This is a genomic window from Streptomyces sp. CA-179760 (assembly GCF_050937045.1).
In the GTDB taxonomy this organism is placed as follows: domain Bacteria; phylum Actinomycetota; class Actinomycetes; order Streptomycetales; family Streptomycetaceae; genus Streptomyces.
In genome coordinates this window covers 1,702,501-1,817,843 of the sequence record NZ_JBNJLZ010000001.1, presented here as the reverse complement: position 1 = coordinate 1,817,843, position 115,343 = coordinate 1,702,501, and the positions used below count along the sequence as shown (strand labels likewise).

The following is a 115,343-nucleotide window of genomic DNA, read 5'->3' as shown; positions in this document are numbered from 1 at the left end:
GCTCGGCGGCAACGAACCCGCCGTCAGCCAGTCCCGTACCGAGGAGAAGTAAGACCCATGAGCAAGATCCTGATCCGTGGTGCGAAGGTGCTGGGCGGCGAGCCGCAGGACGTCCTGATCGACGGCGGAACCATCGCGCAGATGGGGAGCGGGCTGTCCGCCGAGGGCGCCGAGGTCGTCGAGGCCGACGGCAAGGTGCTGCTGCCGGGCCTGGTCGATCTGCACACCCATCTGCGCGAGCCCGGCCGTGAGGACTCCGAGACCGTCCTGACCGGCACCCGGGCCGCGGCGAGCGGCGGTTACACCACCGTGTTCGCCATGGCCAACACCTTCCCGGTCGCCGACACCGCCGGAGTCGTCGAGCAGGTCTGGCGGCTCGGCAAGGAGCACGGCTACTGCGACGTCCAGCCCATCGGTGCCGTCACCGTCGGCCTGGAGGGCAGGAAGCTCGCCGAGCTGGGCGCCATGCACGAGTCGGCCGCCGGTGTCACCGTCTTCTCCGACGACGGCAAGTGCGTCCACGACGCCGTGATCATGCGCCGCGCCCTGGAGTACGTGAAGGCCTTCGGCGGTGTCGTCGCGCAGCACGCGCAGGAGCCGCGGCTGACCGAGGGTGCCGAGATGAACGAGGGCATCGTCTCCGCCGAGCTGGGGCTCGGCGGCTGGCCCGCGGTGGCCGAAGAATCGATCATCGCCCGGGATGTCCTGCTCGCCGACCACGTCGGCTCCCGCGTCCACATCTGCCACCTGTCGACCGCCGGGTCCGTCGAGATCGTCCGCTGGGCCAAGTCCCGCGGCATCGCCGTCACCGCAGAGGTCACCCCGCACCACCTCCTCCTCACGGATGAGCTGGTGCGCACGTACAACCCGGTCTACAAGGTCAACCCGCCGCTGCGCACCGAGCGCGACGTGCTGGCCCTTCGAGAGGCGCTCGCCGACGGCACGATCGACATCGTCGCCACCGACCACGCCCCGCACCCGCACGAGGACAAGGACTGCGAGTGGGCCGCGGCCGCCATGGGCATGGTCGGCCTGGAGACCGCGTTGTCAGTGGTGCAGGAGACCATGGTCGACACGGGTCTGCTGGACTGGGCCGGCGTCGCCGACCGGATGTCCGTCAAGCCCGCGCAGATCGGACAGGCCTCGGGCCATGGACGTCCCGTCTCGGCAGGTGAGCCCGCCAACCTCACCCTGGTCGACACGGCATACCGTGGGCTCGTGGAACCCGCGGGCTTCGCCTCGCGCAGCCGCAACACCCCCTACGAGGGGCGTGAGCTGCCGGGCCGTGTGACGCACACGTGGCTGCGGGGCAAGGCCACGCTCGTCGACGGGAAGCTCACGTGACACCTGTATTCCTGCTGGCCGCCGAGAAGGAATCGGCGCAAGTGACCGACTGGGCCGCCCGCATCGGCTGGGTGGTGGGCCTCGCCCTCTTCGTCGCGCTCGTCTACTGGCTGATGCGCGAGGGCTGGAAGTGGCGCGGCACCCTCCAGGGCGACCTGCCCGAGCTGCCCGTCGCCCCGGACGACCCGGGACCCGAGAAGCTGGGCATGAGCGGCCGCTACCACGGCTCCACCACGGCCGGTCAGTGGCTCGACCGCATCGTGGCCCAGGGCCTGGGCACCCGCAGCCGTGCCGAGCTCACCCTCACGGATGCCGGCCTCAACGTCGTACGCCCCGGGGCGAGCGACTTCTTCGTCCCGGCCGCGCGGCTCCGTGAGGCCCGGCTCGACAAGGGCATCGCCGGCAAGGTCCTCACCGAGGGCGGCCTGCTGATCGTCACCTGGGAGCACGGCGACCGGCTGATCGACTCCGGGTTCCGCTCCGACCACGCGGCCGAGCACAACGAGTGGGTCGAAGCCCTCAACTCCATGATCGAAACGAACACCAGGGAAGGCGTCGAACGATGACCACCTCCACAAGGGGAGCAGCCAGGACTCCCGCCGTACTCGTCCTGGAGGACGGCCGGATCTTCCGCGGCCGTGCCTACGGGGCCGTGGGGGAGACCTTCGGCGAAGCGGTGTTCTCCACCGGCATGACCGGCTACCAGGAGACCCTGACAGACCCCTCGTACCACCGCCAGGTCGTCGTGATGACCGCGCCGCACGTGGGCAACACCGGCGTGAACGACGAAGACCCCGAGTCGAAGAAGATCTGGGTCTCCGGGTACGTCGTGCGCGACCCCGCTCGCGTGCCGTCCAACTGGCGCTCCCGGCGCTCGCTGGACGAGGAGTTGACGGCGCAGGGCGTCGTCGGCATCTCCGGCATCGACACCCGCGCCCTCACCCGTCATCTGCGCGAGCGCGGCGCCATGCGCGTCGGCATCTTCAGCGGGGACGCGGTGCGGGAGGACGGCGCGCTGCTGGCCCGCGTCCAGGACGCCCCTCAGATGAAGGGCGCGAACCTCTCCGCCGAGGTCGCCACCACCGAGCCCTACGTCGTCCCGGCGATCGGCGAGAAGAAGTTCACCGTCGCCGCCGTCGACCTCGGCATCAAGGGCATGACCCCGCACCGCATGGCCGAGCGCGGCATAGAGGTGCACGTGCTCCCGGCCACCGCGACCGTCGAGGACGTCTACGCGGTCGACCCGGACGGCGTGTTCTTCTCCAACGGCCCGGGCGACCCGGCCACCGCCGACCACCCCGTCTCCGTCATGCGGGGCGTCCTGGAGCGCGGCACCCCGCTCTTCGGTATCTGCTTCGGCAACCAGATCCTGGGCCGCGCGCTCGGCTTCGGCACCTTCAAGCTGAAGTACGGCCACCGTGGCATCAACCAGCCGGTGCAGGACCGTACGACCGGCAAGGTCGAGGTCACCGCGCACAACCACGGCTTCGCCGTCGACGCACCGCTCGACCAGGTCTCCGAGACCCCGTTCGGCCGCGCCGAGGTGTCGCACGTCTGCCTGAACGACAACGTGGTGGAGGGGCTGCGGCTGCTCGACCGCCCCGCCTTCAGCGTCCAGTACCACCCCGAAGCGGCAGCCGGCCCGCACGACGCCGCCTACCTGTTCGACCGCTTCGTATCCCTGATGGAGGGCCAGCGTGCCTAAGCGCACCGATATCCAGTCCGTCCTGGTCATCGGCTCCGGCCCGATCGTCATCGGCCAGGCCGCCGAATTCGACTACTCCGGCACCCAGGCGTGCCGCATCCTGCGCGCCGAGGGCCTGAGGGTCGTCCTGGTGAACTCCAATCCGGCGACGATCATGACCGACCCGGAGATCGCCGACGCCACCTACGTCGAGCCGATCACCCCCGAGTTCGTCGAGAAGATCATCGCCAAGGAGCGCCCGGACGCCCTGCTGCCCACCCTGGGCGGCCAGACGGCCCTCAACACGGCCATCTCGCTGCACGAGGCGGGAACCCTCGACAAGTACGGCGTCGAGCTCATCGGCGCCAACGTCGAGGCGATCAACAAGGGCGAGGACCGCGACCTCTTCAAGGAGGTCGTCGAGGCCGTACGCCAGAAGATCGGGCACGGCGAGTCCGCCCGCTCCGTCATCTGCCACTCCATGGAGGACGTCCTCGCCGGCGTCGAGACGCTCGGTGGCTATCCGGTCGTCGTCCGCCCCTCCTTCACCATGGGCGGCGCCGGCTCCGGCTTCGCCCACGACGAGGAGGAGCTGCGCCGCATCGCCGGCCAGGGCCTCACCCTCTCGCCGACCACCGAGGTGCTCCTGGAGGAGTCCATCCTCGGCTGGAAGGAGTACGAGCTGGAGCTGATGCGCGACAAGCACGACAACGTCGTGGTCGTCTGCTCCATCGAGAACTTCGACCCCATGGGCGTCCACACCGGCGACTCGATCACGGTCGCCCCGGCGATGACCCTCACCGACCGCGAGTATCAGACCCTCCGGGACGTCGGCATCGCCGTCATCCGTGAGGTCGGCGTCGACACCGGCGGCTGCAACATCCAGTTCGCGGTGAACCCCGATGACGGTCGCGTGATCGTCATCGAGATGAACCCGCGCGTGTCCCGGTCCTCGGCGCTCGCCTCCAAGGCCACCGGATTCCCGATCGCCAAGATCGCCGCCAAGCTCGCCGTCGGCTACACGCTCGACGAGATCCCGAACGACATCACGCAGGAGACCCCGGCCTCCTTCGAGCCGACGCTCGACTACGTGGTCGTGAAGGCCCCGCGCTTCGCCTTCGAGAAGTTCCCGAGCGCGGACGCCACCCTCACCACCACCATGAAGTCGGTCGGCGAGGCCATGGCCATCGGCCGCAACTTCACCGAGGCCTTCCAGAAGGCCCTGCGCTCGCTGGAGAAGACGGGCAGCCAGTTCACGTTCGTCGGTGAGCCCGGCGACAAGTCCCAGCTCCTGGAGCAGGCGGTCCGCCCCACCGACGGCCGCATCAACACCGTCATGCAGGCCATCCGCGCGGGCGCCACGCCGGAGGAGATCTTCGAGTACACGAAGATCGACCCGTGGTTCGTCGACCAGCTCTTCCTGATCAAGGAGATCGCGGACGAGCTGGCCGAGGCGCCCGAGCTGACCGCCGACCTGCTCGCCGAGGCCAAGCGGCACGGCTTCTCCGACACGCAGATCGGCGAGATCCGCGGCCTGCGCGAGGACGTCGTCCGCGAGGTCCGGCACGCGCTGGGCATCCGCCCGGTCTACAAGACGGTCGACACCTGCGCCGCCGAGTTCGCCGCGAAGACGCCGTACTTCTACTCCTCCTACGACGAGGAGAGCGAGGTCGCGCCCCGCGAGAAGCCGGCCGTCATCATCCTGGGCTCCGGCCCGAACCGCATCGGCCAGGGCATCGAGTTCGACTACTCCTGCGTCCACGCCTCCTTCGCCCTGAGCGACGCGGGCTACGAGACCGTGATGGTCAACTGCAACCCGGAGACCGTCTCCACGGACTACGACACCTCCGACCGCCTGTACTTCGAGCCGCTGACGCTCGAGGACGTGCTGGAGATCGTCCACGCCGAGCAGCAGGCCGGACCCGTCGCGGGCGTCGTCGTGCAGCTCGGCGGCCAGACCCCGCTCGGCCTGTCGCAGGCGCTCAAGGACAACGGCGTGCCGATCGTGGGCACCTCCCCGGAGGCCATCCACGCCGCCGAGGACCGGGGTGCCTTCGGCCGGGTCCTCCAGGAGGCCGGTCTCCCGGCCCCCAAGCACGGCACCGCCACGACCTTCGGAGAGGCCAAGGCCATCGCCGACGAGATCGGCTACCCGGTCCTGGTGCGCCCGTCGTACGTCCTCGGCGGGCGCGGCATGGAGATCGTCTACGACGAGACGCGCCTGGAGGCGTACATCTCCGAGTCGACGGAGATCAGCCCGTCCCGTCCGGTCCTGGTCGACCGGTTCCTCGACGACGCGATCGAGATCGACGTCGACGCGCTCTACGACGGCCAGGAGCTCTACCTCGGCGGTGTCATGGAGCACATCGAGGAGGCCGGTATCCACTCCGGTGACTCGGCGTGCGCCCTGCCCCCGATCACGCTCGGCGGCTTCGACATCAAGCGCCTGCGGGCCTCCACGGAGGGCATCGCGAAGGGCGTCGGCGTCCGCGGCCTGATCAACATCCAGTTCGCGCTGGCGGGTGACATCCTCTACGTCCTGGAGGCCAACCCGCGCGCCTCCCGTACCGTCCCCTTCACCTCGAAGGCGACCGCGGTGCCGCTGGCCAAGGCCGCCGCCCGGATCTCCCTGGGCGCGACCATCGCCGAGCTGCGCGCCGAGGGCCTGCTCCCGGCCACCGGCGACGGCGGCGAGCTGCCCCTCGACGCGCCGATCTCCGTCAAGGAGGCCGTCATGCCGTGGTCGCGCTTCCGCGACATCCACGGTCGCGGCGTCGACACGGTCCTCGGCCCGGAGATGCGCTCCACGGGCGAGGTCATGGGCATCGACTCCGTCTTCGGCACGGCGTACGCCAAGTCGCAGGCGGGCGCCTACGGCCCGCTGCCCACCAAGGGCCGCGCCTTCATCTCGGTCGCCAACCGCGACAAGCGCTCGATGATCTTCCCGGCCCGCGAGCTGGTCGCCCACGGCTTCGAGCTGATGGCCACGTCCGGCACGGCCGAGGTGCTCAAGCGCAACGGCATCAACGCCACCGTCGTGCGCAAGCAGTCCGAGGGCACCGGCCCGAACGGCGAGAAGACCATCGTCCAGCTCATCCACGACGGCGAGGTCGACCTCATCGTCAACACCCCGTACGGCACCGGCGGCCGCCTCGACGGCTACGACATCCGTACGGCGGCCGTGGCACGGTCCGTGCCCTGCCTGACGACGGTCCAGGCGCTCGCGGCCGCGGTCCAGGGCATCGACGCCCTCAACCGTGGCGACGTGAGCGTCCGATCGCTCCAGGAACACGCGGAACATCTGACCGCGGCCCGCGACTAGCAGCCCCGAGGGGGACACCGGAAACGGTGTCCCCCTCTTCGTGAGGACGCCACGTCTTCGTGAGGACAACATGTACAAGATCTTCTTCAGTCTCGTCTTCAAGCGGCTGGACCCGGAGCAGGCGCACCACCTCGCCTTCCGCTGGATCCGCCTGGCCGCCCGCGTCCCGGTCCTGCGCACCTTCCTCGCGGCCGCCCTCGCGCCCCGCCACAAGGAGCTGCGCACGGAGGCCTTCGGGCTGCGCATGCACGGCCCCTTCGGGCTCGCGGCCGGCTTCGACAAGAACGCCGTGGGCATCGACGGTATGGCGATGCTCGGCTTCGACCACGTCGAGATCGGCACGGTGACCGGCGAGCCGCAGCCCGGCAACCCCAAGCAGCGGCTGTTCCGGCTGGTCAAAGACCGGGCGCTGATCAACCGCATGGGCTTCAACAACGACGGCTCGCTCCGCGTCGCCGCCCGCCTGGCCTCCCGTACGCCGGTCTTCAAGCCGGTCGTCGGCGTCAACATCGGCAAGACCAAGGTCGTACCCGAGGAGGAGGCCGTCGCGGACTACGTGAAGTCCGCCGAGCGGCTGGCGCCGTACGCCGACTACCTCGTGGTCAACGTCTCCTCCCCGAACACGCCCGGCCTGCGCAATCTGCAGGCCACGGAGGCGCTGCGCCCCCTGCTCAGCGCCGTCCGCGAGGCCGCCGACGGCGCGGTGTCGGAGCGGCGTGTCCCGCTCCTGGTCAAGATCGCACCGGACCTCGCCGACGAGGACATCGACGCGGTCGCCGACCTCGCCGTGGAACTCGGCCTGGACGGCATCATCGCCACCAACACCACCATCGCGCGCGACGGACTCGGCCTGAAGTCCGACCCCTCTCTGGTCAAGGAGACCGGCGGCCTGTCCGGGGCACCCCTGAAGGAACGCTCCCTGGAGGTCCTGCGGCGTCTCTACGCGCGCGTGGGTGACCGGATCACCCTGGTGGGCGTGGGAGGCGTCGAGAACGCCGAGGACGCCTGGCAGCGCATCCTGGCCGGTGCCACGCTGGTCCAGGGCTACAGCGCCTTCATCTACGAGGGGCCCTTCTGGGGCCGCGCGATCCACAAGGGGCTCGCCGCGCGCCTGCGCACCAGCCCGTACGCCACGCTCGCCGACGCGGTGGGCGCCGACGTGAGGAAGACGGCATGAGTCCTCTCGAACCCTTCGGCGCGCGCCTGCGCCGGGCCATGGACGAGCGTGGCCCGCTGTGCGTCGGCATCGACCCGCACGCCTCCCTGCTCGCCGAGTGGGGCCTGAACGACGACGTGGCGGGCCTGGAGCGGTTCAGCCGCACGGTCGTCGAGGCCCTGGCCGACCGGGTCGCCGTGCTCAAGCCGCAGAGCGCGTTCTTCGAGCGGTTCGGCTCGCGCGGACTGGCCGTCCTGGAGGCGTCGGTGGCCGAGGCGCGGGCGGCGGGCGCCCTGGTCGTCATGGACGCCAAGCGCGGCGACATCGGCTCGACCATGGCCGCGTACGCCGAGTCGTTCCTGCACAAGGACGCGCCGCTGTTCTCCGACGCGCTGACCGTCTCGCCCTACCTCGGCTACGGCTCGCTCAGCCCGGCCGTCGCGCTGGCCCGGGAGAGCGGCGCAGGGCTGTTCGTGCTGGCGCTGACCTCCAATCCGGAGGGCGGCGAGGTCCAGCACGCCGTCCGGTCCGACGGCCGGAACATCGGAGCGACGATGCTCGCGCACCTGTCCGCCGAGAACGCGGGGGAGGCGCCCCTGGGGTCCTTCGGCGCGGTCGTCGGCGCCACCCTCGGTGACCTGTCGTCGTACGACCTGGACATCAACGGCCCGCTCCTCGCGCCTGGCATCGGCGCGCAGGGGGCCACGCCGGCCGATCTTCCGGCGGTCTTCGGGTCGGCGGTGCGCAATGTCGTGCCGAACGTCAGCCGGGGGGTGCTACGCCACGGTCGCGACGCGGTCGCGCTGCGTGACGCCGCGGAACGCTTCGCTCAGGAGATCCGTCACGCTGTGACCTCCTCCTGACCACTTCCTGACCTTCTTGTGAGTCCTCCGATGAGTGGCCGGGGGCGGGCTTGAGGCTGAATACATCCTCAAATCCGGGGCAGTATGTCCTAAATGTCTGTTCAGATGAAGGCTGACCAGGACTTTTCCGCTGTTCTCGCTGACTCTGGCGGACTTGCCCGCTAGTCTCCGACGAGAGTCAACGGGCAAGCGTGTTGCTCGTGGCTCCCCAGGTGTGGGGCGACTAGGTTCCTCACCGGTCCGTATCCGACAGTTCGACATCCGAGGTGACGTAGGCGTGGCTCTTCCGCCCCTTACCCCTGAACAGCGCGCAGCCGCGCTCGAAAAGGCCGCCGCGGCTCGCCGGGAGCGGGCCGAGGTCAAGAATCGACTCAAGCACTCCGGCGCCTCGCTTCACGAGGTCATCAAGCAGGGCCAGGAGAACGACGTCATCGGCAAGATGAAGGTCTCCGCTCTCCTTGAGTCCCTGCCGGGCGTGGGCAAGGTCCGCGCCAAGCAGATCATGGAGCGACTCGGCATCTCCGAGAGCCGTCGTGTGCGCGGCCTCGGGTCCAACCAGATCGCCTCCCTGGAGCGCGAGTTCGGCAGCACCGGCAGCTGAGTCCGGACCACTCCGGTTCAACTGGAATAATCGCTGCATGACTGAACGTCCGCGGCTGACCGTGCTCTCCGGCCCCTCCGGGGTCGGCAAGAGCACGGTCGTCGCCCATATGCGCAAGGAACACCCCGAGGTCTGGCTCTCGGTGTCGGCGACGACCCGCAAGCCCCGCCCCGGCGAGCAGCACGGAGTCCACTACTTCTTCGTCACAGACGACGAGATGGACAAGCTGATCGCCAACGGCGAGCTGCTGGAGTGGGCCGAGTTCGCCGGTAACCGCTACGGCACGCCGCGTGCGGCCGTGCAGGCGCGTCTGGAGAAGGGCGAGCCCGTCCTCCTCGAGATCGATCTCCAGGGTGCCCGTCTGGTCCGGGAATCGATGCCCGAGGCCCAGCTGGTGTTCCTGGCTCCTCCCTCCTGGGAGGAGCTGGTGCGCAGACTCACGGGGCGGGGTACCGAACCGCCCGAGGTGGTCGAGCGCCGGCTCGAGGCTGCGAAGATCGAACTCGCCGCCGAGCCGGAGTTCGACACCACCCTGGTCAACACCTCCGTCGAGGACGTGGCTCGCGAGCTGCTAGCCTTGATGGACGTGGTGTGACCATCGCTGATCGTCCTGATCCTCGCTGATCACCCCGACCATTCTTTCCCACCCATCGGAAGGTAGAGCGTGTCCTCTTCCATCTCCGCGCCCGAGGGCATCATCAACCCGCCGATCGACGAGCTCCTCGAGGCCACGGACTCGAAGTACAGCCTCGTGATCTACGCGGCCAAGCGGGCCCGCCAGATCAACGCGTACTACTCGCAGCTCGGCGAGGGCCTCCTCGAGTACGTCGGTCCCCTCGTCGACACCCACGTCCACGAGAAGCCGCTCTCGATCGCCCTCCGCGAGATCAACGCGGGGCTGCTCACGTCCGAGGCCATCGAGGGCCCGGCGCAGTAAGTAGTATTTCCAGCTTGACGCTGACTTTTCCACAGGCCCGGCAGGTCGACTGCCGGGCCTGTGGTGTGTCATGGAGTCGTACGTTGTGCCGGTTGCCGAGGTCCGGGGAGAAGCGTGGACAAGCCGAAGGTCGTTCTGGGGGTCAGTGGCGGCATCGCCGCGTACAAGGCCTGTGAGCTGCTGCGGCGGCTGACGGAGTCGGGCCATGACGTGCGCGTGGCGCCCACCGCCTCCGCGCTGCACTTCGTCGGCGCCGCCACCTGGTCCGCGCTCTCCGGGCACCCGGTCTCCACCGAGGTGTGGGACGACGTGCACGAGGTCCCGCACGTCCGCATCGGGCAGCATGCCGACCTGGTCGTCGTCGCCCCGGCCACCGCCGACATGCTCGCCAAGGCGGCCCACGGCCTCGCCGACGACCTGCTCACCAACACCCTGCTCACCGCTCGCTGCCCGGTCGTCTTCGCCCCCGCCATGCACACGGAGATGTGGGAGCACCCGGCCACCCAGGAGAACGTGGCGACGCTGCGCCGCCGCGGTGCCGTCGTCATCGAGCCGGCCGTGGGCCGTCTCACGGGCGTCGACACCGGCAAGGGCCGGCTGCCTGACCCGGGTGAGATCTTCGAGGTGTGCCGCCGGGTGCTGACCCGGGGCGTGCGCGAGCCGGACCTCACGGGCCGCCATGTCGTGGTCAGCGCGGGCGGCACCCGCGAGCCAATGGACCCGGTGCGGTTCCTGGGCAACCGCTCCTCGGGCAAGCAGGGCTACGCCCTCGCCCGCACCGCGGCCGCCCGCGGCGCCCGCGTCACGCTGATCGCGGCCAACAGCATGCTGCCGGACCCGGCCGGGGTGGACGTCGTTCCCGTGGGCACCGCCGTGCACCTGCGCGAGGAGGTGCTGAGAGCCGCCGCCGACGCCGATGCCGTGGTCATGGCGGCGGCGGTGGCGGACTTCCGTCCGGTGACCTACGCGGCCGGGAAGATCAAGAAGAAGGACGACCAGGAGCCGGAGCCGATCGCCCTGGTACGGAATCCGGACATCCTCGCGGAGATCTCCACCGACCGGATCCGCCCCGGACAGGTGATCGTCGGCTTCGCCGCGGAGACGGACGACGTGCTCGCCAACGGCCGCGCCAAACTGAAGCGCAAGGGCTGCGATCTGCTGGTGGTGAACGAGGTCGGGGAGCGCAAGACCTTCGGCTCCGAGGAGAACGAAGCCGTCGTGCTCGGCACCGACGGCAGCGAGACCGCGGTGCCGTACGGACCCAAGGAAGCGCTGGCCGATACCGTGTGGGACCTGGTGGCCGGGCGCCTCGGCTGATGTTTCAGTCGCCCTGCGCCTCGGTGAAACCCGGCCGATCGGGGTGTGGCGCCTCTGGCCAAGGTCGCTCGCGATTGGGCAGAATGCCTGTGCCGCAGGTCACAGCACTCCCGAGTGGCGAGACAGGGGGGCCGTGGCCGAAGCGTGACCCGTAAACTGTCCCACGGACGGCGCGAGGTGCAGCCCCTGCCGTCCGCCAATGATCAGACAGCAGCCGCTGCAACCCCAGGGAGCGTTGTGTCCCGTCGCCTGTTCACCTCGGAGTCCGTGACCGAGGGTCACCCTGACAAGATCGCTGACCAGATCAGCGACACCATCCTCGACGCGTTGCTCCGCGAGGACCCGACCTCTCGGGTCGCCGTCGAGACCCTGATCACGACCGGCCTGGTGCACGTGGCCGGCGAGGTCACGACCAAGACGTACGCGGACATCGCGACGCTGGTCCGGAACAAGATCCTCGAAATCGGTTACGACTCCTCGAAGAAGGGCTTCGACGGCGCCTCCTGCGGCGTCTCGGTGTCGATCGGCGCACAGTCCCCGGACATCGCCCAGGGCGTCGACACGGCGTACGAGTCCCGCGTCGAGGGGGACGAGGACGAGCTCGACAAGCAGGGTGCCGGCGACCAGGGCCTGATGTTCGGCTACGCGACGGACGAGACCCCGACGCTGATGCCGCTGCCGATCTTCCTGGCCCACCGCCTGTCCAAGCGCCTGTCCGACGTGCGCAAGAACGGCACCATCCCTTACCTGCGCCCGGACGGAAAGACCCAGGTCACCATCGAGTACGACGGCGACAAGGCGGTCCGCCTGGACACCGTCGTGGTCTCCTCCCAGCACGCCTCCGACATCGACCTGGACTCGCTGCTGGCTCCGGACATCAAGGAGTTCGTGGTCGAGCCGGAGCTGAAGGCGCTGCTCGACGAGGGCATCAAGATCGACACGGAGAACTACCGTCTCCTGGTGAACCCCACCGGCCGCTTCGAGATCGGTGGCCCGATGGGCGACGCCGGTCTGACCGGCCGCAAGATCATCATCGACACCTACGGCGGTATGGCCCGCCACGGCGGCGGTGCCTTCTCCGGCAAGGACCCGTCCAAGGTCGACCGCTCCGCGGCGTACGCGATGCGCTGGGTCGCCAAGAACGTCGTCGCCGCGGGCCTCGCCACCCGCTGCGAGGTCCAGGTCGCGTACGCGATCGGCAAGGCCGAGCCGGTGGGCTTGTTCGTCGAGACCTTCGGCACGGCCAAGATCGACACGGAAAGGATCGAGAAGGCGATCGACGAGGTCTTCGACCTCCGTCCGGCCGCCATCATCCGCGACCTCGACCTGCTCCGCCCGATCTACGCCCAGACCGCGGCGTACGGCCACTTCGGCCGCGAGCTTCCCGAGTTCACCTGGGAGCAGGCGGACCGTGTGGACGCGCTGCGCAAGGCGGCGGGCCTGTAGGTCCGACGCGCTCACGGCACCGAGTGAGGCCCGGCACCCTTCGGGGGCCGGGCCTCGTCGTTCCCCCGGAGGGCTTCGCCGGCACCGCCGGCTGTCAGTGGTGTTTGGTAAAAATGCAAGCGTGAGCAGCGAGAACGGACAGGCGGACGGTGGCGTCGAGGGTGCGCCGCCCGAGCAGCTCGCGCTCATCCGGGAGAGCGTGCGGAAGGCCAGGACGCCCCGGGCCAAGCCGCGGACCTGGCGGGGGGCCGCGCTCGCCGAGGAGCTGCCCGTGGCGCGTGTCCTCGTCGACAAGGGCGTGCTCCACCTCGACCGGTACTTCGACTACGCGGTGCCCGAGGAGCTGGACGCCGAGGCCCAGCCGGGCGTCCGGGTGCGGGTCCGGTTCGGGGCCGGGCGGCACCGGGTGCGGGACGGGCGACGTGAGGGCGGCGGGCTGATCGACGGGTTCCTCGTCGAGCGACTGGCCGAGTCCGAGTACACCGGGCCGCTGGCGGCCCTGGCCCAGGTCGTGTCGCCCGAGCGGGTGCTGAGCGAGGAACTGCTGGGGCTGGCCCGGTCGGTCGCCGACCGGTACGCGGGCAGCCTCGCGGACGTCCTGCAACTCGCAGTGCCGCCGCGTAACGCGCGGGCTGAGAAACGCGCCTCGCCCGCTCCCCTGCCACCGCCCCGGCCCCCGAGGCGGGATCCTGGCAGCGGTACGAGCGGGGAGCTGCCTTCGTGGAGTCGCTGGCGTCCGGCGGCGCGCCACGGGCCGTGTGGAACGCCCTGCCGGGGCCGCAGTGGAGCGAGGAGCTGGCCCGGGCCGTCGCGGCGACACTGGCCTCCGGGCGCGGGGCACTCGTCGTCCTGCCCGACGGACGGGCCGTCGCGCGGGCCGACGCCGCACTGACCTCCCTGCTCGGGGAAGGACGGCACGCGGTGCTCACGGCCGATGCCGGGCCCGAGAAGCGGTACGCGCAGTGGCTCGCGGTGCGGCGCGGTTCCGTACGGGCCGTGATCGGGACGCGGGCCGCGATGTTCGCACCGGTCCAGGACCTTGGGCTCGTGGCCCTCTGGGACGACGGGGACGACAGCCACAGCGAGCAGCACGCCCCGCAGCCCCATGCGCGGGAGGTGCTCCTGCTGCGGGCGGCCCAGGACAAGTGCGGTTTCCTGCTGGGCAGCTGGGGCTGCACTGTGGAGGCCGCACAGCTCGTCGAGAGCGGCTGGGCCCGGCCGCTCGTCGCCGGACGGGACCAGGTGCGGGGGCCGCTCCGCTCGTGAGAACCGTCGGGGACGGAGACCTCGCCCGGGACGAGGCCGCCCGGGCCGCCCGGCTGCCGACTCTCGCCTGGCAGGCCGTCAGGGACGGCCTGCGGCACGGCCCGGTGCTGGTGCAGGTGCCCCGGCGGGGATATGTGCCGCGCATGGCGTGCGCCAACTGCCGGGCGCCCGCGCGCTGCCGGCACTGCTCCGGGCCGTTGGAGACACGGGACGGCGGTGCCCTGTGCTGCGGATGGTGCGGCCGCGAGGAGAGCGGCTGGCACTGCCCGGAGTGCGGCGCCTTCCGGCTGCGTGCCTCGGTGGTGGGCGCGCGGCGGACCGCAGAGGAACTCGGGCGCGCCTTCCCGGCGGTTCCGGTGCGGACCTCGGGGCGTGAACACGTGCTCGACACGGTCCCGGGGGCGCCCGCCCTGGTGGTGAGCACACCGGGGGCCGAGCCGGTCGCCGAGGGCGGGTACGCGGCGGCGCTGCTGCTGGACGGCTGGGCCATGCTCGGGCGGCCCGATCTGCGGGCCGGGGAGGACGCGTTGCGGCGGTGGATCGCGGCCGGGGCACTCGTCCGGCCGCAGTCGGCCGGCGGCACGGTGGTAGTCGTCGCCGAGCCGACGCTGCGGCCCGTCCAGGCGCTCGTACGGTGGGATCCCGTCGGTCACGCGGTGCGGGAACTCGCCGAGCGGGCCGAGCTGGGGTTTCCGCCGGTGTCGCGGATGGCGGCCGTGTCGGGGCCGGCGGAGGCGGTGGCCGAGTTTCTCCGTACGGCCGAACTGCCGCCGGAGGCCGAGGTGCTGGGGCCGGTGCCGTTGCCCGTCACCGCCGCGGGGCGACCGAGGCGGGCGGGGGCGCCGCCGCCCGGGGAGCAGTGGGAGCGCGCGTTGCTGCGGGTGCCGCCCGGGAAGGGGGCCGCGCTGGCCGCCGCGCTCAAGGCCGCGCAGGCGGCGCGGATGGCCCGGGGGAGTGGGAGCGGGACCGGTGTCTGGGTGCGGATCGATCCGGCTGACATCGGGTGAGCAGTCGGAGAAGAGCCGACGGGGCGTCGCCCGGACGTGCGACTGCCCTCCCGAAGGCGTCCCGGGAGGGCAGGGCAAGGGGCGGTTCAGCCGTTGCGCGGGCCGGGGAACGCCGTCGGCCGTGCTTCGTCGCGGAGTGCGGGACTGCCCGCCGTCGGCTGCGTGGGCATGGAGCGGGCCGCGGGGACCGTCGGGACCGTGGGCAGGCCGGTGGGCATACCGACCGTGCGACTGCCCGTCGGCTCCGGTGTGCGCTCCGGCTCGGTCGCGGCCGACTGGGCCGCGGTGGCGGCACGGCGTGCGCCGTAACGGCGGTGCACCGCCTGTTTGGTGACTCCGAGCGCGGAGCCCACCGCGTCCCACGAGAAACCGAGCGAGCGGTCGAAGTCCACGGCCGCGGTGACCAAGGTCTCGACACTGTCCCGCAGCTCCTGGGCGAGACGTACCGTCGGGGCGGGGGCGCGTCCGTAGACGACGAAGCCCGTGGAAGGGCCGGAGCGGCGCGGGCGGTAGACGTTGCCCAGCTGGGCGGTGAGGGTGCGCAGTGCGTCCACCTGCCGGCGGACCCGCTCGATGTCCCGCACCAGCAAGTGCAGGCTGGCCCGAGCCTGGGCGTCGTAGGTTGCGTGGTCGGCCATGAACAAGCCTCTCGAACCGGCGTTGAAAGGAATGGGCCGTGATCACGGCCCGGTGTGGTCAACTCTGTCTTGACCAACGCGGATTAGCTCCGCGGGTCACGGTGTGGGGGCGTGGGGGCATATGCGTGCGCCTGTTTTGCGCGGGGTGTGCGCCTCGGCCTTCGGCCTTCGGCTGGTGTCTGCCACCCGCGCACCGCCCGTAACTGTCAGCCGAGTGGCCTGGGTCTCCCGTGGGGGCCGAGCGCCGTCGGCGGCATTCCGGGGTCAGCTCATAGACTTGTGCGTCGCCCGTCGTTCATCCCCGCCCGAGAGGCCCCCACCACCCCATGAAGCTCGTCTTCGCCGGTACACCCGAGGTCGCCGTTCCCGCTCTGGACGCTCTTCTCGCCTCCGGGCGGCACGAGGTGGCCGCCGTCGTCACGCGGCCCGACGCGCCGGCCGGGCGCGGGCGCAGGCTGGTCGCGTCGCCCGTCGCCGAGCGGGCGGAGGAGGCCGGGATCGAGGTGCTGAAGCCCGCGAAGCCGAAGGACCCCGAGTTCCTGGAGCGGCTGCGGGAGATCGCGCCGGACTGCTGCCCGGTCGTCGCGTACGGGGCGCTGCTGCCCCGTGTCGCCCTCGACGTGCCCACCCATGGCTGGGTCAACCTGCACTTCTCCCTGCTGCCGGCCTGGCGCGGGGCCGCGCCCGTGCAGCACTCCATCATGGCCGGGGACGAGATCACCGGGGCTTCGACCTTCCTGATCGAGGAAGGGCTCGACTCGGGGCCGGTGTACGGGACGGTGACCGAGGAGATCCGGGCCACCGACACCAGCGGGGACCTGCTGACGCGGCTCGCCTTCGCCGGTGCCGGGCTGCTCGCGGCGACCATGGACGGCATCGAGGACGGCACGCTGAAGGCCGTACCGCAGCCGGCCGACGGCATCAGCCAGGCCCCGAAGGTCAACGTCGAGGACGCACACCTCGACTGGGCCGCCCCCGCGCTGCGCGTCGACCGGATGGTGCGGGGCTGCACCCCGGCCCCCGGCGCCTGGACCACCTTCCGCGGCGAGCGGCTCAAGCTCATCCAGGTCGCTCCCGTGCCCGACCGGGCGGACCTCGTCCCGGGGCAGATCTCCGCGGGGAAGAACAACGTCTACGTCGGCACCGGTTCGTACGGTGTCGAGCTGCTGTGGGTGCAGGCCCAGGGCAAGAAGCCGATGAGGGCCGCGGACTGGGCGCGCGGTGTGCGGATCGCCGACGGGGAGCGGCTCGGGGGCTGATGCCCCCGCTCCCGGCGGCGTAGGCTGGTCGGCGCACTTCTTCTCATACCCGGAGCACCTTTTTCGTGAGCGAACAGTCCCGTCGGCCCCGCACGTCCGGCAAGCCCTACCGTCGGCCCAAGAAGGACCCCGTCCGCCTCCTCGCCTTCGAGGCGCTGAGGGCCGTGGACGAGCGCGACGCCTACGCCAACCTCGTCCTGCCGCCGTTGCTGCGCAAAGCGCGGGAGAACGAGGGACCCGAGAAGTTCGACGCGCGGGACGCGGCGCTCGCCACCGAGCTGGTGTACGGGACGCTGCGGTGGCAGGGGACGTACGACGCGGTCATCGCGTCCTGCGTGGACCGGCCGCTCGGGGACGTCGACCCGCCGGTGCTGGACGTGCTGAGCCTCGGCGCGCACCAGTTGCTCGGGACGCGGATCCCGACCCACGCGGCCGTGTCCGCCACCGTCGAGCTCGCGCGGGTCGTGCTCGGCGACGGACGGGCCAAGTTCGTCAACGCCGTGCTGCGGAAGATCGCGCAGGACGACCTGGACGGCTGGCTCGAGCGGGTCGCGCCGCCCTACGACGAGGATCCCGAGGACCACCTCGCCGTCGTCCACTCGCATCCGCGGTGGGTCGTGTCCGCACTGTGGGACTCCCTCGGCGGCGGGCGGGCCGGCGTCGAGGAGCTGCTGCGCGCCGACAACGAGCGGCCCGAGGTGACCCTGGTGGCGCGGCCCGGGCGGGCGACCGCGGGGGAACTGCTCGACGAGGACGCCGCCGTGCCGGGACGCTGGTCGCCGTATGCCGTACGGCTGACCGAGGGCGGCGAGCCGGGCGCCATCGAGGCCGTCCGGGACGGGCGCGCGGGCGTGCAGGACGAGGGCAGCCAGCTCGTCGCGATCGCCCTCGCGGGCGCGCCGCTGGACGGGCCCGACCGGCGGTGGCTCGACGGGTGCGCGGGGCCCGGCGGCAAGGCCGCCCTGCTCGGCGCCCTCGCCGCCGAACGGGGCGCGCTGCTGCTCGCCTCCGAGAAGCAGCCGCACCGCGCCCGGCTCGTGGCGGGCGCGCTGGCAGGCAACCCGGGGCCGTATCAGGTGATCACCGCGGACGGGACCCGACCGGCGTGGCGGCCCGGCAGCTTCGACCGGGTCCTGGTCGATGTGCCGTGCACCGGTCTGGGCGCCCTGCGGCGCCGCCCTGAGGCACGCTGGCGGCGCCGGCCCGACGACCTGGAGGGTTTCGCGCCGCTGCAGCGCGGGCTGCTGCGCACCGCCCTGGAGTCGGTACGGGTCGGCGGTGTCGTGGGCTACGCGACGTGCTCGCCGCATCTCGCCGAGACCCGGGCCGTGGTCGCCGATGTGCTCAAGCAGATCCCGGACACCGACCTCGTCGACGCGCGGCCGCTGCTGCCCGGCGTACCGGACCTGGGCGACGGACCCGACGTCCAGCTGTGGCCGCATCTGCACGGGACCGACGCCATGTACCTGGCCCTCATTCGCCGGACCGGCTGACCCCCGCTCCGACGCCGTCCTGGTGCGCCGCACCCCCGTCCTCCCGGGACAGCCGGTGCGGCCACCACACCTTCGGTCCCACGTCCAGGAACAGCGACGTCACGAGGACCGATCGCACGATGAACGTGTCGATGAGGACGCCGAGGGCGACCGCGAAGCCGATCTCTGCGAAGGCGACCATCGGGAGGGTGCCGAGGGCGGCGAACGTGCCGGCCAGCACCAGGCCCGCGGAGGTGATGACCGCGCCGGTGGCGGCGAGGCCCGTGACCACGCCCCGTCTGGTGCCCTGCCGGGCCGCCTCTTCACGGATGCGGGTGGTGAGGAAGATGTTGTAGTCGATGCCCAGGGCGACCAGGAAGACGAAGACGAACAAGGGGAAGTCGGTCGCCTCGCCCGCGTAGTCGAAGACGTACCGGAACGCGAGCGCGCTGATGCCCAGGGCCGCCGTGAAGGACAGGATCACCGTCCCGACCAGCAGCAGCGGGGCGAGCAGGGACCGTAGCAACGCGCACAGGATCAGCAGGACGACGACCAGGACCAGCGGGATGATCACGATGTTGTCGTGGATTGTCGCTCTGTCCATGTCGATGAGTCCGGCCGTGCCGCCGCCCACCTGGGCGTCCGCGTCCGGCACCGCGTGCACCGCGTCCCGCACCCTTTCGACGGTCTGCTTCGCCGCCTCGCCGTCCGCCGGATCGGCCAGGGTCGCCTCGAACAGCACTTTGCCCTCGTACACGGGTTTCGTGGCCGGGGGCAGGCCGAGCGAGGTCGGCACGACGCCCTCGGTCCCGGCGACCGCGCGGCCCACCTGCCGGGCCTGCGCCTGGTTGGACACGATGACGAGCGGGTTGCCGCTGCCGGCGGGGAAGTACTGTTCGGAGACCTCCTGGCCGACGATCGAGTCCGGCTTGTCCGTGAACGCGTCCGCATTGCTGATGCCCTCCGCGCGCAGCTGGATGAGACCGAGCGAGCAGACTGCCAGGACGAGAGCCGTCACCGCCCAGACCGTGCGCGGACGGCGGGCGATACCGCGGCCGGTGCGGGCCCAGATGCCGCGCCCGGTCGGATCGGCCGAGCCGAGATGCGGGATCACCGGCCAGAAGATCCAGCGGCCGAAGATCACCAGCAGGGCCGGGAACAGGGTCATCATCGCCAGGAGGGCGACCGCCACGCCGATCGCGGCGACCGGACCCAGGCCGCTGGTGGAGTTCATTTCCGCGACCAGCAGCACCAGCATGCTCAGCACGACCGTCGCTCCGGAGGCGAGCACGGCGGGGCCCGCCCGGTGCAGGGCGAGCGCCATCGCCTCGTGCCGGTCCTCGTGGCGGCGCAGTTCCTCCCGGTAGCGCGCCACGAGCAGCAGCGCGTAGTCCGTCCCCGCGCCGAACACGAGCACCGTGAGGATGCCGGCGCTCTGCCCGTTGACCGTCAGGCCGGCGTGCTCGGCGAGGACATAGATCAGCGCCTGCGCGGTGAACAGCGCCGCGATCACGGCGACCAGCGGGACCAGCAGCAGGGTGGGACTGCGGTAGGTGATCAGCAGCATGACGATGACGACGGCCATGGCCGACACCAGGAGCGTCGAGTCGATGCCCTCGAAGGCCTCGGAGAAGTCCGCTGATGTGCCGCCCGGCCCGGTGATGTGCACGGCGAGACCGCCGTGACTGTCACCGGTGATGTCCCGCATGGAGTCGACCGCGGGCGCGATCCGCTCCCAGCCCTTCTCGTCCATCGTGATCGGTACGAGGATCTCCGCCGCCCGGGGATCGGCCGGCCGGTCGTAGACGGGCCCCCGGGTCTCCGCGCCCCGGATGCCGTGGTCGCGCAGCTGCCTCAGCTGTGCCGCGTCCTCGGTGATCTGCGCACGGTCCTGTGCGGTGAGCCCGCTGTCCCGGGCGTAGACGACGACCGCGGGGATCTGCTCGGGACGGAAGTCCTTGGACAGCTCCAGCACCTGCGTCGACTCCGCGGACCCCGGCAGCCAGGACGCCGCGTCGTTGTCCTGGGCGTCGGTGAGCTTCATCGCGAACGGCGCCGCCACGAACAGTACGACCAGCCACAACACCAACACCAGCCACTTGGCCCGCCGACCGCAGACCAGATGCCCGACGCCCCGGTTGCTCGTCATCCCGACCTCCGCACGATGCCTCGAAGGGGCCAGTCCCTGGACCCCCACCGCCCGGGCCCGGCGCAGCGCATAGGGTTAGGCCATGGCCGCGCAGATCAACCCCAGCATCCTGTCCGCCGACTTCGCTCGCCTCGCGGACGAGGCGAAGGCGGTGCAGGGAGCCGACTGGCTCCACGTCGACGTCATGGACAACCATTTCGTCCCGAACCTCACGCTCGGGGTGCCGGTCGTAGAGTCGCTCGCCCGTGCGACGGACACTCCGCTGGACTGCCATCTGATGATCGAGGCCCCCGATCGGTGGGCGCCCCAGTACGTGGAAGCGGGGGCCGGTTCCGTCACCTTCCATGTCGAGGCGGCCGCCGCTCCCGTCCGGCTCGCCCGCGAGATCCGGGCCAAGGGCGCCCGCGCCTCCATGGCGCTGAAGCCCGCGACCCCCATCGAGCCGTACGAGGACCTGCTCCCCGAGCTCGACATGCTCCTGATCATGACGGTCGAACCGGGCTTCGGGGGACAGGCCTTTCTCGACATCATGCTTCCGAAGATTCGCCGCACCCGCGAGTTGATCAGCAAGCACGGTCTGGAGCTCTGGCTCCAGGTCGACGGCGGAGTTTCGGCTTCCACCATCGAGCGCTGCGCCGACGCCGGAGCCGATGTCTTCGTGGCCGGATCGGCGGTCTACGGAGCAAAAGACCCGGCCCAGGCGGTACGTGCACTACGCACGCAGGCTGAGGCGGCGACGGCCAAGGCATCCTGGGCCTGCGACCACTGAGCCACAGCGAAGTGAACGGCTCCGATCAGGGCTGATCAAGTGCGCCGGATCTGCAAGGATGAACGGCGAATCCAAGTGTGAACAGCAGTGAGGAGATCGCCGTGTCGGGTATGTCGGCGGGCCGGTCAGCCATGCGGATGGGACCCGCTGAGCTGGTGCAGGCGGCGGCCATGGCCCGCCGCTTCTACCTCGAGGGCAAGTCCAAGATCCAGATCGCGGAGGAGTTCGGCGTCAGCCGCTTCAAGGTGGCCCGGGTTCTGGAGACCGCCCTCGAACGGGATCTCGTGCGTATCGAGATCCGTGTGCCTGCCGAGCTGGACGCCGAGCGCTCGGACGCGCTCCGCGCCCGCTACGGCCTCAGGCACGCTGTCGTGGTCGAGTCCCCGGCCGAGGCCGAGGAGACACCCGACCCCGAGAACCTGGGAGAGGTGGCCGCCGACCTGCTCGGCGAACTGGTCAACGAAGGTGATGTGCTGGGACTGGCCTGGGGCCGGTCCACGATCCACATGGCGGCGGCGCTCGACCGGCTGCCGCCGTGCACGGTGGTGCAGCTGACGGGCGTGTACGACGCCGGGACCGCCGAGCGCGGCTCGGTCGAGGCCGTACGCCGCGCCGCCCAGGTGTCCGGCGGTGACGCCCACCCCATCTACGCGCCGATGCTGCTGCCCGACGCGGCCACGGCCACGGCACTGCGCAACCAGACGGGTATCGCCCGGGCCTTCGAGCACTTCGACAAGGTCACCGTCGCCTGTGTCTCCATCGGCTCCTGGGAGCCGGGCATCTCCACGGTGCACGACATGCTCAGCGACGAGGAGCGCGCGCACTACGCCTCCCTCGGTGTCGCCGCCGAGATGTCCGCGCACCTCTTCGACGCCGAGGGGCGCCGGGTCGGCCGCGACCTGGGCGAGCGGTGCATCACCGTCAAGACCCACCAGCTCCGCCGCGTCCCCGAGGTCGTCGCGATCGCGGGCGGGCAGCGCAAGGGACCCGCGATCGACGCGGTGCTGCGGTCCGGGCTGGTCACCAGCCTGGTCACGGACACCTCGGCCGCTGACTACCTGATGACGGCGGGCCCGGCGCCGAAGTCCGCGCTCAACCGGACCGACCCGGACGGAGCCTGACGGATGGTGAGGGAGCCGCACCAGGTGCCGGACGACCCGGCGGGCCGGATCGTGCTCGTCCTGGACCTCGACGGGGTCACGGACAAAGCGGGCCTCATGGACCGCTGCGCCCGCGACCTGGCCCTGCCCGACTGGTTCGGCCGCAACTGGGACGCCCTCGCCGACTGCCTGGCCGACCCCGCCCTCTGGCCCGAGGGGTCCGAGGAGCGGGGGCTGCTGGTCGTCGTCACGGGCTGGCGGAGGTACGCCGAGACGCGGCCCGGGGAGTGGCAGGTCGCGGAGGAGATCTTCGCCGAGGCGACGGACCGGGGCCCGGGTCTCTTCGTGACCCTCGGGCTTGGAGCATCCTCCGAGAGGCCCCCTGACCAGCCTGGATGATCCGCTCAGGGACGTCCGGGCCGTCGTCGTGGGACAATGAAGTACGTGCTCTTTCCCCCGGACCACCCGGTTCGGGGGTCACCTCTGAACGACTGGGATGTGCAGCACGTGCGTTTCCTCAATGACATCCAGCCCGGGTACGACCTGACGTACGACGACGTCTTCATGGTGCCGAGCCGCTCCGCGGTCGGCTCGCGGCAGGGCGTCGACCTCAGCTCCCCGGACGGCACGGGCACCACCATCCCGCTCGTCGTCGCCAACATGACCGCCATCGCCGGCCGCCGCATGGCCGAGACCGTGGCCCGACGCGGCGGCCTCGTCGTCATACCGCAGGACATCCCGAACGACGTGGTCACCGACGTCGTCTCCTGGGTGAAGAGCCGCCACCTGGTCCTGGACACCCCGATCATCCTGGCCCCGCATCAGACCGTCGCGGACGCGCTTGCGCTGCTGCCCAAGCGCGCGCACAACGCCGGGGTCGTCGTCGATGAGAACCACCGGCCGGTCGGCGTGGTCACCGACTCCGACCTGTCCGGCGTGGACCGCTTCACGCAGCTCACCGAGGTCATGTCCCGGGACCTGCTGCTCATCGACGCGGACATGGACCCGGGCGAGGCGTTCAGCACCCTCGACCACGCCAACCGCCGCTACGCCCCCGCGGTGAACAAGGACGGCACGCTCGCCGGCATCCTCACCCGCAAGGGCGCCCTGCGCGCCACGCTCTACCAGCCGGCCACCGACGCGCAGGGACGGCTGCGCATCGCCGCCGCCGTCGGCATCAACGGCGATGTCGCGGGCAAGGCCCAGGAGCTGCTGGACGCGGGTGTCGACACGCTCGTCATCGACACCGCGCACGGCCACCAGGAGTCGATGATCAGTGCCCTGAAGCTGGTGCGCGATCTCGACCCGCGGGTTCCGATCGTCGCCGGCAACGTGGTGGCCGCCGCGGGTGTGCGCGACCTGATCGAGGCGGGCGCGGACATCGTGAAGGTCGGTGTCGGACCCGGCGCCATGTGCACCACCCGCATGATGACCGGCGTCGGCCGGCCGCAGTTCTCCGCCGTCCTGGAGTGCGCCGCCGAGGCGAGGAAGTACGGCAAGCACGTGTGGGCCGACGGCGGCGTCCGTCACCCGCGGGACGTGGCGATGGCGCTCGCGGCCGGTGCGTCCAACGTGATGGTCGGCTCCTGGTTCGCGGGCACCTACGAGTCCCCGGGCGACCTCCAGCACGACGCGCAGGGACGGGCGTACAAGGAGTCCTTCGGCATGGCCTCCGCGCGTGCCGTGCGCAACCGCACGTCGGAGGAGTCGGCCTACGACCGCGCCCGCAAGGCGCTGTTCGAGGAGGGCATCTCCACCTCCCGCATGTTCCTCGACCCGACCCGCCCGGGCGTCGAGGACCTGATCGACTCGGTCATCGCGGGCGTCCGCTCCTCCTGCACCTACGCCGGCGCCGGCTCCCTTGAGGAGTTCGCCGAGAAGGCCATCGTCGGCATCCAGAGCGCCGCCGGCTACGCCGAGGGCAAGCCCCTGCACGCCAGCTGGAGCTGACCCGCCAACGCCCCTGTACAAGGCCCCCGGTGAAAATCGGGGGCCTTGCGCGTACGCACGCCCTACCGTCGTACGCCATGGAGATCACCGTCTGCCGGGCCGCCGACGTGGCGCTGCTCGACCAGTGCATCGCCTCCCCGGGCGCCACCTCGTTCCACGCCCGCCGCTTCGGGCGCCAGGAGCGGGGCGCGAGCACCTATCTCGTCGCCTGGCTCGACGGGCGGCCCGTGGGGCACACGGAGCTGCGCTGGGGCGGCTGCGACGACGCGGGCGTACGGGCGGCCCGGCCCGGCTGCCCCGAGATCAACGCACTGACCGTGTGGCCCGCGACGCTGCGCTCGCGCGGCATCGGCAGCGCCCTGATCCGGGCCGCCGAGGAACTGGCCCGGGAGCGGGGCCGCACGGCCGTCGGCCTCGGGGTCGCCGACGACAACCCGCGTGCCGCCGTTCTCTATGCCCGGCTCGGCTATCTGCCCCTCGCCGGGTACGTCGGGCGCTGGTCCTACGAGGACCGTGACGGCCTCACGCACAAGTGCGTCGAGAACCTCACGTTCCTGGTGAAAGAGCTGGTCTGAGCAAGCCTTGTGCAACGGACGAAAACTGTCGTGCAACGAACATCCGGCCCGTCTCCATCAACGCAATGATCTTGCGGACATGCGCAAGGTTGCTGCATTTCACCAGCAACGCCGATCCTCGTAGGCTGTCGCCTCGTACGTGGCGTGGCAGGGACCCCGCTCGGTGGGGCTCTGCTCAAGAGGTGCCGCCGGTCCCTGCCGCCCTGACCCGGCAGCGATAAGGAGCCCAGCACGTGCTCGACCAAGGCGCACCAACGCACAGCAGTAGTCAGACCACCCCGCCCGCCCAGGGCGTCGGTGCGCGCCTCATGCGTCGCAAGCCGGTGGAAAGCCTGGTCGCCGAGGGTGGCCAGGGCGAGGGCGGGTCGCTGCGGCGCTCCCTCGGTCTGTGGCAGCTCACCATGATCAGCATCGGTGCCACCCTCGGCACCGGCATCTTCGTCGTCCTCGGCGAGGCCGTCCCGAAGGCGGGGCCGGCCGTCACGCTGTCCTTCGTCATCGCCGGCCTCACCGCCCTGTTCTCGGCCCTGTCGTACGCCGAGCTCGCCGGTACCATCCCGGTCGCCGGATCCTCGTACTCGTATGCGTACGCAACGATGGGCGAGCTGATCGCCTGGGTCTGCGGCTGGTGCCTGGTCCTGGAGTACGGCGTCTCCGTCGCCGCCGTCGCGGTCGGCTGGGGCGAGTACCTCAATGAGCTGCTCGACGGGACCATAGGTGTCACCCTCCCGGCCGCCCTGTCCGCACCGCCCGGCGACGGCGGCGTGTTCAACCTCCCCGCGCTGATCGTCGTGCTGCTCGCGATGGCGTTCCTGATGGGCGGCGCCAAGGAATCCGCCCGCGCCAACACCGTCATGGTCATGGTGAAGATCGCCGCGCTGGTGATGTTCTGCGCCATCGGCGTCCAGGGCTTCCGCTCCGGCAACTACGAGAACTTCATGCCGCTGGGCATGGCGGGTGTCAGCGCCGCCGGAGCCACGCTGTTCTTCTCCTACATCGGCTTCGACGCCGCCTCCACCGCCGGCGAGGAGGCGAAGAACGCCCAGCGCGACCTGCCCCGCGCGATCATGCTGTCGCTGGTCATCGTCACGGCGCTGTACGTCCTCGTCGCCGCCGTCGCGGTCGGCGCCAAGCCCTGGAAGAACTTCACCGACTCCGAGGCCGCCCTCGCCCAGATCATGCGCGAGGTCACCGGACAGACCTTCTGGGGCACGCTGCTGGCGTTCTGCGCGGTCATCGCCATCGCGAGCGTGGTCCTGACCGTGCTCTACGGCCAGACCCGCATCCTCTTCGCCATGTCCCGCGACGGGCTGGTACCGCAGGTCTTCTCCAGGGTCCACCCGAAGACCAAGACCCCCGCGCCAACACCCTGATCGTGTCGCTGTTCTGCGGTGTGCTGGCCGCCGCGATCCCGCTCGGGCAGCTCGCCGACGCCACCAGCATCGGCACCCTGTTCGCCTTCGCGCTCGTCAACGTGGCCGTCGTGGTGCTGCGCCGGACCCGCCCGGACATGCCCCGCACCTTCCGGGTGCCGCTCTCCCCGGTCATGCCCGCCCTCGGCTTCGGCTTCTGCATCTGGATGATGGGCAGCCTGTCGGCCGTGACCTGGGTGGTCTTCGGTGTCTGGATGGCCGCCGGGCTCGTGTTCTACTTCGTGTACGGCTACCGCCGTTCCCGACTCGCACCATCCGAAAAGTGATCAACTCACTGTGCTGAACGATCTCGACGAACGCATCGTGCACGCCCTCGCCGAGGACGCCCGCCGCTCCTACTCAGACATCGGCCAGATCGTCGGCCTGTCCGCGCCCGCCGTGAAACGGCGCGTGGACCGGCTGCGCGCCACCGGAGCCATCACCGGCTTCACCGTCCGGGTGGACCCGGGCGCCCTCGGCTGGGAGACCGAGGGGTTCGTCGAGATCTACTGCCGGGGCAACACCTCCCCGGAGACCATCCAGAGGGGCCTGGAGCGCTATCAGGAGGTCGTGGCCGCGTCCACCGTCACCGGGGACGCGGACGCGATCGCCCAGGTCTTCGCCTCCGACATGCGGCACTTCGAACGGGTCCTGGAGCGGATCGCCGGGGAGCCGTTCGTCGAGCGGACCAAGTCCGTGCTCGTGCTGTCGCCGCTGCTGCGGCGCTTCTCGTCGGGATCGCCCACCTGAAATCAGCGGCGTCCCGCGCCGCACGGGCCTAGAGTCGGTGTCATGACCTGGCGACATTGATCCACCAGCCGCGCCTCCCGAGGGCCGCCTCGGCCGCCGTACGTGCCACACGTCCGGTGTCCGAACCGCCCTCTCGGGAAGGCCTCATGACTCTCTCACCCGCACGCGCGCCCGCGACCGGTGTCCGCCGGCTGACGAGCACGCTGTACGGCTACGCGTTCCTCGAAGACTTCGTCCTGCTCTACCCGGTGTACGCGCTGCTGTTCCGCGACACCGGGCTGTCGGTCTGGCAGATCTCCTCCCTGTTCGCCCTCTGGTCGGTCACCGGCGTGCTGCTGGAGATCCCCTCAGGCGCCTGGGCCGACGCCGTGTCGCGTCGCCGGCTGCTGTGGATCGGCCCGCTGCTCACGGCCGCCGGCTTCGCCCTGTGGACTCTCTTCCCGTCGTACGGCGCCTTCGCGCTGGGCTTCGTGCTGTGGGGCGCGGGCGGCGCCCTCACCTCCGGCGCGTACGAGGCGCTGGTCTACGACGAACTGCAGCGGCTCGGCGCGGCCGGCCGCTACGCCCGTGTCATGGGCCGGGCCCGGGCGGCCGGCCTGGTGGCCGTGATGGCGGCGATGGGACTGGCCGGCCCGGTGTTCGCCTGGGGCGGCCACACCGCCGTCGGTGCCGCGAGCGTGCTGGTCTGCCTGCTGGCGGCGGCGATCGCGACCCGGCTCCCGGAACACCGGACCCCGGCGGCCGGGCAGGACAGCTGGACCGCGACCCTGAAGGCCGGGCTGGCAGAGGCCCGCGCCGACCCGTCCGTGCGCGGAGCCCTTCTGCTGGTCCCGGCTGTGACCGCCGTGTGGGGCGCCCTCGACGAGTACACGCCGCTGCTGGTGAGGGACACCGGCGTCCCCGACGCGCTGGTGCCGTATCTGCTTCTGGTGATCTGGGCGGGCGCCACGGCCGGAGGACTGCTGGCCGGGACGGGCGAACGCCTCGGCACCAAGGGACTCGCGGCGCTGCTCGCGGGCGCGGCACTCGCCCTGGCCGTGGGCACAGGTGCCGGCACCCTGGCCGGAATCGCCCTCGTGGCGCTCGCCTTCGGCGGCTTCCAGGCGGCGAGCGTACTGGCCGACGCCCGGCTCCAGCAGCGCATCGACGACTCCGGCCGGGCCACCCTCACCTCGGTCGCCGGACTGGGCACGGACCTGGCCACCGTCGCCGTGTACGTCGGCTACGGGGCCCTCGGCACGGCCGCCGGCCACGGCACGGCCTTCGCGTGGTTCGCCGTGCCGTACCTGGTGACCGCGCTGCTGCTGGCTGCTAGAGGTCGGGCTGCCAGGGGGTGACAGAGAAGTCGCCGGTCCCCTTCTTGACCTTCTCGAAGGGCGCCGAGCTCACACACTGGGGCAGGTCCTTCGTTTCGACCGGGCTGCCCGTAGTGGCCCAGCTGTAGCCGAGCCGGTCGTGGCGGCCGAGGTCGTGCACGGTGATTCCGACCCGCTTGCCCTTCGCGCCGGGCAGGTCGGAGGAGGTGATGACACCGGAGACGACAGCCACCTTGCCACCGGTGACCAGGCAGTCGACCTTCGCCTTCGCCCGGGCGCCCTCGCCGTTCAGGTAGTGGCTCCACTCGAAGGTGCCGGTCGCCTTCATCGGGTCGGCCTTGTCCTTCGCTGCCAGATGCGCGTCGAAGGAGAAGGTGATGTCGTCCCCGGCCGAGCGGTACAGCTTCGCCTCGCCGGTGAGCGCGGCGGCCTCACGGGCCTGAGCCGATAAGCCGGAGGACCCGGAGCCGGAGGACGCGGCGGCGGAGGCCGCGGTGGCGGTGAGCAGCAGCGCTGCGCCCAACACGGCGGTCTTCGTACGGCGGTTCATGGTGGTCCTTTCCGTAAGGGAAACAGGTCGTCGGAACACCCACCACTGTTCCGGCGCGGCGCCCGCGCCACATCGCTCCGGGGACGTGACCCCGCCTCCGCCGCCCGGCGGGGGAGTACCGCAACGGTCTGCTCCCACGGGAGGACCGACGTACGACCGCGGGCCCGCAACGAATCGCCGCCGAGCCGTCGAGGGACGCAATGATCAGCTCATTGGCGCGCAACGGCTGCTCCTTGTCCGCCCGAGCCCGCCGACCGTACCGTCTATCAGGCCCCCGAAATCCCCGCGTCCCGGTGAGGAACACGCATGCGCACCGCCCTGCTCCAGAGCTCCGGCCGCCCCGGCTCCACCGTCGAGAACCTCAAGGTCCTCGACGAGGCCGCCGGCCGGGCCGCCGCCGCGGGCGCCGGGCTGCTCGTCACGGCGGAGATGTTCCTGACGGGGTACGCGATCGGCGACGACATCGGCCGCCTCGCCGAGCCCGCCGACGGAGACTGCGCGGCCGCCGTCGCCGAGATCGCGACCGGCCACGGCCTGGCGATCGCCTACGGCTACCCCGAGCGGGCGGGCGACGCCGTGTTCAACTCGGCTCAGCTGATCTCTGCCGACGGCACCCGGCTGGCCAACTACCGCAAGACCCACCTCTTCGGCTGCTTCGAGCGCGACCACTTCACCCCGGGGACCAGCCGGTCGTCCAGACGGAGATCGAAGGCCTGCGCGTCGGGATCCTGATCTGCTACGACGTGGAGTTCCCGGAGAACGTCCGCGCCCACGCCCTGGCCGGCACCGACCTGCTCCTCGTCCCGACGGCACAGATGCACCCGTTCCAGTTCGTCGCCGAGTCGATGATCCCGGTGCGTGCCTTCGAGAACCAGCTGTACGTCGCGTACGTCAACCGGGTCGGCAGGGAAGGCGAGTTCGAGTTCGTGGGGCTGTCCACGCTCGCCGGGCCCGACGGGGTCGCCCGCACCCGCGCCGGGCGGGACGAGGAACTCGTCCTCGCCGACATCGACCCGGCCTTCCTCGCCGCGGCCCGCGAGGCCAACCCGTATCTGCTGGACCGGCGCCCGGGCCTCTACGGGTCGCTCGCCTGATCCCTCACACCTTTCTGTCTCTTCCGCAAGGAGTCCGTACCCCATGACGTCCACCGTGCCCAACGCCGTCGAGCACGCAGACGCGCAGCAGCCGCCGATCACCATGTTCGGCCCGGACTTCCCGTACGCCTACGACGACTTCCTCGCCCACCCGGCGGGTCTCGGGCAGATACCCGCGACCGAGCACGGCACGGAGGTCGCGGTCATCGGCGGCGGCCTGTCCGGCATCGTCGCCGCGTACGAGCTGATGAAGATGGGCCTCAAGCCGGTCGTGTACGAGGCGGACCAGATCGGCGGCCGGCTGCGGACGGTGGGCTTCGACGGGTGCGACGAGTCCCTCACCGCCGAGATGGGGGCGATGCGCTTCCCGCCGTCGTCCACCGCGCTCCAGCACTACATCGACCTGGTCGGTCTGCAGACGCGGTCCTTCCCCAACCCCTCGCGGAGGCGACCCCGTCGACCGTCGTCGACCTCAAGGGCGAGTCGCACTACGCCGAGACGGTCGCCGACCTGCCCCAGGTCTACCGGGACGTCGCCGAGGCGTGGAACAGGTGCCTGGAGGAGGGCGCCGACTTCTCCGACATGAATCGGGCCCTGCGCGAGCGGGACGTCCCCCGCATCCGCGAGATCTGGTCCCGGCTCGTCGAGAAGCTCGACAACCAGACCTTCTACGGCTTCCTCTGCGACTCCGAGGCGTTCAAGTCCTTCCGGCACCGCGAGATCTTCGGCCAGGTCGGCTTCGGCACGGGCGGCTGGGACACCGACTTCCCCAACTCCATCCTGGAGATCCTCCGCGTCGTCTACACCGAGGCCGACGACCACCACCGGGGCATCGTCGGCGGCTCCCAGCAGCTGCCGTTGCGCCTGTGGGAGCGTGAGCCGGCGAAGATCGTCCACTGGGCGCAGGGGACCTCGCTCGCGAGCCTGCACGAGGGCGGCGAGCCCCGCCCGGCGGTGACCCGGCTGCACCGCACGGCCGGCAACCGCATCACGGTGACCGACGCGCACGGCGACATCCGCACCTACCGGACGGCGATCTTCACCGCCCAGTCCTGGATGCTGCTGTCGAAGATCGACTGCGACGACTCGCTCTTCCCGATCGACCACTGGACGGCCATCGAGCGCACGCACTACATGGAGAGCTCCAAGCTCTTCGTCCCGGTGGACCGGCCGTTCTGGCTCGACAAGGACGAGGAAACGGGACGTGACGTCATGTCGATGACCCTCACCGACCGTATGACGCGCGGGACCTACCTGCTCGACGACGGCCCGGACAAGCCCGCCGTCATCTGCCTCTCCTACACCTGGTGCGACGACAGCCTGAAGTGGCTCCCGCTGTCCGCGAACGAGCGGATGGAGGTCATGCTGAAGTCACTCGGCGAGATCTATCCCAAGGTCGACATCCGCAAGCACATCATCGGCAACCCGGTGACCGTCTCCTGGGAGAACGAGCCCTACTTCATGGGCGCGTTCAAGGCCAACCTGCCCGGCCACTACCGCTACCAGCGGCGCCTGTTCACGCACTTCATGCAGGAGGAACTGCCCGAGGACAAGCGCGGCGTCTTCCTCGCCGGCGACGACATCTCCTGGACGGCCGGCTGGGCCGAGGGAGCCGTCCAGACCGCCCTCAACGCGGTCTGGGGCGTCATGCACCACTTCGGCGGCACGACCGACCCGACCAACCCGGGGCCCGGCGACGTCTATGACGAGATCGCGCCCGTCGAGCTGCCGGAGGACTAGGAGTACCGAGGGCAGAAGTACCGGGAGGCTAGGAGTACTCGGGCAGGGGCGTGAGCAGCATGCGCCCCGCGAGGCCCGCCGCCGCGTCCAGATGCTCGGTGAACTCCTGGGCCACGTCGGGGAGTCCGCGCAGCGCCCACAGGGCCCGGGCCGCCGCCCAGGAGGCGTCCCGGGCGCGGTCCAGGCTCCAGGAGCCGAGCAGATGGGTCAGCGGGTCGGCGATCTGGAGGAGGTCGGGGCCCGGCATCAGATCTTCGCGGATGCGCTCCTCCAGCGAGACGAGGAGGTCACCCACCGCGTCGAACTCGTCCTCCAGGTCGGCGGGTGCGCAGCCGAGCGTACGGCAGGTGTCCACGACGGCCAGCGCGAGATCGTGCCCGATGTGCGCGTTGATGCCCGCGAGGGCGAACTGCAACGGCCGTACGCCGGGATGGCGGCGGAACTGGAACAGCGGCCGCCAGCAGGCGGGTGGGCGCCGGTCGCCGGCCGCCGCCTCGACGGCCTCCAGGTACCGCTCCGCGAACCGTACGTCCAGCGTGATCGCGGCATGAGGGTCCGCGAACCGCCCCGTGTCGATGCACCGGTCCACCGCCTCCGTCACGGCGAGGTAGACGCGGTTGAAGACCGCCAACCCGTCCCGGGGGTGCAGGGCAGCGTCGAGGGCGCGCATACGGGAGATGACTCCGTCGACCGGAGTGTCCAAGGCTGAGGGGACTTGTTCGCATCGCGGCATGCGGGCAGAGTCCCAGCTCTAGGCTGGCGGGAGTACCGGCTGGCCCGGCGCTTCCCCGAAACGGGGGAACGCCGCCCGCCGCAGGGGGAGGGGGAGCAGCACCGTGTCAGGCTTACGTGCCCAGCGCCTGGCCGCCCGCAGGGCCGAGCGCAGGCGCGCGGTCCGGCGCGGCGCGATGGTCGTGGCGGCCTCCGTCGTGGTCGCGGCCGGTGTGGTCGCCGGGGCGCTCTCCGCGGTGGGCGACCGGCGGTCCTCGGACGAGGCCCGGCCCCGGAGGTGTCGGCCTCGCACCGCTTCGCGCCCCTGCCCGCGGTGCCGTCGGCGTCCCCGTCGGTCTCCGGCTCCGCCCCGCCCACACCGTCTTCGACGAAGAGCGCCGGACGCGCGCCCTCACCCCGAGGACCGAGACCAAGAAGCAGAAGCAGAAGCCGGCCGGTGCCGTGACCGGCCGGCTCTACCGCCACCCCGACTCCCAGGTGCTCGACTGGATCCGGGCCCACGACGGCGACCCGCGCCACGCGGTCATCGCGTCCCGCATAGCCGGCCGGCCGGCCGCCGTCTGGTTCGCCGACTACTCCCCGGACACGCTCACCGCCCGGGTCGCCGCGGTGACGTCCGGCGGCGCGGCGCAGGGCCGGGTGCCGGTCGTCGTGCCGTACGCGATACCCGGCCGGGACTGCGGCGGCCACTCCCAGGGCGGGGCGCCCGACTTGGACGCGTACGACGCCTGGATCGACCGTTTCGCGGCGGGGCTGGGCTCCGGCGAGGTCATCGTCGTCCTGGAGCCGGACTCGGTCGCCCAGACCGAGTGCCTCTCCGCCGGTGCACGCGCGGACCGCTTCGCCTCGCTGGCCCGGGCCGGCCGTGTCCTGAAGGCCGCCAACCCCCGGGCACGCGTGTACTTCGACGCGGGCCACTCGGGCTGGAACGCGCCCGACAAGCAGGCGGCCTGGCTGCGGCAGGCCGGAGCCGCCTCGCCCGAGTCCTCCGACGGGATCTTCAGCAACGTCTCGAACTTCCACACCACGGCCGACGAGGTCGCCTACGACCAGCGGGTCCTTGACGCCCTCGGCGGCCCGGCGAGCCTGGGCGCCGTCATCGACACCAGCCGCAACGGCAACGGCGCCCCGGCCGACGGTCAGTGGTGCGACCCGTCGGGCCGCAAGCTGGGCCGGACACCCACCCTCGGCACCGGCGAGGCCCGGATCGACGCCTATCTGTGGGTGAAGCTGCCCGGGGAGTCGGACGGCTGCAAGGGCAGGCCGGGGACCTTCACGGCGTCGTACGCCTACGACCTGGCCTCGCCGTAGGGCCACGGCATCGGCCCGTCGTAGGACGCCGACACGCTGCCACGCCGCAGGACGCTACGGCTTGCCCTCGTCGTAGGACGAGGTGCCCTCGTCCAGCAGCGGATGCTGTGTCTTAAGATGGGCCGGGGCGAAGGCCCGCAGGGCGTGGTAGCCGGTGATGACGACGATCGTGCCGAGCGCGATGCCGCTCAGCGAGAAGGTGTCCGTGAACTTCATGGTGACGTTGCCGACGCCGATGATGATGCCCGCCGCCGCCGGGACCAGGTTCAGCGGATTGCGCAGATCCACCTTGGCGTTCAGCCAGATCTGGGCGCCGAGCAGGCCGATCATGCCGTACAGGATGACGGTGATGCCGCCGAGCACCCCGCCCGGGATCGCCGCGACGACCGCGCCGAACTTCGGGCAGACGCCGAAGAGCAGGGCGAAGCCGGCGGCGGCCCAGTAGGCGGCCGTGGAGTAGACGCGGGTCGCGGCCATCACGCCGATGTTCTCGGAGTACGTGGTGTTGGGCGGGCCGCCCACCGCTGTGGACAGCATCGAGCCGACGCCGTCGGCCGAGATCGCCGTGCCGAGCCTGTTGTCCAGCGATTCGCCGGTCATCTCGCCGACCGCCTTCACATGCCCGGCGTTCTCCGCGACCAGCGCGATGACGACCGGCAGGGCGACCAGGATCGCCGACCACTCGAAGGACGGGCCGTGCAGCGTCGGCAGCCCGATCCAGTCGGCCTTGTCCACGCCGGAGAGGTCGAGCCGCCAGTGGTCGGTGAGCCTGCCGCTCGCGTCCACCGAGTGGATCTTGCCGAAGACCAGGTCGAACACCCAGGAGACGCCGTATCCGAAGACCAGCCCCAGGAAGATCGCGATCCGGGACCAGAAACCGCGCAGACAGACGACCGCCAGGCCGGTGAACAGCATCGTCAGCAGGGCCGTCCACTGGTCCTGCGGCCAGTACGTCGAGGCCGTCACCGGCGCGAGGTTGAAGCCGATCAGCATCACCACGGCGCCGGTCACGATCGGCGGCATCGTGGCGTGGATGATCCGCGCCCCGAACCGCCGCACGGCGAGCCCCACCAGGAACAGGGCGACGCCGACGACGAAGACCGCGCCGGTGACGGTGGCGCTGCTGCCGCCCTGTGCGCGGATGACCGCCGCCACCCCCACGAAGGACAGCGAGCAGCCCAGGTAACTGGGCACGTGGCCGCGCGTGGCCAGCAGGAACACGATGGTCGCGACGCCCGACATCATGATCGCGAGATTGGGGTCCAGGCCCATCAGGACCGGAGCCACGAAGGACGCCCCGAACATGGCCACCACATGCTGGGCGCCGAGCCCGGCCGTGCGGGGCCAGGTGAGCCGCTCGTCGGGGCGGACCACCGCGCCGGGCGCCGGGGTGCGTCCGTCGCCGCCGTGCAGTTTCCAGCGGACGCCGAGATCCATGGTGCGGTATCGCTTTCGTCGTGCGTGTGAGTATCCGGACCATTGTCCGGGTGCGCCGACGGTGCTGGTGACCGGGGCTGATCAGGGCGTCCCTGGGCCGGGCGTCCGCTCAGGGCCGCGGGTCCGGGACCGCCGCGGCCTCCGGCCGGCTGATCATCGCCCGGTCGCCCGGGCGCAGCACCCGGGCGAACGCCACCAGGCCGCAGGACAGCAGCGTCACCAGGCAGAACGACACCATCAGGCTGGTCGCCTGGGCCAGCATGCCGATCGCGCTCGGCGCTATCAGTCCCGAGGTGTACGTGATGGTCGCGACGCCCGCGATGGCCAGGCTCGGGTTGGAGCCGCTGCGGCCCGCCGCCGCGAAGCACAGCGGTACGACGACCGCGATGCCCAGACCCATCAGCGCGAACCCGCTCATGGCCACCGCCGGACGGTCCGCGACCACGATCAGCAGACCGCCGAGAACGGCGAGCACACCGCTGACCCGTACGGTCCGTACGGCACCGAAGCGGTCCACGACCTTGTCGCCGGCGAACCGGGCGATGGCCATGGTGAGCGTGAAGCCCGTCGTGCACGCCGCCGCGAGACCGGCGGAGGTCTCCAGCCGCTCGCGCAGATAGACGGCCGACCAGTCCAGGCTCGCGCCCTCGGCGAACACCGCGCAGAACCCGATCGCGCCGATGAGCAGCGCCGACCGGGGCGGCAGCGCGAACCTCGGCGGCGGCTCCTCGTCCTCGGCGGGCTGGAGGTCGAGCACCCACCGGCAGGCCACCACGCCGATGACGGTGAGGACCGCGGCGGCCAGCACGTGATGCAGCCGGGCGTCCGCGCCGAGGTGCGCGGCGAGCGTGCCGGCCGCCGAGCCGATCAGGGCACCCGCGCTCCACATGCCGTGCAGCCCGGACATGATCGACAGGCCGAGGCGGTTCTCGACCTCGACACCCAGCGCGTTCATCGCCACGTCCGCCATGCCTGCCGTCGCGCCGTAGGTGAACAGGGCCAGGCAGAGTGTGAGCAGGTTCGGAGCGAGGGACGGCAGGACCAGCGCGAGGGTCCACAGGGCGATCAGCCCGCGCAGCGCGTTGCGGGCCCCGAACCGGTGGCTGACGGCGCCGGCGAGCGGCATCGCGACGGACGCGCCGAGCGCGGGGAAGGCGAGCGCGATCCCCAACTGCCCGGCGCTCACGCCCGCGTGGTCCTGGATCCAGGGCACGCGGGTGGCGAACGAGCCGGTCACGGCGCCGTGCACGGCGAAGACCGCGGCCACCGCGTACCGGGAGCGCTTCACCTCGCGCAGTTCGTCGACCACGTTGCCCATTCTGCGGTCCCCCTCCAGGTCTCTGCCGCGCTCACGTCATGCGGGGCGTAAACTATCAGGAACCCTGCCTGATAATAAGAGGGTTTCCCGGCGGGCCACGGCCGACGGACCCGCCGATCTGGAAGGATCCCGGCATGCCCGCATCCCCGAGCACCGCCCGGGCCATCAACGACCGGCTCGCCCTGCGTCTGCTCCAGCAGGAGGGCCCGCTGACGGCAGGGCAGTTGAAGCAGCTCACCGGTCTGTCCCGGCCGACCGTCGCCGACCTCGTCGAACGCCTCACCGTCGCCGGTCTCATCGCGGTCGTCGGCGAGGCGGGGGAGCAGCGGCGCGGGCCCAACGCCAAGGTGTACGGCATCGTCGCCGACCGGGCGCACCTCGCCGCGCTGGACGTACGCACCGAGGGTGTCTCGGTCGCCGTCGCCGACCTGGTGGGAGGGGTGCTGGCCGAGGCCTCGGTGCCCATCGGGGGTGACATGGCGCCGGGTCCCGCCGTGGAACAGGCGGTCGCGCTGGTCGAGCGGGTGGTCAAAGAGGCCGGCGCCGACCGGCTGCACACCGTCGGCATCGGGGCGCCCGGCCTGATCGACCCGGCCAGCGGCGAACTCCGTGACTCCTCCGGGCTGCCGGAGTGGCACCGGTGCCTGGTCGCCGCCCTCCAGGAGCGGCTGCCCGAGGCGCGGGTGAGTGTCGAGAACGAGACCAACCTCGCGGCGCTGGCCGAGCAGCGCGACGGCGCCGCCCGGGACCGGGACACCTTCGTCCTGCTGTGGCTGGGCCACGGCACGGGTGCGGCCGTGGTGCTCGACGGCGCGCTACGACGCGGCGCCTCCGGCGGCACCGGCGAAATCGGCTTCCTCCCGGTCCCGGGCGCGACCACGCTGCCCTCCGCGACGGACTGCGAGGGCGGCTTCCACGGCCTGGCGGCGTCGACCGCGGTCGTGGACCTGGCGGCGGAGCACGGGGTTCCGGCAGGGCCGGGGCAGGAGCCGTCGGTGGTGGGGGTCGTACGGGCGGCGGTGGGTGTGGTGCGGGCCGCGGTGGGTCAGGTGCGGGGGCGGAGGGCAGGGACGAGGTGTCCTCGTTGCCGTCCGCCACCCCCGCCGCCCGTTTCCTCGACGCCCTGGCCGACCGTCTCGCCGTCGGGGTCGCCTCGGTGGTGGCGATCCTGGATCCCGGGTGCGTGGTGCTCGGGGGCGAGGTCGGGCAGGCCGGTGGCGAGGAGCTCGCCGGCCGGGTGCAGGACCGCATCGCCCGGATGACGCCCCTGCCCACGGAGGTGCGGACCACCACCCTGGGCGGCGGCGCTGTCCTGCGCGGCGCCCTCCTCACGGCTCGTGACCGTGCCCAAGAGGAACTCTTCACCCCGGGGAGCGGCCGAGCCGGCGCCGGTAGAGCGCCCCGGGCCACCGGCCGAGTACCTGCTACCCCCGCGAGCGCCCGCTCCCCGTCCGCACCTGCCGGCCCCCGAACCGCCCCGCCAGATACGTCTCGAATGTCCCCGTGCCGACCGCCCGCCCCGGCGTCAGATGCCCCCGCTCCGAAAGCCCCGGTACGCCGCACCCCACAGCGGTACGTTCACCACCGCCCGGCGCCGGCCGGACGCCTTCAGATAGGCGCGAGCCAGCGACTCGAACGTCCGTACCTCCGGCCCGCCCAGGTCCTCGACCCGCCCCGCCGGTTCACCCGCCGCCAGTTCGACCAGCCGGTCCGCGACCTCGGCCACCTCGACGGGCTGGTCCCGGACCCCGGCCGGCAGGAACAGGACCGGCAGCTTCGACAGCCCCCGCAGCACCATGACCAGCAGGTCGTGGAACTGCGTCGCCCGCAGCACGGTCCAGCCGAGCCCCGACTCCTCGACCAGCCGCTCCACGGCGAGCTTGCTCTTGTAGTAGCCCAAGGGCACCCGGTCGACGCCCACGATCGAGATGTGGACGAGGTGCCGCACCCCGGCCCCGCGCGCCGCCCTGATCAGGTTCGCCGCCGCCTGCTCGTCGCCCTTCTGCGCCGACGCGCAGTGCACGATCGTGTCCACACCGGCGACGGCCGCGTCCAGCGCGTCACCGCCCTCCCGCAGGTCGACCGCGTACGGCTGGGTGTGCCGGCTGAGCACCCGCACCTCGTGCCCGTCCGCGCGCAGCCGCTCGGCGACGAGCCGGCCGAGTGTTCCGGTGCCACCGGTCACCAGGATCGTGGTCATGCCGTTCAGTCCCTTCGAGGCCGGGCACTCCGGCCGGAGCGCCCCTCGACAGCTGAGACCGAACACCCCTGCCGAATGTGACAGACCCACCCGGCGATCCCGCGACCGCGCCCGACGGTCCTACGACCGGGCGAGCTGACGCCGCGCGAATCCCAGCTTCTCGGGATTGACCACGGCCCGCACCCCGGTGACCAGCCCGTCGCGCACCTCGAACGCCGCCAGCCCGACGAGCGTGTCGCCCGCCCAGGTCGCCAGCCCTGTCGCGCCGTTGACCTCGGCCGGCGTGAAGTCCAGGCCCACCGAGAACTTCGGGCCTCCGCCCGCCAGGAACTGGGCGATCCTGGGACCGCCCTCGATCGGCCACCGGGCCGCGGTGACCTTGCCGCCACCGTCGCTCCACCACGTGGCATCGGCCGCGAGCAGCTTCTCCAGTCCGGCCAGGTCGCCGTCGCGGGCCGCCGTGATGAACGACGCGACCAGCTCCTCCTGCTGCTCGGACGCGGGCTCGAAACGGGCTTGCGGTTCACCCACCCGCCGCACGGCCCGCCGGTACAGCTGACGGCAGTTCGCCTCGCCCAGGTCCAGGACCCCGGCGATCTCCCGATGCCCGTACCCGAACGCCTCCCGCAGCACGTACACCGCCCGCTCGGTCGGCGTGAGCCGCTCCAGCAGCACCATCATCGCCATCGACACGGCGTCCCGCTGCTCGGCCGACTCCAGCGGACCGAGCGCGCCGTCCCCGGTGACCACCGGCTCCGGCAGCCAGGTCCCGACGTACCGCTCGCGCCGGGCGCGAGCGGACGTCAGCCGGTTCAGGCAGAGGTTCGTGACGACCTTGGCGAGCCAGGCCGCCGGATGCTCGATCCCCGTACGGTCGGCGCCGCTGTAGCGCAGATACGCGTCCTGGACCGCGTCCTCGGCCTCTTCGGCGGAGCCCAGCAGCCGGTAGGCGAGCGAGAACAGCCGGGGCCGGTGGACCTCGAACTCGTCGGCGGTCGTGGTGGTCATGGGGCTCACCCTGCCAGAACGCCGTCCGCGCGGCGTGGGGAGGCCCGGCGACGGGCAAGGGCCGTCGTCACCGTCGCCGGGCCGGTCCGCGGGGGCCTGCCAACCCTGGCCGACCCTAGAAAGGACTAGACCACATCGTCAATAGGTGCGTACCAAGCCCGGTGAGCGCGGCAACACGGTCTGTGAGGCAGCCCACACCGATCGCCTCTTTGAACGTCGATCAGGCGTGGCACACTGGCCGTGTACCAGTAGCAGCGCACTCCGGGGTCGGTGAAAGTCCGAACCGGCGGTTACAGTCCGCGACCCGGTCGCCTCCAGCGATCGGTTGACCAGGTGAAATTCCTGGACCGACGGTTAAAGTCCGGATGGGAGGCAGTGCGCGGCGGGCAGGCATACGTGCGTGCCGCCGAAGAGGTCCGTCCCCTCGGGGCGGGCTCCGTCCGGCGTCACCCCCGGTGTCTCTGCTCGTACATCTGTCGTCATCGACAGCCCCGGAGTCCGTGCCCCAAGAGGCAGGAGGACCCGGGAAGTGTTCACCGGAATCGTCGAAGAGCTGGGCCAGGTCACGGCCGTCGAGACCCTCGACGACGCCTGTCGCTTCCGCCTGCGCGGTCCCGTCGTCACCCAAGGCGCCAAGCACGGCGACTCCATCGCGGTCAACGGCGTCTGCCTCACGGTCGTCGACCACGAGGGCGACGAGTTCACCGCCGACGTGATGGCCGAGACCCTGAACCGCTCCAGCCTGGGCGCCCTCGCGGTCGGCACCCGCGTCAACCTCGAACGCCCCATGGCGGTCGGTGAACGCCTCGGCGGGCACATCGTGCAGGGCCATGTCGACGGCACGGGCGAGATCCTGGAGCGCAAGCCGTCCGAGAACTGGGAGATCGTGAAGATCTCCCTCCCCGCGGACCTCACCCGCTACGTGGTCGAGAAGGGCTCCATCACCGTCGACGGCATCAGCCTCACCGTCGTCGACGCCGGCCCCGACCACTTCACCGTGAGCCTCATCCCGACCACCCTCGCCCTGACCACGCTCGGCCACAAGGGCCCCGGCGACCCGGTCAACCTCGAGGTGGACGTCATCGCCAAGTACGTCGAGCGGATGATGGGCGACCGTGTGCGGGGGGCGGACCGGTGAACTGGCTCAACTCCGAGGCCTTCACGCTCTTCGGCCAGCACATCAAGTGGTCGGACATGATCGGCAACGTGATCGGTCTGATCGGCCTGGCTTTCGGCTGGCGGCGCTCCATATGGACCTGGCCCACCCAGTTCCTCTCGGGCCTCATCCTCTTCGCGGCCTTCGCCACCGCCCACCTCGCGGGCAGCGCCGGCAAGCAGATCGTCGTGATGCTCGTCGCCACCTACGGCTTCTGGCAGTGGAACCGCGGCCGGCGGCAGGCCCAGGACGGCTCCATCGCCGTACGGTTCGCCACCTGGCGCGAGCGCGGGGCACTGGCCGGCGCGGCCGCAGTCGGCACCCTCGCGGTCGGCGGCCTGTTCACCGCCTTCCCCAGCCTCTCCTGGGACCCCTGGCCGGACGCGTACATCTTCGTCGGCACGATCGTCGCGATGTACGCCCAGGCCCGCGGCATGGTCGAGTTCTGGTTCGCCTGGCTGCTGGTCGACCTGGTCGGCGTCCCGCTGAACTTCGCCAACGGCTTCGCCTTCTCCGGCTTCGTCTACATCATCTACGGCGCGCTCGTCCTGTGGGGCATGCGCGACTGGTGGCTGCGCTCGCGCGCGGCAGCACAGCCCACCCTGGAAGGAGCGCCGGCATGAGCGCCGCAACGGTCATGTACAACACCGACCACGTCGAGGACTTCGCGCTCGACCCCGTCGAGCAGGCCATCGCCGACATCGCGGCCGGCCGCCCGGTCGTGGTCGTCGACGACGAGGACCGGGAGAACGAAGGCGACCTCGTCATCGCCGCAGAGAAGGCGACCCCGGAGATCGTCGCCTTCATGATGAGCGAGTGCCGCGGCCTGATCTGCGCCCCCATGGAGGGCGACGAACTCGACCGGCTGCGCCTGCCGCAGATGGTCGAGGACAACACCGAGTCGATGAAGACCGCGTTCACGGTCTCCGTCGACGCCTCCGCCGCGCACGGCGTGAGCACCGGCATCTCGGCCTCCGACCGCGCCACCACGCTCCAGTTGCTCGCCGACGGCGTCTCGGGGCCCGACGACTTCGTCCGCCCCGGCCACATCTTCCCGCTGCGCGCCCGGCCCGGCGGGGTCCTGACCCGCAACGGCCACACCGAGGCCGCCGTCGACCTCGCCCGCCTCGCGGGCCTGCGTCCCGCCGGAGCGATCGTCGAGATCGCCGGCGAGGACGGCACGATGCTGCGGCTGCCCGAGCTGATCCCCTTCGCCCGCAAGCACGGCCTGACGATCATCTCCATCGAGGACCTGATCGCCTACCGCCGCGGCAGCGAGCCGACCGTCCGCCGCGAGGCCAAGACCCGGCTGCCCACCGCCCACGGCACCTTCACGGCGTACGGCTACCGCTCCACCGTCGACGGCGTCGAGCACGTCGCCCTCGTGCACGGCGAGATCGGCGACGGCGACGACGTCCTCGTCCGCGTCCACTCCGAGTGCCTCACCGGCGACGTCTTCGGCTCCGCCCGTTGCGACTGCGGCCCCCAGCTGGACGCCTCCCTGGCCCGTATCCAGGCCGAGGGCAGGGGAGTGGTCGTCTACCTGCGCGGACACGAGGGCCGCGGCATCGGCCTGATGTCCAAGCTGCGCGCCTACGAGCTCCAGGAGCGCGGCCGCGACACCCTGGACGCCAACCTCGAACTCGGCCTGCCCGCCGACGCCCGCGACTACGCCGCCGGCGCCCAGATCCTCGCCGACCTCGGCGTGCGCGGCGTGCGGCTGCTGACCAACAACCCCGACAAGACCGACGCGCTCGTCCGCCACGGCATCGCCGTCAAGGCGCGTGTGCCGATGCCCGTGAGCGCCGGCGAGCACAACCTCCGCTACCTGCGCACCAAGCGGGACCGGATGGGCCACGACCTGCCCTGGCTCGACACGACCACCGTGCCGGCCTGCAGCAACCAGTAAGACAGCACAGCGAGACAGCACAGCAAGTCGGCAGTGAGAAAGCTCTGAGGAGAGACGTGAGCGGCAAGGGTGCACCGGAACTGTCCGTACGCAATGTGGGTGACCTCCGGGTCGCCGTCATCGCGGCACAGTGGCACGAGAAGGTGATGGACGGTCTGGTCGACGGCGCGCTGCGCGCCCTGCACGACCTGGGCATCGACGAGCCGACCCTACTCAGGGTCCCCGGCAGCTGGGAGCTCCCGGTGGTCGCCAAGGTCCTCGCGGGCCGCGGCTACGACGCGATCGTGGCCCTGGGCGTCGTCATCCGCGGTGGCACGCCCCACTTCGAGTACGTGTGCCAGGGCGTGGCCCAGGGCCTGACTCAGGTGTCCGTCGAGACCGGCGTCCCGGTCGGCTTCGGCGTGCTGACCTGCGACACCGACGAGCAGGCCCTGGACCGCGCGGGCCTGCCCGGCTCGAACGAGGACAAGGGACACGAGGCGGTGACGGCGGCGGTGGCGACCGCGGCCACCCTCCGCTCGGTATCCGAACCCTGGCGCTGACGAAAGCGGTGTGTGGCATAGGCTGAGCGTCACCATGTCCAAGAAGACGTTCGAGGAGCTCTTCACCGAGCTCCAGCACAAGGCCGCCCAGGGCGATCCCGCCACTTCCCGCACCGCAGAACTGGTCGAGAAGGGCGTCCATGCCATCGGCAAGAAGGTCGTAGAAGAGGCCGCCGAGGTCTGGATGGCCGCAGAGTACGAGGGCAAGGAGGCGGCCGCCGAGGAGATCTCGCAGCTGCTGTACCACGTCCAGGTGATGATGGTCGCCCGCGGCATCTCCCTCGACGACGTCTACGCCCACCTGTAAGCCGCGGCCCGCCGCACCCGTTCCCGTAAGACACCACGCAAAGGAAGCCGACCTCATGCTGCGCATCGCCGTCCCCAACAAGGGTTCCCTGTCCGGCCCTGCGGCGGAGATGCTGCATGAGGCCGGCTACCAGCAGCGCCGGGAATCCAAGGAGCTGCGGATCGTCGACCCGGTGAACGAGGTCGAGTTCTTCTACCTCCGCCCCCGCGACATCGCCATCTACGTCGCCTCCGGCCAGCTGGACATCGGTCTCACCGGCCGCGACCTGCTCATCGACTCGGGCGCCGAAGCCGAGGAGATCCTGCCCCTCGGCTTCGCCCGCTCCACGTTCCGCTACGCCTGCAAGCCCGGCACTGTCGGCGGCCTGGCGGACCTCGCCGGCAAGACCGTCGCCACCTCCTACGAGGGCATCGTCGCGGCGCACCTCGCGGACCACGGCATCGACGCCTCCGTCGTCCACCTCGACGGCGCCGTCGAGACCGCCATCCAGCTCGGCGTCGCCCAGGTCATCGCGGACGTCGTCGAGACCGGCACCTCGCTGCGCAACGCGGGCCTCGAGGTCGTAGCCGAGCCGATCATGAAGTCCGAGGCCGTCGTGATCCGCCGCACCGGCGCGGACGCCGACGACCCCAAGGTGCAGCAGTTCCTGCGCCGCCTCCAGGGCGTCCTGGTCGCCCGGACGTACGTGATGATGGACTACGACTGCCGCGTGGAGCAGCTGGAGAAGGCCGTGGCCCTCACCCCCGGCCTGGAGTCCCCGACCGTCTCCCCGCTGCACAACGAGGGCTGGGTCGCCGTCCGCGCGATGGTCCCCGCCAAGGAGGCGCAGCGCATCATGGACGACCTCTACGACATCGGTGCCCGGGCCATCCTGACCACGGCCATCCACGCCTGCCGTCTCTGAGGGGCGTACACCGATGTCCGATCTGCCCACTCTGCCCGTCACTTTCCGGCCGGGCAGCACCCGCGCGGTGCTGCTCTCCGCCGCCGTCGCGATCCTGGTCGTGATCACGGCCGTCGCGATGCTGCTGAAGCAGCTCAGCCCCGCCGAGCGCCTCAGCTTCGTCGTCACGGCGCTTCTGCTGGACGCGGTGCTGCTCCTGCTGGCCCGGCCCAAGGTCGTCGCCGACGAGTCCGGCGTCACCGTGGTGAACCTCACGAACAAGCGCCGGCTGGAGTGGGCCGAGATCCTTCAGGTCACTCTCCGGCCCGGCGACCCCTGGGTGTTCCTCAACCTCAGCGACGGCACCAGCCTGCCTGTCCTCGGTATTCAGCCGGGTATCGCGAGGCAGCGGGCCATCGCCGACGCCCGGGCGCTGCGGGCGCTCGCCGAGGCCCGTTCCGTGGCGAACGAACGGCAGCAGAGCTGACTCGGGGAAACCACTGGGCGGTCGCCACTGCCGCACCGGGCCGTGTCTTGATTAATCTGTTGGCGGAGGCGCGCACGGATGCGCCTCCGCCTCTGCTGCCCCGCCCGGTGCACAGGGGCCCCTGCTAACCGAGGAGTGACCCTCTCCGGCGATGGACGGATCGTCCTGTAGTACCTGCGCCGCCCCCTGCCGACATAGCGCGGACCTCGTTCTCGAGGTACGCGACTTTGCGGAGGCGGCGGCATCATGACCACCCCCCTGCTGCTCCTGGCAGCCGCGTTCCTGCTGATTCTCGCCAACGGATTCTTCGTGGCGGCCGAGTTCGGACTCGTGACGGTCGAGCGGCCCGAGGCCGAGAAGGCCGCCGCCGAGGGCGACCGACGCGCCCACCGCGTCGTCGAATCACTCAAGGAACTGTCCTTCCAGCTCTCCGGCACCCAGCTCGGCATCACCATCACCTCCCTCGTCGTCGGCATGCTCGCCGAACCGGCGCTCGCGGAGCTGCTGCACGGCCCGTTCACCTCGATCGGCATACCCGAGGGAGCCGTCTCCGGTGTCACGGTCGTCGTCGGCATGCTGCTGGCCTCCGCCGTGCAGATGGTGATCGGCGAACTCCTGCCCAAGAACTGGGCGGTGTCCAGGCCGCTTCAGGTCGCGCGCTTCGTCGCGGGCCCGCAGCATGTCTTCGCCCGGCTCTTCCGCCCGGTCATCGCCGGCCTCAACGCCGTCGCGAACCGGCTCGTCCGCGCCCTGGGAATCGAGCCCACCGAGGAGCTGGCCTCCGCCCGCACCCCCGGCGAACTCGTCTCCCTGGCCCGCCACTCGGCCCTGGCCGGCGCCCTGGAACAGGACACGGCCGACCTCTTCGTCAGGACCCTGTCGCTGGGCGAGCTGACCGCGCAGCACGTGATGACTCCGCGCGTGAAGGTCAGCGCCCTGCAGTCCTCGGCCACCGCCGAGGACGTGGTCAACCTGACCCGCGCCACGGGCCTGTCCCGCTTCCCCGTCTACCGGGAGAAGATCGACGAGGTCGTCGGCATGGTCCACCTCAAGGACGCCCTGGCCGTGCCCGTGCGGGACCGGCTGCGCACCCCCGTCGGCCGCATCGCCCGCCCGGCGCTGCTCGTCCCCGAGACGCTGCCCGTAAGGCCGCTGCTCGCCCGCCTGCGCAGCGAGCAGCCCATCGCGGTCGTCGTCGACGAATACGGCGGCACGGCCGGTGTCGTCACGCTGGAGGACATCGTCGAGGAGATCGTCGGCGAGGTCCGCGACGAGCACGACGGACACGACCTGCCCGAACTGGCCTCCGCGCCGCCGGAGGACGGCAGGCCCGCCTGGGACGCCGACGGCAGCTGCCGTGTCGACATCCTGCGCCGCATAGGCCTCGACGTGCCGGAAGGCCCGTACGAGACCGTCGCGGGCCTGATCGCCGATCTGCTGGGCCGTATCCCGGCCGTCGGCGACAAGGCGGAGCTGCCCGGCTGGCGGCTGTCGGTGCGCCAGGTCGGCCACTACCGCGCGGAGCGGGTCCGGCTCGTGCGGACGGCCCCGGTGGCCGCCATGGTGGAGGCCGTCCGATGAGCGTGCTCCAACTTCTCTTCGCCGCGCTGCTCGTGCTCGCCAACGGCTTCTTCGTCGGCGCCGAGTTCGCGCTCGTCTCCGTACGCCGCAGCCAGATCGAACCCCTCGGCACCGCCCGGGCCCGGCAGGTGCTGTACGGCCTGGAGCGGCTGCCGCAGATGATGGCGGCGGCCCAGTTCGGCATCACGATCTGCTCCCTCACCCTGGGCGCGGTCGCCGAACCGACCGTCGCGCATCTGCTGGAGCCGGTCTTCGAGTGGGTGCATCTGCCGCACGGCATGATCCACCCGCTGACCTACGTCATCGCCCTCGCCGCGGTGGTCTTCTTCCACCTCGTCATCGGCGAGATGGTCCCGAAGAACCTGGCGATGGCGGCCCCCGAGAAGGCCGCGCTGTGGCTCAGCCCCGGCCTGGTCTGGTTCGCCCGTTTCTGCAAGCCGATCACCGCCGCGCTCGGCGCGGTCTCCCAGGGCATCCTGCGGCTCTTCCACGTCGAGCCCAAGGACGAGGTGGAGGCCGTCTTCACCAGCGAGCAGCTCAACCGGCTGGTGGAGGACGCCGGCCAGGCGGGCCTGCTCGACCCCGAGGAGGCCGAACGCTTGGAGGACGCCCTGGAGCTGGGCTCGCGCCCGGTCACGGACGTCCTGCTCAAGCGCGAGTCCCTGGTGACGGTCAGCCCGTCCGTCACCCCCGGGCGCATCGTCGAGCTCACGGCCCGGACCGGGTACTCCCGGTTCCCGGTCGCGGCGGAGAACGGGGCGTTCATGGGCTATCTGCATGTGAAGGACGTCCTGGACCTGGAGCACTCCGACCGGGCCGTGCCGCAGCAGTTGTGGCGGCCCATGACGACACTGCGGTCCGAGCTGCCGCTGGACGACGCGCTGACGGTGATGCGGCGGGCCGCGACGCACCTGGCCCAGGTGGCCGACGGTTCGGGGAAGGTGCTCGGGCTGGTCGCGCTGGAGGACGCGCTGGAGCTGTTGGTGGGGGAGGTGCGGGATCCCGCGCACCGGCAAGTCCCCGAGATCAGGCTGACCGAGCCGAGGTCCGGCGAGGAGGTGCTGGCGACCTAGGGCTTGTCGTTTGGACCAGGCCGCAGACGCGGGGTCCGGCACGCGCATCTGCCGCGTTGTCGTCGGTTGCCGATGCTCCGCATCGCCGCCCTTCTCCGCCTTGCAACCGCACGCACCAGACCCCGCTCACCGGCGATTTCCAGGAACCGTCAGTTTCCTGCGACCTGATCCAAACGACAGGCACTAGGCCCGGCCGCCCCACGCCGGTTCTCACCGTCCGGGCGGATCCTGCGGCCCCCGCCCGGACAGCACCTCCCCGTACGCCTGCATCAGATCCGGCAACCGCAACGTCGCCAGGTCCTCCCTGCCCAGCACCCCGGGATAGACGGACAACCGCAGATCCCGGTACGCACAGCTCTTCTCGTACAGCGTCCGCAGGAACCGTCCGTTGCCCAGTTCGTCGATCCACCCTTGGTCGACCACATGCCCGGCGATGGACCGCAGCTCGTCGAGGGCCTCCTCGTCCCAGTGGTCGCCGTTCTCCGCCGCGAGCACCTTGCCGATCTCGGTGAGTTCGAGGGGACGGTAGGAGGGGAAGTCGACGCGGGTGGTGAAGCGGGAGGACAGTCCGGGGTTCGCGGCGAGCAGACGGTCCATGCCCTCCGGGTAGCCGGCCAGGATCACCACGAGGTGGTCGCGGTTGTCCTCCGCCCGCTTCAGCAGCACTTGGAGAGCCTCGTCGCCGTACGCGTCGCCCTTGCCGTAGCCCGAGTTGGACAGCGAGTACGCCTCGTCGACGAAGAGGACGCCGCCGAGGGCCGAGTCGATCAGTTCGTTGGCCTTCACCGCCGTCTGCCCGAGGTACTCGCCGACCAGGTCGGCCCGCTGGGCCTCCACAAGATGGTCGCCGCCGAGCAGCCCGAGGGCGTAGAAGACGCGGCCGAGGATACGGGCGACGGTGGTCTTGCCGGTGCCGGAAGGGCCGGAGAAGACGAAGTGCCGCTTGGGCGGCTGGACCGGCAGGCCCTGCCCGGCCCGCAGCCGGGCCATGTTCAGCTGCGCCGACAACGCCTTGACCTGGCGTTTCACCGGCTCCAGACCGACCATGCGCTCCAGCTCGGCGAGTGCCTCCTCCAGTAACGCGGGATCGGTGGGCCCGGCGGGCAGGGACGGTCCCGGGGAAAACCTCTCGCGCACGGCCGGGTCCGCCACCGGCGGCAGGGGGGCGGAGCCCGGCGGCTCGAGGTCGGGCAGCCTCAGGTCGCGGCCCTCGGTGCCGAACAGCGGGTCGAACCCGTCCGGCCCGTCCACGGCGTCCTGGCCGAGGCCCGGGAGCGTGATCGCCGCGAGGTCGGCGGAGTCGTCGTAGCCGTCGCCCTCGGCGATCGCGGCGAGCCGGGCCGAGGTGTCCATGAAGGCCGGGTCGACGCGGTGCACGGCCCGGTAGAGGGGGAGGGCCGCGGCGCTGCGGCCGGTGCCCTCGTGTGCCCGGGCCAGCCAGTAGCGCAGCTCCTTGCGCTGGGGCTGCTCGCTGCGGCAGCGCATCAGCGCGGCGGACAGCAGCGGTTCGGCCTGGCCGTACATCTCCAGACGGACCCGGGCCATGCCGCCGAAGAGCCCCGTCTCGATGCCGAGCACAGGGTCGTCGACGAGCGGGTCGGTGTGGCGGACCAGCTGCTCCCAGTCCTTGACCAGATAGGCGCGGCAGGCGTGCAGAAAGCGGGCCTGGGCGTCTGTGTCCACCGGCGGCAGCCCGGCGAGGGCCCGGTCCAGCTCGGGGACGTGGCGGCCGTCCAGCCAGTGGGAGGCGTGCGCGAGCAGCAGGTCGCGGGGGCTCTCCAGCACGGGCTGCACCCACCAGCCCAGCCAGTACCAGGAGTTGAGGGTGCGGCGGTAGCGGGAGCGCTGCTCACCGAAGCGGTCCCGGTGCCGGAACATCCTGAGCAGCGCGGTCGTCGTGTCGACGCGCAGCGCGTGCAGCCCGAGCCAGCCGTCGGCCATCCCGGGATCCGTCCCCACGGCGGCGCGGAACTCCTCCTCCGCCTGCGGATAGGCGCCCATGGTGTAGGCATCGACGCCTCGCAGCCAGGCGAGGTCGGCCGGGGCCTGCGGGCCCTGCGTGCCGAAGTCCATCACGTCCCCCACGAACCGTGCCCCCGTCGGTATGCCAACGAGCCGTCCCCCGGCCGGCTTCCCTGCTCGAACCGCTGTGCCACGGACCGGAGTTGCGAGGTGCGCGGAGCCACCGGCCGTAGGTCGCGACGAGGGCATCGTACCTGCGGGGGCGGCGCCCCCGAAGGGTGCCGCACGGGTCGTTCACCGAGGTGGGAGCGGATGCGGCGGACCGACGCACGGTGACCGAGTGTGAGCGTTCGGCGCCTCGCGGGGGCCGGAAAAACGGAAGAAGACAGAACGAAGCCCCCGATCACGGGGGAACAACCGGGGGCTTCGCGTCTGTGGGCGGCTCCGAATGGCCGCACATTGAGAACGTAAGTCCTGTACGGCCCACCGGTCAAGCCGAGTTGAAGCACTCCAACAAGTTGAACCGCAAGCGCATTCACAAGTTCAGCACACTGCGGGCGGTCCGTCACCGTGCGTGAGGAACTGGTCCGTTCCAGCAGTCCCAGCGGGCCCCGGAAACACCTCGTACCCCTTCTCTCCCTGCCGTACCAGGAGATCGGCGAAGGGCCGCGAGGGATCGTCGGCGAAATGCCGCCGCTCCGCCGGGACCCACCCGTCCCAGAACTCCCGCTGCTCCTCACCGTCCCGCGACCGTCCCCGAGCCCAGGCCTCCTCGCGCGGCAGCTCCATCCACAGCAGCAGGGCCAGGTGGGGCCGCAGCGCCCGGCGTCCCGCGCCGACGCCCTCGACGAGGATCACCGGCGCGGGCGGCAGGGGGTGCGGAGGGCCGAAGCCGCGGGCGCGCCAGTCGTAAGGGGTGTAGTGCGCGGTCCGGCCGTCGGTCAGCGGATCGATCACCTGGTCCAGCAGCCGTCCGGCCCAGCCGAACAGTTCGTCGTGGCTGGCGATGTCGTCGAGGCGCAGCACCGGCGCGCCGCCGAGCGCCTCGGCCAGCTGTTCGGCGAACGTGGTCTTTCCCGATCCGGCGTGTCCGTCGACGCCGACGAGACGGACCGGGCCGCAGGAGGGGGAGAGGCGGCGGATCCGGGAGGCCAGGTCGCGGACGGCGGGCCCCGGCGCGGGGCGGAAGGACGGATTCATCTCGCGCAGCACTCTAACGACCTGGGGAGTGACCACGCAGCCCACGGCTCCTGCCACTGGTCGACGCCAATATTGGTGGGCGTGGCGCGGGTCGAAGTGCTGGCAGGACCCGGCGGGCTGTGCTCATATGTGGCGCACACGCATGTGCGACCGACCGTGCAACGGACCTGCCCCGCCCCTGCCCGACTCCGACATCCGGGGGTCCCCGCCATGAGCAGAGCCGAACAGCCGTCCCGCAGAACCGTCCTGGCCGCCGCGGTCGTCGCCGCCGTCACCGCGAGCGCGGGTCCGGCTGCCGCCGACACCGAGATCCTCATGACGACCGACACCGCAGATCCCGCTCGTGCGGTCCCGGCCCGCACCGTGGACAACCGGGCCTGGGCCTCCTACGGCGACTGGCGCGGCGGCACCGCCCGGGGTGCCCGCGCTGTCGCGGGCGACCGCCCCGGCCTGGTGATCGCGAAGCCCGCCGGAACCACCGACTACCGGGACCCGCACACCGGCACCACCGCCTCCTGGGAGTACGGCACCTGGACGTCCCCCGTCCACCGCCTCACCGTCCCCGCGACGGAGGCGATCGTCTCCTGGAACGCGCGCACCCCGGCCGGCACCTGGATCCAGGCCGAGCTCAAGGGCACCTACACCGACGGAACCAGCAGCCCCTGGTACGTGATGGGCCGCTGGGCGTCCGGCGACAAGGACATCCGGCGCACCTCGGTCGACGGCCAGAGCGACGGCAAGAGCACCGTCTGGACGGACACGCTGGCCGTCGACGACCCGGCGACGGGTCTGCGCCTGGCCTCCTACCGCCTGCGTCTGACCCTGTACCGCAAGCCCGGCGGCAAGGCCACGCCCACCGTGTGGCGGCTCGGCGCGATGGGTTCCGACGTCCCGGACCGGTTCACCGTCCCGGCGTCCGCGCCCGGCCTCGCGAAGGAACTGGACGTCCCGCGGTACTCGCAGGAGATCCACAAGGGCCGCTACCCCGAGTACGACAACGGCGGCGAGGCCTGGTGCAGCCCGACCTCCTCCCAGATGATCATCGAGTACTGGGGCGGCCGGCTCACCCCGGAGCAGCTTGCCTGGGTGGATCCCTCGTTCACCGATCCCCAGGTGTGCCACGCGGCCAGGTTCACCTACGACTACCAGTACGCGGGCTGCGGCAACTGGCCGTTCAACGCCTCCTACGCGGCCACGTTCAAGGATCTCCAGGCCGTGGTCACCCGGCTCGGCTCGCTCACCGAGCTGGAGACGCTGATCGCGGCGGGCATCCCGGCCATAACGTCCCAGTCCTTCCTGAAGGAGGAGCTGACCGGCGCCGGGTACGGCACCGCCGGGCACCTGATGACGGTCATCGGCTTCACGGCCGGCGGCGACGTGATCGCGAACGATCCCGCCTCGGCGAGCAACGCGGCCGTGCGGCGCGTCTACCGGCGGCGTGAGTGGGAGAACATCTGGCTGCGGACCAAGCGGTACAACGCCTCGGGCAAGGTCGTCTCCGGCACCGGCGGTGTCTGCTACCTGTACTTCCCGGCGCGCCCGACCGCGGCTCAACGCAGGGCGCTGACAGCCGTGGGCGTACGCGTGTGACCAAGCTCTCGGCCGCAAGAGCCGCCCCGGGTGGCAAGGTGGGCGGAACTTCGGGGGAAGTCCGCCCGCCCCACCGGATCAGCGAGAAGCCATGACCGCACACTCAGTCACCGCCGCCACCGCCGCCACAGGCGTCCGCACAGGCGGCCCCGAGGACGACGGCCCGAGGATCGCCGAGCATGTCATGGGCTGGACGCTCGTCGTGGTCGTCGCGATGCTCGTGACCCAACTCGGGCTGCTCTGACCCTGTCCCGGACCGCTGTGACCTGACCCGCGACCCGGCCCTCCGACCTGCCATACTGCGCATGTCCCGCCTCGCCCGCCTGGAACCAGGGTCGAAATTGAATATCAGTCAACAGCCTGCCGCGCGCCCCAGAGCCCGCGGCACCGAGCGCTCGCTGGCGCGCCGTGCCGAACTCATCGCCATCGGCCGGAGGTTGTTCGCCGACACGTCCTACGACGCGCTCTCGATGGACGACATCGCCCGGCAGGCTCACGTCGCCAAGGGGCTCATCTACTACTACTTCCAGTCCAAGCGGGGCTACTACCTGGCCATCATCCAGGACTCGGTCACCGACCTGGTCACCCTGGCGGCGAGCGGGCTGGAACTCCCCCCGGTCGACCGTGTCCAGCGCACGATCGACAGCTATCTGCGGTACGCCGAGAACCACCAGGCCGCGTACCGCACGATCGTCAGCGGCGGGGTCGGCTTCGACACCGAGGTGCACGCCATCCGGGACGGTGTGCGCGAGGCCATCGTCGCCACCATCGCCGAGGGCGCGTACGGCCGCGTCGACATCACCCCGCTGGCGCGGATGGGCCTGCTGGCCTGGGTGTGCAGCGTCGAGGGCGCCACCCTCGAATGGATCGACCGCCCCGAACTGCCCCGCGAGACCATGTGCGAGCTGCTGGTGAAGGGGCTCGGCGGCGCCCTGCGCGCGATCGAGGACCTGGACCCCGCCTACCCGGCCCCGCAGGCGGCCGCCCGCCAGGACGCGTGAGGCGGGGGCGGAGGGCCCGTCACGGTCCCTCCGCCCTCGGCCCGCCCCGCGTTACCTGATGGCCTTGATCAGCTCACCGTTCGCCGTGTCACCGCTCAGCTCCCAGAAGAACGTGCCGCCCAGACCCTGCTGGTTCTTGTACGTCATCTTGGTCCCGATGGTCGCCGGGGTGTCGTAACTCCACCAGTTGTTCCCGCACTTGGCGTAGGCCGTGCCGGCCACCGTCCCCGTCGCCGGGCACTTGGCCTTGAGCACCTTGTAGTCGTCGATGCCCTGCTCGTACGTGCCCGCCGCCGGGCCGGTCGCGGTGCCCCCGGGGGCCGACTGGGTGACGCCGGTCCAGCCGCGCCCGTAGAAGCCGATGCCGAGCAGCAGCTTCGAGGCGGGGATACCGAGGCCCTTGAGCTTCGCGATGGTCGCCGACGTGTGGAGGTTCGCCTTCGGAATGCCGGAGTACGAGGTCAGTGGGGAGTGCGGGGCCGTCGGGCCGGCGGTGTCCCAGGCGCCGAAGAAGTCGTACGTCATCGGGTTGTACCAGTCGACGTACCGGGCGGCGCCCGCGTAGTCCGCCGCGTCGATCTTGCCGCCGGGCGTGGCGTCGGCGGTGATCGCCGCGGTGACGAGATTGGCGGCGCCGAACTTGGCACGCAGGGCCTGCGTCAGGTTCCGGAAGGCCGCCTTGCCGCTGGTGTCGCAGGTGGCGCCGCAGGCGTTCGGGTACTCCCAGTCGATGTCGATGCCGTCGAAGACATCGGCCCACTTGGAGTTCTCGACCAGGTCGTAGCAGGACTGGGCGAAGGCGGCCGGGTTCCTGGCGGCCTCGCCGAAGCCGCCCGACCAGGTCCAGCCGCCGAAGGACCACAGCACCTTGAGGTCCGGGTGCTTCCGCTTCAGCTCGCGCAGCTGGTTGAAGGTGCCGCGCAGCGGCTGGTCCCAGGTGTCGGCCTTGCCGTCGACGGACTCGGCTGCGGTGTAGGCCCGGTCGGTGGCCGCGTAGGCGTCTCCCATCGCGCACTTTCCGCCGGTGACGTTGCCGAACGCGTAGTTGATGTGCGTGAGCCTGGCCGCCGAGCCCGACGTCTCGATGTTCTTGACGTAGTACTTGCGGTCGTAGGTGCCCCATTCGGTGAAGTACCCGATGACCTTGGATCCGGCGGCCCTGGAGCCGGGTGCGGCCTTCGATGCCGCGGCGGCCTCCTGAGCCGAGGTCGTCGCGGTGGCGGTCGAGGTGCCCGCGCCGGCCAGTAGACCGGCGCCGAGCACGGCGCAACAGGCCGCGGACACGATGGCCCGGAAGCGGGAGGTGTGGGGGGTGTGCATCCGGAGTCTCCTCGTGGGGAGAGGGAACGCGCGCCGATTGGCATGCACGCGATGAATCGGTGAAGCGAAACGGTAGGAGGACTAGACCAGTTCGGTCAATGGTGCGGACCAATCTCGATCCGGCGGATGTGCTCGGGCATTACCTGAAGTAAGCGGTCGTTAACTGGTGACTGCATGCCTCCGATCGGGCATACTCACAGCGCACAGCCGCTGGTCAGCAGCTTCCGAGACCCGGGACTGCAAGCATCGGCCAGGCACCAGAACGACCCGGCGGCGCCGCCCCACCCATGGGCCCGACCGCCAGTGCCCGACAGGGAGGAGAGCGTCGCCATGCCCGACCGCGCCCCGCAGCCGGTGGACCGACAACTGCCCACGGAGGAGGCCCGGGAACTGATCTCGCTCGTCCGTGACATCGCGCGGCAGGAGATCACCCCGAAGGCGGCCGAGGAGGAGGACGCCGGCCGCTTCCCGCGTGAGCTGTTCACCCTGCTCTCGCACTCCGGACTGCTCGGCCTGCCGTACCCGTCCGAGTACGGCGGCGGCGACCAGCCGTACGAGGTCTATCTCCAGGCACTCGAAGAGCTGGCCGCGGCCCGCCTCACGGTCGGCCTCGGCGTCAGCGTGCACTCCCTGTCCTCCTACGCGCTCGCCGCCTACGGCACCAAGGAACAGCAGGTCGAGCACCTGCCCGGGATGCTCGCCGGCGGCCTGCTCGGCGCCTACTGCCTCTCCGAGCCGCAGTCCGGATCGGACGCGGCGGCCCTGCGCACCAAGGCGGTGCGGGACGGCGACGGCTGGGTGATCACCGGCACCAAGGCCTGGATCACCCACGGCGGGATCGCCGACTTCTACACGGTCATGGCGCGCACCGGCGAGGAGGGCCCGCGCGGGATCACCGCGTTCCTGGTGCCCGGCGACGCGCCGGGGGTGAGCGCGGCGGCGCCAGAGAAGAAGATGGGGATGAAGGGCTCGCCCACCGCCCAGGTCCACTTCGACGGCGTACGGATCTCCGACGACCGGCGCATCGGCGAGGAGGGGCAGGGCTTCGCGATCGCCCTGTCCGCGCTCGACTCGGGCCGGCTCGGCATCGCGGCGTGCGCGATCGGCGTGGCGCAGGCGGCGCTCGACGAGGCGCTGGGGTACGCGGCCGAAAGGCGCCAGTTCGGGAAGGCGATCGCTGACTTCCAGGGGCTGCGCTTCATGCTCGCCGACATGGCGACACAGATCGAGGCGGGCCGGGCGCTCTACCTCGCGGCGGCGCGGCTGCGGGACGCGGGCCGGCCGTTCGCCAGGCAGGCGGCCATGGCCAAGCTGCACTGCACCGACACCGCGATGCGGGTCACCACCGACGCCGTGCAGATCCTCGGCGGCTACGGCTACACCGCGGACTTCGCGGTCGAGCGCTATATGCGCGAGGCCAAGGTGCTGCAGATCGTCGAGGGCACCAACCAGATCCAGCGGATGGTCATCGCCCGGCATCTCGTGGGTCCAGAGGAACGCTGAACTGGTCGAGGCCCCGCCAGGGCGCCGCGAGCCGCATCCACTCCGGGTCGTGCCGGCCCGGCAGGGTGCGGCCACGCTCGGCCCAGGTCCGCATCAAGTCGCGGTAGATGGGCGGGTCCTGGTAGCGCGGCGCGGTCGGCCGAACCGATTCTGCGGGTGCCGGGACGAAGAGGAGGCGCTGACGCCCGGTCGCTGAGGAGATGGGGGTCATACCAGGGCAACGCGGCGGAGGCCGGACAGGTCACCGGGTGGTGGAATAGGGCGTGCGTTCAGGGTTGCCCCTTCTCGCCCGGCTTCCCGCTCGGCTGGGGCCCGGGAGCGCACGCTGCCCGAAGGGTGTCAGGGCGCACCGAACCGCACCACGGCGCACTGTGAGCCATGGCGCGGTTCAGTCACAGGTGTGGAGCGAGCGGGCCGGGAAGGCTCGTACTCAGGCCGCCTGGCGGCGCATGACGGGGACCCTGATCGGGCGCGAGCCCGGGCCGCCGACGTGCGAGAAGGGCTGGGTCCGCCAGTCGAGCCCCTGAGGGAGCGTCAACAGCAGGGCGGTGTCCTGCTCCTGAGGATCCACGGACTCGTCCGCGGGGCGGGCGTCCGTGGCCCTGCGGCCGGTGCCGGCACAGACCGTGAGTCCGAACGGGTTCCACGGCGAGGCGCACAGCGCGTGCTCCGGCAGAACCTCTTCGTCCGCCAGTAGCGCGATTGGCTGAGCGCAGTCCGGGCAGACGACCCGGAACATCTCGAAGGTGTCGTAGGAGTCGAGTTCGTCGTCGAAGGTGTCGGGTTCGACGCCCTCCGGCTCGGGCTCGATGACGAGCTGCGGCCTCTTGGGCGCGGTGCGACCAGGGCGCTTAAGACTCTGCATTGGGTTCTCCCCCTCGGACTGGGCCGTTCAGGCACTGCGGCCTCGACCACAGCAAGCACTTCCCGTCCCCTCTCGGCGGTAATCACGAGAACATCACGGAGACCGTTCGAGTCCTGTGGCGTTCGTCACATGCCGCGCGCAGGTGCCCACTGTGGTGGGTTTGTCCCCCGGACGGCTGACCGTCGACTTCCGGCCACATCACGAACGGGGCATGACCTGCGCTGCTCAGGTATCGGAGGAGATCAACGGCACTGTAGGTTCTTGCGCCATGGAGGAGCTGGACCGACAGATCGTGCAGCTGCTCGTCAAGGACGGGCGGATGAGCTACACCGACCTGGGCAAGGCCACGGGTCTGTCCACGTCGGCCGTGCACCAGCGGGTGCGCCGGCTGGAGCAGCGCGGCGTGATCCGCGGCTACGCCGCGGTCGTGGACCCGGAGGCCGTCGGGCTGCCCATGACCGCGTTCATCTCGGTCAAACCGTTCGACCCCAGCGCGCCCGACGACATCGCGGAGCGGCTCGCGGGCGTGCCGGAGATCGAGGCCTGCCACAGTGTCGCCGGGGACGAGAACTACATCCTCAAGGTGCGGGTCGCCACGCCGCACGAGCTGGAGGAACTGCTCGCCCGGGTGCGGTCGTTGGCGGGGGTCTCCACGCGGACGACGGTGGCCCTGTCCACTCCGTACGAGGCGCGGCCACCGCGGATCTGACCGCCGTCGGGCGCGGAAGGCGACCCTTGTTCTGACTGATCGGGGCCAGGCGCGAGACTGTTGTCCATGAGTGAGTCCAGCGCCCCGTCGAAGACCGTCCTGCTCCGTCGCGGAGAGGTGCACAGCCCTGCCGATCCGTTCGCCACGGCGATGGTCGTGGAACGCGGGCAGATTGCCTGGGTGGGGTCGGAGGGGGCCGCCGACGCCTTCGCGGACGGGGTCGACGAGGTGATCGACCTCGACGGCGCGCTGGTCACCCCGGCGTTCACGGACGCGCATGTGCACACCACCGCCACCGGGCTCGCGCTCACGGGCCTCGATCTGTCCGCGGCGCCCTCCCTCGAGGCCGCCCTGGCCCTCGTACGGGACTTCGCCGACTCCCGGCCGGACGACCGCGTCCTGCTCGGACACGGCTGGGACGCCGCCCGCTGGCCCGGCGGCCGCCCTCCGACCCGTGCGGAGCTGGACGAGGCCGCCGGACACCGGCCTCTCTACCTCAGCCGGATCGACGTCCACTCGGCGGTCGTCACCACCGCCCTGCTCGACCTGGTGCCCGGCGTCGCCCGCGCGGACGGACCACTCACCGCCGACGCCCACCACGCCGTACGGGCCGCCGCGTTCGCGGGCGTAACGCCTCAGCAGCGCGTCGAGGCACAGCGCGCCGCGCTCGCGCACGCCGTCTCCCTCGGCATCGGCACGGTCCACGAGTGCGCGGGCCCGGAGATCTCCTCCGAGGACGACTTCACCGGCCTGCTGCGCCTGGCCGCCGGGGAACCCGGGCCGCGCGTCGTCGGCTACTGGGCAGAGCGGGACCTCGCCAAGGCGCGGGAGCTGGGCGCGGTCGGCGCCGCGGGCGACCTGTTCGTCGACGGCGCCCTCGGCTCGCACACGGCCTGTCTGCACCAGCCGTACGCCGACGCCGGTCACTCGGGCCATTCCTATCTGGACGCCGACGCCGTGGGCGCCCATGTCGTCGCCTGCACCGAGGCGGGTCTCCAGGCCGGTTTCCACGCCATCGGTGACGCGGCGGTGGACGCCGTGGTCGAGGGCGTGCGCACCGCCGCCGGGAAGCTGGGCCTCGCCCGCGTCCGCGCCGCCCGCCATCGCGTCGAGCACGCCGAAATGCTCACCCCGGACGCGATCGCGGCCTTCGCCGAACTCGGCCTCACCGCCTCCGTGCAGCCCGCCTTCGACGCCCTCTGGGGCGGCGAGGACGGCATGTACGCGCAGCGACTGGGTGCCGAGCGGGCACGTGCGCTGAACCCGTTCGCCGCCCTGCTGCGCGCCGGTGTCCCGCTCGCCTTCGGCTCCGACAGCCCGGTCACCCCGCTCGACCCGTGGGGCACGGTCCGGGCCGCCGCCTTCCACCGCACGCCGGAGCACCGCGTCTCCGTGCGTGCCGCGTTCACGGCGCACACGCGCGGCGGCTGGCGGGCCGTGGGACGGGACGACGCGGGCGTCCTGGTGCCGGGCGCCCCCGCCGACTACGCGGTGTGGGGCACCGGCGAGCTCGTGGTGCAGGCCCCGGACGACCGGGTCGCCCGCTGGTCGACGGACCCCCGCTCCGGTACCCCGGGTCTGCCCGACCTGACCCCGGGCCGCGACCTGCCCGTCTGTCTGCGCACCGTGGTGGGCGGACGCACGGTCTTCGTACGGCCGGGCGAGTGATCTACGGGGGTGGCGCGCATGCGATCGTGTGCCACGCCCCCGGCGCGCGACCTGCGCATCCTCCGCACTGACCAGGCCTTTGCCGGACTATGCGCAGGTCAAACGGCTGTTGACAGGCGGCCGCAGGTGGCCGGTAGGTTCGGCGGAGTCCACCACCGGACGCCCGACCGGGAACGTCCGCGCACTCGCCGCAGCGCCGCCGGGTCAGGGACGGTGTGCCGCACCGGGCACCGCCACTGGGAGCCAGGCTCAGGCCGGCACAGCGCCGAGGGAACGTTTCGGCCGGTCGGGGAGGTGTGACCCGGGAGGGGCCCGGCCGCTCAGTAGACAACGGCTTTCGGTCGATCCGCAGCCAGCGGGTCCCAGGTCGGCCCGAAGGGCGCCGGGCCCCCATCCGCCGTACGCTCGTCCGCGAAAGCGCGTTCTTATCCGCGCCTCGCGGATTCGGCACCCCTGTTCGAACGTCCTGTCGCGTCATCGCAGGCCGGGCCCACTATGGTGGATCCCTGCGTACGGACTTGAAGGGGCATCAGTGAACGACGGCGACGGAACCCTCGCGGCAGGAGCCCAGGGGAGGAAGTTCGGCCCGCTCGGCACCGCCTTGGTGATCATCCCGACCTACAACGAGGCGGAGAACATCAAAGGCATCGTCGGCCGGGTGCGCGAGGCCGTCCCCGAGGCGCACGTACTCGTGGCCGACGACAACAGCCCGGACGGCACGGGCAAGCTGGCCGACGAGCTGACAGTGGACGACGACCACGTCCACGTGCTGCACCGCAAGGGCAAGGAGGGCCTGGGCGCGGCCTACCTGGCGGGCTTCCGCTGGGGCCTGGAGCGCGACTACGGCGTGCTGATCGAGATGGACGCCGACGGCTCCCACCAGCCCGAGGAACTGCCCCGTCTGCTCACCGCCCTCAAGAGCGCCGACCTGGTGCTCGGCTCGCGCTGGGTGCCCGGCGGCCGGGTGGTGAACTGGCCGAAGTCCCGAGAGATGATCTCCCGGGGCGGCAGCCTCTACTCCCGGCTCGCGCTCGACCTGCCGCTGCGTGACATCACCGGCGGCTACCGGGCGTTCCGCCGCGAGACCCTGGAGGGTCTCGGCCTCGAAGAGGTCGCCTCGCAGGGCTACTGCTTCCAGGTCGACCTCGCGCGTCGCTCGGTCAAGGCCGGCTACCACGTCGTCGAGGTGCCGATCACCTTCGTCGAGCGCGAACTGGGCGACTCCAAGATGAGCCGCGACATCCTCGTCGAGGCGCTGTGGCGGGTCACGGCGTGGGGCGTGGGGGAGCGGGTCGGCAAGGTCACTGGACGCGGCGGCAAGCCGGCCCAGTCCTAGCGGACCCTCTGGGTCGCTCAGGAGTGGCTGATCAGCCCTTATCCCGGACTGAGCCGGGTCCAGGCACACTGGAGGCATGACGACTGGCGCTCAGACCCCCAGTACCCCTGCCCGGCCGCGGCGTTCCCGGCTGCGTACGTTCCTGCCCTTGGGGCTCGCGGCATGGCTCGTGCTGGAGATCTGGCTGCTCACCGTGGTCGCGGGGGCGTCCAGCGGGCTGGTGGTCTTCCTCGTCCTGCTCGCGGGCCTCGTCCTCGGCTCGGTCGTGATCAAGCGGGCCGGCCGGCGTGCCTTCCGGAAGCTCTCCGAGGCGCTGCAACAGCAGCAGAGCGGTGAGATGCCGGCGGCGGCCCGGCCGAACAGCGAGGGCAACGGCCTGATGATGCTGGGCGGGCTGCTGCTGATCATCCCCGGTCTGGTGTCGGACGCGGTGGGGCTGCTCCTGCTGCTGCCACCGGTCCAGAAGGCCGTGAGCGGCTCCGCCGAACGCACCTTCGAGCGCAAGCTCCGCGAGGCCGACCCCGGCACTCTGGGCGGCGCGTTCCAGCAGGCCAGGATGCACCGCCCTGACGGCAAGGTCGTCCAGGGCGAGGTCATCAGGGACGAGCCGGGCGACGCACCCACGGAGCCGCGCCCGCCGTTGACGCACTGAGCGTTCGGGCGGCCCGGGCACACAGTCCGGGCCGCCCGGCGCACACGGGTACATGGGCATGAGAAAACCGTGGGCGCCGTACATGATGTACGGCGCCCACGGTTCTGCTGCGCTGTTCGGCCAGGGCCGAAGGGCTCAGGCCGACTTGCGGCTGCTGTCCCGGGGATGAATCGCGATGTTCATCGCACCGGAGCGCAGCACCGCCAGGCGCTCCTCGAGGACCTCTTCGAGCTCCTCACGGGTGCGCCGCTCCATCAGCATGTCCCAATGCGTACGCGCGGGCTTGCCCTTCTTCTCTTCCGGGACATCGCCGTCCACGAGGAGTGCCTGGGCCCCGCAGACCTTGCACTCCCACTCCGGCGGGATCTCCGCCTCGACCGAGAAGGGCATCTCGAACCGGTGCCCCTTCTCGCATGCGTACTCCACGGCCTGGCGCGGAGCCAAGTCGATGCCGCGGTCCGTCTCGTAGCTGGTCACCACGAGGCGCGTGCCGCGAAGAGCTCGCTCACTCATGAATCGTGCCTCCCGGGCTTGTCGCCCACAGGACAGGTGTCGCTGTCGTCGTCATCCGGTCAACGTCCGGTCGGCGGTAAAGATTCCCGTTCCGAGTCCCGTTCCGGGTCAAGCGTCGCCGTCGTAGCCGCAGCCTTGTCAACCATTGCAGTACCCGCCAGCGCCCGGTTTGTCACATCTGCTAGCAGATGTAACCTAGCGTTTCGGCATCTTTGACGCGCAGTAACGGTACGCCTGGCAGGCCAAACGCGTACACTACAGCCCTTTCGCGCTGAGTGCTAAATCTTGTCAGGAACCGGATTCCCCGCTTCGCGGATCGCACGCCCCACGGGTACCCGGGCGAGCAGGACGAATCCGATGACGAAGAAGCCCACCAGCGAGATGATCGCGTCCCGGTAGCTCCCGGTCACCTGGTAGGTGAGCCCGAACAGCAGCGGCCCGAGCCAGCTCATACCGCGGTCGCTCATCTCGTAGGCCGCGAAGTATTCGGCCTCCTTCCCTGGCGGGACGAGATGGGAGAACAGGGAGCGGGACAGCGCCTGGCTGCCGCCGAGGACCAGCCCGATCCCGGCGGCCAGGACGAAGAACCACACCGGCGCCCCGGCCGGCAGGAAGTATCCGGCCGCCAGCGTCAGCGTCCACGCGACCAGCGAGCCGAGGATCGTGCGCTTCGCCCCGTAGGTCCGCGCCAGCCGGCCCATCGTCAGCGCGCCCGCCACCGCCAGTACCTGCACCAGCAGGATGGCGCCGATCAGCGTGGACTGCCCGAGGCCCAGTTCCTCGGAGCCGTAGAGCGAGGCCTGGGAGATCACCGTCTGGATGCCGTCGTTGTAGACGAGGTAGGCGAGCAGGAAGGCCAGGGTCAGCGGGTGGCGGCGCATGTCACGGACGGTCGCCGCGAGCTGCCGGAAGCCGGGGAGGGCGGCCTCGCGTGCGGCGGACCCGCGGTCGCGCAGCCGCCGGAGCGGAATGAGGGCGAACGCGCCCCACCACAGACCGGCCGACGCCAGGCAGATGCGGACCGCCGCGCTCTCGGAGATGCCGAAGCCCTCGTGCCCCGTATAGAGGACGAGATTGACCACGAGGACCAGCGATCCCGCCGCGTAGCCGAAGGCCCAGCCTCGGGAGGAGACCGCGTCCCGTTGCTCGGGCGGGGCGATCTGCGGCAGATAGGAGTTGTAGAGCATCATCGCCACGGACTGTGACGCGTTCGCGACGACCAGGAGGGCCCCGCCGAGCAGATAGCGGTCACCGTCCAGGAAGAACATGGCCGTCGTGGCCGTGGCGCCCGTGTAGGCGGCGATCGCGAGGAGCGGCTTCTTGCGGCCGGTGCGGTCGGCGGCGGCGCCCACCAGGGGCATCACCAGCACGGCCACGATCACCGACAGGGACACCGAGTACGCGAAGAAGGAGCCGGCGCGCACCGGGATCCCGAGGGGGTGGACGTACCCCTCGGCGTCGGCCGCCGACTCGGCGACCGAGGTCAGATAGGGGCCCAGAAAGACGGTGAGCACGCTCGTCGAGTAGACGGAGCACGCCCAGTCGTAGAAGTACCAGCCCCGCTGCTCGCGTCTGAGATCCGCCGCCCCGTCGTCCTGCGGTGTCCGCACGGTGTCGGTGCCCACCCGCGCCCTCGCTTCCCCGTGAACGCGCGGAGGCGGCGGGACGGGGTGTCAGACCCAGACGCCGCGGTCCTCCATGACCTTGCGCAACGTGTCGATGTGATCGGTCATGATGCCATCCACACCCAGGTCCAGAAGCCGGTGCATGTCCTCGGGGTCGTTGACCGTCCACACATGCACCTGGAGCCCGCGCGCGTGGGCGGCGTGCAGGAAGCGGCGGTCCACGACCTGGATGCCGGACTGGACCTCGGGGACCTGGGCGGCGACCGCCGAGCGGCGCACCGCCGCGGGCAGCCCCCAGGAACGCAGCCGCAGATTGAGCACGCCCCGGGTGCCGTACGACGTGGCCAGGCGCGGGCCGGCCAGCCGCTGGGCGCGCACCACGCGGGCCTCGGAGAACGAGCCGAGGCAGATCCGGTCCCAGGAGTCCGTCCGCCCGACCAGGTCCAGGAAGGGCAGCAGGGCGGCATCTGCCTTGACGTCGACGTTCCAGCGCACGTCGGGGAAGGTCTCCAGGAGCTCCTCGAAGAGGGGCAGCGGTTCCCGGCCCGCCACGCGCGCGTGGCGTACCTCCTGCCACGGCAGATCGGCGATCCTGCCCGCGCCGTCCGTCACCCGGTCCAGGGTCGCGTCGTGGAAGGCCACGAGCTTGCCGTCCCGGGTGGTGTGGACGTCTGTCTCGAGGTACCGGTAGCCCGCCTCGACTGCGCACCGGAACTGCCGCACGGTGTTCTCCAGGCCGTCGGCGGCCCCGCCCCGGTGGGCGAAGGCGATCGGGCCGGGATGGTCGAGATAGGGATGACGTATCCGCGGGGTCACGGACGCAGTATCGCTCCTCGGGGTTGACCGGTGGCAACGACCGTGCTGCCGCCGGATGCCGCAGGGACGGCGAACACGCGCAGGAACAGCTGGGCGAGCGGGCCGATCGAGACCGCGTACAGCAGGGTGCCGATGCCGACGGTGCCGCCCAGGGCGAAGCCCGTCGCCACGACCGTGAACTCGATGGCCGTGCGCACCAGGCGGATCGAGACGCCCGTGCGCTGGTGCAGGCCCGTCATGAGGCCGTCGCGCGGACCCGGGCCGAAGCGGGCCGCGATGTACAGGCCGGTCGCCGCGCCGTTCAGGACGATTCCCGTCACCATCAGCGTCACGCGCGCCACCGGGCCGTGCGCGTCGGGCACCAGGGTCAGTGTCGCGTCCATCGCCATGCCGATGACCAGCACGTTGGAGACCGTGCCCAGGCCCGGCCGCTGGCGCAGCGGGATCCAGGTGAGCAGCACCGCCGCGCCCACGATCGTCAGCACCACGCCGATCGACAGCCCTGTCCGCTGGGCGAGGCCCTGGTGCAGCACGTTCCACGGCTCCAGCCCGAGCCCCGACCGGACGAGCAGCGCCGAACTCGCGCCGTACAGCGCGAGACCGGCGTAGAGCTGGGTCAGCCGCCGGGTGAGATGGCGCCGCGTGGACATGATGTGCCCTCCTGTGGTGCGAGTGGACCGATGCATGACACCCTGTGGCTTGGATGGAGACGTCATCCATGGCCAATCTGGGGAAGGTGGACTGATTCCGATGGCTCAGTGGACTTCGGCCGTGGGCGCGGCGCAGCTCGCCCGGCTGCTCAACTCCCAGCAGGAACGCCCGGCTGGGCCCGGCACGCGCCGGCCGCCCGCCTATCGCGCGCTCGCCGACGGCATCCGTCTGCTGGTCCTCGAAGGACGGGTCCCGGTGGCCGCCCGGCTGCCCGCCGAGCGGGAACTCGCCCTCTCCCTGTCCGTCAGCCGCACGACGGTCGCCGCCGCGTACGAGGCGCTGCGCGGTGAGGGCTTCCTGGAGTCCAGGCGCGGCGCGGGCAGCTGGACCGCCGTACCGGCCGGGAACCCGCTGCCCGCGCGCGGACTGGAACCCCTGCCGCCCGAGACCCTCGGCTCCATGATCGACCTGGGCTGTGCGGCACTGCCCGCCCCCGAGCCCTGGCTGACCCGGGCCGTGCAGGGCGCCCTGGAGGAACTGCCGCCGTACGCGCACACGCACGGCGACTATCCCGCCGGGCTGCCCGCGCTGCGGTCGATGATCGCCGAGCGGTACACCGCGCGCGGGATCCCGACCATGCCCGAGCAGATCATGGTGACGACCGGGGCCATGGGCGCGATCGACGCGATCTGCCATCTGTTCGCCGGGAGGGGCGAACGCATCGCCGTCGAGTCGCCCTCGTACGCCAACATCCTCCAGCTGATGCGGGAGGCCGGGGCCCGGCTCGTGCCCGTCGCGATGGCCGAGGGGCTCACCGGCTGGGACATGGACCGCTGGCGGCAGGTTCTGCGGGACGCCGCGCCCCGGATCGCGTACGTCGTCGCCGACTTCCACAACCCGACCGGTGCGCTCGCCGGCGAGGACCAGCGGCGGCAGCTGGTGGACGCGGCCCGCTCCGCGGGGACCGTGCTGATCGCCGACGAGACCATGAGCGAGCTGTGGCTCGACCCGGACGTGCGGATGCCGAAGCCTGTGTGCTCCTTCGACCGGGCGGGGTCCACGGTGATCACGGTGGGGTCGGCGAGCAAGGCGTTCTGGGCCGGGATGCGTATCGGCTGGGTGCGGGCCGCGCCGGACGTGATCCGCAGTCTGGTCGCCGCCCGGGCCTACGCCGACCTCGGCACGCCCGTGCTGGAGCAGCTGGCCGTCAACTGGCTGTTCGGGACGGGGGGCTGGGAACAGGCCGTGGAGGTGCGGCGGGAGCAGGCGCGGGAGAACCGTGACGAACTCGTGGCGGCGGTGCGGCGGGAGCTGCCCGGGTGGGAGTTCGAGGTGCCCCAGGGAGGCCTGACGCTCTGGGTGCGGACCGGAGGGCTGTCCGGGTCGCGACTCGCCGAGGTGGGGGAGCGGGTGGGCGTGCGGGTGCCGTCAGGGCCTCGGTTCGGGGTGGACGGGGCGTTCGAGGGGTATGTGCGGCTGCCGTTCACCGTGGGTGGCGCGGTCGCCGAGGAGGCGGCTGTGCGGCTGGCCGCGGCCGCGCGAATCGTGGAGGAGGGCGGCGGGGGAGCCGGAGAGGCACCGCGGACGTTCGTGGCGTAGGGCTCCGCGGCTCAGTAGCGGCGCAGGGCGTTCAGCTGCCGCCGGGCCGGTTCCGGCGCCCGGCCGGCCCGACCGGGTCGCCCGCGCCCGGTGCGACCCGGCCAAGCCGGCGTGGCTAGGTGTGCTGTCCCGGGACGTTGGTGACAGGCGACACGCCTTGAGTGGTCCTTGAACGAGGCGAGGGCCTCCGGGTTCGGTGTGGATTGCGACATCAACAACCGGCTCCCAGGAGGCCCTCGTTGTTCCACCGTAATGCCCCACTGACCGCGACCGGCAGGCTGCGTCTGGCCCGGTGTGTCATCGACGACGGATGGCCGCTCCGGCGGGCCGCGGAACGCTTCCAGGTCAGCCACACCACCGCAGCGCGTTGGGCAGACCGCTACCGCAAGCACGGGCCCGCCGCGATGCAGGACCGCTCCAGCCGCCCGCACCACCAGCCCCGCCGCACCCCGGCCGCCATCGAGGAACGGGTGGTGCGCCTGCGGCGCGAGCATCGCATCGGACCGGTGCGGCTGGCCGCCCGATGCGGCACCGCCGCCTCCACCGCCCACCGCATCCTCGTCCGGCACGGCCTGCCCCCGCTCGCTGCCTGCGACCGGGCCACCGGCGAACCCGTCCGCCGCTATGAGCGCGCCCGGCCCGGCGAACTGGTCCACATCGACGTCAAGAAACTCGGCCGCATCCCCGACGGCGGCGGTCACAAGGTCCTGGGCCGCGCAGCCGGCCGGGCCAACCAGGACCGCCGCAACGGCACCGGATACGCCTGCCTGCACACCGCCCTGGACGACCACTCCCGCCTGGCCTACACCGAAGACCTGCCCGACGAGAAAGCCGCCACCTGCGCCGGCTTTCTGCGCCGGGCCACCGCCTGGTTCGCCGGCCAGGGCGTCGCCGTTGAACGCGTGCTGACCGACAACGCCTGGGCCTACACCAAGAACACCTGGCGCGACACCTGCCACGACCTGGGCATCGGCCCCCGCTGGACCCGCCCCTGGCGGCCCCAGACCAACGGCAAGGTCGAACGCTTCCACCGCACCCTGCTCGACGAGTGGGCCTATCAGCGGCCCTACACCTCAAACGCCGAACGACAGGCAGCGTTTCCTGACTGGCTGGACTGGTACAACTACCACCGACCCCACACCGGAATCAGCGGCCAAACCCCAGCCAGCCGCGTCACCAACCTCTCCGAACAGCACAGCTAGGGCCTGTCGTTTGGATCACGCCGCAGACGCGGGGTCCGGCACGCGCATCTGCCGCGTTGTCGTCGGTTGCCGATGCTCCGCATCGCCGCCCTCCTCCGCCTTGCAACTGCACGCACCAGACCCCGCTCACCGGCGATTTCCAGGAACCGTCAGTTTCCTGCGACCTGATCCGAACGACAGGCCCTAGGTGTGCTGATCGGACAGGTTGGTGACGCGGCTGGCTGGTGTTTGGCCGCTGATGCCGGTGTGGGGTCGGTGGTAGTTGTACCAGTCCAGCCAGTCGGGAAACGCGGCCTGGCGCTCGGCATCTGAGGTGTAGGGACGCTGGTAGGCCCACTCGTCGAGCAGGGTGCGGTGGAAGCGTTCGACCTTGCCGTTCGTCTGGGGCCGCCAGGGGCGGGTCCAGCGGGGGCCGATGCCCAGGTCTTGGCAGGTGTCGCGCCAGGTGTTCTTGGTGTAGGCCCAGGCGTTGTCGGTCAGTACGCGTTCGACGGTGACGCCCTGGCTGGCGAACCAGGCGGTGGCCCGGCCCAGGAAGGCCGCGCAGGTGGCGGCCTTCTCGTCGGGCAGGTCTTCGGTGTAGGCCAGGCGGGAGTGGTCGTCCAGGGCGGTGTGCAGGTAGGCGTATCCGGCGCCGTTGCGGCGGTCTTTGTTCGGGCTGCCTGCTGCCCGGCCCAGTACCTTGTGGCCGCCGCCATCAGGGATGCGGCCGAGTTTCTTGACGTCGATGTGGACCAGTTCGCCGGGCCGGGCGCGTTCGTAGCGGCGGACGGGTTCGCCGGTGGCCCGGTCGCAGGCGGCCAGGGCGGGCAGGTGGTGCCGTTGCAGGATGCGGTGGGCGGTGGAGGCGGCGATGTTGCAGCGGGCGGCCAGCCGGACCGGTCCGATGCGATGTTCGCGGCGCAGGCGCACGACCTGTTCCTCGACAGTGTCCGGGGTGCGGCGGGGCTGGTGGTGCGGGCGGCTGGAGCGGTCCTGCATCCCGGCGGGGCCGTGCTTGCGGTAGCGGCTTGCCCAACGTGCCGCGGTGGTGTGGCTGACCTGGAAGCGTTCCGCGGCCCGCCGGAGCGGCCATCCGCCGTCGACGACACACCGGGCCAGACGCAGCCGGCCGGTCGCGGTCAGCGGGGCATTACGGTGGAACAACGAGGGCCTCCTGGGCATCGGTGCAGACTTCGCAATCCACACCGAACCCAGAGGCCCTCGCTCCGTTCAAGGACCACTCAAGGCGTGTCGCCTGTCACCAACGTCCCGGGACAGCACACCTAGGTCGCCTTCGCCTTCGTCTTCGCCGGCTTGGTCAGGACCGGTACCGGATTCGGGATCGCGTCCTTCGGCTTCGTCAGGACCGGTACCGGGTCCGGCGCGGGTTCCGGCTTCGGGCCCGTCGCGGGCGGCTCCGCCTCCGTCCCCTCCGGCTCGGGGACCGTCTCCCCGTCCGCCGGTGTCGTGCGGGGCGGGAGGAGGGCCAGAACCGCCTGGCGGTGGGCGTCGGACGTGGCGTCGTCGTAGGGGTTCGGCGTGGCCGGGACCTGGAGGCGGTGGACCGGGCCCAGGCCGAGGCGGGCGTAGCCGCGGCCGGGCGGGACCTCCTCGACGGGGGTCGTGTGCGGGGGCGCTCCCAGGACCGACTCGAGCTGCCCGGCCGTCGCCGGGCCGAGGACCACGCGCGCGCGGGTGTGCTGCCGTACCGGTTCGCCGAGGGCCTCCATGGTGTCCAGCTGCTCGGCCACGACCACCGTCACGTTCGCCGGGCGGCCGTGCCGGAGCGGGACCTGGAGGAGGGACTGCGGGTCCTTGCGGTCCTGAGCGGCGGCCAGGTGGGTGAACGCCGTCGGACGGTCCAGGAGGAGCCACAGGGGACGCTTGGTGTCGTCCGGCGGCGGGCGGCCCTCCTGGTGGGCGCGGTTGGCGGCGATCAGCCGGCGTTCTGTCTCGGTCGCGGCCCATTCCAGGCTCGTCAGCACCCCGGGGAGGCCGCATTCGACGGCCAGCACGCCGTCCCGGCCGGTCAGGCAGGCGTACTCGCCGGTGCCGCCGCCGTCGACGATCACGACATCGCCGTGCTGCAGGGCCTGCAGGGCGATGGACCGCAGCAGGGTCGAGGTGCCGGTGCCCGGCTGGCCGAGGGCGAGCAGATGGGGCTCGGTGGAGCGCAGGCCGGTGCGCCACAGGACCGGGGGCACGTCCCGCTGCTGATCGCCGTAGGCGAGGGGGAGGGTGCGCTGGACCCGGGTGGGGTCGGTGAAGCCGAGGACCGTCTCGCCCGGAGCGGTGACGAAGCGCTGGGCGGCGATGTCGACGGCGAGCGGCATGAGCACGCTGACCGTCAACTGGTTGCCCTCCTCTTCCCACGAGAAGTGGTATTCGCGCCCCCGGCCCGACTTGGCCGCGAGCAGGCCCTCGATCCGGGCGCGGGCCTCGGCCTCGCCGTCGGCGAAGTACGCCGGGTAGTGGATCACCAGGTGCGAGATCCGGCCGCTGCCGTCAAAGGCGTAGGTGGGGAAGGCCTTGTCCCAGGTGCCGCCGTGGGAGTACAGCGGCTCGGGGTCCTCGGCGGTGGAGAAGTACGGCACGAGCGCCTCGTACAGGGACTGCAGGCGCTGGGTCTGCGACTCGTCGGGCCCGTCGGAGGCGGACGCGGCGTGTTCCCGGCCCTGCCATGCGGCCGCCGCCATCAGGGTGATGGCGGCGAGCAGCGGTCCGTACGGCATCAGGGCCACGACGAGGATGACGGAGGCCACCAGGAACAGCAGCGCTCCCCGTTTCTCCTTGGGGGTCTCGCTCCATCTGCGCCGTCCGGCCGCTGCCAGCCGGCGCAGACCGCGCGTGATCGTGATCAGCGGATGGAGGACGTCGGTGGCGCTGTCGGCGGCCGTTCGGGCCAGCTCCCGGCTCCGGACGAGCTGCGCGCTGCCGTTGCTCAGGATGCGTGGGAGGGGGCGCCGGGCCACTGCTGCCTCCAGAGAGTGCGTACGGGCGGGATGCGTACGGGTGCGGGGCCGTCAGAACTTGATTCCGCCCAGGAGGCTCGCCAGGCTCTCGCCGCCTGCCTTGATGCTCGGGGCGATGGCCGTGCTGGCCAGGTAGAAGCCGAAGAGCATCGCGACCACGGCGTGCGACGCCTTGAGGCCGTCCTTGCGGAAGAAGATGAAGACGACGATGCCGAGCAGGACCACGCCTGAGATGGAGAGGATCATTTGGGTTCTCCTGGTTCGCGGGGACAGTCACCATGAGTACTTCCAGGCTCACAGGATGTATCCATACGATAAAAGGTGCAACTGGGTGGAAATCGGGTGGTTTCTCCCAGGCTGCGGCGTGGTCCCGGAACCGGTCGAGCTGGGGTGTTGTGCTCGCCCGCGTCCGTGGTGATCTTTACCTCGGGCACATCGGGTCATGTGCCGCGCGAGCCAGTACGCTGGCGATTCACTCGTACGGCTGCACCAGTCGCAGACGTGCGCACCCGCAGTGATGAGCAGTGGAGAGGCGGTCCGGCCGATGACCGAAGTCCCCGACCCCGAGGTCGTGGAGCTGGCGACCAAGATCTTCGATCTGGCCCGGCGGGGACGGACCGAGGCGCTCGTGGCGTATGTCGACGCGGGTGTTCCGGCCAACCTCACCAATGACCGCGGCGACTCGCTCGTGATGCTCGCCGCCTATCACGGCCACTCCGACGCGGTGCGCGCGCTGCTCGCCCGCGGCGCCGAGGCCGACCGGGTGAACGACCGAGGCCAGACCCCGCTCGCGGGAGCGGCCTTCAAGGGCGAGACGGACGTCATCAAGGCCCTCCTGGAGGGCGGCGCCGACCCGTCCGCCGGCACGCCCTCGGCCGTCGACACAGCCCGGATGTTCGGCCGGACGGAACTGCTCGAACTGTTCGGCGAGTGCTGAGCCGGCCAGTCTGACCTGGAACGACACAGAAAACGGGGGAGGCGGTACAGGGCCGCCGAAATTTCGGTCGCGGCAGACGGAACAGCCGAGTCATCATGACGACGTGGTTCACGGACGTGATGGTTGGGCAGGTGTTGCCGCACCGCGCGGGCCGTGACGCGGTCCGCAGGGGCCACCGACGAGAGGCAGAGGAAGATGGTCTACAGCAAGCAGGAAACGGCGGGCACTCCGACGTGTTGTCGCGCGGCCAGGTAGTACACGTCCCCGGTTGCGTCGACGCTTGATGTGAGGCTGTTTCCCATGTTCGATCCGGTCATAGCGCCCAGCGGTACGCTGCTCGGCCTGCTCCAGCGGGGCCGCGGCGACGGCACGCTGCACGCGCTCACCGCCCCGCGCCCCGAGGCGCTCGCGGCATTGAACCACTGTGTGCTGCGCGATCCCCGCCACGACTGGCAGGTGGAGAACCGCTCCCTCTACTACGCCCGCCTCTACCTCGACCTGAACGGCGAGCTGGACGCGATCGAGGCCCATCTCTTCGACGCCGAGGACGTCCTCGACACCGAGGAGTCTCGCACCGGGCTCGCTCTCGCCGTCCTCGGGCACCTCGCCTCCTACGGCAGGCGGGACGCGCTCGAACTGCTGCGCAGGTACGCCGCTCATGGCTCGAACTGGGCCTGGGCCCTCGACGAACTCGCCCTCAGGGACGACGACGCGGGCCTGCGGGCCCTCGCCGCGCCCGTACTCGCCCGGTTCCCGGCCGATCCGGAGGGCGAGGCCGAGCTGGCCGCCACCGTCCGCGACGCCTTCGAGCCCCGGCCGTGGCGGCTGTGGGCCGAGGACCCGCGCGAATCCATCGCCACACGCGTGCGTGCCGCCCATGAGACCGGCAGTTTCGACCGCTGGCAGCGGCAGATGAGGCCTACGGGTCCGCGCCCGGGCTGGAGCGTGCAGGCCGTCTTCGAATGGGCCCAGCAGGGCCTCGACCGGGGCGCCGCACTCCATGTCCCTGCCGCCCGCTGCCTCACCGCGGTGGCAGGGCCCGAGGACCGGGCCGAGATCCTCCAGGCCGCGAAGGACGGCGGGGACGGAGCCCGGTGCACCGCCCTGCGCTATCTCGCCGACGGCAACGACCCCGAGGCCCTCGACCTGATCGAGTGCGCCGTGGCCACCGGCTCGACGGTCGTCGTGGAGGCCGCCGTCGACGCCTTCGAACGGATGCGCAGTCTCACGGCGGTGGACCGGGCGCGCGGCTGGGCGCACCGGCCCGACGATCTGGGTGCCGCCGCCGGACGCGTCCTCGCCTGCCTGGGCGGGGTGCACGACCGGGACCTGGTCCTGGCGGCGCTACGGGAGGCGGTGCGCGGCGAAGGCCCCGACGCGCCGACCCTGTGGACCCTGGTCGACGGCACCGGACGGCTCGGCATCGCCTGCGCCGCACCCGTGCTCCGCCATGTCTACCGCGAGACCGCCTCCTCCCATCTGCGCGGCCGGGCCGCCCGGGCCCTCGCCGCCACCGACCCCTCCTTCGCCACCGGCTTCGCCGTCGAATGCCTGTGGGACTGCGAGGAGACCACCCGCGAAATCGCCGCCCGGCACGCCGAGACCGGCGACACCCGAGTCGTGGAGCGACTGCGCAGGCTCGCCGCCGACCCCGCCGAGGAGGCCGAGGTCCAGACGGCCGTACGCAGCCGGATCGGTCCCGAGGAGACCGCTGTGTGACCCCCCCTCCTCGCCTGTGTGACCCTCTCTTCGCCAGGACGCCGGGGCGGATTCAGGCCGCCCGGGTGAACGAGGGGTGACTCGCGGGTCAGGAGCGTATGGACGCGGCCTGACCTGCGCGGGTGCACCTCAGAACGCTCATAGGACGTTCCTCGTCCGGAAAGATCCACGTTGACGCGGCCACGTCCGGCCCGGCGACAACACCGGTATGCGTGTCGTCATCGTGACCGAATCCTTTCCCCCGACGTGAACGGCGTGGCCCACTGCGCGCTCCAGACCGCCCGGCACCTCGTCGATCGTGGTCACACTCCCGTCGTCGTGGCCCCGGCCCCGGCGCCCGGAAACAAGCCCGACGCCTCCGCGCCGTGCCGCGTCGTCCACGTCCCCTCCCTTCCGCTCCCCGGCTACCCCCAGGTCCGCGTCGCCCTCCCCAGCCGCCGCCTGGCCGCCACCCTCATCGAGCACCGTGCCGATGTCGTCCACCTCGCCAGCCCCTTCGTCCTCGGCGTGCGCGGCATGGCCGCCGCCGCCCGCCTCGGTGTCCCCGCCGTCGCCGTCTACCAGACCGACCTGGCCGGATACGCCCGTACGTACATGGGCGCCGGAGAGGCCGCCGCCTGGCGGCGCATCCGCTCCGTCCACGGCGCCGCCGACTTCACCCTCGCCCCGTCCAGCGCCGCCCTGAACGACCTGGAGACGCACGGGGTGCCCCGGGTCACGTTGTGGCCGCGCGGGGTCGACACCGCACGTTTCCGGCCGGACCGCCGCGACGAGGCCCTGCGCCGCGAGCTGGCTCCGGGCGGCGAGCTGATCGTCGGCTACGTCGGCCGGCTCGCCCCTGAGAAGCAGGTCGAACTCCTCGCCGGTGTCTGCGGCCTGGAGGGCGTCCGGGTCGTGATCGTCGGCGACGGCCCCAGCCGGCCCGGCCTGGAGCAGGCGCTGCCCGGCGCGGTCTTCCTCGGCCGCCGCACCGGTGACGATCTCGCCCGGGTCTTCGCCTCGTTCGACGTCTTCGCGCACACGGGCCCCTTCGAGACCTTCTGCCAGACAGTGCAGGAGGCCATGGCCAGCGGTCTGCCGGTCGTGGCGCCCGCCGCGGGCGGGCCGCTGGACCTGGTCGCGCACGGGCACACCGGGCTGCTGGTGCCGCCGCGCGACGCGACGGCCGTACGGGACGCGGTGCGGTCCCTGGCCGACGGCCCCGGGCTGCGGGCCGCCTTCGGTGCCGCCGGGCGCGCCACGGTCGAGGGCCGCACCTGGGCGGCCGTCGGCGACCAGCTGATCGGGCACTACGCGAACGTGCTCGCCGAGCGCAGGACGGTGGTGGCGGCATGAGCGCGGGGAACGGGACAGGCCAGGCGCTGCGCATCGTCCGCCTCGCCAACTTCGTCGCGCCTGCCTCCGGGGGGCTGCGCACCGCCCTGCGCGAACTCGGCAAGGGCTTCAAGGCGGCGGGACACGAGCCCGTCCTCGTCGTCCCCGGCGAGCGGATGAGCGACCGCGAGACCGAGCAGGGACGGGTGATCACCCTCCCCGGGCCGCTGCTGCCCGGCACCGGCGGCTACCGCGTCCTCGCCGACAAGCGGCGGGTGGCCCGGCTCCTGGAGGAGCTCGCGCCGGACCGTCTTGAGGTGTCCGACCGTACGACCCTCAGGTGGACCGGCAAGTGGGCGCGGCGCGCCCGGGTCCCGGCCGTGATGGTCTCCCACGAGACCGCCGACGGCGTGCTGCGCACCTGGGGCCTGCCCGAGGGAGCCGCCCGGCGTGCCGCCGACGCCCTCAACGTCCGTACGGCCCACACGTACGCCCGCGTGGTGTGCACCACCGAGTTCGCGGAGCGGGAGTTCGTGCGGATCGGGGCACGCAACGTCGTCCGGGCTCCGCTCGGCGTCGACCTGGTGCAGCGGCACCCGGCGCTGCGCGATCCGGAGCTGCGGGCGCGGCACGCGCGCGAGGACGAGACGCTGCTCGTGATGTGCTCACGGCTGTCCGTGGAGAAGCGGCCCGGCACGGCGCTGGACGCCCTGGAGATGCTGCGGCGGCGCGGGCGACGGGCGGTGCTGGTGGTGGCCGGCGACGGTCCGCTGCGCGCGCGGCTCGAACAGCGGGCACGCGAGAGCGCATTGCCGGTCACCTTCCTCGGGCATGTCTCCGACCGCGGGCTGCTGGGCGCGCTCCAGGCGTCCGCCGATGTCGCCCTGGCGCCGGGGCCCGCCGAGACCTTCGGGCTCGCCGCGCTGGAGGCCATGGCGTGCGGCACGCCCGTGGTGGCCAGCGCGTCGTCCGCGCTGTCCGAGGTGATCGGCTCCGCCGGGGCCGTCGCCGCGGACGACGGGGAGGCCTTCGCGGATGCCGTGGACCTGCTGCTGGAAGGCCTGGAGACGGACCGGCGTGTGGCCGCACGCGCGCGTGCGGAGTGCTTCGGCTGGAACGCGGCGGTCGACGCCTTCCTGGCCGCACACGACGCGGCGGTCCCCGTGCGCCCGTACGTGCCCGGAGGCGTGGCATGAGACGCCCGCGGTTCCTGGGAGCGCCGGGTTTCGTGGGGCCTTCGCGGTTCGTGGCCCTCGGCGACTCGCTGACCGAGGGGGTGGGCGATCCCGTCGGCGACGGGTGGCGCGGCTGGGCCGCGCTGCTCGCCGACGGGATCGCCGACGGGCCCGCCCGGTTCACCAACCTCGCGGTGAGCGGGGCGCAGACCCGGGACGTGCTGGAGCGGCAGCTGCCCGCCGCGCTGGAGCTGCGGCCCGAGCTCGTGTCCGTCGTCGTCGGCGTCAACGACACCCTGCGCCGCACCTTCGACATCCAGGCCGTGGCAGCCCGGCTCGACCGGGTGTACGGCGCCTTCAGCGAACAGGGCGCGGTCCTGCTCACCGCGTGCCTGCCCGACCCGGGCACGATGCTCGGGCTGCCGGGGGCCCTGGCCCACCCGCTGGCGCGGCGGCAACGGGCCGTGAACGCGGTCGTCCATGTGCTGTCCGACCGGTACGACGCCCTGCACCTGCACGCGTGCGAGGGCGACTGGACCACGGACCGCGCCATGTGGAGCGCGGACCGGCTGCACCCCGGCGAGCGGGGACACCGGCAACTGGCCCTGCGTTTCCACGCGCTGCTCGCGGAGCACGGCCTCGCGACGGGGCCCGCGCCCTCGCCCGAGCCCGACTTTCCCGTCCCGGCGAAGTCGGCGAGCCTGTGGTGGCTGGCCACGGCCGGTACCGGCTGGGTGGCGCGCCGGTGCACCGACCTGCTGCCCCAGCTCCTGACCCTGGCCGCCGACGAACTGCGGCACCGCGCCCGGGGGACCAGCGCCCGGCTCGACCTGCGGGCCTCCGCGGCGGTGTCGGCCGCGCTGGCCGCGCTGTCGGTGGCGGAGCAGGCGGATGCGGTCTGACCCGGTCGGCGGCCTGCTCCGAAGGGTTCAGCGACGCCGTACGGCCACGAAACGCACCGGGGTACCCGGGACCGCCTGGGCGGCGGCCGGAAGGTTGGCGGCCCGGACCACCGCGATCACCGGATAGCCCCCCGTGGTCGGATGGTCGGCCAGGAACACCACCGGCCTCCCGTCGGGCGGGACCTGGACCGCGCCCAGCACCATGCCCTCGCTGGGGAGTTCACCGTGCCGGGCCCGCTCCAGTGCGGGGCCCTCCGTGCGCAGCCCGATACGGTTGCCGGCGGCGGACACCCGGTAGGCGCGTGAGAGGAAGACGCGTACGGCCTCCGGAGTGAACCAGTCGTCGCGCGGGCCGAGCGTCACCCGCAGGACCAGTTCGGACGGCGGCGCCGGCTGCGGGGCGACGTCCACGCGCGCGTGCACACCGGTCGGCCGTCCCAACGGCAGCACCGTGCCGTCCGTGAGCGGGGCCGGGCCGAGTCCCGACAGCAGGTCCGTCGAACGGCTGCCGAGCACCGGCTCGACGGCGATGCCCCCGGAGAGACCCACGTACGCGCGTACGCCCGACACGGCCGGACCGACGTCCAGCAGCGCCCCGGCGGGCACCCGTACCGGCGCACCCCAGGGGACGGGCCGGCCGTCCACCGCGACCCGGCAGTGCGCGCCCGCCACCGCGACCGTGACCGTCGAACGGGGGCGTACGGCGCAGCCGTCGAGCGTCGTCTCCAGTACGGCCGCTCCGCGCGGATTGCCGACCAGCCGGTTGACGAGGTCCGCGGCCGGCCCGTCCAGGGCACCGGAGCGGGGGACACCGAGATGGGCGTGCCCGGGGCGGCCGAGATCCTGCACGGTGGTCAGGGCACCGGCCCGTACGACGGCGAGGGCGCGATCCGTCATGACCCCGCCTCGGGGACGAACCGCACGCGCGTGCCGGGCGACAGCAGCGCGGCCGGTACACGCGCGTGGTCCCACAGGACGGTGTCCGTCGTGCCGATCAGCTGCCAGCCGCCCGGCGACGAGCGCGGGTACACGCCCGTGTACGGGCCGGCCAGTGCCACCGCCCCGGCGGGGACGGCCGTGCGCGGGGTGGCCCGGCGCGGGACGTCGTAGCGCGACGGCAGCCCGGTGAGATAGCCGAAGCCGGGCGCGAAGCCGCAGAAGGCGACCCGGAACTCCGTCTCCGCGTGGATGCGGGCGACCTCCCGCTCCGGCACGCCCCAGTGCGCGGCGACATCGGCCAGGTCCGGGCCGTCATACCTCAGGGGGATCTCGACCACCTCACGCGCGCGTGAGGGAGCGGGCGGCAGTTCGGCGGCGGTCAGTTCGGCGGCCAGCCGGGCGGGGGAGTCGAGGCCGTCGAGGAGGACCGTGCGGGCCGCGGGGACGACCTCACGGGCCGACAGCGAGCCCTCCGCGCGGCGTCGCAGCAGCTCCGTGTGCAGGGCCTGGGCCTCGTCGCCCGAGGCGACCTCGACGAGCAGTGCGTCCTCGCCGACGGGCCGGACCTTCATGTGAAGGCCTCCACCCGGATCCCCGACGTCTCCAGCCGTTCCCGCACCCGGCGCGCCAGCTCCACCGCGCCGGGCGTGTCGCCGTGCAGGCACAGGGAACGGGCGCGTACCACGATGCGCGTCCCCGAGTGGGACGTCACCTCGCCGGATCGGGCGAGGCTCGACGACCGTTCCACGACGGCCTCGGGGTCGGTGACCACGGCGCCGTCCCGCGTGCGCGGCACCAGCGTGCCCGCGTCGGTGTACGCCCGGTCCGCGAACGCCTCCGTGACGACCGGCAGTCCGGCCTTGCCGGCCAGGTCGAGCAGACGCGAGCCGGGCAGGCCCAGCACGGGCAACGAGGCATCCGCGAGGAGTACCCCGTCGACGACCGCGGCGGCCTGCTCCTCGTCGTGCACGACGCGGTTGTAGAGCGCGCCGTGCGGTTTGACGTAGGCCACGCGGGAGCCCGCGGCCCGGGCGAAGACCTCCAGGGCGCCGATCTGGTACGCCACTTCGGCCGCCAGCTCGGCGGACGGCACGTCCATCGCGCGCCGCCCGAACCCGGCCAGGTCCCGGTAGGACACCTGGGCGCCGATCCGTACCCCGCGCTCGGCCGCCAGCTCGCACACCCGGCGCATGGTGGCCGCGTCCCCGGCGTGGAAGCCGCACGCCACATTGGCGCTGGTGACGACGGACAGCAGCCGTTCGTCGTCGGTGAGCCGCCAGCGGCCGAAGCCCTCGCCGAGGTCGGCGTTCAGGTCGATCGAGGTCACGGCATCTCCTGTTCAGGCCACGCGGTACTGCTCGTCGCGGGCGTCGGTGAGGAACATCTGCCCCGGCGCGTGCGTGAGGGCGAACGGCGGACGCGAAGCCATCACGGCCGCCTGCGGGGTCACCCCGCAGGCCCAGAACACCGGGATGTCGTCCGGTTCGGTCTTCACCGGGTCGCCGAAGTCGGGACGGCCGAGGTCGTCGATGCCGAGCCCCGACGGGTCGCCGCAGTGCACGGGGCTGCCGTGCACCGCCGGCAGCAGGCTGCTCTCGCGGATCGCCGCGCCCAGGTGCGGGGGCGGCACCGGCCGCATCGACACCACCAGCGGTCCGTGCAGCCGCCCCGCCGGACGGCACTGCCGACTCGTCACGTACATCGGGACGTTGCGGCCCTGCTCGACGTGGCGGATCGGGACGCCCGCCTCGCTCAGCGCCCACTCGAAGGTGAAGCTGCAGCCGATCAGGAAGGACACCAGGTCGTCCCGCCAATAGGCGCGCACATCCGTCGGCTCGTCCACCAGCGCGCCGTCCCGCCACACCCGGTAGCGCGGCAGGTCGGTGCGCAGATCCGCGCCGTCGGCGAGCACGGTGGTCCAGGACCCGGCGTCCGTGACGTCGAGGACCGGGCAGGGCTTGGGGTTGCGCTGGCAGAACAGCAGCATGTCGTAGGCCCAGTCGGCGGGCACCGAGATGAGGTTGCCCTGGGTGTGGCCGGCCGCGACCCCGGCCGTGGGGCCCGTCAGGCCCTCCCGGAAGCGGGCGCGGGCCGTGTCCGGGCTCCACGCGTGCGCGTGCTCGTCGACGAGGACGACGGGACGGTCTTCGGTGCCGGTGCCGGTGCCGGTGCCGGTGCCGGTGCCGGTGCAGGTGTCCGTGTCGGTGCGGTTCACGTGAGCTCCTTCCCGCGTGTCTCCGGCAGCCCGAGCAGCGCGAGCGCCGCGAGGCCGTATCCGATCGCCCCGAAGACCAGCGCGCCGCCGACGCCCCAGCTGTCGGCCAGGAATCCGACCATCGTCGGGAACACGGCGCCCACCGCACGCCCGGTGTTGTACGTGAAGCCCTGCCCGGTGCCGCGTACCGCCGTCGGGTACAGCTCGCTCAGGTAGGAGCCGAAGCCGCTGAAGATCGCCGACATGCAGAAACCGAGCGGGAAACCGAGCACCAGGAGCAGGGTGTTGGCGCCGCTCGGGATGTTCGCGTACGCCAGGATGCAGATCGCCGACAGCAGGGCGAAGAGCCAGATGTTGCGCTTGCGGCCCAGCTTGTCGGTGAGGTAGCCGCCGGTGAGGTAACCGATGAAGGCGCCCGATATCAGGAACGTCAGATAGCCGCCGGTGCCGACGACGGACAGCTCGCGCTCGGACTTCAGATACGTCGGCACCCAGGTGGCCAGTGTGTAGTAGCCGCCCTGGACACCGGTCGAGAGGAGCACGGAGAAGAGCGTGACACGCAGCAGATCCGGCTTGAAGATCGCCTTGAAGGAACCCTTCTCCGCGCTCTGCTCACGAGCGGCGGCGGCCTCGGGCGCGTCCTGCACACTGCGCCGCAGCCAGATGACGAGCAGCGCGGGCAGCGCCCCGGTCCAGAACATGATGCGCCAGGCCAGGTCGTCTCCGGCCACCGAGAAGACCAGCGTGTAGACGATCACGGCGAGGCCCCAGCCCACGGCCCAGGAGCTCTGGATCGCGCCGAGCGTGCGGCCTCGGTTCTTGGCGCTCGCGTACTCGGCGACGAGGATCGCGCCGACCGCCCACTCGCCGCCGAAGCCGAGGCCCTGGAGGGCGCGGAAGACCAGCAGGGTCTCGTAGTTGGGCGCGAAGCCGCAGGCGACGGTGAAGACCGCGTACGTGATCACCGTGATCATCAGCGCTTTCACCCGGCCGATGCGGTCCGCGAGGACGCCGGCGAGGGCGCCGCCGATCGCGGAGACCACCAGCGTGACCGTGGTGAAGAGACCGGTCTGGCCGCTGTTCAGGCCGAAGTAGGCCGACAGCGCGACCATGCTCAGCGGCAGCGTGAAGTAGTCGTACGAGTCGAGGGCGTAGCCGCCGAAGGCACCGGCGAACGCGCGGCGGCCACGCGGGCCGAGGGCACGCAGCCAGCCGAACGCCCCGTCGTCGGCGGTGCGTTCGGCCGCGTCGGGGCGTGTCTCGTCGGTCAGGGCCTGCGGTGGAGGGGTCGTGCTCATGGGCACCTCGCAGAGGGAGGACGGGGGTGCTTCGGGGTGAGCCGTGCCGTGCGGAGCGGTCGGCACCGCGGTGGGGGAAGCGGCGCCGTGCGTAGCACCGTAGGGGATTGTTCAACGATCCCTCAATACCCATGTTGGTTCTTCTTGTGATCTGCGATTGAATTCCGGCATGGCAGAGCAGCTGAAGGACCTCGCCGACGACCGGGCTCTCCTGGGGCGGACCAGTACCGCCGAACGGGTCTCGGACATCCTCAGGAGCCGGATCGCCGAGGGCTACTTCCCGCCCGGGACGCGCCTGTCGGAGGACAGTATCGGCGGCGCGCTCGGCGTCTCCCGCAACACGCTGCGCGAGGCGTTCCGCCTGCTCACGCATGAACGTCTGCTCGTTCACGAACTGAACCGGGGTGTCTTCGTCCGGGTCCTGACCGTGGAGGACGTCGAGGACATCTACCGCACCCGCATGCTCGTCGAGTGCGCCGTCGTCCGCGGCCTCGGCGAGCCGCCGTACGGCCTCGACGGGCTCGCCGGTGCCGTCGCCGAGGGGCGGCGGGCGGCCCGGGAAGGTGACTGGAAGGCGGTGGGTACGGCCAACATCCACTTCCACCGGGAGCTGGTGGCCCTCGCGGCGAGTGAGCGCACGGACGAGCTGATGCGGAGCGTGTTCGCCGAACTGCGCCTGGCGTTCCACGTGGTGGACGAGCCGCAGCGGCTGCATGAGCCGTACATCGCGCGAAATGTCGCGATTCTTGAGGCTCTTCAGGGCAGGGAGCGCGGCAAGGCCGAACGTCTGCTCGCCGGCTATCTCGACGACTCGCTGGAGCGGGTCGTCGAGGTGTACCGGCGGAGGGTCGGCGAGGACGACTGAGGGGGTCGGTGGCGGCCCGCCGGGGGCTGCCCCAAGGACCGCCGAGGAAGCTGCCGCAGGCCCGCAGAGGGGGCGTACCCGCGTCGTTTGGGTGGTTGTCAGACCCAGGACCTAGTCTGTGCACCGTGACTTCGCCTGCATCGACGGACAGCGTTCCGCCCCAGCTCAGCGCGGGGCCGCGCCCCGCGCCGGGGCCGGCCGCCGACGAGGGCCTGGCGCGGCGCCTGCGCGCGCTCGCCTGCACCGCGCCGCTGCACGACCTGGATGCGCGCAAGGCCAACCTCGCGGGTGAGTACTCGGTGTACGGCATGGCCGAGGTCGCGCTCGCGGCCATCGACCTGGTCACCCTGAACATGGACTTCGACACGGGCGCGGACCACGACCAGATCGTCGCCCGCCTCATCCCGCGCATCGCCGCTCAGGCGTCGCGGCGGCCCGCCGCCGAGCACGAGCGGGTGGCCCGCTGGGTCCTGGAGAACCTGATCAACGTCGGCAGTGTCGACCGCGGCTTCCGCGCGGTGTACGGCACCTTCGGGGCGGACGGCACCTATGTGCGCCGTGACTACGACTTCAAGCTGATCGAGGAGGTGCCGGGCCCCGGCGGCACGGTCTATCTCCGTACGACGGACGAGGCGGTCAACGTCCTCGTCGGCGCCCTCGACACCGATGTCACCAGCGCGCAGATCGCCGCCGAGGTCAAGCTGGAGGTGCTGATCAGCCGCGGCCGGCTCGCCGACGCCCAGCTCGCGGCCGAACAGGCCCGCTACCGCACCGTGCAGTACTCGGAGACTCTGCGCAGGGCCCTCGACGCGACCCGGCGCAATGTGCGCGCGGTGGACTGGCTGACCACCGTGCCCGACATGATCGCCGAGGCCCTGGAGCACGTCGCCGACCGCTATCGCCACGAGAACGCGATCCTGACCAACATCCGCAAGGCCCGGGACGAGTCCGAGGACCCCGAGCAGAAGCGCCGGGCCGCCGAGCTCGTCGACATCGTCAAGGACTGCATCCGCCGGCACACGCAGTTGCAGTCCCGGCTGCTCGAGGCCGGACCGCTGTTCCGCGCCGAGCAGGACCGGCAGGCCTTCGCCACACCGATGACCACCTCGGGTATCGACCTCTACGGCCATCTCGTCGCCCCCGTCCTGCCGCTGTCGCTCGAGAAGGCCGTCCGCGTCACGGACGCCTTCTTCGCCCGCGGCACCGGGCTGCGCACGCCCGTGTCCGTCCGGGTCGGGGACCTCGTCGACATCCTTCTGACGCCGCCCGTGGAGCGGGAGCATCTGGGCGCGGAGATGCCCGAGCCGGACGTCATCGCCACGCCCGACGACAGCCGGTTCAGCGAGGAGCAGCTGGCGTCCGCGCAGGAGCTGCTCGACCTGCCGGCCGACGCGCCGCGCCGGCTGTCCGGGCTGCTCGCCGAGGCCCGTCGGCGCGATCCCGAACTGCCCTATCTGGTGGCTCTGCTGGCGGTGCACGCGGCCAGTCCGCCGGTCGGTACGGCCTACCGGCAGGGAGAGCAGAAGCTGCTGTTCGCCGTGGACGACGGGACCGAACTCGACGATCCGGAGTTCGGCGGGGCGGACCTGATCGTCGGGACGGCGTTGCTGGACGCGGCGGGCATGGCGGCGGATCGGACCGAAGCGGCATGAGCGAGTACCAGCGGCCTGAGCGTGTACCGGCGGTACGAGTGAGTACCAGCGGCCTGAGCGTGTACCGGCGGTACGAGTGAGTACCAGCGGCCTGAGCGTGTACCAGCGGCATGAGTGACCACCAGAGGAACAAGGAGCCCCGACCGTGAGCGAGCACGTCGAGTGGAGTGAGCCGGAGGGACCGGCGCCGACAGCCACCACCGCCGCCACCGCCGCCGTCACCCCGCCGACGCCGCTGACGCGGCGCGGCTCGTGTCCTTCGGGCTGCAGCCCAAGCTGCAGCCCGCCCGCGACCAGGAGTACGCGGACCTCCTGCGGCGGTACCGCGAGGACCCGCCGTTCGCGCGGCTCGCCGACGCCGTGGCCACCGGTCTGGGCCTCATCGTCCTGGAGGTGTCCCCGCGCGCCGGCATGGCCGTGACCGCCGCCGAGGACTCGGTGTTCGCCGTGCGCATGGGTGACTACGCGCGTCGTACGTCGGCCGACGGCGGCGACCGGTTCCTGCACGGCCTCGCCCATCTCGCCGTCGCCGCCATGGCCTTCCCACGTCCCGAGGACCTCGCCGACGACGGCTACATCGGCCGGGTCACGGTCAACGGCGTCGACGCCTTCGTGCGCCAGGCCTGCCGCCGCCTGGAGGAACGCGCCGCCGAGCAGGGCGAGAACACCGACCCGGCCACCGACACGCCCGGCCTGGAGGCCGCCTGGCGGATCTGGGTGCGGCGCAGCGCGACCGGCGCCACCAAGGACGCGCGCCGGCTCGCCGGTTCGACCACCGGCATCATCGCCAAGGCGGTCGCCTTCCTCACCGAATCCGGCTTCCTCCAGCGCACCGGCGACGACAACGGCGGCACGTACCGCACCACCGCCCGCTACCAGCTCCAGGTGCGCGACATGGCCGGCAGCGCCGCGATGGCCGAACTGCTGGAGCTGGGTGTGGTCCCCGTCACCGACGGCACACCGACGCTGCTGCCCGCCGAGGAGAGCGACGACCTGGAGCTGGTGGCCGACGCCGGGCTGCCCTTCCACTCGTCCTAGGCCTCCGCCACCCTGCCGAACCTCCCCGACCTGCCGAAGACTTACGAGAGTCCGCCATGTACGAGCTGTCCCGGGTCCGCCTCTACTCCATCGGGCCCGCCGGTGCGCGCTACGCCGACACCGTGCTTGACCTGCGCGGTGTGGGCGAGGCCGTGCCCGACCCCGCGCCCACGCAGGCGGAGTTCTTCGAGGAGGAGCCCGTCGGCCCGCCGCGCCGGCCCGCGCCCGCGGGTGTGCTCTTCCTGGAGAACGGCGGCGGCAAGTCGGTGCTGCTCAAGCTGATCTTCTCGGTGATGCTGCCGGGCCACCGGAACACGCTCGGCGGCGCCAGCTCCGGTGTGCTGCGCAAGTTCCTGCTCGCCGACGACTGCGGACACGTCGCACTGGAATGGCAGCACGTGCTGACCGGCGAGTGCGTCGTCGTCGGCAAGGTCAGTGAGTGGCGCGGGCGGCAGGTCTCCAACGACCCGCGGAAGTTCGCCGAGGCCTGGTACTCCTTCCGCCCCGGGCCCGGACTGAGCCTCGACAACCTCCCCGTCGCCGAGTCCACCGCCGTACGGGCCCACGTCGAGGGCCAGTCCGGAGCGCGCGGCCGGCGCCGCACCATGAAGGGGTTCCGCGACGCCCTCACGGAGGCGGGCAAGACCTATCCGCACCTGGAGGTGCACTGGGAGGAGATCCACGACCGCTGGATCGAGCACCTGGGCGATCTCGGCCTCGACCCGGAACTCTTCCGCTACCAGCGGGAGATGAACGCCGACGAGGGCGAGGCCGCCGGCCTCTTCGCGGTCAAGAAGGACGCCGACTTCACCGATCTGCTGCTGCGTGCCGTCACCGACACCCGTGACACCGACGGCCTCGCCGACCTGGTCGGCGGCTTCGGCAACAAGCTCGGCCGGCGCGCCGAGCTGATCGCCGAACGCGACTTCACCGCCGGGTCGGTCGACCTGCTCGGGCGGATCGTCGAGGCCGCCGAGGCCCGCACCCGCGCGCGGGACATCCACGCCGGGGCCGAGCGGCGTACGCGGAACCTGGCCCGCAAGCTGTCCGCGCGCGGGGTTCAGGAGCGGACCCGGGCGGCCGACCTGGCGCAGCGGGTCACCGCCGCCGCGTACGCGGTCACGCACGCCGAGGCGGCCCGGGAGCGCAGCGCCCTGATCTCCGCCGAACTCGCCTACCGGCACGCCTCGCTGGCTCTCGCCGCGGCCGAGAAGTCCGCCGCCGCGCAGAAGCGCGAGCTCGCCGACGCCCGCACGCTGCACTCCGCGTGGCAGGCCGCCGAGACCGCACTGCGCCACCGCGCCGCCGCCGACCGCGTCGCCCGGGTGTCCGCCGCGATCCAGGAGGCGGAGCGCGACGCCGCCCCCGCGCTGGCCGCCCGCTCCAAAGCCGCAGTCGATCTCGTACGGGCCCTGCACGCGGCCGCGGGGAACGCCGAGAACCTCGCCAACGAGGAGGAGGAGCGCTCCGCCGCCCTCCAGGAGGTCAGCGACTCGGCCTACCGCGACTCCACCGCCGCCGCCACCGAGGCACAGCGCGCCCGCAGCGAGGTCGGGCACCTCAAACAGCGCCTCGCCGAGGTCGAGCAGGAGACCGCCGAGGCGGTCCGGGCCGGCTGGCTCGACGACAGCGCGCCCGACGCCGACCCGGCCCGCGCGGCCCTGGCCGCCAGCGACGCCGAGAAGACCGCGGTGGCTGCCTGGGACGCGGCCCGCGAGGCGTCTCGCCGGGCCACGGAGCACGCGCGCGAGGCGGCCGCCACCGAGTCCCGCGCGGAACTCACCGCGGCCCGCGCGGCGGACGCGGCCACGGCGGCGGAGCGGTCGTACGAGGCGGAGCGCCGCACCGCCGAGGCCCTGGCGGGGGAGGAACGGCTCGCGGAGCTGCTGAGCCTCACCTCCGAGACCCGGCCGGGCATCCCGCAGCCCCGCCACGGCTCGGACACCGAGCCTGCCCTACCGCCCGCGTCCGGCGAACAGGGGCTCAGCCCCGAGGAGCTGGACCGCTTCGCCGACGACCTGCGCGACCTGCTCGACGACGCCGTCGGTTCCGCCGAACGCCAGCTGTTCGACCTGCGTACGGCCGCAGCCGACGACTCCCGGATCCTCGGCGCGCTCGGTGACGGCGGGCTGCTGCCGCCCGGCCCGGACGTGCTGGCCACGGTCGAGTACCTCGGCGAGCACGGCATCCCCGCGCTGCCCGGCTGGCGCTATCTCGCCCAGGCCGTCGACCCGGCCGACCACGCGCGTGTGCTGGCCGCCCGGCCCGAGCTCGTCGACGGTGTGATCATCACCGACCCCGACTCCCACGCACGCGCCCGGGAGGCGCTGGGCGACGCGGCGCTGCTTCCTCGCTCCGCCGTGGCCGTGGGCACGGCAGCCGCCCTGCTCGCCCCGACCCCGCCCCGGACGCCGACGGCGGCGACGTGTTCCTCGTCCCGCCGAACCCGGCCATGCACGACGAGCACGCCGCCGACGAGGAGCGGCAGGCGTTGCGCGCCCGGGCGACCGAGCGTGACGAGGAGATCCGGGCGCTCGCCGCCCGCCTTGGCAAGGACCGCGAGCTGGCCGCCCGGCTGGCCTCCTGGCGCACCGGCTGCCCCGACGGCCGGCTCGCCGAACTGGCCCGGGCCGCCCACGACACCCGCGAGTTCGCCGAGGAGTCGGAGGCGGAACTGGCCGAAGCGCGCACGGTCCGGGCCGAGGCAGACGAGACCGCGACCGAGGCCGCCCGGGTCAGGGACGAGCGGCAGGAGGCCGCCCAGAAGGCCCGCCGCTCCGCCGACGCCCTCGCCGGGCTCGCCTTCCGGCTGCGCGAGCGGGCCGGCTGGCAGGTCAGGCTGCGGGAACTGGCCGACGAGGCGACCGAGGCAGAGGCGGGCGCCCAGACCTGTCTGGAGCGCGCCCGCGCCGCCGACGAGGACCGGCGTGGCGCCCAGCGCGCCGCCGACGACGCGCGCCGCACCGCCCGCGCGCTGCGCGCCGAGCGCTCCGAGATCGCGGGCGCCCCCGACGACGTACCCGAGGACGAGACCCAGACCCCGAAGTCCTCCCTGCCCGCCCTGCGCGAGGCCTACCGCGCCGCGTCCCAGGTCTACGAGAAGGTCGGCGTGGGCGCCGACCTGCGAGCCGAGCAGGCCCGCGCGGAGAACGACGAGAGCGCTGCCCGCGCCGAGCTGGACCGGCTGAGCAACAAGGTCCGCACGCGCGCGGAGCAGCTCCTCGAATCCCCCGACGGCTCCGACGGCCCCAGCCGCCAGGCCGCCGCTGCCCGGGCCGAGGAGCTGGTGCAGCTCCTGGAGACCCGTATGTCGAACGCGAGCGAGCAACTCGGACGGCTGCGCGGCGAGGCCGAACGGCACGCTCCGCAGGACGGCGAGGCGCACACCGAACTCCCCGAGGACTCACAGCCCCGCGACGCCGAACACGCCCAGACCCTGCTGCGGACCGCCACGAGCGAACTCGCCTCGCACACCGAGGCGCTGACCCAGGCGCGGGAGGCGCACACCGAACTCCTCGACGCCCACCGCGCGGCCGAGGACGCGGCGGGCGGCTTCGACGAGATCGCCGCCATGCTCCGCGACCTGCTGCGCGAGCACGCCGCGGACGAGGAGCACGAGGAGCCCGAGCCCTACCCCGGCAGCCCGGAGGAGGCCCGGCAGTCGGCCGCCGAGGCCCGCCGCTCCCTGCGCGGCTGCGCCGCCGACCTGTCCGCCGCCGAGGCCGCCGTTCGCGAGGCCAGCGACATCCTCGTCCGGCACGCCAACTCCACGCGCTACGAGCAGGTCCGCACCCCGGCACGGCAGCAGATCCGCGAACTGCCCGCGTCCGCGCTGCCCGAGCACGCCCAGAAGTGGGCTGACGCCTTCGCGCCCCGCCTCCGGGTCCTGACGGACGAACTGGAGCAGCTGGAGCGCAACCGCGACTCGATCGTGGACCGGCTGCGCGGCCTGGTCGAGTCGGCCCTGGCCACCCTGCGCTCCGCCCAGCGGCTCTCCCGCCTCCCGGAGGGCCTCGGCGAGTGGTCGGGACAGGAGTTCCTCCGCATCCGCTTCGAGGAGCCCGACCAGGCCACGCTCACCGAGCGGCTGGGCGAGGTCATCGACGAGGCGACCCGCGCGGCCGTCAAGAAGAACTCCGACCTGCGGCGTGACGGTATGTCCCTGCTGCTGCGGGGCGTCGCCGCGGCCCTGCAGCCGAAGGGCGTCGCCGTCGAGATCCTCAAGCCCGACGCGGTGCTGCGCGCCGAACGCGTCCCCGTCGGGCAGATGGGCGACGTGTTCTCCGGCGGCCAGCTTCTCACCGCTGCCATCGCCCTGTACTGCACGATGGCCGCCCTGCGTTCGAACGACCGGGGCCGCGACAAGCACCGGCACGCCGGAACCCTGTTCCTCGACAACCCCATCGGCCGCGCCAACGCCACGTACCTGCTGGAACTCCAGCGGGCGGTGTCGGACGCCCTGGGGGTCCAGCTCCTCTACACCACGGGCCTGTTCGACACCACCGCGCTGGCCGAGTTCCCCCTCGTCATCCGCATGCGCAACGACGCCGACCTCAGGGCCGGCCTGAAGTACATCAGCGTCGAGGAACACCTCCGCCCGGGCCTGCCGCAGCAGGCCCGGGCGGGGGAGACGGTCCACAGCGAGATCACGGCGACCAGGATGTACAAACGCCCGGTGTCCTGAGGCTCAGGTGTCCTCCCGCAGCGGATCCGCGCACTTCTCGCCGATCATCATGGAACCCCCTCGACCCGCAGTCGCGCGTCCAAGGGGGCCGGAGGATCGTCGTCCGCACCCATCTTCACCGTGCAGGACGGGTGATGGACGGTCCTCGGACAGCCGGGCCGCCACCACGCTGCCCGCGGTGCCGCCGCCAACGGCGACGCAGTCGAACCCCATGCGTACTCATGGGTCCTCCTTCAGTCGGCCGCCGGGGCGGAGAGGGGAGACGAGGCCGTGGTGTCCGAACGGTGCTCGGCGAGCACGCCGGTCCGGTGCCGCTGGACGAACCAGTAGTAGGCGAAGCCGCCGCCCGCGATGACAGCGACGAACAGCACCGCTCCCCAGCGCAGGTACCAGTGGTAGGGAGCCGCCGCGTTGTAGACCGCGGCCCGCGGCCAGATGAGGTTGAGCGTCATGGCCCCGCCCCACAGCACGGCAAGGATGTTGACCGGCAGCCCCCAGCGGCCCAGGGAGAAGCGGCCCTCGCTCGCGGGCTGCCACTTTCCGCGCAGCCGGGCGACCAGCAGCGGCACCGTGACACCCAGGTAGGCGAGGTAGATCATGATGATGCCGATGCTGGTGACGACGGTGAAGATCTGCGGCTGGCGGATGTTGACCACCAGGATCGCCAGCGCGAGGATCCCGATGATCACGGTCGGCAGGACCGGCGTCTGGAACCGGGGGTGGCACTTGGCCAGCTTCGAGGACGCGGGCAGGTTGTTGTCGCGGGCCATCGCGAACGCCAGCCGGACGGCCGCCGTGTGAACCGCCAGGGCGCACACCGTCACCGCGATCAGCACGCACCACAGCATCGCCTTGCCGGCCGTCGGGCCGAGCACGTCCAGCACGATGTACTGCAGACCGTCCGTGGACAGCTTCTCGCCCTTGAGGCTGGAGACGCTCATCAGCGCGAGCAGCAGAATCAGACCGCCGAGCACGAAGGACGCCACGATCGCCCGGATGATCGCGCGCGGCGCGTTCCGGGTCGGGTCCAGGGACTCCTCGCCGAGCGAGGCGGCGGTGTCGAAGCCGTACATGACGTACGCGGAGGCCAGCGACGCCACCAGGAAGGCACCCAGGTACCCGTTTCCGTATCCCGCGCCGGTGCCGTGCGTCTCCATGACGACCTGCGGGCCACGCGTGATGTGGACAGCGAACAGCACGATCAATACGACAGTGGCGATCAACTCGATGAACACGCCCGCCGTGTTGATCCTGGCCATCAACTTGACGCCGAAGGCGTTCACCAGGGTGGTGAACAGGATCAACACCGCGGCCAGGATGACCGCGTTGGTCGCCACGTCGTACGTACCGTTGCCGTCCCCCACGAACTGGAAGAACGACGAGATCTGCGGCAGCGTCAACTGGTAGGCCAGTGCCACGGCCGCGATGGACACGATCGAGGCGATCAGCATCATCCAGCCGGCGAGCCAGCCCAGATGCGGATTGCCGATCTTCTTCGACCAGTTGTAGACGGAGCCCGCGACGGGATAGCGGGCGGCGAGCTCCGCGAAGCAGAGCGCGACCATGAACTGGCCGACGAAGACCATCGGCCACGACCACCAGTAGGCGGGGCCGCCGCTGCCGTAGCCGAAGTAGAACAGCTGGAAGGTGCCGGTCAGGATCGATATGTAGCTGATCCCGGCGGCGAAGGTGTGGAAGTTGCCGAGGGTGCGCTTGAGCTCGGGTCTGTAGCCGAACTCGGTGAGTTCGGCGTCGTCCTGGCCGGGGGCGTCTGTGGACTGCGCGTTCGGTCTCATGGGCGGTTCCTCAAGGGGTGCTCCGGGGCGGATTCGATCAGTCGAACCAACCCTGGGGGGTGGGACGGGTGTCGCGCCATATGTGCTTCGTCTCGCGACACTCGGCGAGCCCCGCGGCCCCGAGTTCGCGTCCGAAGCCGGACTGCTTGAAACCGCCCCATCAGGCCTGCGGAACGTACGGGTGTAAGTCGTTGATCCAGCCTCGTTCCGAGGCGCAGCCGGCCCGCGACCCGCGCGGCCCGGGCCTCGTCGCTCCTCTACACGGCGCCCGCGTGCTGGGCATGCCCCTCCTTGGCCTTGTCCCGCCTGGGTGGACCGAACCATCGAGGCCGCGACCGCCGTGCCCTACTTCTGGTCCGACCGGTACGGCGCCCGCATCCGGTTCGCCGGCCGGCGCACGGACGGCGACATCGTCCGCATCACCGAGGGCGAACTCTCCGACAGCGCACCGGCCGAGGGCGGCTTTTTCTCGCCCGGTACGAGGGGGACGGCCGGACGACCGCGGTGCTCGCCGTGGACCGCCCGCGCCCGTTCATGCGGGCGCGACGCGAACTCGCACGGGACGCGGGAGAGGAGCGGGGTGCGGTCCGCCGCCAGGTAAGGAGGACCGGCATGGGGCCTCGGCCGAGCGTCCGCTCCAAGGTCCGGACACAGCGCCGGAAACCCCCGGCCGTCATCCTCACGAGTGGGACAACTGCCCGGCCCCGCCCCGCCGGCGTATCCGCTCCTGGGACCGTACGGCCGCGCGTGCCTGCCGTCGGACCCGGCGCCGCTCACGGCGCAGGGCCCGTGCCGTGCTGCTCGGCATGGAGACCACGCCGTTGCGCTGGTTCCAGACCTGACGCGTCACCCACACATCCAGGGCTCCCCAGGTCGCCGCGATCGTGCTGACCACACCGCTGATCACCATGGGGAACGCCAGCCAGGACCCGGCCATCGTGCACAGGAAGGCCACCATCGCCTGGATCAGCGTCACGGCTATGAGGAGCACCGCCCGCACGGCCGACGTCCGGACCGGGTCCGGCAACCGCCGTCGCCGCGCCGGCTCCTCGACCCACAGAGGCCGGTTGTACTGCTGTTCGCGCACGCTGTGGCCCCTCTCGTGAGCCAGAACCTCTCTTTCGCGAGCCCTGGTCCCTACCTCCTCGGCCGGAAAGCCGCGATCATCCGCCTCGCGATTCCGATGCCCCGGCACATGCGCCCCACCAGCCCTGGGCGTCCCGCGCCGCTCCGCCGTGCCCATCAACGTGTCACTCCCCACCGCCAGCAGACCGCTCGCGCGCATCCGAAGACCCGTGCTCCCCAGTGGCTGCCCGGCTTGCGCTGCTTTACGCCGCCCAGGTGCGGGATGCGGCTCCTGTGGCCGATTCCGCCCCCAACTCCCGTAGAGAAGGACGAACAACCCACCACGAAGATTCCCAAGAATCGAAAAGTTTCAGCCAACCCCTCTGGCGGGTCACGGCGGTCGGCCCGCCTGGCCGCCCCCGGTTCAGGGGAGACAACTCCTGCAATGCCCGGACAACTCACCATGCCTCGTGGCTGGCGCGGAAGTTCACCTTCCGGACCGGTCTTCGAGTTCCCTGTGGGTCGGTAGTAGGCTCGCGCCGTTTGTTGACGCACATGTGTACCCCCGGTAGGCCGGGGGCCCGAGCTGGGGGAGGCCATGCGCTTTCGCGGGAAGTCCATCCGCCGGAAGATCGTGGCGCTGCTCCTCGTGCCGCTGGTGTCCCTGAGTGCGATCTGGGCCTTCGCCACGGTGCTCACGGGGCGCGAGGCGGCCGACCTGTTCAACGTGTCGTCCGTGGTGGAGAAGATCGGCTACCCCATGGAGGACACCGTCCGTGTCCTCCAGGAGGAACGCCGCCAGACCCTCGTCTACCTCGCCGACCCTCGCGCCTCCGACGGGCTCGCAGCGCTCCGGCGCAGCCGGACCGCCACCGACAAGGCTGTCGGCAGTATCCGTGAGAACGCCCGGAATCCGGATGTGCGCGACGCGATGGGCGAGGACACCGACGAGCGGCTGACCGCGGTCCTGGACGCATTCGAAGGCATCGAGTCGCTGCGCAGCAGTGTCGAGGACGGCACCGTCAACCGTTCTCAGGCCCTCGACCTGTACAACCGGCTGGTCGACCCGTGCTACGTCCTCCTGGCCAACCTGCACGTGGTCGACAACGTCGAACTGGACAAGCAGTACCGCGCACTGGTCAACCTCGCCCGCGCCCGCGAACTTCTCTCCCGTGAGGACGCCCTCCTCGGTTCCTCCCTGATCGTCGGCGAGATCTCCCACTCCGAAGAGCGCGACATCTCCGACCTCGTGGCCCAGCGCACCCTGATGTACGACGCCAACCTGCCGCTGCTGCCCGTCGCGGAGCGCGACCGCTACGAGAGTTTCTGGAAGAACGCCTCCTCCGCTCCGCTGCGCGTGGCCGAGGAAGCGGCCGTCTCCTCCGGGGCCGGAGCTCCCCGCGGTGTCTCCGCGAAGAGCTGGGACAGCGCCGCAGGCAACGTGCTCGACGAGCTCGGCACCCTCAACGACCAGGCCAACGACCGCTACCAGGACCGCGTCGACCCGGTGGCCATGGGCGTCATCGCCAAGGCGGTCATCGCCGGCGTGCTCGGCCTGCTCGCGCTCCTGGTCTCCCTCTTCCTGTCCGTGCGCGTCGGCCGCACCCTTGTCCGCGATCTGAGGCAGCTGCGTCTGGAGGCCCACGAGGCGTCCGGAGTGCGACTGCCCAGCGTGATGCGCCGGCTCTCCGCAGGCGAACAGGTCGACGTCGAGACCGAGGTCCCGCACCTGGAGTACGACAAGAACGAGATGGGCGAGGTCGGCCAGGCGCTCAACACCCTGCAGCGCGCCGCCGTCGAAGCCGCCGTCAAACAGGCCGAGCTGCGCGCCGGCGTCTCCGAGGTCTTCGTCAACCTCGCGCGCCGCAGCCAGGTGCTGCTCCACCGTCAGCTCACGCTGCTCGACGCCATGGAGCGCAGGACCGAGGACACCGAGGAACTCGCCGACCTGTTCCGCCTCGACCACCTGACCACCCGCATGCGCCGCCACGCCGAGGGCCTCGTGATCCTCTCCGGCGCCGCGCCCTCCCGCCAGTGGCGCAAGCCCGTCCAGCTCATGGACGTCGTACGCGCCGCCGTCGCCGAGGTCGAGGACTACGAGCGCATCGAGGTCCGCCGCCTTCCGCGTATCGCCGTCACCGGCCCGGCCGTCGCCGACCTCACCCACCTCGTGGCCGAACTCCTCGAGAACGCCACGGTCTTCTCGCCGCCGCACACCGCCGTCCAGGTCCTGGGCGAGCGGGTCGCGAACGGCTTCACCCTGGAGATCCACGACCGCGGCCTCGGAATGGCCGCCGAGGCGCTCCTGGACGCCAACCTCCGGCTCGCCGAGACACCGGAGTTCGAACTGTCCGACACCGACCGGCTCGGTCTGTTCGTGGTCAGCCGGCTCGCCCAGCGACAGAACGTCCGGGTCTCCCTGCAGCCCTCCCCGTACGGAGGAACGACCGCCGTAGTCTTCATCCCCGACGCGCTGCTGACGGACGACATCCCGGACACGAACGGCATCGGGTTCCGCCTCGACCGCCCCCAGCTGGCCAACGAGAGCGAGTCGCAGGACAGCCGCCGCTCCGCCCTCTCACCGGCGCCCGCCCAGCGTCCCGGCCTGCCCGCCTCTCTCCTGGACGGCCCGGTCGAGCTGGAGGCCCCGGTGGATCTGGACGCCATCAGCGGGTTCCCCGGCTCCCTCGAGGACGAGAAGGGCGAGCACGGCGCCCTGTTCCGCTCCCGCCCCTCCCTCACCCGCGCCCAGGACGAGACGGCTGGCCGTCCCGGTCCGCAGCAGAGCGAGGCCCGCAGCGGAGGGGACCGGACCGACGCCGACGACGAGCTCGGCGCTCCGGCCGTCCCGCCCCGCCGCCACGCCCCCAAGCTGGTCAGCTCGCACGGGCGCCCGGTCACCGAGCAGCGCTCTCGTCGGGTGAAGTCCGACGAGGAACCCACCACGGCCACCGGCCGAGCGGAATCGGGGGCCACGTCCTCGCTCCCCTCGCGTCGGAGGGGCGAGGAGTCCGCGAGCGGCCGGGCCACGGACCGGACCGGGCCGGAGCCCGCACTTCCCGTCCGGCGCCGCACCGAGGACTCCTCGACCGGCACCAGGAGAGGCGAGGCGCCGGCCGACGCACCGCCGCCACTGCCGGCCCGTCGCCGGGGGACGGAATCCGCTCGCCCGGCCATCGGCACGGTCGGCCGCAGCACCGACCGCACCGAATCCTCGGCCACGCCCGGCAGCACCGTCGGCGACGGGCCGGAACCGCCCGCCCTGCCCAAGCGCACCCGCCGCTCGGAGATCGCATCCAGCGGCCCGGACGCACCGGACGGCCGCTCCGGGCCCGCGCCGGAGAACACTGGCGGGCCCGCGCGCAACGACACCGGCTCCGGCACCACGCCGCTGCCCCGGCGCGTTCGGCAGGCCAACCTGGCCCCACAGCTGAAGCGGGGGGCCGAGCCGCGTACGGAGGACAAGGCCGAGCCCGTCGAACGCGACGCCGACGAAGTACGCAGCCGCATGGCCTCGCTCCAGCGCGGCTGGCAGCGCGGCCGTGATGAGAACGCCGCAGGCGATGCCGCCCACAGCGGCGCAGCACGACAAGGAACGACAGAGGGGGACGGTCGATGACCGCACCGAAGGCGACCGGCCACACGGCGACCATCAAGGGGGAGCTGAACTGGCTCCTCGATGACCTGGTGGACCGCGTCGCGAGCATCCGCAAGGCCCTCGTGCTCTCCAGCGACGGTTTGGCGACGGGCGTGTCCAGGGATCTGACCAGGGAGGACAGCGAGCACCTGGCTGCCGTCGCCTCCGGGTTCCACAGCCTCGCCAAGGGTGTGGGACGCCACTTCGAGGCCGGTAACGTCCGCCAGACCGTCGTCGAGCTCGACGACGCCTTTCTGTTCGTGACCGCCGCCGGGGACGGCAGCTGCCTGGCCGTCCTCTCGGACGCCGACTCGGACGTCGGCCAGGTCGCGTACGAGATGACGCTCCTCGTGAAGCGGGTCGGTGTGCATCTGGGTGCCGCTCCGCGCACCGATCTGCCCGCAGGCGGGTAGTGGGATGACATGAGCGCTGACGGTCAGGGAAGAAGCCACTGGTTCGACGACGAAGCCGGACCGGTCGTCCGTCCGTACGCCATGACACGCGGCCGCACCAGCAGCCAGGGCCAGCACCGCCTGGACCTGATCGCGGTCGTGGTCACGGAACCGCAGGCGGACGACCCGGAAGCCGACCACATGCTCTCCCCGGAGCATGTGGACATCGTCGAGCTGTGCCGTGACGTCCCGCAGTCGGTCGCCGAACTCGCAGCGGAACTCGACCTGCCGATCGGGGTGGTACGGGTCCTTGTCGGAGATCTCGTGGACTCGGAATTCGTCCATGTGAACCGGCCCGTACCCCCTGCCGAACTGCCGGACGAGAGTATTCTGCGCGACGTGATCAACGGCCTCCGGGCGCTGTGAGCAGCGCGGAAGCGGGGTACTGACGTGACAGGCTGGCAGTTCTGGGTCGACCGAGGCGGCACCTTCACCGATGTCGTCGCGCGACGCCCGGACGGCCGGCTGGTCACGCACAAGCTCCTGTCGGACAACCCGGCCCGCTACGCCGACGCGGCGGTCGAGGGCGTCCGCACCCTGCTGGCCGACTCGGCCGACCCCGTCGAGACCGTGCGCATGGGGACCACCGTCGCCACCAACGCCCTCCTGGAGCGCAAGGGCGAGCGCACCCTGCTGGTCATCACCCGAGGCTTCCGCGACGCCCTGCGCATCGCCTACCAGAACCGCCCGAGCATCTTCGCCCGCCGTATCGAACTGCCCGAGCTGCTGTACGAACGAGTCGTCGAGGTCGACGAGCGCATCGCCGCCGACGGCACCGTCCTGCTCGCGCCCGCCCTCGACGCCCTCGCCGGGCCCCTCCAGGAGGCGTACGACGACGGGATCCGGGCCGTGGCCGTGGTCTGCATGCACAGCCACCTCCACCCCGCCCACGAACAGGCCGTCGGGGAACTCGCCGCCCGCGTCGGCTTCCCGCAGATCTCGCTCTCCAGCGAGGCCGGCCCCCTGATGAAACTCGTCCCTCGCGGGGACACCGCCGTCGTCGACACCTACCTCTCGCCCGTACTGCGCCGCTACGTCCGGCACGTCGCCGATGAACTCGAGGGCGTACGGCTGATGTTCATGCAGTCCAACGGCGGTCTCACCGAAGCCGGGCAGTTCCGCGGCAAGGACGCCATCCTGTCCGGCCCGGCCGGTGGCATCGTCGGTATGGCCCGCATGTCGCAGCTGGCCGGCTTCGACCGCGTCATCGGCTTCGACATGGGCGGCACCTCCACCGACGTCTCCCACTACGCGGGCGAGTACGAACGCGTCTTCACCAGCCGGATCGCCGGGGTCCGGCTGCGCGCCCCCATGCTCGACATCCACACCGTCGCGGCCGGCGGAGGCTCGGTCCTGCACTTCGACGGCTCCCGCTACCGCGTAGGGCCGGACTCGGCGGGTGCGGACCCCGGGCCCGCCTGCTACCGGGGTGGCGGCCCGCTCACCGTCACCGACGCCAACGTCGTCCTCGGCCGCATCCAGCCCGCCCACTTCCCGAAGGTGTTCGGCGCGAACGGCGACGAGCCCCTCGACGAACCCCTCGTCCGGGACCGCTTCACGGCCCTCGCGCGCGAGATCCGCGAACAGACCGGCGACGACCGCACCCCCGAACAGGTCGCCGAGGGGTACCTGCGGATCGCCGTCGCGAACATCGCCTCGGCCGTGAAGCGGATCTCCGTCCAGAAGGGCCACGACGTCACCCGCTACGCCCTCACCACGTTCGGCGGCGCCGGCGGCCAGCACGCCTGCATGGTTGCCGACTCCCTCGGCATCCGCACCGTCCTCGTGCCCCCAGTGGCCGGTGTCCTCTCCGCTCTCGGCATCGGCCTCGCCGATACCACGGCCATGCGCGAACAGTCCGTCGAGGCACCCCTGGAACCCGCCTCCATGCCCGGCGTCCGCAAGACCGCCGATGACCTGGAAGCGGCGGCGCGCGCCGAACTCCGCGCCGAGGACGTCCCCGAGGAACACATCGAGATCACGCGCCGTGCGCAGCTCCGCTACGACGGCACGGACACCACCCTCACCGTCGAGCTGACCGAGCCCGGCACGATGCGGCACGCCTTCGAAGAACGTCATCGCGCCACGTACTCCTTCACGCTCGACCGGCCGATCGTCGTCGAAGCCCTCTCCGTCGAAGCCACCGGCATCACAGAACCCCCCGATCTCTCCGCCCTCGCCCCGTACGAAGCCACCACCGACGGCAGCCCCGCAGCACCGCAGACCATCCGCCTCCACACGGGCGGCGCCTGGCACGACGTCCCCCTCCACCGCCGCGAGGACCTTCCCCCCGGCCACACCGTCACCGGCCCGGCGATCATCACCGAAGCCGGCGCGACGACCGTCGTCGACGAGGGCTGGCAGGCCGTGGCGACCGACGACGGGCATCTGGTCATGGAACGCGCCGCGACTACGCAGAGTTCCGATCTCGACACGAAAGTCGACCCGGTTCTGCTTGAGGTCTTCAACAACCTGTTCATGTCCATCGCCGAACAGATGGGCGCCCGCCTCGAGTCCACCGCCCAGTCCGTCAACATCAAGGAGCGCCTGGACTTCTCCTGCGCCCTGTTCGACCCCGACGGAAACCTGGTGGCCAACGCCCCGCACATCCCCGTCCACCTGGGCTCGATGGGCACGAGCGTCAAGGAGGTCATCCGCCGCCGGGGCTCCCGCATGCGCCCGGGCGACACCTACGCCGTCAACGATCCGTACCACGGCGGCACCCATCTGCCCGACGTCACCGTGATCACCCCGGTCTTCGACACCGCACCCTCAGGTGTCACCGAGAGTGACCCGGCGATCCTCTTCTACGTCGCCTCCCGCGGCCACCACGCCGAGATCGGCGGCATCGCCCCCGGCTCCATGCCCGCCGGCAGCCGCACCATCGAGGAGGAGGGCGTCCTCTTCGACAACTGGCTCCTCGCCGAGGACGGCCGCTTCCGCGAGGAGGAGACCCTCCGGCTCCTCACCGAGGCGCCGTACCCGTCCCGCAATCCGAAGACCAACCTCGCCGACCTGCGCGCCCAGATCGCCGCCAACCAGAAGGGCGTCGACGAGGTCGGCCGCATGATCGAGGACTTCGGCCTCGACGTGGTCCAGGCCTACATGAGACACGTCCAGGACAACGCGGAAGAGGCCGTACGCCGCGTCATCGACGCCCTCGACGACGGCGACTACGCCTACGAGACCGACTCGGGCGCCGTCATCCGCGTACGCGTGCGCGTGGACCGCGAGAACAGGGCGGCCACCATCGACTTCACCGGCACGTCGGAGCAGCTGCCCACCAACTTCAACGCGCCCTTCTCGGTCGTCAACGCGGCTGTCCTGTACGTCTTCCGCACCCTCGTGGCCGACGAGATCCCCCTCAACGACGGCTGCCTGCGCCCCCTCAGCATCGTCGTACCGCCCGGCTCCCTGCTCGCCCCTGAACCCCCGGCCGCTGTCGTCGCCGGCAACGTGGAGACCTCCCAGGCCGTCACCGGCGCCCTCTACGCCGCGCTCGGTGTCCAGGCCGAGGGCTCCGGGACCATGAACAACGTCACCTTCGGGAACGAACGCCACCAGTACTACGAGACCGTCGCCTCGGGCTCCGGCGCGGGTGACGGTTTCCCCGGTGCACCCGTCGTCCAGACCCACATGACCAACTCGCGCCTCACCGACCCCGAGGTCCTGGAGTGGCGGCTGCCGGTGCGCCTCGAGGAGTTCGGGGTCCGACGGGGCAGTGGCGGCGCCGGCCGGTGGCGCGGCGGGGACGGTGCCGTGCGCCGCATCCGCTTCCTGGAGCCCATGACCGTCTCGACGCTGTCCCAGCACCGCCGTGTCCCGCCGTACGGCATGGCGGGCGGCGAGCCGGGCGCTCTCGGCACCAATCGCATCGAGCACGCCGACGGCACCGTGACCGAACTCGGCGGCAGTGACTCCACGGACGTCGTCACCGGCGACGTACTCGTCATCGAAACCCCCGGCGGCGGAGGCTATGGCCCGACGTCGCCCGACCCCCATCAAGCAGGAGAAGAGATCGATGATCTTCGGGCGTTCTGAGCGCGGCAAGCCTCCGGTCGAGCCCGTCACGCTCAAGATCCTGGTGGCCGGCGGCTTCGGCGTGGGCAAGACCACGCTCGTCGGCGCGGTCAGCGAGATCAGGCCGCTGCGCACCGAGGAACTGCTCACCGAGGCCGGCCGCCCGATCGACGACACCAGCGGCGTGGAAGGCAAGCACACCACGACCGTGGCCATGGACTTCGGCCGCATCACACTCCGCGAGGACCTGGTGCTGTACCTCTTCGGCACGCCCGGCCAGGAGCGGTTCTGGTTCATGTGGGACGAGCTCTCCGAGGGCGCGCTCGGTGCCGTCGTGCTCGCCGACACCCGCCGCCTGGAGGACAGCTTCGCCGCCGTCGACTACTTCGAACGACGCTCGATACCCTTCCTGGTCGGCGTCAACTGCTTCGAGGACGCCCCGCGTTACCCGATCGAGGACGTTCGCCAAGCCCTCGACCTCGACGACGGCGTGCCGCTCCTGATGTGCGACGCCCGCGATCGCGAGTCTGTCAAGGAGGCGCTCATCGGCGTGGTACAGCACGCCATGGCCTACGCGGCCGACCAACGCCAGACGGTGACCACCTGAGGTAGGCGGGCCTACCGGCGCGGCCCGTACCCCCGCCGACCGGGGCACGGGCCGCAGGCCGGAAACGACACCCCACGCGCGCGTGGTCAGCTGTCGCCGTCCTCCTCCCAGCCGAAGCTCTTCTCCACGGCCTTGCGCCACCTGTGGTACTCGCGGTCCCTCACCGACGCCTCCATCGACGGCGTCCACTCCACGTCCTTCTGCCAGTGCGCCTTGAGCTCGTCCAGGTCGTTCCACACACCGGTGGCCAGACCGGCCGCGTACGCGGCGCCCAGACAGGTCGTCTCGGAGACCTTGGGCCGCACCACCGGGACATCGAGGACGTCCGACTGATGCTGCATGAGCAGGTTGTTCTTCGTCATGCCGCCGTCGACCTTCAGGGTGGTGATCTGCACCCCCGAGTCCTGGTACATGGCGTCGACGACCTCGCGCGTCTGCCAGCTCGTCGCCTCCAGCACCGCACGCGCCAGGTGCGCCTTGGTGACGTACCGGGTCAGCCCGGTGACCACGCCCCGCGCGTCGGAGCGCCAGTACGGCGCGAACAGGCCCGAGAACGCCGGCACGATGTACGCGCCGCCGTTGTCGTCCACGCTGGCCGCCAGGGGCTCGATCTCGTCCGCGGTCCGGATGATGCCGAGCTGATCGCGGAACCACTGGACCAGCGCGCCCGTGATGGCTATCGACCCCTCCAGACAGTAGACCGGTGCCTCACTGCCGATCTTGTAGCCCATCGTCGTCAGCAGACCGCTCTTCGACGGCACCGGGCGGTTGCCCGTGTTGAGCAGCAGGAAGCTTCCCGTGCCGTACGTGTTCTTCGCCGTGCCGACGTCATAGCAGGCCTGGCCGAACACGGCAGCCTGCTGGTCGCCCAGCGCGGAGGCCACGGGCACGCCGGCGAGCTGGCCGACAGCGGTGCCGTAGGCCTCGGCGGAGGACCGGATCTCGGGCAGCATCGCTTCGGGGAGGTTCATCGCGGAGCAGATCGAGGAGTCCCACTGGAGGGTCTCCAGGTTCATCAGCATGGTGCGGCCCGCGTTCGTCACGTCGGTGACGTGCTGTCCGCCGTCCGTGCCGCCGGTGAGGTTCCAGATCAGCCAGGAGTCCATCGTGCCGAAGGCGATCTCACCGCGTTCGGCACGCCCTCGCAGGTCGGGCACGTTGTCGAGCAGCCAGGCGGCCTTGGGCCCGGAGAAGTAGGTGGCCAGCGGCAGCCCCGTCTGCTCGCGGAACCGGTCCTGCCCGTCCGAGCCGCCCAATTGGTTGCACAGCGCCGCTGTCCGTGTGTCCTGCCACACGATGGCGTTGTGCACCGGCTTTCCCGTCGCGCGGTCCCACAGGAGGGTCGTCTCGCGCTGGTTGGTGATCCCGAGCGCGCTCAGCTGGTCGGCGCGCAGTCCGGCCTTGGCGATCGCGCCGGCCACCACCGCCTGCACCTTGGACCAGATCTCGGTGGCGTCGTGCTCCACCCAGCCGGGTTTGGGAAAGATCTGGCGGTGCTCGCGCTGGTCGACGGCGACGATCGCGCCGTCCTGGTTGAAGACGATGCAGCGACTCGAGGTGGTGCCCTGGTCGATTGCGGCGACGTACTTTTCTGCGTTGTCCGTCATGGCTACCCCTTGGGCTGGTTCAGAAGGCTGCGTTGTAGATGACACCGCCGAGCAGTCCGCCGATCAGTGGGCCGACGACGGGGATCCACGAGTAGCCCCAGTCGGAGGTGCCCTTGTTCGGGATCGGCAGGATGGCGTGGATGATCCGCGGGCCGAGGTCACGTGCCGGGTTGATGGCGTAACCGGTGGGACCGCCCAGGGACAGGCCGATGCCGACGACCAGGAGGGACACCAGGAGGATCGCGATGCCGGATCCGTAGATGCCGCCGCCGCCCGGGACCAGGCCGATGCCGATGCCCTCCACGTGCCTGTCCTGACCGACCAGGGCGAGGATGGGCAATACCAGGGCGATGGTGGCGAGGATCTCGGTGATCAGGTTGGCGACCGGGTTCCGGATCTCCGGGATCGTGGAGAAGATGCCGAGCGTCGGAACCGGTTCGTCCGCCGTGCCCTCGGTGGTACCCGTCTGCCGCACGTTGGCCGCGAACTGGGCGTAGTACACGAGGTAGCACAGGATCGCACCGATCATGGCGCCGGTGATCTGGCCCAGCAGATAGACCCAGACCTTGCTCCACACGCCGGTGTCGACGGCGAGACCGAAGGTGACGGCCGGGTTGATGACCCCTCCCGAGAGGGGAGCGGCGGTGTACGCGCCGGCCAGCACGCCGAAGCCCCAGCCGAACGCGATCACGATCCACCCGGAGGCCCGTGCTTTCGAGAACCTGAGGGTGACGGCGGCGCACACACCGGCGCCGAACAGGATCAGGATCGCCGTGCCGATCATCTCGCCGAAGAAGATGTCTCCGTTAGTCATGGCGGCTCCTAGGCCGTGGCCCGGGACGGTCGGCCCCGGTCCTCACATGCAGGGTGCGTTTCCCATGGCGACTTCAGCCGAAAGCAGGGAGATCCCGTGATCCCGTGCCCCGCCCGGCATCCGTGACGAGCGTGCCGTCGCAGCCGAATCGCCCGTGGAGGAAAGGGCTTTGGCGCAGGCGCGCCCAAGCGCCGCAGTGCCGGAATACGCCGAGTATGTACGGCGATGTCGACTGACACCGGAAGTGTTCACCGGCACCCAAGGGGCGTCAAGGTCGTCGACCGCAATGGTTGACGACCATGTGACGGTGGCCGGGCTACTGCCGGGCCGGGTGGCCGGTTGCACGGCCTGACGGCGCCCGGTCGGGTCGATGTTCAGATCTGCTCGGGGCCACCGCACGGCCTGGGTGAGCCGCGCGAGGCTCTGATGGTGGTGTCCGGCCTCCGCTGAGCTCCGCCGTCGGCACTCGCCCAGCCGCACCTGACTCCTCGCTTGCTAGCCACCAGCATCCACCTGACCTGGCGGCTTCTCAACCGCACGACCAGAGCCCACATGAGGCGGCCGTACGGACCCTCAGAGCCCCGTACCGGTCTCGGCCCTCCCCTTGTGTGGTGTACCCCCCTGAACTGCCACGGTCTCCGCCGCCCCACACCCCGCAGACTCCGGTGCCGGCTCGGCGCCCCGGCGGGTCTCGTGTCCGGGCAGGCCCGCCCGGCCCAGCACCCAACTCGCCCCGCGCAACGACTTCGCCGCCTTCTTCAACGGTGCCAGGAAGGCCGCCGCCTGCCGGTGGTCCGTCACAGTGCCCGGCGCGCACAGCACCGTGGCGAGCGACAGCGTGACCGGCCGCCCTCCCGCCGACCAGGGTGCGTCCAGCACGGAGGCAGCCAGCGGATCGAGACCCTCCGGATCGGCGAGCACCAGGAAGTCGTCCCCGCCGATGTGCCCCACGCGCGCGCTGTCCGTCGCGACCTGCTGCAGCGCCCGTCCGACCGCCCGGATCAGCTCGTCGCCCGCCGCGAAGCCTGCCCCGTCGTTGACCTGCTTGAAGTGATCGACGTCCAGCCAGCTGAGGGCGAACGGCCGCCCGGCCGCGATCCGCCGGTCCACCTCACCGGTGATCGCGTCCGAGCCGGGCAGACGCGTCAGCGGATTGAGCCCCGCCGCTTCCTCCACCCGTGTCTCAGCCAGCGCTCGCACCAGGTCCGCGAGCCGTACGACCCCCACACACCGCCCGTACTCGTCCACGACGGCCACGTCGTCCGACGTACGTCCGCGCCCGCCGACCGCCACCACGTCCAGGACCTCCCAGGCCGTGACATCGACGCCCACCGTCCGCGGCGGGTCGCCGAGCTTCGCCGCGGGCCGGTCGGCGTACAGGGCGTGCCCGTAGCGCCCCGACATCGACAGCAGGAAGCGGGACCGGTGCACCGACCGGACCGGCACCCCCGCGGTGTCCACGAGCAGCGCCCCTGACACGTCCGGCGACCCCGTCAGCAGCGCTCGCACCTGACCCGCGGACGCCGTGGCGGGCAGCAGCGCCGCGGGCCGCACGAACTCCCGCACCGACGGCCCGGACCGCGGCACGGCCATATCGGCGGGGGAGCGGGGCGGGACATAGACGTCCGCTGCGGGCAGTCGCGCCGGCGGCGCGAACAGCTCGCCCTGGGCCAACTGTGCCCCGGCCGCCAGTGCCGTCGCGCATTGACCTTCGGTCTCCACGCCCTCGACCGCCAGGAGGGCCCCCAGCTCGTCGCACAGCGTCCGCATCGACCGCACGACTGCCGGCCGCGCCAGCAGCGACGCGTCCAGCTTCACCAGGCCGGGCGCCATGTCCGAGAGCAGCCGCAAGGGAACGTCTCCGTCCCCGACGCCGTCCGCGCAGACCCGGAAGCCCTGGCCGCGCAGCGCGGCCACCGCCTCCAGCAGCGACTGCTGCGGCACGTGCGTGTACGGCGGACAGACGTCGATCGTCACCTCCCACGGCAGCCGTCCCGCTTCGCGCACGGCGGCGTGCAGTGAGGGGAGGCCGCCGAGGTCGGCGAGGGTACCGGCGAACACGTTGACGAACAGCGGAAGCAGGGTCTCCTTGCGCACCGCCGCGCGGACCGCCGACACCGCCAGACGGCAGTCGAGCTCCGGATCCCTGCGGGCCTCAGCCAGGATGTCGCCGGTCTCCGGGCGGGAGAGTATCTCCAGCCCCGCGACCGCGCCGGTCGTCAGATTGACCACCGGCTGGAAGGCGAAGCGGAGAGTGTCCGTCCAGGAGTGCACGGCAGCATGATGGCTCCACCGGCGCACGCCCAAGCGCAGTTCATGAGACGTTCACGCAGGATTCCCGCTTGGTCACACAGCGTATGACCAAGCCCTGCCGCGGCCCCACGACCAGCTCGCCTACGACGGCTCCGCGATCGTGCCACCGCGATCCCGGCACGGTGATCACCGCACCGCGATCACCGCCGACCCATGCCCGAACAGCCCCTGGTTCGCACTGATACCCACGCGCGCCCCCACGACCTGCCGGTCACCCGCATCGCCCCTCAACTGACAGGCCAGCTCGCACACCTGGGCGATCGCCTGCGCCGGCACCGCCTCGCCGAAGGAGGCCAGTCCACCGCTGACGTTCACCGGTATTCGCCCGCCCAGTGCCGTCGCCCCGTCCCTCAGCAGTTTCACGCCCTCGCCCTCGCCGCACAGCCCCAAGTCCTCGTACCACTGCAGCTCAAGCGCCGTGGACAGGTCGTAGACCTCGGCCAGCGACAGGTCCTCCGGCCCGGCACCCGCCTCCTCGTAGGCCGCCCGGGCGATCGACCTCCGGAACGTCTCGCCGGGCGGATCCACCGCCAACGCGGAGTCCGTGGCGATGTCCGGCAGGTCCAGCACGGTGTTCGGGTAGCGCGGCGTCACCGTGGACACGGCCCGGATCCGCACCGGCTCCGCGTGCCCGTGCCGCCGCGCGAACTCCATACTCGAGAGCACCACCGCGGCCCCTCCGTCGGAGGTCGCACAGATGTCGAGCAGCCGCAGCGGATCGGCGACGACAGCGGAGGCGGCGACCTCCTCGGCGGTGACCGGGCTGCGGTAGCGCGCCTTGGGGTTCAGCGCGCCCATCGCCGCGTTCTTCACCTTCACCTGCGCGAAGTCGTCGGTCGTGTCGCCATGCAGAGCCATGCGCCTTCGGGCGTACAGCCCGAAGTACACCGGGTTGGTCGCCCCGAGGATCCGGAAGCGCAGCCAGTCGGGATCGTCGGGCCGGTCCCCGCCCGCGGGGCGGAAGAACCCCTTGGGAGCGGCGTCTGCTCCCACCACGAGCACCGCGTCGGCGAGCCCGGAGAGTATCTGGGCCCGGGCGGTGTCGACGGCCTGCGCCCCGGACGCGCACGCCGCGTACACGCTCGTGACCCGGGCCCCCTGCCAGCCCAGTGCTTTCGCGAATGTCGCTCCGGCGACATATCCCGGATAGCCGCCCCGCACGGTGTCCGCCCCGATGATCGAGCCGATGTCCCCCCAGTCCAGTCCGGCGTCGGCGAGCGCCGAGCGGGCCGCCGCGACGCCGTACTCGACGAAGCTCCGCCCCCACTTGCCCCACGGGTGCATGCCCGCGCCGAGCACCGCCACATCTTCTGTCATGCCTTCACCCCCGCCGGCCGCCAGTGCCACGTCGTCCAGGTCGTCTCCGCGTCCTCATGGAGCACCCCGGGCGCGACCTCCACCTCCATACCCACCGTCAGAGCCGCGACGGTGACCCCGGGAGCCGCCTGCCCCAGCACCACGATCCGCTCGGCCTCCAGCTCCACAGCGATCAACGCACACGGCTCCCACGGAAGTTCCGGATCGCTCACATAGGGTGACGGCGGCCGATACCGGCTGTCCGTATACGACCAGACGCGCCCCCGTCGCGACAGCGCGATCTCCTCCAACTCCCCGCTGGTGCAGGAGGGGTTGCGGCAGTGGTGGTCCTCACGCGGGAAGAAGACCGAGGCGCACGCCACACAGCGCGTGCCGAGCAGCCGGAAGGCATCACCGTCCCCGGCGAACCACCCCGCCACCACAGGTGTTCGTGTACGCGACACAGTTCCCTCCCGACAGCAGAATCTGACGGAACGTCAGAAGTCTGCCACGGCATTCCGAAATTGGGCATCCCTTCCCCGGCGGGGCCGTCTCCTGGTAGACGCAAGGGCCATGACACGACTCACCCCCGTGGCACGCTGCCTCATCACGGTGTTCGCCGCCGTGCTGGCAGCGACCGCCTCCACCGCGACAGCCCAGGCCAAGACCGAGCCCAAGGCACCGAAGGACTTCGTGGCGCTGAGAAGCGTGGACCCGACGATCATCCAGGAGATGCGCTACGTCACCCCGCACAACTTCGTCGGAGAGGGCATCGACGGCTACTTCCAGCCGACCTGCATCCTCACCCGCCCCGCCGCACAAGCTCTCCACAAGGCCCAGAGGAAGCTCCTGCGCCAGGGCTACACACTCAAGGTGTACGACTGCTACCGGCCGCAGCGCGCGGTGGACCACTTCGTCCGCTGGGCCGAGGACCTCGACGACGAGGCGTTGAAGGGCGAGTTCTACCCGAACGTCGACAAGACCCGGCTGTTCGCCGACGGCTACATCGCCGAGAAGTCCGGCCACAGCCGCGGATCGACCCTGGACATCACACTGGTGAGGCTGCCGGCGAAGCCCACCCGGCCGTACCACCCCGGAGAGCCCCTTGTGCCGTGCTTCGCGCCCAAGGGCGAGCGGTTCCCCGACAACTCGATCGACATGGGGACCGGCTTCGACTGCTTCGACACCCTCTCGCACACCCTCGACCCACGCATCCAGGGCCAACAGCGCGCCAACCGGTTGCTGCTCAAGAACACCCTGGAAGGCCTCGGCTTCGTGAACCTGCCAGAGGAGTGGTGGCACTACACCTACAAGCCCGAGCCCTACCCGGACACCTACTTCGACTTCCCCGTGTCCAGCAAGTCGCTCACCGGCGCCCACTGAGGAGCCTGCCGGAGACGCCCTCTCCGTGATCGGCTACAGTCCGCCGCGTGTCCGAAACTCAGCACTCCAGTTCCAACTCCGCGCCGGACTCCCACTGTTCGAGCTGCGGCACGCCCTACGGAGAGGGCGTCTCCGGCTGGCCCCGCCCCTGCCCTGCGTGCGGCGCCGTGGCCTACCGCAATCCACTCCCGGTCGCGGTGGCCCTCCAGCCCGTCTACGACACCAAGGGCACCGCTCTGGTCGTCATCACCCGAACCGTCGCTCCCGCGCGCGGGGGCACGGCCCTGCCGGGCGGCTACATCGACGACCGGGAGGACTGGCGGCAGGCCGTCGTACGCGAACTCAAGGAGGAGACCGGCATCGACGCGGCCGCCCGCGAAGTACGGCTCGTCGACGCGATGAGCTCGCCCGACGGGCACCTGCTGCTGTTCGGTCTTCTGCCGGAACGCCCGGTCGAAAGCCTGCCGCCCTCAGCCGCCACGGACGAGACGGAGGGCTGGCATCTCCTGCGCAGGGCGGACGAACTCGCCTTCCCCCTGCACACGGTGGCCGTACGGGCCTGGTTCGAGGGCCGGTACATCTGAGCTCAGCGTTCCCCGGCACCGCGGACGCGCACCGGGCAGGAAGGCTCGCTCCCGCCGTCCTCACCCTCCCGTTCGACGACCACCCGCGAGCCCATCCACCGAGCGGTGTACCGCTCCATCTCCGGCTCGTCCCATCCCTCGCCCCCGTCCGGCACGACCAGCCCGCCCCGGTCCGTCCGCGGGCGGGCGCCCACACCTCCAGTGCGAGCCCGCCGTCCTCCCCACGTACGGGAAGAACGGCACCCGCGCGCGCGAACACAGGGATGCGCGACAAGGGGGTCTCGACGAGCACCTGCGCCGGCCCTTCGTACGCCCGCTCCGTCGCCGTGTCGTACCAGCGCCCCCGCGGCAGCTGCACCGCACGCCGGTCCGCGCCCGGGTCCAGCACCGGCGCCACCAGCAGGCTGTCGCCCAGCAGGAAGGCGTCATCGCAGTCACGCAGCGTCCGATCCTCCGGCGCAGCCCACCACAGGGGCCGTACGTACGGCGCTCCGGTGCGCCGCGCCAGATGCGCCAGCGTCATGAAGTACGGCAGCAGCCGCCGGCGTTCGACGAGCGCCACGCGCGCGTGCTCCAGCACCTCGGGACCGAACTCCCAAGGTTCCCTGCGCCCCGCCCGCAGACTCGCGTGCGTACGGAACAGTGGCAGATACGAGCCCAGCTGGAACCACCGTAGATACAGCTCTGGGGAGGGATTTCCGTCGAAGCCTCCGATGTCCGGCCCCGAGTACGGAACGCCGCACAGCCCGAGCCCCATCACCAGCCCCAAGGACGCCCGCAGTCCCGGCCAGCCGGTGGCCACGTCCCCCGACCACGTCCCGCCGTAGCGCTGCATGCCGGCCCACCCGGAGCGGGAGAACAGGAACGGCCGCTCCTTGGGCGCGAGTCGCCGCAGCCCTTCGAAGCCCGCCCTGGCCATACAGAGCGCGTACACGTTGTGGGCCTCGCGATGGTCACCGCCCCGCCCCTCCAGGGAGTGCCGCGCCGAACGCGGCAGCGTCGACTCCCCGAACGCGGTGAACGACGTGGGCTCGTTCATGTCGTGCCAGAAACCCGAGAACCCCTGCGCGAGCCGCTCCTCGTACAGGCCGCCCCACCACTCACGCACACGCGCGTGCGTGAAATCGGGAAACACCGCCTCCCCGGGCCATACCACTCCCCGCACCACCTGCCCCGACGCGTCCCGCACGAACGCGTCCTCGGCCATCCCGCCGTCGTACACGGCATTGCCGGGCAGGACCTTGACGGCCGGGTCGACGATCGACACCAGCCGTATGCCGTCCCGCTGGAGTTCTTCGGCCAGAACGGGCAGCTTCGGGAAGCGGTCCTGATCGACGGTGAACACCTGATGCGCGTCGAGGTGGTCGATGTCCAGGTGCACGGCATCGAGCGGCAGACCGTGTTCCACATAACCCGCGACGATCCGCCGCACCTCCTGCTCACTGCCGAACCCCCACCGCGCGTGCTGGTGGCCGAGCGCCCATGCCGGCGGCAGTGCGGGCGCCCCGGTGAGCGAGGCCCAGGCGAGCAGCACGCGCGCGGGGGTGCCCACCATCACCCAGCAGCGCAGCGGGCCGCCGTCCATCCGCAGCTCGCTCGTTCCGCCGCGGTCGTGCCCGGAACCCGCGCCCTCCTCGCCCTCGCGCAGCGTCACCGAGCCGTCCCACGAGCTGTCGTGGAACACCAGATGCGTACCGCCGTCGGACACCACCAGCTGCACCGGCATCGTGATGTACAGCGGGTCGTCGCCCGGTGCGAAGGCGTGGCCGGGGTCGGTGTTCCACAGCCGGTACCTACCGTCCGGCAGCCGCGGACCCGCGGCACGTCCGCCCAAGCCGAAGAAGCGCGCGTCGGCAGGCACCTCCGACCGCTGCGACCACCGCGCCGGGCCGCCACCGACCGGCTCCCACCACCGCGGCGGCAGATCACGCCGCAGGGTCACGCCCCCGGGCGTGAGCACCTCCACCGCGCCGTGCCGCGAGACGACGACCGTCACCCGCTCGGCCACCACCCGCCAGCCGCCGTCCTTGTCCGGCTCCAGTACCGCCCGGGGATCGGGCTCCGGACAACGGCCGGCCAGCGCGTACGACGGCTCGGGCTCCGCCCCGTCCCAGCCCCAGAAGACGGCCCCGTTCACGGCGACGAGAATGCGCAGCTCCGACCGGCTGAACCGGACGACACCGCCCCCCGGCCCAGGCTCCACCTCCCGCACGGGCCCGGGCACGCGCGCACGCTCCGCCCCTCGTGACGGCAGCCCGGTGGCGTCGGCCCGCCGCCTGCGCCACGCTGCTCGTACGGTACGCACACCCTGCGCCGCCCCCACCGAACCCATCGCCTTCAACGAACGCACCAGGTCACGACCGTTCATGCTGCTCACCCTGCCATTGACCGCGCCACGCGGGCGTGGCGTTCAACTGCCGTTCACCTGTGTCAGGACCACATCTTCACTAGGCGGACTATGTGGGACGCACCCTGGTGCCGAAGTCGATCACATGGCATTGTCCGTGCCAGCCGCTCACGCGCACACCCCAGCCCGTGCGCGGAGGACGCACACGACGCGCACAGTCCGGGAGCCGACCATGTCGACCGTTAGTCCCCAGCCGCTCTGGCAGCCAGACCCCGAGCGCATCGACCGGGCACGGATCACCAGGTTCCAGGCCTGGGCCGCCGAGCACCACGGCGCCCCCGCCGAGGGCGGCTACGCGGCTCTCCAGCGCTGGTCCGTCGACGACCTGGACGCCTTCTGGAAGGCCGTCACGGAGTGGTTCGACGTCCGTTTCTCGACCCCGTACGCGCGCGTGCTCGCAGACCGGGCGATGCCGGGCGCCCGGTGGTTCCCCGGCGCGACCCTCAACTACGCCGGACACGCCCTGCGCGCGGCCGACACGCGCGCGGACGAACCGGCCCTCCTGTACGTCGACGAGTCACACGAACCACGCCCTGTCACGTGGGCCGAGCTACGCCGCCAGGTCGGATCCCTGGCCGCCGAGCTGCGCGCCCTCGGCGTACGCCCCGGAGACCGCGTCAGCGGCTACCTCCCCAACGTCCCCCAGGCCGTGGTCGCCCTCCTCGCCACAGCCGCCGTGGGCGGCGTCTGGACTTCCTGCGCGCCCGACTTCGGCGCCCGCAGCGTCCTCGACCGCTTCCAGCAGGTCGAACCCGTCGTGCTGTTCACGGTCGACGGCTACCGCTACGGCGGCAAGGAGCACGACCGACGCGACACCGTTGCCGAACTGCGCCGCGAACTGCCCACCCTGCGCGCCGTCATCCACATCCCCCTCCTTGGCACCGAGGCCCCCGAAGGAGCCCTCGACTGGTCGGCCCTCACCTCCGCAGACACGGACCCCGTCTTCGAGCAGGTGCCCTTCGACCACCCCCTGTGGGTGCTCTACTCCTCAGGCACGACCGGCCTGCCCAAAGCCATCGTCCAGTCCCAGGGCGGCATCCTCGTCGAGCACCTCAAGCAACTCGGCCTGCACTGTGACCTGGGCCCCGAAGACCGCTTCTTCTGGTACACGTCCACCGGCTGGATGATGTGGAACTTCCTCGTCTCCGGCCTGCTCACCGGCACCACGATCGTCCTCTACGACGGCAGCCCCGGCTATCCGGACACCGGCGCCCAGTGGCGCATCGCCGAACGCACCCGGGCCACCCTCTACGGCACCTCGGCTGCCTACGTCATGGCCTGCCGCAAGGCCGGCGTGCACCCGTCCCGCGACTTCGATCTCTCCACGGTCCAATGCGTCGCCACCACGGGCTCGCCCCTGCCGCCCGACGGCTTCCGGTGGCTCCACGACGAGGTCCGCGACGACCTGTGGATCGCCTCCGTCAGCGGCGGCACAGACGTCTGCTCCTGCTTCGCCGGAGCCGTACCGACCCTTCCCGTCCATGTCGGCGAGCTCCAGGCTCCCTGCCTCGGCACCGACCTGCAGGCCTGGGATCCGAGCGGCAGGCCCCTCGTGGACGAGGTCGGCGAACTCGTGGTCACCAACCCCATGCCGTCGATGCCCATCCACTTCTGGAACGACCCCGACGGCAGCCGCTACCACGACAGCTACTTCGACACCTACCCCGGCGTATGGCGGCACGGCGACTGGATCACCGTCACCTCCCACGGATCCGTCGTCATCCACGGCCGCTCCGACTCCACGCTCAACCGCCAGGGCGTCCGCATGGGATCCGCCGACATCTACGAAGCAGTGGAGCGCCTCCCCGAAATCAGGGAGTCCCTCGTCATCGGCATCGAGCAGCCCGACGGCGGCTACTGGATGCCCCTGTTCGTGCACCTGACCCCCGGATCCACCCTCGACGAGACCCTGCTGAACCGGATCAAGCAGACCATCCGCGAACAACTCTCGCCGCGCCATGTCCCCGACGAGATCATCGAGGTACCCGGCGTCCCGCACACCCTCACCGGCAAACGCATCGAGGTCCCGGTGAAACGACTCCTCCAAGGCACCCCACTGGAGAAGGCGGTCAACCCGGGCTCCATCGACAACCTCGACCTCCTGGCCTTCTACGAGGACCTCGCCCGCAAACGCGCCTGACCAAGGTCGTCCAGGGCGGCGTCGACCCACTCCCCGTCACCATGGCTGTGGACGGGGATTAGATGGCTCAACGACGCTGACCTGCAACTTCAATGACCTCCCAGCATAGCGACCACCTCCGCCAGCCCTCGTTGTCAGTGCCGTCGATTACTGTGAGTGAGCATTGATCGACTGCGCACAGGGGGAAAGAGAATGGCGCACACCGACAGCCGGACCATGCGACGCGTCCTGCGCCGCGAAATCGCCGGCACCATCGGCCTGCTGACCGACGAGCACGACTTCCGAGCCATGCGCTGCTACCGCAGCTTCACCTTCGACGACCATGCGAGCTACCTCAAACAAGTGGAAGCCCTCCTCAGGACACGGACCCTGCAGGGCAGCCACACCACGGTGGCCCTCTTCGATCCCGAGGAGTACGCCGACTTCTGCACGCAGAAGAGCCTGGACCCCGACAACCCGTCGAGCCGCACACGCTTCACGGCCCAACTCGCCGTAACAGGCCCGACTCTCCCGTACGAGGGCCAGCCCCTGGCAGATCTCCTGGCGGCACTCGTCGACGAGGGCGTGCGGCAGGCCACCTGGGAGTACGCCACGACACTCCTCGCTCGCCTGGGTCCCTGCACATCCTGCGGCGAAGACCTGGGGCGCACTGCCTTCGCCCGGGCATCGGACCTCCTCGTCCGCATCCTCGACACAGCCCCACCCGGCGACCGGCACCTCGTCTGCAGCGTCACCGGACCGCCCGAAACTCTCATCGCCGCACTCCATGCCGCTGACACGGACGGCACCTTGGAGCTGGACGAGACCGGAGCCCTCGAGTTCACCACCGTCCTGGCCCTCGGCCTGGCCACCGAAAGCCCCGGTGGACTCGTCATCCGCGCCAGCGCCCCAGCCGCCCCCGACCGTGTCTACGGCTGGCGCCTGCGCGCCTACGGACTCGACCCGCTCACCGCGGGAGAGGTCTTCGACGCCTACTGCACCGATGTCGAGTCCGGCGACCTCATCTCCCCGGAATCCAACGTCGACTACTGCGCGCCGCCCGACCTCGGAGAGGAGAAGCCCGCACGGGGACACAACCACTGAGACGCGGGAGGGGCGCCCCACGTAAGTGGAGCGCCCCTCCGTGACGGTCATTGGCCGACCAAGCCCGGCTACTCGCCCGACAACACTGCCTGCGCCGCGCTGCGCGCATCCTCGGCACTGTCCGACGCACGAGCCGCCGCAGCGGCCCGCTCGCACTGCGCGAGCGTGTACTTCGCCAGCGTCGCCCGGACGTACGGAATCGACGCCGCGCCCATCGAAAGAGAGGTGACGCCCAGACCGGCCAGCACACAAGCGAGCAGCGGGTCGGACGCGGCCTCACCACACACGCCACAGCTCTTGCCCTCGGCCTTCGCCGACTCGGCGGACAGCGCCACCAGGTCGAGCAGCGCGGGCTGCCACGGGTCCTGCAGACGGGAAACCGCGCCCACCTGACGGTCGGCGGCGAAGGTGTACTGCGCCAGGTCGTTCGTCCCCAGCGACAGGAACTCGACCTCCTGCAGGATCGAGCGGGCCCGCAGCGCGGCCGACGGGATCTCCACCATCGCGCCGAACTTCGCCCGCAACCCAGCCTCACGGCACGCGTTCGCGAAGGCCCGGGCATCCGTGCGGTCCG

At 71.5% G+C, this 115,343-nt stretch carries 87 protein-coding genes, 13 pseudogenes and 1 riboswitch (2 of these 101 only partly in view); of the genes and pseudogenes, 65 read left to right on the top strand and 35 right to left on the bottom strand.

The features are described 5' to 3' along the window. The 13 genes and pseudogenes from ACQEV8_RS07990 to ACQEV8_RS07930 all read left to right on the top strand — a co-directional run. Positions 1-52 carry the 3' portion of an aspartate carbamoyltransferase catalytic subunit gene (locus ACQEV8_RS07990; RefSeq protein ID WP_432958503.1) on the top strand. It extends 926 nt beyond the left edge of the window, so only the last 52 of its 978 coding nucleotides appear in the window; the start codon falls outside the window, past its left edge; it ends in the stop codon at positions 50-52. A gap of 5 nt (positions 53-57) precedes the next feature. After that, positions 58-1,344: a dihydroorotase gene (locus tag ACQEV8_RS07985; protein WP_432958500.1), complete on the top strand. Its 1,287-nt coding sequence runs from the start codon at positions 58-60 to the stop codon at positions 1,342-1,344. Further along, positions 1,341-1,910 carry a hypothetical protein gene (locus tag ACQEV8_RS07980; protein WP_432958497.1) on the top strand — a complete coding sequence of 190 codons (570 nt, stop codon included), beginning with the start codon at positions 1,341-1,343 and terminating at the stop codon, positions 1,908-1,910. The genes ACQEV8_RS07985 and ACQEV8_RS07980 overlap by 4 nt, the downstream gene beginning before the upstream one ends. Then, entirely contained in the window at positions 1,907-3,049 is a 1,143-nt protein-coding gene (gene carA, locus ACQEV8_RS07975; protein ID WP_432958494.1) for a glutamine-hydrolyzing carbamoyl-phosphate synthase small subunit, read from the top strand. The genes ACQEV8_RS07980 and carA overlap by 4 nt, the downstream gene beginning before the upstream one ends. Then, positions 3,042-6,350, top strand: a complete 3,309-nt coding sequence (gene carB / locus ACQEV8_RS07970) for a carbamoyl-phosphate synthase large subunit (protein WP_432958492.1) — start codon at positions 3,042-3,044, stop codon at positions 6,348-6,350. The genes carA and carB overlap by 8 nt, the downstream gene beginning before the upstream one ends. Positions 6,351-6,420: 70 nt before the next feature. Further along, complete coding sequence (locus ACQEV8_RS07965) at positions 6,421-7,527, top strand: quinone-dependent dihydroorotate dehydrogenase (RefSeq protein ID WP_432958491.1); 1,107 nt, start codon at positions 6,421-6,423, stop codon at positions 7,525-7,527. After that, a complete protein-coding gene (gene pyrF / locus ACQEV8_RS07960) occupies positions 7,524-8,369 on the top strand; it encodes an orotidine-5'-phosphate decarboxylase (protein ID WP_432958489.1) in 846 nt (281 codons plus the stop codon). The genes ACQEV8_RS07965 and pyrF overlap by 4 nt, the downstream gene beginning before the upstream one ends. Positions 8,370-8,646: 277 nt before the next feature. Further along, a complete protein-coding gene (locus tag ACQEV8_RS07955; protein ID WP_003977346.1) occupies positions 8,647-8,970 on the top strand; it encodes an integration host factor in 324 nt (107 codons plus the stop codon). Between the two features lie 37 nt (positions 8,971-9,007). Then, positions 9,008-9,565, top strand: a complete 558-nt coding sequence (gmk, locus tag ACQEV8_RS07950) for a guanylate kinase (protein WP_432958488.1) — start codon at positions 9,008-9,010, stop codon at positions 9,563-9,565. Between the two features lie 69 nt (positions 9,566-9,634). Beyond that, on the top strand, positions 9,635-9,907 hold the full coding sequence (rpoZ, locus tag ACQEV8_RS07945; protein WP_003977348.1) for a DNA-directed RNA polymerase subunit omega: 273 nt from the start codon (positions 9,635-9,637) through the stop codon (positions 9,905-9,907). Between the two features lie 114 nt (positions 9,908-10,021). Continuing rightward, positions 10,022-11,224: a bifunctional phosphopantothenoylcysteine decarboxylase/phosphopantothenate--cysteine ligase CoaBC gene (coaBC, locus tag ACQEV8_RS07940; RefSeq protein ID WP_432958487.1), complete on the top strand. Its 1,203-nt coding sequence runs from the start codon at positions 10,022-10,024 to the stop codon at positions 11,222-11,224. A gap of 237 nt (positions 11,225-11,461) precedes the next feature. Continuing rightward, positions 11,462-12,670 carry a methionine adenosyltransferase gene (gene metK / locus ACQEV8_RS07935; protein ID WP_432958485.1) on the top strand — a complete coding sequence of 403 codons (1,209 nt, stop codon included), beginning with the start codon at positions 11,462-11,464 and terminating at the stop codon, positions 12,668-12,670. A gap of 121 nt (positions 12,671-12,791) precedes the next feature. Further along, a pseudogene (locus ACQEV8_RS07930) lies at positions 12,792-14,943 on the top strand (primosomal protein N'). 86 nt (positions 14,944-15,029) lie between these two features. On the opposite strand, the gene ACQEV8_RS07925 reads toward ACQEV8_RS07930, so the two are convergent. Then, positions 15,030-15,581: a hypothetical protein gene (locus tag ACQEV8_RS07925; RefSeq protein WP_432958483.1), complete on the bottom strand. Its 552-nt coding sequence runs from the start codon at positions 15,579-15,581 to the stop codon at positions 15,030-15,032. Positions 15,582-15,907: 326 nt separating this feature from the next. Between ACQEV8_RS07925 and fmt the strand changes: the two genes are divergently transcribed. Together fmt and ACQEV8_RS07915 are read left to right on the top strand one after the other, a co-directional pair. Continuing rightward, on the top strand, positions 15,908-16,840 hold the full coding sequence (gene fmt, locus ACQEV8_RS07920) for a methionyl-tRNA formyltransferase (RefSeq protein ID WP_432958481.1): 933 nt from the start codon (positions 15,908-15,910) through the stop codon (positions 16,838-16,840). A 65-nt stretch (positions 16,841-16,905) separates the two neighbouring features. After that, on the top strand, positions 16,906-18,333 hold the full coding sequence (locus ACQEV8_RS07915) for an RsmB/NOP family class I SAM-dependent RNA methyltransferase (RefSeq protein WP_432958479.1): 1,428 nt from the start codon (positions 16,906-16,908) through the stop codon (positions 18,331-18,333). On the opposite strand, the gene ACQEV8_RS07910 is transcribed toward ACQEV8_RS07915, so the two are convergent. Then, positions 18,314-20,461, bottom strand: coding sequence for an MMPL family transporter (locus tag ACQEV8_RS07910; RefSeq protein ID WP_432958478.1), 2,148 nt, complete (start codon positions 20,459-20,461; stop codon positions 18,314-18,316). The two genes, ACQEV8_RS07915 and ACQEV8_RS07910, sit on opposite strands and share 20 nt — an antisense overlap. Before the next feature lie 82 nt (positions 20,462-20,543). Between ACQEV8_RS07910 and rpe the strand changes: the two genes are divergently transcribed. The 8 genes and pseudogenes from rpe (at position 20,544) to ACQEV8_RS07870 (ending at position 28,354) form a co-directional block, all read left to right on the top strand. Continuing rightward, on the top strand, positions 20,544-21,230 hold the full coding sequence (gene rpe, locus ACQEV8_RS07905) for a ribulose-phosphate 3-epimerase (protein ID WP_432958476.1): 687 nt from the start codon (positions 20,544-20,546) through the stop codon (positions 21,228-21,230). A gap of 77 nt (positions 21,231-21,307) precedes the next feature. Continuing rightward, a complete protein-coding gene (locus ACQEV8_RS07900) occupies positions 21,308-22,351 on the top strand; it encodes a sugar-binding transcriptional regulator (RefSeq protein ID WP_432958474.1) in 1,044 nt (347 codons plus the stop codon). A gap of 24 nt (positions 22,352-22,375) precedes the next feature. Continuing rightward, entirely contained in the window at positions 22,376-22,729 is a 354-nt protein-coding gene (locus ACQEV8_RS07895; protein ID WP_432972529.1) for a barstar family protein, read from the top strand. Between the two features lie 108 nt (positions 22,730-22,837). Beyond that, a complete protein-coding gene (locus ACQEV8_RS07890; protein ID WP_432958472.1) occupies positions 22,838-24,280 on the top strand; it encodes a GuaB1 family IMP dehydrogenase-related protein in 1,443 nt (480 codons plus the stop codon). Positions 24,281-24,357: 77 nt separating this feature from the next. Then, a complete protein-coding gene (locus ACQEV8_RS07885; protein ID WP_432958470.1) occupies positions 24,358-24,855 on the top strand; it encodes a GNAT family N-acetyltransferase in 498 nt (165 codons plus the stop codon). Positions 24,856-25,088: 233 nt separating this feature from the next. After that, a pseudogene (locus tag ACQEV8_RS07880) lies at positions 25,089-26,554 on the top strand (amino acid permease). A 10-nt stretch (positions 26,555-26,564) separates the two neighbouring features. After that, complete coding sequence (locus ACQEV8_RS07875; RefSeq protein WP_432958468.1) at positions 26,565-27,017, top strand: Lrp/AsnC family transcriptional regulator; 453 nt, start codon at positions 26,565-26,567, stop codon at positions 27,015-27,017. A 146-nt stretch (positions 27,018-27,163) separates the two neighbouring features. Next, positions 27,164-28,354, top strand: a complete 1,191-nt coding sequence (locus ACQEV8_RS07870) for an MFS transporter (protein ID WP_432958466.1) — start codon at positions 27,164-27,166, stop codon at positions 28,352-28,354. Here ACQEV8_RS07870 and ACQEV8_RS07865 read toward each other — a convergent pair. Beyond that, the gene (locus ACQEV8_RS07865) at positions 28,329-28,883 is read right to left on the bottom strand and encodes a Repetin (RefSeq protein ID WP_432958465.1); all 555 of its coding nucleotides are present in this window, start codon (positions 28,881-28,883) and stop codon (positions 28,329-28,331) included. The two genes, ACQEV8_RS07870 and ACQEV8_RS07865, sit on opposite strands and share 26 nt — an antisense overlap. Positions 28,884-29,189: 306 nt before the next feature. Here ACQEV8_RS07865 and ACQEV8_RS07860 point away from each other — a divergent pair. Together ACQEV8_RS07860 and ACQEV8_RS07855 are read left to right on the top strand one after the other, a co-directional pair. After that, positions 29,190-29,977: pseudogene (locus ACQEV8_RS07860) on the top strand (carbon-nitrogen hydrolase family protein). 43 nt (positions 29,978-30,020) lie between these two features. After that, positions 30,021-31,717 (top strand): annotated as a pseudogene (locus ACQEV8_RS07855) (flavin monoamine oxidase family protein). A 28-nt stretch (positions 31,718-31,745) separates the two neighbouring features. Here ACQEV8_RS07855 and ACQEV8_RS07850 read toward each other — a convergent pair. Then, positions 31,746-32,450: a DUF5995 family protein gene (locus ACQEV8_RS07850; protein ID WP_432958463.1), complete on the bottom strand. Its 705-nt coding sequence runs from the start codon at positions 32,448-32,450 to the stop codon at positions 31,746-31,748. A gap of 175 nt (positions 32,451-32,625) precedes the next feature. Between ACQEV8_RS07850 and ACQEV8_RS07845 the strand changes: the two are divergent. After that, positions 32,626-33,760: pseudogene (locus tag ACQEV8_RS07845) on the top strand (glycoside hydrolase family 6 protein). 54 nt (positions 33,761-33,814) lie between these two features. On the opposite strand, the gene ACQEV8_RS07840 reads toward ACQEV8_RS07845, so the two are convergent. Together ACQEV8_RS07840 and ACQEV8_RS07835 are read right to left on the bottom strand one after the other, a co-directional pair. Further along, positions 33,815-35,197, bottom strand: coding sequence for a uracil-xanthine permease family protein (locus tag ACQEV8_RS07840; protein WP_432958461.1), 1,383 nt, complete (start codon positions 35,195-35,197; stop codon positions 33,815-33,817). 109 nt (positions 35,198-35,306) lie between these two features. Next, complete coding sequence (locus ACQEV8_RS07835) at positions 35,307-36,515, bottom strand: MFS transporter (protein ID WP_432958459.1); 1,209 nt, start codon at positions 36,513-36,515, stop codon at positions 35,307-35,309. Positions 36,516-36,649: 134 nt separating this feature from the next. Between ACQEV8_RS07835 and ACQEV8_RS07830 the strand changes: the two are divergent. Further along, a pseudogene (locus tag ACQEV8_RS07830) lies at positions 36,650-37,884 on the top strand (ROK family transcriptional regulator); the annotation flags it as partial. 55 nt (positions 37,885-37,939) lie between these two features. Here the strand turns inward: ACQEV8_RS07830 and ACQEV8_RS07825 are convergent. Together ACQEV8_RS07825 and ACQEV8_RS07820 are read right to left on the bottom strand one after the other, a co-directional pair. Beyond that, positions 37,940-38,715, bottom strand: a pseudogene (locus ACQEV8_RS07825) (SDR family oxidoreductase). Between the two features lie 120 nt (positions 38,716-38,835). After that, a complete protein-coding gene (locus ACQEV8_RS07820; protein WP_432958457.1) occupies positions 38,836-39,723 on the bottom strand; it encodes an RNA polymerase sigma-70 factor in 888 nt (295 codons plus the stop codon). A gap of 252 nt (positions 39,724-39,975) precedes the next feature. Then, positions 39,976-40,106: riboswitch (FMN riboswitch) on the top strand. 146 nt (positions 40,107-40,252) lie between these two features. Here ACQEV8_RS07820 and ACQEV8_RS07815 point away from each other — a divergent pair. The 9 genes from ACQEV8_RS07815 to ACQEV8_RS07775 all read left to right on the top strand — a co-directional run bounded on the left by ACQEV8_RS07815 (position 40,253) and on the right by ACQEV8_RS07775 (position 47,661). Then, complete coding sequence (locus ACQEV8_RS07815) at positions 40,253-40,861, top strand: riboflavin synthase (RefSeq protein ID WP_432958455.1); 609 nt, start codon at positions 40,253-40,255, stop codon at positions 40,859-40,861. Then, a complete protein-coding gene (locus tag ACQEV8_RS07810; protein ID WP_432958454.1) occupies positions 40,858-41,502 on the top strand; it encodes a nicotinamide mononucleotide transporter family protein in 645 nt (214 codons plus the stop codon). Before ACQEV8_RS07815 ends, ACQEV8_RS07810 begins: the two co-directional genes overlap by 4 nt. Further along, complete coding sequence (locus ACQEV8_RS07805; RefSeq protein ID WP_432958452.1) at positions 41,499-42,788, top strand: bifunctional 3,4-dihydroxy-2-butanone-4-phosphate synthase/GTP cyclohydrolase II; 1,290 nt, start codon at positions 41,499-41,501, stop codon at positions 42,786-42,788. Before ACQEV8_RS07810 ends, ACQEV8_RS07805 begins: the two co-directional genes overlap by 4 nt. Positions 42,789-42,844: 56 nt before the next feature. Then, a complete protein-coding gene (gene ribH, locus ACQEV8_RS07800; RefSeq protein WP_328337377.1) occupies positions 42,845-43,330 on the top strand; it encodes a 6,7-dimethyl-8-ribityllumazine synthase in 486 nt (161 codons plus the stop codon). 34 nt (positions 43,331-43,364) lie between these two features. Continuing rightward, positions 43,365-43,637: a phosphoribosyl-ATP diphosphatase gene (locus tag ACQEV8_RS07795; RefSeq protein ID WP_003988914.1), complete on the top strand. Its 273-nt coding sequence runs from the start codon at positions 43,365-43,367 to the stop codon at positions 43,635-43,637. Positions 43,638-43,692: 55 nt separating this feature from the next. After that, complete coding sequence (hisG, locus tag ACQEV8_RS07790) at positions 43,693-44,541, top strand: ATP phosphoribosyltransferase (protein WP_432958449.1); 849 nt, start codon at positions 43,693-43,695, stop codon at positions 44,539-44,541. Positions 44,542-44,554: 13 nt separating this feature from the next. Next, a complete protein-coding gene (locus ACQEV8_RS07785; protein ID WP_432958447.1) occupies positions 44,555-45,007 on the top strand; it encodes a PH domain-containing protein in 453 nt (150 codons plus the stop codon). Positions 45,008-45,253: 246 nt separating this feature from the next. Beyond that, positions 45,254-46,588 (top strand): hemolysin family protein, encoded by a 1,335-nt coding sequence (locus ACQEV8_RS07780; RefSeq protein WP_432958446.1) that lies wholly within the window; start codon positions 45,254-45,256, stop codon positions 46,586-46,588. Further along, entirely contained in the window at positions 46,585-47,661 is a 1,077-nt protein-coding gene (locus tag ACQEV8_RS07775) for a hemolysin family protein (RefSeq protein ID WP_432958445.1), read from the top strand. Before ACQEV8_RS07780 ends, ACQEV8_RS07775 begins: the two co-directional genes overlap by 4 nt. A 210-nt stretch (positions 47,662-47,871) precedes the next feature. Here ACQEV8_RS07775 and ACQEV8_RS07770 read toward each other — a convergent pair whose 3' ends face one another. Continuing rightward, on the bottom strand, positions 47,872-49,734 hold the full coding sequence (locus ACQEV8_RS07770; RefSeq protein WP_432972526.1) for an AAA family ATPase: 1,863 nt from the start codon (positions 49,732-49,734) through the stop codon (positions 47,872-47,874). 432 nt (positions 49,735-50,166) lie between these two features. Continuing rightward, entirely contained in the window at positions 50,167-50,823 is a 657-nt protein-coding gene (locus tag ACQEV8_RS07765) for a uridine kinase family protein (protein WP_432972523.1), read from the bottom strand. A gap of 210 nt (positions 50,824-51,033) precedes the next feature. Between ACQEV8_RS07765 and ACQEV8_RS07760 the strand changes: the two genes are divergently transcribed. The 3 genes from ACQEV8_RS07760 to ACQEV8_RS07750 all read left to right on the top strand — a co-directional run bounded on the left by ACQEV8_RS07760 (position 51,034) and on the right by ACQEV8_RS07750 (position 53,414). Beyond that, the gene (locus ACQEV8_RS07760; protein WP_432958443.1) at positions 51,034-52,413 is read left to right on the top strand and encodes a peptidase C39 family protein; all 1,380 of its coding nucleotides are present in this window, start codon (positions 51,034-51,036) and stop codon (positions 52,411-52,413) included. A 91-nt stretch (positions 52,414-52,504) separates the two neighbouring features. After that, positions 52,505-52,657, top strand: coding sequence for an SCO1431 family membrane protein (locus ACQEV8_RS07755; protein WP_432958441.1), 153 nt, complete (start codon positions 52,505-52,507; stop codon positions 52,655-52,657). Between the two features lie 97 nt (positions 52,658-52,754). Next, positions 52,755-53,414 (top strand): TetR/AcrR family transcriptional regulator, encoded by a 660-nt coding sequence (locus ACQEV8_RS07750; protein WP_399020921.1) that lies wholly within the window; start codon positions 52,755-52,757, stop codon positions 53,412-53,414. A gap of 51 nt (positions 53,415-53,465) precedes the next feature. Here the strand turns inward: ACQEV8_RS07750 and ACQEV8_RS07745 are convergent, their stop codons facing one another. Beyond that, positions 53,466-54,734 carry a glycoside hydrolase family 18 protein gene (locus tag ACQEV8_RS07745; protein WP_432958440.1) on the bottom strand — a complete coding sequence of 423 codons (1,269 nt, stop codon included), beginning with the start codon at positions 54,732-54,734 and terminating at the stop codon, positions 53,466-53,468. A gap of 330 nt (positions 54,735-55,064) precedes the next feature. Here ACQEV8_RS07745 and ACQEV8_RS07740 point away from each other — a divergent pair, with 330 nt between their 5' ends. Continuing rightward, on the top strand, positions 55,065-56,237 hold the full coding sequence (locus tag ACQEV8_RS07740; RefSeq protein WP_432958439.1) for an acyl-CoA dehydrogenase family protein: 1,173 nt from the start codon (positions 55,065-55,067) through the stop codon (positions 56,235-56,237). 430 nt (positions 56,238-56,667) lie between these two features. Here ACQEV8_RS07740 and ACQEV8_RS07735 read toward each other — a convergent pair whose 3' ends face one another. Continuing rightward, positions 56,668-57,102, bottom strand: coding sequence for a hypothetical protein (locus tag ACQEV8_RS07735; RefSeq protein ID WP_432958437.1), 435 nt, complete (start codon positions 57,100-57,102; stop codon positions 56,668-56,670). Between the two features lie 268 nt (positions 57,103-57,370). Here ACQEV8_RS07735 and ACQEV8_RS07730 point away from each other — a divergent pair, with 268 nt between their 5' ends. The 4 genes from ACQEV8_RS07730 (at position 57,371) to fxsA (ending at position 61,467) form a co-directional block, all read left to right on the top strand. Next, positions 57,371-57,811, top strand: a complete 441-nt coding sequence (locus ACQEV8_RS07730; protein ID WP_382840758.1) for an Lrp/AsnC family transcriptional regulator — start codon at positions 57,371-57,373, stop codon at positions 57,809-57,811. A 66-nt stretch (positions 57,812-57,877) separates the two neighbouring features. Beyond that, a complete protein-coding gene (locus tag ACQEV8_RS07725; protein ID WP_432958435.1) occupies positions 57,878-59,479 on the top strand; it encodes an amidohydrolase in 1,602 nt (533 codons plus the stop codon). A gap of 532 nt (positions 59,480-60,011) precedes the next feature. Then, positions 60,012-60,815 carry a polyprenol monophosphomannose synthase gene (locus tag ACQEV8_RS07720; protein ID WP_432958433.1) on the top strand — a complete coding sequence of 268 codons (804 nt, stop codon included), beginning with the start codon at positions 60,012-60,014 and terminating at the stop codon, positions 60,813-60,815. Positions 60,816-60,891: 76 nt separating this feature from the next. Next, complete coding sequence (gene fxsA, locus ACQEV8_RS07715; RefSeq protein ID WP_432958431.1) at positions 60,892-61,467, top strand: FxsA family membrane protein; 576 nt, start codon at positions 60,892-60,894, stop codon at positions 61,465-61,467. Between the two features lie 135 nt (positions 61,468-61,602). Here the strand turns inward: fxsA and ACQEV8_RS07710 are convergent, their stop codons facing one another. The 4 genes from ACQEV8_RS07710 to ACQEV8_RS07695 all read right to left on the bottom strand — a co-directional run bounded on the left by ACQEV8_RS07710 (position 61,603) and on the right by ACQEV8_RS07695 (position 65,071). Then, a complete protein-coding gene (locus tag ACQEV8_RS07710; protein WP_184597099.1) occupies positions 61,603-61,980 on the bottom strand; it encodes an RNA polymerase-binding protein RbpA in 378 nt (125 codons plus the stop codon). A 278-nt stretch (positions 61,981-62,258) separates the two neighbouring features. Further along, positions 62,259-63,605, bottom strand: a complete 1,347-nt coding sequence (locus ACQEV8_RS07705) for an MFS transporter (RefSeq protein WP_432958429.1) — start codon at positions 63,603-63,605, stop codon at positions 62,259-62,261. A 48-nt stretch (positions 63,606-63,653) separates the two neighbouring features. Continuing rightward, entirely contained in the window at positions 63,654-64,421 is a 768-nt protein-coding gene (locus ACQEV8_RS07700; RefSeq protein ID WP_432958427.1) for a glycerophosphodiester phosphodiesterase, read from the bottom strand. After that, positions 64,418-65,071: a YczE/YyaS/YitT family protein gene (locus ACQEV8_RS07695; protein ID WP_432958426.1), complete on the bottom strand. Its 654-nt coding sequence runs from the start codon at positions 65,069-65,071 to the stop codon at positions 64,418-64,420. The genes ACQEV8_RS07700 and ACQEV8_RS07695 overlap by 4 nt, the downstream gene beginning before the upstream one ends. Before the next feature lie 100 nt (positions 65,072-65,171). Between ACQEV8_RS07695 and ACQEV8_RS07690 the strand changes: the two genes are divergently transcribed. Both ACQEV8_RS07690 and ACQEV8_RS07685 read left to right on the top strand, forming a co-directional pair. After that, a complete protein-coding gene (locus ACQEV8_RS07690; protein ID WP_432958425.1) occupies positions 65,172-66,671 on the top strand; it encodes a PLP-dependent aminotransferase family protein in 1,500 nt (499 codons plus the stop codon). A gap of 239 nt (positions 66,672-66,910) precedes the next feature. Further along, a complete protein-coding gene (locus ACQEV8_RS07685; protein ID WP_432958283.1) occupies positions 66,911-67,873 on the top strand; it encodes an IS481 family transposase in 963 nt (320 codons plus the stop codon). Between the two features lie 183 nt (positions 67,874-68,056). On the opposite strand, the gene ACQEV8_RS07680 is transcribed toward ACQEV8_RS07685, so the two are convergent. From ACQEV8_RS07680 to ACQEV8_RS07670, 3 genes are all read right to left on the bottom strand, one after another. Continuing rightward, positions 68,057-69,019: an IS481 family transposase gene (locus ACQEV8_RS07680; protein WP_432958423.1), complete on the bottom strand. Its 963-nt coding sequence runs from the start codon at positions 69,017-69,019 to the stop codon at positions 68,057-68,059. A 119-nt stretch (positions 69,020-69,138) separates the two neighbouring features. Next, on the bottom strand, positions 69,139-70,827 hold the full coding sequence (locus ACQEV8_RS07675; protein WP_432958421.1) for a hypothetical protein: 1,689 nt from the start codon (positions 70,825-70,827) through the stop codon (positions 69,139-69,141). 51 nt (positions 70,828-70,878) lie between these two features. Continuing rightward, positions 70,879-71,073, bottom strand: a complete 195-nt coding sequence (locus ACQEV8_RS07670; RefSeq protein WP_030843336.1) for a hypothetical protein — start codon at positions 71,071-71,073, stop codon at positions 70,879-70,881. A gap of 298 nt (positions 71,074-71,371) precedes the next feature. Between ACQEV8_RS07670 and ACQEV8_RS07665 the strand changes: the two genes are divergently transcribed. From ACQEV8_RS07665 to ACQEV8_RS07645, 5 genes and pseudogenes are all read left to right on the top strand, one after another. After that, entirely contained in the window at positions 71,372-71,764 is a 393-nt protein-coding gene (locus tag ACQEV8_RS07665; protein ID WP_432958419.1) for an ankyrin repeat domain-containing protein, read from the top strand. Between the two features lie 300 nt (positions 71,765-72,064). Continuing rightward, the gene (locus ACQEV8_RS07660) at positions 72,065-73,483 is read left to right on the top strand and encodes a HEAT repeat domain-containing protein (protein WP_432958417.1); all 1,419 of its coding nucleotides are present in this window, start codon (positions 72,065-72,067) and stop codon (positions 73,481-73,483) included. 208 nt (positions 73,484-73,691) lie between these two features. Next, positions 73,692-74,818 (top strand): annotated as a pseudogene (locus tag ACQEV8_RS07655) (glycosyltransferase family 4 protein). Continuing rightward, complete coding sequence (locus tag ACQEV8_RS07650) at positions 74,815-75,993, top strand: glycosyltransferase (protein ID WP_432958415.1); 1,179 nt, start codon at positions 74,815-74,817, stop codon at positions 75,991-75,993. The pseudogene ACQEV8_RS07655 and the gene ACQEV8_RS07650 overlap by 4 nt, the downstream one beginning before the upstream one ends. Then, the gene (locus ACQEV8_RS07645) at positions 75,990-76,874 is read left to right on the top strand and encodes an SGNH/GDSL hydrolase family protein (protein ID WP_432958413.1); all 885 of its coding nucleotides are present in this window, start codon (positions 75,990-75,992) and stop codon (positions 76,872-76,874) included. The genes ACQEV8_RS07650 and ACQEV8_RS07645 overlap by 4 nt, the downstream gene beginning before the upstream one ends. A gap of 27 nt (positions 76,875-76,901) precedes the next feature. Here the strand turns inward: ACQEV8_RS07645 and ACQEV8_RS07640 are convergent, their stop codons facing one another. The 5 genes from ACQEV8_RS07640 to ACQEV8_RS07620 are packed head-to-tail and all read right to left on the bottom strand — an operon-like array spanning position 76,902 to position 81,326. After that, positions 76,902-77,771: a biotin-dependent carboxyltransferase family protein gene (locus tag ACQEV8_RS07640; RefSeq protein ID WP_432958411.1), complete on the bottom strand. Its 870-nt coding sequence runs from the start codon at positions 77,769-77,771 to the stop codon at positions 76,902-76,904. Then, positions 77,768-78,385: a 5-oxoprolinase subunit B family protein gene (locus tag ACQEV8_RS07635; protein WP_432958409.1), complete on the bottom strand. Its 618-nt coding sequence runs from the start codon at positions 78,383-78,385 to the stop codon at positions 77,768-77,770. The genes ACQEV8_RS07640 and ACQEV8_RS07635 overlap by 4 nt, the downstream gene beginning before the upstream one ends. Continuing rightward, positions 78,382-79,140: a LamB/YcsF family protein gene (locus ACQEV8_RS07630; protein ID WP_432958407.1), complete on the bottom strand. Its 759-nt coding sequence runs from the start codon at positions 79,138-79,140 to the stop codon at positions 78,382-78,384. Before ACQEV8_RS07630 ends, ACQEV8_RS07635 begins: the two co-directional genes overlap by 4 nt. Positions 79,141-79,152: 12 nt before the next feature. Further along, entirely contained in the window at positions 79,153-80,028 is an 876-nt protein-coding gene (locus ACQEV8_RS07625; RefSeq protein WP_432958405.1) for a putative hydro-lyase, read from the bottom strand. Then, the gene (locus ACQEV8_RS07620; protein WP_432958403.1) at positions 80,025-81,326 is read right to left on the bottom strand and encodes an MFS transporter; all 1,302 of its coding nucleotides are present in this window, start codon (positions 81,324-81,326) and stop codon (positions 80,025-80,027) included. Before ACQEV8_RS07620 ends, ACQEV8_RS07625 begins: the two co-directional genes overlap by 4 nt. A gap of 169 nt (positions 81,327-81,495) precedes the next feature. On the opposite strand from ACQEV8_RS07620, the gene ACQEV8_RS07615 reads away from it, so the two are divergent. From ACQEV8_RS07615 to ACQEV8_RS07600, 4 genes and pseudogenes are all read left to right on the top strand, one after another. After that, positions 81,496-82,191, top strand: a complete 696-nt coding sequence (locus tag ACQEV8_RS07615) for a GntR family transcriptional regulator (RefSeq protein ID WP_432958402.1) — start codon at positions 81,496-81,498, stop codon at positions 82,189-82,191. A gap of 125 nt (positions 82,192-82,316) precedes the next feature. After that, positions 82,317-83,843, top strand: a complete 1,527-nt coding sequence (locus tag ACQEV8_RS07610; protein WP_432958401.1) for a hypothetical protein — start codon at positions 82,317-82,319, stop codon at positions 83,841-83,843. 145 nt (positions 83,844-83,988) lie between these two features. Beyond that, positions 83,989-84,881 (top strand): annotated as a pseudogene (locus ACQEV8_RS07605) (hypothetical protein). A 56-nt stretch (positions 84,882-84,937) separates the two neighbouring features. Beyond that, a pseudogene (locus tag ACQEV8_RS07600) lies at positions 84,938-89,565 on the top strand (hypothetical protein). 3 nt (positions 89,566-89,568) lie between these two features. Here the strand turns inward: ACQEV8_RS07600 and ACQEV8_RS07595 are convergent. The 3 genes and pseudogenes from ACQEV8_RS07595 to ACQEV8_RS07585 form a co-directional block, all read right to left on the bottom strand. Further along, positions 89,569-89,708 (bottom strand): annotated as a pseudogene (locus tag ACQEV8_RS07595) (hypothetical protein); the annotation flags it as partial. Between the two features lie 90 nt (positions 89,709-89,798). Continuing rightward, positions 89,799-91,361, bottom strand: a complete 1,563-nt coding sequence (locus tag ACQEV8_RS07590; RefSeq protein ID WP_432958399.1) for an APC family permease — start codon at positions 91,359-91,361, stop codon at positions 89,799-89,801. A 37-nt stretch (positions 91,362-91,398) separates the two neighbouring features. Next, a pseudogene (locus tag ACQEV8_RS07585) lies at positions 91,399-91,612 on the bottom strand (aldehyde dehydrogenase family protein); the annotation flags it as partial. Positions 91,613-91,671: 59 nt separating this feature from the next. Between ACQEV8_RS07585 and ACQEV8_RS07580 the strand changes: the two are divergent. Next, positions 91,672-91,962 (top strand): hypothetical protein, encoded by a 291-nt coding sequence (locus ACQEV8_RS07580; protein WP_432958397.1) that lies wholly within the window; start codon positions 91,672-91,674, stop codon positions 91,960-91,962. A 78-nt stretch (positions 91,963-92,040) separates the two neighbouring features. On the opposite strand, the gene ACQEV8_RS07575 is transcribed toward ACQEV8_RS07580, so the two are convergent. Further along, a complete protein-coding gene (locus ACQEV8_RS07575) occupies positions 92,041-92,622 on the bottom strand; it encodes a hypothetical protein (protein ID WP_432972520.1) in 582 nt (193 codons plus the stop codon). 402 nt (positions 92,623-93,024) lie between these two features. On the opposite strand from ACQEV8_RS07575, the gene ACQEV8_RS07570 reads away from it, so the two are divergent. The 5 genes from ACQEV8_RS07570 to ACQEV8_RS07550 are packed head-to-tail and all read left to right on the top strand — an operon-like array spanning position 93,025 to position 101,142. Next, a complete protein-coding gene (locus ACQEV8_RS07570; RefSeq protein WP_432958396.1) occupies positions 93,025-96,045 on the top strand; it encodes a nitrate- and nitrite sensing domain-containing protein in 3,021 nt (1,006 codons plus the stop codon). Continuing rightward, entirely contained in the window at positions 96,042-96,476 is a 435-nt protein-coding gene (locus ACQEV8_RS07565) for a roadblock/LC7 domain-containing protein (RefSeq protein WP_382497466.1), read from the top strand. Before ACQEV8_RS07570 ends, ACQEV8_RS07565 begins: the two co-directional genes overlap by 4 nt. A gap of 9 nt (positions 96,477-96,485) precedes the next feature. Then, on the top strand, positions 96,486-96,881 hold the full coding sequence (locus tag ACQEV8_RS07560; RefSeq protein WP_184597042.1) for a DUF742 domain-containing protein: 396 nt from the start codon (positions 96,486-96,488) through the stop codon (positions 96,879-96,881). A gap of 24 nt (positions 96,882-96,905) precedes the next feature. Beyond that, entirely contained in the window at positions 96,906-100,556 is a 3,651-nt protein-coding gene (locus ACQEV8_RS07555) for a hydantoinase B/oxoprolinase family protein (protein WP_432958394.1), read from the top strand. Continuing rightward, positions 100,537-101,142, top strand: coding sequence for a GTP-binding protein (locus ACQEV8_RS07550; RefSeq protein ID WP_184597039.1), 606 nt, complete (start codon positions 100,537-100,539; stop codon positions 101,140-101,142). The genes ACQEV8_RS07555 and ACQEV8_RS07550 overlap by 20 nt, the downstream gene beginning before the upstream one ends. Before the next feature lie 86 nt (positions 101,143-101,228). Here ACQEV8_RS07550 and glpK read toward each other — a convergent pair whose 3' ends face one another. The 5 genes from glpK to ACQEV8_RS07525 form a co-directional block, all read right to left on the bottom strand. Continuing rightward, positions 101,229-102,749: a glycerol kinase GlpK gene (glpK, locus tag ACQEV8_RS07545; RefSeq protein ID WP_432958393.1), complete on the bottom strand. Its 1,521-nt coding sequence runs from the start codon at positions 102,747-102,749 to the stop codon at positions 101,229-101,231. A gap of 19 nt (positions 102,750-102,768) precedes the next feature. Beyond that, positions 102,769-103,563 (bottom strand): MIP/aquaporin family protein, encoded by a 795-nt coding sequence (locus ACQEV8_RS07540; RefSeq protein WP_432958391.1) that lies wholly within the window; start codon positions 103,561-103,563, stop codon positions 102,769-102,771. Positions 103,564-104,136: 573 nt separating this feature from the next. Next, on the bottom strand, positions 104,137-105,837 hold the full coding sequence (locus tag ACQEV8_RS07535) for an EAL domain-containing protein (protein ID WP_432958389.1): 1,701 nt from the start codon (positions 105,835-105,837) through the stop codon (positions 104,137-104,139). A 165-nt stretch (positions 105,838-106,002) separates the two neighbouring features. Continuing rightward, positions 106,003-107,193: a lipid-transfer protein gene (locus ACQEV8_RS07530; protein WP_432958388.1), complete on the bottom strand. Its 1,191-nt coding sequence runs from the start codon at positions 107,191-107,193 to the stop codon at positions 106,003-106,005. Beyond that, positions 107,190-107,615 carry a Zn-ribbon domain-containing OB-fold protein gene (locus ACQEV8_RS07525; protein WP_432972517.1) on the bottom strand — a complete coding sequence of 142 codons (426 nt, stop codon included), beginning with the start codon at positions 107,613-107,615 and terminating at the stop codon, positions 107,190-107,192. Before ACQEV8_RS07525 ends, ACQEV8_RS07530 begins: the two co-directional genes overlap by 4 nt. Before the next feature lie 130 nt (positions 107,616-107,745). On the opposite strand from ACQEV8_RS07525, the gene ACQEV8_RS07520 reads away from it, so the two are divergent. Continuing rightward, positions 107,746-108,555: a M15 family metallopeptidase gene (locus ACQEV8_RS07520; protein ID WP_432958387.1), complete on the top strand. Its 810-nt coding sequence runs from the start codon at positions 107,746-107,748 to the stop codon at positions 108,553-108,555. A gap of 47 nt (positions 108,556-108,602) precedes the next feature. Continuing rightward, positions 108,603-109,139, top strand: a complete 537-nt coding sequence (locus ACQEV8_RS07515) for an NUDIX domain-containing protein (RefSeq protein ID WP_432958385.1) — start codon at positions 108,603-108,605, stop codon at positions 109,137-109,139. 2 nt (positions 109,140-109,141) lie between these two features. Here the strand turns inward: ACQEV8_RS07515 and ACQEV8_RS07510 are convergent. Continuing rightward, positions 109,142-111,507 (bottom strand): annotated as a pseudogene (locus ACQEV8_RS07510) (glycoside hydrolase family 31 protein). Between the two features lie 211 nt (positions 111,508-111,718). Between ACQEV8_RS07510 and ACQEV8_RS07505 the strand changes: the two are divergent. Both ACQEV8_RS07505 and ACQEV8_RS07500 read left to right on the top strand, forming a co-directional pair. Further along, positions 111,719-113,686 (top strand): acetoacetate--CoA ligase, encoded by a 1,968-nt coding sequence (locus ACQEV8_RS07505; RefSeq protein WP_432958383.1) that lies wholly within the window; start codon positions 111,719-111,721, stop codon positions 113,684-113,686. Between the two features lie 192 nt (positions 113,687-113,878). After that, complete coding sequence (locus ACQEV8_RS07500; protein ID WP_432958381.1) at positions 113,879-114,769, top strand: hypothetical protein; 891 nt, start codon at positions 113,879-113,881, stop codon at positions 114,767-114,769. A gap of 68 nt (positions 114,770-114,837) precedes the next feature. Here ACQEV8_RS07500 and ptsP read toward each other — a convergent pair whose 3' ends face one another. Beyond that, on the bottom strand, positions 114,838-115,343 hold the 3' end of the coding sequence (gene ptsP, locus ACQEV8_RS07495) for a phosphoenolpyruvate--protein phosphotransferase (RefSeq protein ID WP_432958379.1). The gene runs 1,165 nt beyond the window's last position; only the last 506 of its 1,671 coding nucleotides appear in the window; its start codon lies off the right edge, out of view — the gene reads right to left on this strand; the stop codon is at positions 114,838-114,840.

What these genes read in the sequence shown, in the direction of transcription:
- ACQEV8_RS07785 (WP_432958447.1), top strand. Translation starts at nt 44,555, where the DNA reads ATGTCCGATCTGCCCACTCTGCCCGTCACTTTCCGGCCGGGCAGCACC.
- ACQEV8_RS07660 (WP_432958417.1), top strand. Translation starts at nt 72,065, where the DNA reads ATGTTCGATCCGGTCATAGCGCCCAGCGGTACGCTGCTCGGCCTGCTC.
- ACQEV8_RS07745 (WP_432958440.1), bottom strand. Translation starts at nt 54,734, where the DNA reads ATGCACACCCCCCACACCTCCCGCTTCCGGGCCATCGTGTCCGCGGCC.
- ACQEV8_RS07650 (WP_432958415.1), top strand. Translation starts at nt 74,815, where the DNA reads ATGAGCGCGGGGAACGGGACAGGCCAGGCGCTGCGCATCGTCCGCCTC.
- ACQEV8_RS07620 (WP_432958403.1), bottom strand. Translation starts at nt 81,326, where the DNA reads ATGAGCACGACCCCTCCACCGCAGGCCCTGACCGACGAGACACGCCCC.
- ACQEV8_RS07695 (WP_432958426.1), bottom strand. Translation starts at nt 65,071, where the DNA reads ATGTCCACGCGGCGCCATCTCACCCGGCGGCTGACCCAGCTCTACGCC.
- ACQEV8_RS07570 (WP_432958396.1), top strand. Translation starts at nt 93,025, where the DNA reads ATGCGCTTTCGCGGGAAGTCCATCCGCCGGAAGATCGTGGCGCTGCTC.
- glpK (WP_432958393.1), bottom strand. Translation starts at nt 102,749, where the DNA reads ATGACGGACAACGCAGAAAAGTACGTCGCCGCAATCGACCAGGGCACC.
- gmk (WP_432958488.1), top strand. Translation starts at nt 9,008, where the DNA reads ATGACTGAACGTCCGCGGCTGACCGTGCTCTCCGGCCCCTCCGGGGTC.
- ACQEV8_RS07760 (WP_432958443.1), top strand. Translation starts at nt 51,034, where the DNA reads ATGAGCAGAGCCGAACAGCCGTCCCGCAGAACCGTCCTGGCCGCCGCG.
- rpe (WP_432958476.1), top strand. Translation starts at nt 20,544, where the DNA reads ATGGCCGCGCAGATCAACCCCAGCATCCTGTCCGCCGACTTCGCTCGC.
- ACQEV8_RS07985 (WP_432958500.1), top strand. Translation starts at nt 58, where the DNA reads ATGAGCAAGATCCTGATCCGTGGTGCGAAGGTGCTGGGCGGCGAGCCG.
- ACQEV8_RS07560 (WP_184597042.1), top strand. Translation starts at nt 96,486, where the DNA reads ATGAGCGCTGACGGTCAGGGAAGAAGCCACTGGTTCGACGACGAAGCC.
- ACQEV8_RS07795 (WP_003988914.1), top strand. Translation starts at nt 43,365, where the DNA reads ATGTCCAAGAAGACGTTCGAGGAGCTCTTCACCGAGCTCCAGCACAAG.
- pyrF (WP_432958489.1), top strand. Translation starts at nt 7,524, where the DNA reads ATGAGTCCTCTCGAACCCTTCGGCGCGCGCCTGCGCCGGGCCATGGAC.
- ACQEV8_RS07690 (WP_432958425.1), top strand. Translation starts at nt 65,172, where the DNA reads ATGGCTCAGTGGACTTCGGCCGTGGGCGCGGCGCAGCTCGCCCGGCTG.
- ACQEV8_RS07820 (WP_432958457.1), bottom strand. Translation starts at nt 39,723, where the DNA reads ATGACCACCACGACCGCCGACGAGTTCGAGGTCCACCGGCCCCGGCTG.
- ACQEV8_RS07710 (WP_184597099.1), bottom strand. Translation starts at nt 61,980, where the DNA reads ATGAGTGAGCGAGCTCTTCGCGGCACGCGCCTCGTGGTGACCAGCTAC.
- ACQEV8_RS07765 (WP_432972523.1), bottom strand. Translation starts at nt 50,823, where the DNA reads ATGAATCCGTCCTTCCGCCCCGCGCCGGGGCCCGCCGTCCGCGACCTG.
- ACQEV8_RS07840 (WP_432958461.1), bottom strand. Translation starts at nt 35,197, where the DNA reads ATGGATCTCGGCGTCCGCTGGAAACTGCACGGCGGCGACGGACGCACC.
- ACQEV8_RS07590 (WP_432958399.1), bottom strand. Translation starts at nt 91,361, where the DNA reads ATGAGACCGAACGCGCAGTCCACAGACGCCCCCGGCCAGGACGACGCC.
- carA (WP_432958494.1), top strand. Translation starts at nt 1,907, where the DNA reads ATGACCACCTCCACAAGGGGAGCAGCCAGGACTCCCGCCGTACTCGTC.
- ACQEV8_RS07965 (WP_432958491.1), top strand. Translation starts at nt 6,421, where the DNA reads ATGTACAAGATCTTCTTCAGTCTCGTCTTCAAGCGGCTGGACCCGGAG.
- ACQEV8_RS07870 (WP_432958466.1), top strand. Translation starts at nt 27,164, where the DNA reads ATGACTCTCTCACCCGCACGCGCGCCCGCGACCGGTGTCCGCCGGCTG.
- ACQEV8_RS07665 (WP_432958419.1), top strand. Translation starts at nt 71,372, where the DNA reads ATGACCGAAGTCCCCGACCCCGAGGTCGTGGAGCTGGCGACCAAGATC.
- ACQEV8_RS07730 (WP_382840758.1), top strand. Translation starts at nt 57,371, where the DNA reads ATGGAGGAGCTGGACCGACAGATCGTGCAGCTGCTCGTCAAGGACGGG.
- ACQEV8_RS07530 (WP_432958388.1), bottom strand. Translation starts at nt 107,193, where the DNA reads ATGACAGAAGATGTGGCGGTGCTCGGCGCGGGCATGCACCCGTGGGGC.
- ACQEV8_RS07770 (WP_432972526.1), bottom strand. Translation starts at nt 49,734, where the DNA reads ATGGACTTCGGCACGCAGGGCCCGCAGGCCCCGGCCGACCTCGCCTGG.
- ACQEV8_RS07740 (WP_432958439.1), top strand. Translation starts at nt 55,065, where the DNA reads ATGCCCGACCGCGCCCCGCAGCCGGTGGACCGACAACTGCCCACGGAG.
- ACQEV8_RS07835 (WP_432958459.1), bottom strand. Translation starts at nt 36,515, where the DNA reads ATGGGCAACGTGGTCGACGAACTGCGCGAGGTGAAGCGCTCCCGGTAC.
- ACQEV8_RS07885 (WP_432958470.1), top strand. Translation starts at nt 24,358, where the DNA reads ATGGAGATCACCGTCTGCCGGGCCGCCGACGTGGCGCTGCTCGACCAG.
- ACQEV8_RS07615 (WP_432958402.1), top strand. Translation starts at nt 81,496, where the DNA reads ATGGCAGAGCAGCTGAAGGACCTCGCCGACGACCGGGCTCTCCTGGGG.
- ACQEV8_RS07670 (WP_030843336.1), bottom strand. Translation starts at nt 71,073, where the DNA reads ATGATCCTCTCCATCTCAGGCGTGGTCCTGCTCGGCATCGTCGTCTTC.
- ACQEV8_RS07540 (WP_432958391.1), bottom strand. Translation starts at nt 103,563, where the DNA reads ATGACTAACGGAGACATCTTCTTCGGCGAGATGATCGGCACGGCGATC.
- ACQEV8_RS07505 (WP_432958383.1), top strand. Translation starts at nt 111,719, where the DNA reads ATGTCGACCGTTAGTCCCCAGCCGCTCTGGCAGCCAGACCCCGAGCGC.
- ACQEV8_RS07550 (WP_184597039.1), top strand. Translation starts at nt 100,537, where the DNA reads ATGATCTTCGGGCGTTCTGAGCGCGGCAAGCCTCCGGTCGAGCCCGTC.
- ACQEV8_RS07725 (WP_432958435.1), top strand. Translation starts at nt 57,878, where the DNA reads ATGAGTGAGTCCAGCGCCCCGTCGAAGACCGTCCTGCTCCGTCGCGGA.
- ACQEV8_RS07925 (WP_432958483.1), bottom strand. Translation starts at nt 15,581, where the DNA reads ATGGCCGACCACGCAACCTACGACGCCCAGGCTCGGGCCAGCCTGCAC.
- fxsA (WP_432958431.1), top strand. Translation starts at nt 60,892, where the DNA reads ATGACGACTGGCGCTCAGACCCCCAGTACCCCTGCCCGGCCGCGGCGT.
- ACQEV8_RS07865 (WP_432958465.1), bottom strand. Translation starts at nt 28,883, where the DNA reads ATGAACCGCCGTACGAAGACCGCCGTGTTGGGCGCAGCGCTGCTGCTC.
- hisG (WP_432958449.1), top strand. Translation starts at nt 43,693, where the DNA reads ATGCTGCGCATCGCCGTCCCCAACAAGGGTTCCCTGTCCGGCCCTGCG.
- ACQEV8_RS07735 (WP_432958437.1), bottom strand. Translation starts at nt 57,102, where the DNA reads ATGCAGAGTCTTAAGCGCCCTGGTCGCACCGCGCCCAAGAGGCCGCAG.
- ACQEV8_RS07910 (WP_432958478.1), bottom strand. Translation starts at nt 20,461, where the DNA reads ATGACGAGCAACCGGGGCGTCGGGCATCTGGTCTGCGGTCGGCGGGCC.
- ACQEV8_RS07565 (WP_382497466.1), top strand. Translation starts at nt 96,042, where the DNA reads ATGACCGCACCGAAGGCGACCGGCCACACGGCGACCATCAAGGGGGAG.
- ACQEV8_RS07640 (WP_432958411.1), bottom strand. Translation starts at nt 77,771, where the DNA reads ATGACGGATCGCGCCCTCGCCGTCGTACGGGCCGGTGCCCTGACCACC.
- ACQEV8_RS07635 (WP_432958409.1), bottom strand. Translation starts at nt 78,385, where the DNA reads ATGAAGGTCCGGCCCGTCGGCGAGGACGCACTGCTCGTCGAGGTCGCC.
- ACQEV8_RS07645 (WP_432958413.1), top strand. Translation starts at nt 75,990, where the DNA reads ATGAGACGCCCGCGGTTCCTGGGAGCGCCGGGTTTCGTGGGGCCTTCG.
- ACQEV8_RS07755 (WP_432958441.1), top strand. Translation starts at nt 52,505, where the DNA reads ATGACCGCACACTCAGTCACCGCCGCCACCGCCGCCACAGGCGTCCGC.
- fmt (WP_432958481.1), top strand. Translation starts at nt 15,908, where the DNA reads ATGAAGCTCGTCTTCGCCGGTACACCCGAGGTCGCCGTTCCCGCTCTG.
- ACQEV8_RS07850 (WP_432958463.1), bottom strand. Translation starts at nt 32,450, where the DNA reads ATGCCGCGATGCGAACAAGTCCCCTCAGCCTTGGACACTCCGGTCGAC.
- ACQEV8_RS07805 (WP_432958452.1), top strand. Translation starts at nt 41,499, where the DNA reads ATGAGCGCCGCAACGGTCATGTACAACACCGACCACGTCGAGGACTTC.
- ACQEV8_RS07780 (WP_432958446.1), top strand. Translation starts at nt 45,254, where the DNA reads ATGACCACCCCCCTGCTGCTCCTGGCAGCCGCGTTCCTGCTGATTCTC.
- ACQEV8_RS07775 (WP_432958445.1), top strand. Translation starts at nt 46,585, where the DNA reads ATGAGCGTGCTCCAACTTCTCTTCGCCGCGCTGCTCGTGCTCGCCAAC.
- ACQEV8_RS07500 (WP_432958381.1), top strand. Translation starts at nt 113,879, where the DNA reads ATGGCGCACACCGACAGCCGGACCATGCGACGCGTCCTGCGCCGCGAA.
- ACQEV8_RS07520 (WP_432958387.1), top strand. Translation starts at nt 107,746, where the DNA reads ATGACACGACTCACCCCCGTGGCACGCTGCCTCATCACGGTGTTCGCC.